Annotated in this window: 109 protein-coding genes, 2 tRNA genes and 1 pseudogene (2 of these 112 cut by a window edge); 57 read left to right on the plus strand and 55 right to left on the minus strand. The window is 69.6% G+C overall.

Annotated elements, in window-relative coordinates; genetic code table 11:
- Both ACWGI2_RS26180 and ACWGI2_RS26185 read left to right on the plus strand, forming a co-directional pair.
- Positions 1–75: pseudogene (locus tag ACWGI2_RS26180) on the plus strand (DUF7144 family membrane protein); its annotated part reaches 315 nt to the left of the window's first position; the annotation flags it as partial.
- A 196-nt stretch (positions 76–271) separates the two neighbouring features.
- Positions 272–1,585, plus strand: coding sequence for an ion channel protein (locus tag ACWGI2_RS26185; protein ID WP_453697959.1), 1,314 nt, complete (start codon positions 272–274; stop codon positions 1,583–1,585).
- Here ACWGI2_RS26185 and ACWGI2_RS26190 read toward each other — a convergent pair.
- Together ACWGI2_RS26190 and ACWGI2_RS26195 are read right to left on the minus strand one after the other, a co-directional pair.
- Positions 1,553–2,182 (minus strand): MarC family protein, encoded by a 630-nt coding sequence (locus ACWGI2_RS26190; protein ID WP_453697961.1) that lies wholly within the window; start codon positions 2,180–2,182, stop codon positions 1,553–1,555. The genes ACWGI2_RS26185 and ACWGI2_RS26190 overlap by 33 nt on opposite strands.
- 66 nt (positions 2,183–2,248) lie before the next feature.
- Positions 2,249–3,160, minus strand: coding sequence for a LysR family transcriptional regulator (locus tag ACWGI2_RS26195; RefSeq protein WP_453697962.1), 912 nt, complete (start codon positions 3,158–3,160; stop codon positions 2,249–2,251).
- A 160-nt stretch (positions 3,161–3,320) separates the two neighbouring features.
- Here ACWGI2_RS26195 and ACWGI2_RS26200 point away from each other — a divergent pair, with 160 nt between their 5' ends.
- Positions 3,321–4,595, plus strand: a complete 1,275-nt coding sequence (locus tag ACWGI2_RS26200; protein ID WP_453697963.1) for an SGNH/GDSL hydrolase family protein — start codon at positions 3,321–3,323, stop codon at positions 4,593–4,595.
- A gap of 224 nt (positions 4,596–4,819) precedes the next feature.
- On the opposite strand, the gene ACWGI2_RS26205 is transcribed toward ACWGI2_RS26200, so the two are convergent.
- From ACWGI2_RS26205 to ACWGI2_RS26225, 5 genes are all read right to left on the minus strand, one after another.
- Positions 4,820–6,787 (minus strand): FUSC family protein, encoded by a 1,968-nt coding sequence (locus ACWGI2_RS26205; RefSeq protein WP_453697965.1) that lies wholly within the window; start codon positions 6,785–6,787, stop codon positions 4,820–4,822.
- A gap of 51 nt (positions 6,788–6,838) precedes the next feature.
- Positions 6,839–7,870, minus strand: a complete 1,032-nt coding sequence (locus ACWGI2_RS26210; RefSeq protein WP_453697966.1) for an endonuclease/exonuclease/phosphatase family protein — start codon at positions 7,868–7,870, stop codon at positions 6,839–6,841.
- Positions 7,871–8,006: 136 nt separating this feature from the next.
- On the minus strand, positions 8,007–8,861 hold the full coding sequence (locus tag ACWGI2_RS26215; RefSeq protein WP_453697967.1) for a hypothetical protein: 855 nt from the start codon (positions 8,859–8,861) through the stop codon (positions 8,007–8,009).
- Positions 8,862–8,962: 101 nt separating this feature from the next.
- Positions 8,963–9,814 (minus strand): ABC transporter permease, encoded by an 852-nt coding sequence (locus ACWGI2_RS26220; protein WP_453396890.1) that lies wholly within the window; start codon positions 9,812–9,814, stop codon positions 8,963–8,965.
- Positions 9,811–10,815, minus strand: a complete 1,005-nt coding sequence (locus ACWGI2_RS26225) for an ATP-binding cassette domain-containing protein (RefSeq protein ID WP_453396889.1) — start codon at positions 10,813–10,815, stop codon at positions 9,811–9,813. Before ACWGI2_RS26225 ends, ACWGI2_RS26220 begins: the two co-directional genes overlap by 4 nt.
- Positions 10,816–10,967: 152 nt before the next feature.
- Between ACWGI2_RS26225 and ACWGI2_RS26230 the strand changes: the two genes are divergently transcribed.
- Positions 10,968–11,408, plus strand: a complete 441-nt coding sequence (locus tag ACWGI2_RS26230; protein WP_453396888.1) for an SH3 domain-containing protein — start codon at positions 10,968–10,970, stop codon at positions 11,406–11,408.
- A 98-nt stretch (positions 11,409–11,506) separates the two neighbouring features.
- On the plus strand, positions 11,507–11,899 hold the full coding sequence (locus ACWGI2_RS26235; protein ID WP_453697969.1) for a hypothetical protein: 393 nt from the start codon (positions 11,507–11,509) through the stop codon (positions 11,897–11,899).
- 92 nt (positions 11,900–11,991) lie between these two features.
- Here the strand turns inward: ACWGI2_RS26235 and snpA are convergent, their stop codons facing one another.
- Entirely contained in the window at positions 11,992–12,669 is a 678-nt protein-coding gene (snpA, locus tag ACWGI2_RS26240) for a snapalysin (protein ID WP_453697970.1), read from the minus strand.
- A 223-nt stretch (positions 12,670–12,892) separates the two neighbouring features.
- Between snpA and ACWGI2_RS26245 the strand changes: the two genes are divergently transcribed.
- Both ACWGI2_RS26245 and ACWGI2_RS26250 read left to right on the plus strand, forming a co-directional pair.
- Positions 12,893–13,831, plus strand: a complete 939-nt coding sequence (locus ACWGI2_RS26245; RefSeq protein ID WP_453697972.1) for a LysR family transcriptional regulator — start codon at positions 12,893–12,895, stop codon at positions 13,829–13,831.
- A gap of 219 nt (positions 13,832–14,050) precedes the next feature.
- On the plus strand, positions 14,051–15,178 hold the full coding sequence (locus ACWGI2_RS26250; RefSeq protein WP_453697974.1) for a hypothetical protein: 1,128 nt from the start codon (positions 14,051–14,053) through the stop codon (positions 15,176–15,178).
- Positions 15,179–15,267: 89 nt separating this feature from the next.
- On the opposite strand, the gene ACWGI2_RS26255 is transcribed toward ACWGI2_RS26250, so the two are convergent.
- A complete protein-coding gene (locus tag ACWGI2_RS26255) occupies positions 15,268–17,358 on the minus strand; it encodes a PhoX family protein (protein WP_453697976.1) in 2,091 nt (696 codons plus the stop codon).
- A gap of 268 nt (positions 17,359–17,626) precedes the next feature.
- Between ACWGI2_RS26255 and ACWGI2_RS26260 the strand changes: the two genes are divergently transcribed.
- From ACWGI2_RS26260 to ACWGI2_RS26300, 9 genes are all read left to right on the plus strand, one after another.
- Positions 17,627–19,339 (plus strand): VWA domain-containing protein, encoded by a 1,713-nt coding sequence (locus ACWGI2_RS26260; RefSeq protein WP_453697978.1) that lies wholly within the window; start codon positions 17,627–17,629, stop codon positions 19,337–19,339.
- Between the two features lie 93 nt (positions 19,340–19,432).
- A complete protein-coding gene (gene metG / locus ACWGI2_RS26265; RefSeq protein ID WP_453697980.1) occupies positions 19,433–21,067 on the plus strand; it encodes a methionine--tRNA ligase in 1,635 nt (544 codons plus the stop codon).
- A 231-nt stretch (positions 21,068–21,298) separates the two neighbouring features.
- Positions 21,299–21,721 (plus strand): WXG100 family type VII secretion target, encoded by a 423-nt coding sequence (locus ACWGI2_RS26270; protein WP_453396880.1) that lies wholly within the window; start codon positions 21,299–21,301, stop codon positions 21,719–21,721.
- A 55-nt stretch (positions 21,722–21,776) separates the two neighbouring features.
- A complete protein-coding gene (locus ACWGI2_RS26275; protein ID WP_453396879.1) occupies positions 21,777–22,091 on the plus strand; it encodes a WXG100 family type VII secretion target in 315 nt (104 codons plus the stop codon).
- Positions 22,091–23,827 carry an RNase A-like domain-containing protein gene (locus ACWGI2_RS26280; RefSeq protein ID WP_453396878.1) on the plus strand — a complete coding sequence of 579 codons (1,737 nt, stop codon included), beginning with the start codon at positions 22,091–22,093 and terminating at the stop codon, positions 23,825–23,827. Before ACWGI2_RS26275 ends, ACWGI2_RS26280 begins: the two co-directional genes overlap by 1 nt.
- Positions 23,828–23,852: 25 nt before the next feature.
- A complete protein-coding gene (locus tag ACWGI2_RS26285) occupies positions 23,853–24,419 on the plus strand; it encodes a hypothetical protein (RefSeq protein WP_453697982.1) in 567 nt (188 codons plus the stop codon).
- A 59-nt stretch (positions 24,420–24,478) separates the two neighbouring features.
- Positions 24,479–24,778, plus strand: coding sequence for an RNase A-like domain-containing protein (locus ACWGI2_RS26290; RefSeq protein WP_453697984.1), 300 nt, complete (start codon positions 24,479–24,481; stop codon positions 24,776–24,778).
- Positions 24,779–24,791: 13 nt separating this feature from the next.
- Positions 24,792–25,448, plus strand: coding sequence for a contact-dependent growth inhibition system immunity protein (locus ACWGI2_RS26295; protein WP_453697986.1), 657 nt, complete (start codon positions 24,792–24,794; stop codon positions 25,446–25,448).
- A gap of 263 nt (positions 25,449–25,711) precedes the next feature.
- The gene (locus ACWGI2_RS26300; RefSeq protein ID WP_365828776.1) at positions 25,712–25,897 is read left to right on the plus strand and encodes a hypothetical protein; all 186 of its coding nucleotides are present in this window, start codon (positions 25,712–25,714) and stop codon (positions 25,895–25,897) included.
- Positions 25,898–26,061: 164 nt separating this feature from the next.
- Here the strand turns inward: ACWGI2_RS26300 and ACWGI2_RS26305 are convergent, their stop codons facing one another.
- Positions 26,062–26,703: a TetR/AcrR family transcriptional regulator gene (locus ACWGI2_RS26305; protein WP_453697988.1), complete on the minus strand. Its 642-nt coding sequence runs from the start codon at positions 26,701–26,703 to the stop codon at positions 26,062–26,064.
- A 116-nt stretch (positions 26,704–26,819) separates the two neighbouring features.
- Here ACWGI2_RS26305 and ACWGI2_RS26310 point away from each other — a divergent pair, with 116 nt between their 5' ends.
- A complete protein-coding gene (locus ACWGI2_RS26310; RefSeq protein WP_453697990.1) occupies positions 26,820–27,704 on the plus strand; it encodes an NAD(P)-dependent oxidoreductase in 885 nt (294 codons plus the stop codon).
- Positions 27,705–27,776: 72 nt separating this feature from the next.
- Positions 27,777–28,595 carry an ArsR/SmtB family transcription factor gene (locus ACWGI2_RS26315; protein ID WP_453697991.1) on the plus strand — a complete coding sequence of 273 codons (819 nt, stop codon included), beginning with the start codon at positions 27,777–27,779 and terminating at the stop codon, positions 28,593–28,595.
- Between the two features lie 90 nt (positions 28,596–28,685).
- On the opposite strand, the gene aspS is transcribed toward ACWGI2_RS26315, so the two are convergent.
- Positions 28,686–30,470, minus strand: a complete 1,785-nt coding sequence (gene aspS / locus ACWGI2_RS26320; RefSeq protein WP_453697993.1) for an aspartate--tRNA ligase — start codon at positions 30,468–30,470, stop codon at positions 28,686–28,688.
- A 163-nt stretch (positions 30,471–30,633) separates the two neighbouring features.
- On the opposite strand from aspS, the gene ACWGI2_RS26325 reads away from it, so the two are divergent.
- Complete coding sequence (locus ACWGI2_RS26325) at positions 30,634–32,832, plus strand: SpoIIE family protein phosphatase (protein WP_453697995.1); 2,199 nt, start codon at positions 30,634–30,636, stop codon at positions 32,830–32,832.
- Here the strand turns inward: ACWGI2_RS26325 and ACWGI2_RS26330 are convergent.
- From ACWGI2_RS26330 to ACWGI2_RS26340, 3 genes are all read right to left on the minus strand, one after another.
- Positions 32,772–33,851, minus strand: coding sequence for an AI-2E family transporter (locus ACWGI2_RS26330; RefSeq protein WP_453697996.1), 1,080 nt, complete (start codon positions 33,849–33,851; stop codon positions 32,772–32,774). The two genes, ACWGI2_RS26325 and ACWGI2_RS26330, sit on opposite strands and share 61 nt — an antisense overlap.
- Positions 33,852–33,897: 46 nt before the next feature.
- A complete protein-coding gene (locus ACWGI2_RS26335; protein WP_453697997.1) occupies positions 33,898–34,854 on the minus strand; it encodes a pirin family protein in 957 nt (318 codons plus the stop codon).
- 117 nt (positions 34,855–34,971) lie between these two features.
- Positions 34,972–35,460 carry an SseB family protein gene (locus tag ACWGI2_RS26340; RefSeq protein WP_363210398.1) on the minus strand — a complete coding sequence of 163 codons (489 nt, stop codon included), beginning with the start codon at positions 35,458–35,460 and terminating at the stop codon, positions 34,972–34,974.
- A gap of 158 nt (positions 35,461–35,618) precedes the next feature.
- On the opposite strand from ACWGI2_RS26340, the gene ACWGI2_RS26345 reads away from it, so the two are divergent.
- From ACWGI2_RS26345 to ACWGI2_RS26370, 6 genes are all read left to right on the plus strand, one after another.
- Positions 35,619–37,445 carry an acyl-CoA dehydrogenase gene (locus tag ACWGI2_RS26345; RefSeq protein WP_453697999.1) on the plus strand — a complete coding sequence of 609 codons (1,827 nt, stop codon included), beginning with the start codon at positions 35,619–35,621 and terminating at the stop codon, positions 37,443–37,445.
- 199 nt (positions 37,446–37,644) lie between these two features.
- Positions 37,645–38,949 (plus strand): M18 family aminopeptidase, encoded by a 1,305-nt coding sequence (locus ACWGI2_RS26350; RefSeq protein ID WP_453698000.1) that lies wholly within the window; start codon positions 37,645–37,647, stop codon positions 38,947–38,949.
- A gap of 91 nt (positions 38,950–39,040) precedes the next feature.
- A complete protein-coding gene (locus tag ACWGI2_RS26355; protein WP_453396864.1) occupies positions 39,041–39,265 on the plus strand; it encodes a hypothetical protein in 225 nt (74 codons plus the stop codon).
- 156 nt (positions 39,266–39,421) lie between these two features.
- On the plus strand, positions 39,422–41,527 hold the full coding sequence (locus ACWGI2_RS26360; RefSeq protein ID WP_453698001.1) for a BTAD domain-containing putative transcriptional regulator: 2,106 nt from the start codon (positions 39,422–39,424) through the stop codon (positions 41,525–41,527).
- 144 nt (positions 41,528–41,671) lie between these two features.
- Positions 41,672–42,325, plus strand: coding sequence for a DUF4232 domain-containing protein (locus tag ACWGI2_RS26365; protein ID WP_453698003.1), 654 nt, complete (start codon positions 41,672–41,674; stop codon positions 42,323–42,325).
- Positions 42,326–42,465: 140 nt separating this feature from the next.
- On the plus strand, positions 42,466–42,963 hold the full coding sequence (locus ACWGI2_RS26370; protein ID WP_453396861.1) for an LURP-one-related/scramblase family protein: 498 nt from the start codon (positions 42,466–42,468) through the stop codon (positions 42,961–42,963).
- 21 nt (positions 42,964–42,984) lie between these two features.
- Here ACWGI2_RS26370 and ACWGI2_RS26375 read toward each other — a convergent pair whose 3' ends face one another.
- The gene (locus ACWGI2_RS26375) at positions 42,985–43,800 is read right to left on the minus strand and encodes a carbon-nitrogen family hydrolase (RefSeq protein WP_453698004.1); all 816 of its coding nucleotides are present in this window, start codon (positions 43,798–43,800) and stop codon (positions 42,985–42,987) included.
- Between the two features lie 136 nt (positions 43,801–43,936).
- Between ACWGI2_RS26375 and ACWGI2_RS26380 the strand changes: the two genes are divergently transcribed.
- Positions 43,937–44,761: a maleylpyruvate isomerase family mycothiol-dependent enzyme gene (locus ACWGI2_RS26380; protein WP_453396859.1), complete on the plus strand. Its 825-nt coding sequence runs from the start codon at positions 43,937–43,939 to the stop codon at positions 44,759–44,761.
- 23 nt (positions 44,762–44,784) lie between these two features.
- Here ACWGI2_RS26380 and ACWGI2_RS26385 read toward each other — a convergent pair whose 3' ends face one another.
- Both ACWGI2_RS26385 and ACWGI2_RS26390 read right to left on the minus strand, forming a co-directional pair.
- Positions 44,785–46,092, minus strand: a complete 1,308-nt coding sequence (locus tag ACWGI2_RS26385) for an MFS transporter (protein ID WP_453396858.1) — start codon at positions 46,090–46,092, stop codon at positions 44,785–44,787.
- Between the two features lie 97 nt (positions 46,093–46,189).
- Entirely contained in the window at positions 46,190–46,861 is a 672-nt protein-coding gene (locus tag ACWGI2_RS26390; protein WP_453698006.1) for a GntR family transcriptional regulator, read from the minus strand.
- Between the two features lie 157 nt (positions 46,862–47,018).
- Here ACWGI2_RS26390 and ACWGI2_RS26395 point away from each other — a divergent pair, with 157 nt between their 5' ends.
- Positions 47,019–47,909: a D-alanyl-D-alanine carboxypeptidase family protein gene (locus tag ACWGI2_RS26395; RefSeq protein ID WP_453698008.1), complete on the plus strand. Its 891-nt coding sequence runs from the start codon at positions 47,019–47,021 to the stop codon at positions 47,907–47,909.
- Positions 47,910–47,992: 83 nt separating this feature from the next.
- Here ACWGI2_RS26395 and ACWGI2_RS26400 read toward each other — a convergent pair whose 3' ends face one another.
- Genes ACWGI2_RS26400 through pdhA (ACWGI2_RS26410) form a run of 3 tightly spaced genes read right to left on the minus strand, consistent with a single transcriptional unit; the run spans position 47,993 to position 51,656 of the window.
- The gene (locus ACWGI2_RS26400; RefSeq protein ID WP_453698010.1) at positions 47,993–49,483 is read right to left on the minus strand and encodes a dihydrolipoamide acetyltransferase family protein; all 1,491 of its coding nucleotides are present in this window, start codon (positions 49,481–49,483) and stop codon (positions 47,993–47,995) included.
- 11 nt (positions 49,484–49,494) lie between these two features.
- Positions 49,495–50,475 (minus strand): alpha-ketoacid dehydrogenase subunit beta, encoded by a 981-nt coding sequence (locus ACWGI2_RS26405; RefSeq protein WP_453396854.1) that lies wholly within the window; start codon positions 50,473–50,475, stop codon positions 49,495–49,497.
- A gap of 2 nt (positions 50,476–50,477) precedes the next feature.
- Positions 50,478–51,656: a pyruvate dehydrogenase (acetyl-transferring) E1 component subunit alpha gene (gene pdhA / locus ACWGI2_RS26410; protein ID WP_453396853.1), complete on the minus strand. Its 1,179-nt coding sequence runs from the start codon at positions 51,654–51,656 to the stop codon at positions 50,478–50,480.
- 382 nt (positions 51,657–52,038) lie between these two features.
- On the opposite strand from pdhA (ACWGI2_RS26410), the gene ACWGI2_RS26415 reads away from it, so the two are divergent.
- On the plus strand, positions 52,039–52,701 hold the full coding sequence (locus ACWGI2_RS26415; RefSeq protein WP_160506163.1) for a response regulator: 663 nt from the start codon (positions 52,039–52,041) through the stop codon (positions 52,699–52,701).
- Between the two features lie 83 nt (positions 52,702–52,784).
- On the plus strand, positions 52,785–53,237 hold the full coding sequence (locus ACWGI2_RS26420) for a pyridoxamine 5'-phosphate oxidase family protein (RefSeq protein WP_453396852.1): 453 nt from the start codon (positions 52,785–52,787) through the stop codon (positions 53,235–53,237).
- A gap of 109 nt (positions 53,238–53,346) precedes the next feature.
- On the opposite strand, the gene ACWGI2_RS26425 is transcribed toward ACWGI2_RS26420, so the two are convergent.
- Complete coding sequence (locus ACWGI2_RS26425; protein ID WP_453396851.1) at positions 53,347–54,930, minus strand: protein kinase domain-containing protein; 1,584 nt, start codon at positions 54,928–54,930, stop codon at positions 53,347–53,349.
- Positions 54,931–55,225: 295 nt separating this feature from the next.
- On the opposite strand from ACWGI2_RS26425, the gene ACWGI2_RS26430 reads away from it, so the two are divergent.
- Complete coding sequence (locus tag ACWGI2_RS26430) at positions 55,226–56,869, plus strand: protein kinase domain-containing protein (protein ID WP_453698012.1); 1,644 nt, start codon at positions 55,226–55,228, stop codon at positions 56,867–56,869.
- Between the two features lie 84 nt (positions 56,870–56,953).
- On the opposite strand, the gene ACWGI2_RS26435 is transcribed toward ACWGI2_RS26430, so the two are convergent.
- From ACWGI2_RS26435 to pdhA (ACWGI2_RS26475), 9 genes are all read right to left on the minus strand, one after another.
- Positions 56,954–57,499: a bacterial proteasome activator family protein gene (locus tag ACWGI2_RS26435; protein WP_453396849.1), complete on the minus strand. Its 546-nt coding sequence runs from the start codon at positions 57,497–57,499 to the stop codon at positions 56,954–56,956.
- Positions 57,500–57,585: 86 nt separating this feature from the next.
- Positions 57,586–57,978, minus strand: a complete 393-nt coding sequence (locus tag ACWGI2_RS26440; protein WP_453698014.1) for a hypothetical protein — start codon at positions 57,976–57,978, stop codon at positions 57,586–57,588.
- Positions 57,979–58,096: 118 nt separating this feature from the next.
- Positions 58,097–59,074, minus strand: coding sequence for an NAD(P)H-quinone oxidoreductase (locus ACWGI2_RS26445; protein ID WP_453396847.1), 978 nt, complete (start codon positions 59,072–59,074; stop codon positions 58,097–58,099).
- 38 nt (positions 59,075–59,112) lie between these two features.
- The gene (locus ACWGI2_RS26450; protein WP_453396846.1) at positions 59,113–60,234 is read right to left on the minus strand and encodes a potassium channel family protein; all 1,122 of its coding nucleotides are present in this window, start codon (positions 60,232–60,234) and stop codon (positions 59,113–59,115) included.
- Positions 60,222–61,769 carry a molybdopterin-binding protein gene (locus tag ACWGI2_RS26455; RefSeq protein WP_453698015.1) on the minus strand — a complete coding sequence of 516 codons (1,548 nt, stop codon included), beginning with the start codon at positions 61,767–61,769 and terminating at the stop codon, positions 60,222–60,224. The genes ACWGI2_RS26450 and ACWGI2_RS26455 overlap by 13 nt, the downstream gene beginning before the upstream one ends.
- Positions 61,766–62,881: an NTP transferase domain-containing protein gene (locus ACWGI2_RS26460; RefSeq protein ID WP_453698017.1), complete on the minus strand. Its 1,116-nt coding sequence runs from the start codon at positions 62,879–62,881 to the stop codon at positions 61,766–61,768. The genes ACWGI2_RS26455 and ACWGI2_RS26460 overlap by 4 nt, the downstream gene beginning before the upstream one ends.
- Before the next feature lie 94 nt (positions 62,882–62,975).
- On the minus strand, positions 62,976–64,412 hold the full coding sequence (locus tag ACWGI2_RS26465) for a dihydrolipoamide acetyltransferase family protein (RefSeq protein WP_453698018.1): 1,437 nt from the start codon (positions 64,410–64,412) through the stop codon (positions 62,976–62,978).
- Complete coding sequence (locus ACWGI2_RS26470) at positions 64,412–65,440, minus strand: alpha-ketoacid dehydrogenase subunit beta (protein ID WP_453698019.1); 1,029 nt, start codon at positions 65,438–65,440, stop codon at positions 64,412–64,414. The genes ACWGI2_RS26465 and ACWGI2_RS26470 overlap by 1 nt, the downstream gene beginning before the upstream one ends.
- Positions 65,437–66,609, minus strand: a complete 1,173-nt coding sequence (gene pdhA, locus ACWGI2_RS26475) for a pyruvate dehydrogenase (acetyl-transferring) E1 component subunit alpha (RefSeq protein ID WP_453698020.1) — start codon at positions 66,607–66,609, stop codon at positions 65,437–65,439. The genes ACWGI2_RS26470 and pdhA (ACWGI2_RS26475) overlap by 4 nt, the downstream gene beginning before the upstream one ends.
- A 190-nt stretch (positions 66,610–66,799) precedes the next feature.
- On the opposite strand from pdhA (ACWGI2_RS26475), the gene ACWGI2_RS26480 reads away from it, so the two are divergent.
- Complete coding sequence (locus ACWGI2_RS26480) at positions 66,800–67,324, plus strand: Lrp/AsnC family transcriptional regulator (RefSeq protein ID WP_453396840.1); 525 nt, start codon at positions 66,800–66,802, stop codon at positions 67,322–67,324.
- A 23-nt stretch (positions 67,325–67,347) separates the two neighbouring features.
- Here ACWGI2_RS26480 and ACWGI2_RS26485 read toward each other — a convergent pair whose 3' ends face one another.
- Together ACWGI2_RS26485 and ACWGI2_RS26490 are read right to left on the minus strand one after the other, a co-directional pair.
- On the minus strand, positions 67,348–67,941 hold the full coding sequence (locus ACWGI2_RS26485) for a TetR/AcrR family transcriptional regulator (protein WP_453396839.1): 594 nt from the start codon (positions 67,939–67,941) through the stop codon (positions 67,348–67,350).
- On the minus strand, positions 67,938–69,452 hold the full coding sequence (locus ACWGI2_RS26490) for a 3-hydroxyacyl-CoA dehydrogenase (RefSeq protein ID WP_453698022.1): 1,515 nt from the start codon (positions 69,450–69,452) through the stop codon (positions 67,938–67,940). Before ACWGI2_RS26490 ends, ACWGI2_RS26485 begins: the two co-directional genes overlap by 4 nt.
- 196 nt (positions 69,453–69,648) lie before the next feature.
- On the opposite strand from ACWGI2_RS26490, the gene paaN reads away from it, so the two are divergent.
- On the plus strand, positions 69,649–71,340 hold the full coding sequence (gene paaN, locus ACWGI2_RS26495; RefSeq protein WP_453698023.1) for a phenylacetic acid degradation protein PaaN: 1,692 nt from the start codon (positions 69,649–69,651) through the stop codon (positions 71,338–71,340).
- Positions 71,341–71,355: 15 nt separating this feature from the next.
- On the opposite strand, the gene ACWGI2_RS26500 is transcribed toward paaN, so the two are convergent.
- Genes ACWGI2_RS26500 through ACWGI2_RS26510 form a run of 3 tightly spaced genes read right to left on the minus strand, consistent with a single transcriptional unit; the run spans position 71,356 to position 74,193 of the window.
- Positions 71,356–72,135, minus strand: a complete 780-nt coding sequence (locus tag ACWGI2_RS26500) for a TrmH family RNA methyltransferase (protein ID WP_453698025.1) — start codon at positions 72,133–72,135, stop codon at positions 71,356–71,358.
- A gap of 37 nt (positions 72,136–72,172) precedes the next feature.
- Entirely contained in the window at positions 72,173–73,408 is a 1,236-nt protein-coding gene (locus ACWGI2_RS26505; protein ID WP_453698027.1) for an HTTM domain-containing protein, read from the minus strand.
- Positions 73,405–74,193 (minus strand): DUF5819 family protein, encoded by a 789-nt coding sequence (locus ACWGI2_RS26510; protein WP_453698028.1) that lies wholly within the window; start codon positions 74,191–74,193, stop codon positions 73,405–73,407. Before ACWGI2_RS26510 ends, ACWGI2_RS26505 begins: the two co-directional genes overlap by 4 nt.
- Before the next feature lie 223 nt (positions 74,194–74,416).
- Here ACWGI2_RS26510 and paaA point away from each other — a divergent pair, with 223 nt between their 5' ends.
- From paaA to ACWGI2_RS26540, 6 genes are all read left to right on the plus strand, one after another.
- Positions 74,417–75,415: a 1,2-phenylacetyl-CoA epoxidase subunit PaaA gene (paaA, locus tag ACWGI2_RS26515; RefSeq protein ID WP_453698030.1), complete on the plus strand. Its 999-nt coding sequence runs from the start codon at positions 74,417–74,419 to the stop codon at positions 75,413–75,415.
- Positions 75,412–75,702 (plus strand): 1,2-phenylacetyl-CoA epoxidase subunit PaaB, encoded by a 291-nt coding sequence (paaB, locus tag ACWGI2_RS26520; protein ID WP_160506146.1) that lies wholly within the window; start codon positions 75,412–75,414, stop codon positions 75,700–75,702. The genes paaA and paaB overlap by 4 nt, the downstream gene beginning before the upstream one ends.
- Entirely contained in the window at positions 75,699–76,454 is a 756-nt protein-coding gene (paaC, locus tag ACWGI2_RS26525; protein WP_453698032.1) for a 1,2-phenylacetyl-CoA epoxidase subunit PaaC, read from the plus strand. The genes paaB and paaC overlap by 4 nt, the downstream gene beginning before the upstream one ends.
- Positions 76,448–76,939 (plus strand): 1,2-phenylacetyl-CoA epoxidase subunit PaaD, encoded by a 492-nt coding sequence (gene paaD, locus ACWGI2_RS26530; protein ID WP_160506145.1) that lies wholly within the window; start codon positions 76,448–76,450, stop codon positions 76,937–76,939. Before paaC ends, paaD begins: the two co-directional genes overlap by 7 nt.
- On the plus strand, positions 76,939–78,015 hold the full coding sequence (gene paaE, locus ACWGI2_RS26535) for a 1,2-phenylacetyl-CoA epoxidase subunit PaaE (RefSeq protein ID WP_453698034.1): 1,077 nt from the start codon (positions 76,939–76,941) through the stop codon (positions 78,013–78,015). The genes paaD and paaE overlap by 1 nt, the downstream gene beginning before the upstream one ends.
- Positions 78,016–78,144: 129 nt before the next feature.
- Positions 78,145–79,278 carry an acyl-CoA dehydrogenase family protein gene (locus ACWGI2_RS26540; RefSeq protein WP_453698035.1) on the plus strand — a complete coding sequence of 378 codons (1,134 nt, stop codon included), beginning with the start codon at positions 78,145–78,147 and terminating at the stop codon, positions 79,276–79,278.
- Positions 79,279–79,328: 50 nt separating this feature from the next.
- Here the strand turns inward: ACWGI2_RS26540 and ACWGI2_RS26545 are convergent, their stop codons facing one another.
- The 4 genes from ACWGI2_RS26545 to ACWGI2_RS26560 form a co-directional block, all read right to left on the minus strand.
- Complete coding sequence (locus tag ACWGI2_RS26545; protein WP_453396829.1) at positions 79,329–79,676, minus strand: rhodanese-like domain-containing protein; 348 nt, start codon at positions 79,674–79,676, stop codon at positions 79,329–79,331.
- A 22-nt stretch (positions 79,677–79,698) separates the two neighbouring features.
- Positions 79,699–80,577, minus strand: coding sequence for a J domain-containing protein (locus ACWGI2_RS26550; RefSeq protein ID WP_453698036.1), 879 nt, complete (start codon positions 80,575–80,577; stop codon positions 79,699–79,701).
- A gap of 148 nt (positions 80,578–80,725) precedes the next feature.
- Complete coding sequence (locus ACWGI2_RS26555) at positions 80,726–82,168, minus strand: DUF2252 domain-containing protein (protein WP_453698038.1); 1,443 nt, start codon at positions 82,166–82,168, stop codon at positions 80,726–80,728.
- Positions 82,169–82,416: 248 nt separating this feature from the next.
- A tRNA-Leu gene (locus tag ACWGI2_RS26560) sits at positions 82,417–82,503 on the minus strand.
- Between the two features lie 428 nt (positions 82,504–82,931).
- On the opposite strand from ACWGI2_RS26560, the gene ACWGI2_RS26565 reads away from it, so the two are divergent.
- The 6 genes from ACWGI2_RS26565 to pknB all read left to right on the plus strand — a co-directional run bounded on the left by ACWGI2_RS26565 (position 82,932) and on the right by pknB (position 91,132).
- On the plus strand, positions 82,932–83,825 hold the full coding sequence (locus ACWGI2_RS26565; protein ID WP_453698039.1) for an FhaA domain-containing protein: 894 nt from the start codon (positions 82,932–82,934) through the stop codon (positions 83,823–83,825).
- A gap of 10 nt (positions 83,826–83,835) precedes the next feature.
- The gene (locus ACWGI2_RS26570; protein ID WP_399395573.1) at positions 83,836–84,363 is read left to right on the plus strand and encodes an FHA domain-containing protein FhaB/FipA; all 528 of its coding nucleotides are present in this window, start codon (positions 83,836–83,838) and stop codon (positions 84,361–84,363) included.
- A 120-nt stretch (positions 84,364–84,483) separates the two neighbouring features.
- The gene (locus tag ACWGI2_RS26575) at positions 84,484–86,040 is read left to right on the plus strand and encodes a Stp1/IreP family PP2C-type Ser/Thr phosphatase (RefSeq protein ID WP_453698041.1); all 1,557 of its coding nucleotides are present in this window, start codon (positions 84,484–84,486) and stop codon (positions 86,038–86,040) included.
- 26 nt (positions 86,041–86,066) lie between these two features.
- Positions 86,067–87,494, plus strand: coding sequence for an FtsW/RodA/SpoVE family cell cycle protein (locus ACWGI2_RS26580; RefSeq protein WP_453698042.1), 1,428 nt, complete (start codon positions 86,067–86,069; stop codon positions 87,492–87,494).
- Positions 87,491–88,954, plus strand: coding sequence for a peptidoglycan D,D-transpeptidase FtsI family protein (locus ACWGI2_RS26585; RefSeq protein WP_453396825.1), 1,464 nt, complete (start codon positions 87,491–87,493; stop codon positions 88,952–88,954). Before ACWGI2_RS26580 ends, ACWGI2_RS26585 begins: the two co-directional genes overlap by 4 nt.
- 168 nt (positions 88,955–89,122) lie before the next feature.
- Complete coding sequence (pknB, locus tag ACWGI2_RS26590; protein ID WP_453698044.1) at positions 89,123–91,132, plus strand: Stk1 family PASTA domain-containing Ser/Thr kinase; 2,010 nt, start codon at positions 89,123–89,125, stop codon at positions 91,130–91,132.
- An 83-nt stretch (positions 91,133–91,215) separates the two neighbouring features.
- On the opposite strand, the gene ACWGI2_RS26595 is transcribed toward pknB, so the two are convergent.
- From ACWGI2_RS26595 to ACWGI2_RS26620, 6 genes are read right to left on the minus strand one after another with little or no spacing between them, the layout of a single operon-like run.
- Positions 91,216–91,968 (minus strand): class E sortase, encoded by a 753-nt coding sequence (locus ACWGI2_RS26595; protein ID WP_453396823.1) that lies wholly within the window; start codon positions 91,966–91,968, stop codon positions 91,216–91,218.
- A gap of 24 nt (positions 91,969–91,992) precedes the next feature.
- Positions 91,993–93,288, minus strand: coding sequence for a class E sortase (locus tag ACWGI2_RS26600; protein ID WP_453698046.1), 1,296 nt, complete (start codon positions 93,286–93,288; stop codon positions 91,993–91,995).
- Positions 93,285–93,938, minus strand: coding sequence for an aminodeoxychorismate/anthranilate synthase component II (locus ACWGI2_RS26605; protein WP_453396821.1), 654 nt, complete (start codon positions 93,936–93,938; stop codon positions 93,285–93,287). The genes ACWGI2_RS26600 and ACWGI2_RS26605 overlap by 4 nt, the downstream gene beginning before the upstream one ends.
- On the minus strand, positions 93,935–94,096 hold the full coding sequence (locus tag ACWGI2_RS26610) for a hypothetical protein (protein ID WP_190083025.1): 162 nt from the start codon (positions 94,094–94,096) through the stop codon (positions 93,935–93,937). The genes ACWGI2_RS26605 and ACWGI2_RS26610 overlap by 4 nt, the downstream gene beginning before the upstream one ends.
- Positions 94,097–94,127: 31 nt before the next feature.
- Entirely contained in the window at positions 94,128–94,820 is a 693-nt protein-coding gene (locus ACWGI2_RS26615; RefSeq protein ID WP_453396820.1) for a class E sortase, read from the minus strand.
- Between the two features lie 39 nt (positions 94,821–94,859).
- Positions 94,860–95,630 carry a DUF881 domain-containing protein gene (locus ACWGI2_RS26620; RefSeq protein WP_453396819.1) on the minus strand — a complete coding sequence of 257 codons (771 nt, stop codon included), beginning with the start codon at positions 95,628–95,630 and terminating at the stop codon, positions 94,860–94,862.
- 92 nt (positions 95,631–95,722) lie between these two features.
- Here ACWGI2_RS26620 and crgA point away from each other — a divergent pair, with 92 nt between their 5' ends.
- The gene (gene crgA / locus ACWGI2_RS26625) at positions 95,723–95,977 is read left to right on the plus strand and encodes a cell division protein CrgA (protein WP_160506128.1); all 255 of its coding nucleotides are present in this window, start codon (positions 95,723–95,725) and stop codon (positions 95,975–95,977) included.
- Positions 95,978–96,255: 278 nt separating this feature from the next.
- Here crgA and ACWGI2_RS26630 read toward each other — a convergent pair whose 3' ends face one another.
- Both ACWGI2_RS26630 and ACWGI2_RS26635 read right to left on the minus strand, forming a co-directional pair.
- Positions 96,256–97,149 carry a rhomboid family intramembrane serine protease gene (locus ACWGI2_RS26630; RefSeq protein WP_453698048.1) on the minus strand — a complete coding sequence of 298 codons (894 nt, stop codon included), beginning with the start codon at positions 97,147–97,149 and terminating at the stop codon, positions 96,256–96,258.
- Between the two features lie 117 nt (positions 97,150–97,266).
- The gene (locus tag ACWGI2_RS26635; RefSeq protein ID WP_160506126.1) at positions 97,267–97,800 is read right to left on the minus strand and encodes a peptidylprolyl isomerase; all 534 of its coding nucleotides are present in this window, start codon (positions 97,798–97,800) and stop codon (positions 97,267–97,269) included.
- 251 nt (positions 97,801–98,051) lie between these two features.
- On the opposite strand from ACWGI2_RS26635, the gene ACWGI2_RS26640 reads away from it, so the two are divergent.
- Positions 98,052–98,774, plus strand: coding sequence for a DUF5324 family protein (locus tag ACWGI2_RS26640; RefSeq protein WP_453396817.1), 723 nt, complete (start codon positions 98,052–98,054; stop codon positions 98,772–98,774).
- A gap of 89 nt (positions 98,775–98,863) precedes the next feature.
- On the opposite strand, the gene ACWGI2_RS26645 is transcribed toward ACWGI2_RS26640, so the two are convergent.
- Positions 98,864–98,936 (minus strand) — tRNA-Ala (locus ACWGI2_RS26645).
- A gap of 182 nt (positions 98,937–99,118) precedes the next feature.
- Between ACWGI2_RS26645 and ACWGI2_RS26650 the strand changes: the two genes are divergently transcribed.
- Positions 99,119–99,667: a helix-turn-helix domain-containing protein gene (locus ACWGI2_RS26650; protein ID WP_160506124.1), complete on the plus strand. Its 549-nt coding sequence runs from the start codon at positions 99,119–99,121 to the stop codon at positions 99,665–99,667.
- A 49-nt stretch (positions 99,668–99,716) separates the two neighbouring features.
- On the plus strand, positions 99,717–101,117 hold the full coding sequence (locus ACWGI2_RS26655; RefSeq protein WP_453698050.1) for a serine/threonine-protein kinase: 1,401 nt from the start codon (positions 99,717–99,719) through the stop codon (positions 101,115–101,117).
- Between the two features lie 36 nt (positions 101,118–101,153).
- Here ACWGI2_RS26655 and ACWGI2_RS26660 read toward each other — a convergent pair whose 3' ends face one another.
- On the minus strand, positions 101,154–102,506 hold the full coding sequence (locus ACWGI2_RS26660; RefSeq protein WP_453698052.1) for a hypothetical protein: 1,353 nt from the start codon (positions 102,504–102,506) through the stop codon (positions 101,154–101,156).
- A gap of 221 nt (positions 102,507–102,727) precedes the next feature.
- Positions 102,728–102,856, minus strand: coding sequence for a DLW-39 family protein (locus tag ACWGI2_RS26665; protein WP_003999697.1), 129 nt, complete (start codon positions 102,854–102,856; stop codon positions 102,728–102,730).
- 336 nt (positions 102,857–103,192) lie between these two features.
- On the opposite strand from ACWGI2_RS26665, the gene ACWGI2_RS26670 reads away from it, so the two are divergent.
- Positions 103,193–103,522, plus strand: a complete 330-nt coding sequence (locus ACWGI2_RS26670; protein WP_453698054.1) for a DUF6344 domain-containing protein — start codon at positions 103,193–103,195, stop codon at positions 103,520–103,522.
- 270 nt (positions 103,523–103,792) lie between these two features.
- On the opposite strand, the gene ACWGI2_RS26675 is transcribed toward ACWGI2_RS26670, so the two are convergent.
- Both ACWGI2_RS26675 and ACWGI2_RS26680 read right to left on the minus strand, forming a co-directional pair.
- Entirely contained in the window at positions 103,793–104,335 is a 543-nt protein-coding gene (locus tag ACWGI2_RS26675) for a hypothetical protein (protein ID WP_453698055.1), read from the minus strand.
- 84 nt (positions 104,336–104,419) lie between these two features.
- Positions 104,420–104,656 carry a GntR family transcriptional regulator gene (locus ACWGI2_RS26680; protein WP_453444625.1) on the minus strand — a complete coding sequence of 79 codons (237 nt, stop codon included), beginning with the start codon at positions 104,654–104,656 and terminating at the stop codon, positions 104,420–104,422.
- 154 nt (positions 104,657–104,810) lie between these two features.
- Here ACWGI2_RS26680 and ACWGI2_RS26685 point away from each other — a divergent pair, with 154 nt between their 5' ends.
- A complete protein-coding gene (locus ACWGI2_RS26685) occupies positions 104,811–105,029 on the plus strand; it encodes a hypothetical protein (RefSeq protein ID WP_453698057.1) in 219 nt (72 codons plus the stop codon).
- Positions 105,026–105,244: a hypothetical protein gene (locus ACWGI2_RS26690; protein ID WP_453698058.1), complete on the plus strand. Its 219-nt coding sequence runs from the start codon at positions 105,026–105,028 to the stop codon at positions 105,242–105,244. Before ACWGI2_RS26685 ends, ACWGI2_RS26690 begins: the two co-directional genes overlap by 4 nt.
- 1,183 nt (positions 105,245–106,427) lie before the next feature.
- Here ACWGI2_RS26690 and ACWGI2_RS26695 read toward each other — a convergent pair.
- The 3 genes from ACWGI2_RS26695 to ACWGI2_RS26705 are packed head-to-tail and all read right to left on the minus strand — an operon-like array spanning position 106,428 to position 108,385.
- A complete protein-coding gene (locus tag ACWGI2_RS26695) occupies positions 106,428–106,898 on the minus strand; it encodes an NUDIX hydrolase (RefSeq protein ID WP_453698060.1) in 471 nt (156 codons plus the stop codon).
- A gap of 30 nt (positions 106,899–106,928) precedes the next feature.
- The gene (locus ACWGI2_RS26700) at positions 106,929–107,594 is read right to left on the minus strand and encodes a YdcF family protein (protein WP_453698061.1); all 666 of its coding nucleotides are present in this window, start codon (positions 107,592–107,594) and stop codon (positions 106,929–106,931) included.
- Positions 107,594–108,385 (minus strand): GntR family transcriptional regulator, encoded by a 792-nt coding sequence (locus tag ACWGI2_RS26705; protein ID WP_453698062.1) that lies wholly within the window; start codon positions 108,383–108,385, stop codon positions 107,594–107,596. The genes ACWGI2_RS26700 and ACWGI2_RS26705 overlap by 1 nt, the downstream gene beginning before the upstream one ends.
- Before the next feature lie 145 nt (positions 108,386–108,530).
- On the opposite strand from ACWGI2_RS26705, the gene ACWGI2_RS26710 reads away from it, so the two are divergent.
- The 6 genes from ACWGI2_RS26710 to ACWGI2_RS26735 form a co-directional block, all read left to right on the plus strand.
- A complete protein-coding gene (locus ACWGI2_RS26710; RefSeq protein WP_453698064.1) occupies positions 108,531–108,860 on the plus strand; it encodes an SCO3933 family regulatory protein in 330 nt (109 codons plus the stop codon).
- Between the two features lie 3 nt (positions 108,861–108,863).
- Positions 108,864–110,204, plus strand: coding sequence for an FtsK/SpoIIIE domain-containing protein (locus ACWGI2_RS26715; protein WP_453698066.1), 1,341 nt, complete (start codon positions 108,864–108,866; stop codon positions 110,202–110,204).
- A 136-nt stretch (positions 110,205–110,340) separates the two neighbouring features.
- The gene (locus tag ACWGI2_RS26720) at positions 110,341–110,982 is read left to right on the plus strand and encodes a DUF2637 domain-containing protein (protein ID WP_453698067.1); all 642 of its coding nucleotides are present in this window, start codon (positions 110,341–110,343) and stop codon (positions 110,980–110,982) included.
- 19 nt (positions 110,983–111,001) lie between these two features.
- On the plus strand, positions 111,002–111,190 hold the full coding sequence (locus ACWGI2_RS26725) for a mobile element transfer protein (protein ID WP_453698068.1): 189 nt from the start codon (positions 111,002–111,004) through the stop codon (positions 111,188–111,190).
- A gap of 11 nt (positions 111,191–111,201) precedes the next feature.
- Complete coding sequence (locus ACWGI2_RS26730) at positions 111,202–111,357, plus strand: hypothetical protein (RefSeq protein WP_453698069.1); 156 nt, start codon at positions 111,202–111,204, stop codon at positions 111,355–111,357.
- Positions 111,358–111,369: 12 nt separating this feature from the next.
- Positions 111,370–111,568, plus strand: partial view of a SpdD-like protein gene (locus tag ACWGI2_RS26735; protein WP_453698070.1) — the 5' portion only. Its footprint extends 128 nt past the window's final position; 199 of the gene's 327 nt are visible here — the first part of the coding sequence; its start codon is at positions 111,370–111,372; its stop codon lies beyond the right edge, outside the window.

Consider the following 111,568-nt stretch of genomic DNA (forward strand, 5'->3'; position numbering starts at 1 on the left):
CTGCCGTACCAGCCGATCTGGGCACTGATCGCGATCGCGATCGGCATCTTCGTCATCTGGGCGCTGTGCACGGACCACCCGGACCGCGACGACGCCCGCCGTGACGCCGGGGCAGGGGGCGGCTGGGAGCCCCGCAAGACCTCCAGCGGCCCCGGCCCGTTCGCCGAGGGCTCCGCGGGTGCTGACCCCAGTCCTCCCCCCGGCGGCCCGGGCCGCACCCCGCCTCCCACTGTCTGACCGGCCGCGAGGCGGGAGCCGACCCGGAGGGCCCATGACCGACACGTCCACGTCCGGCCGCGGGCCCTCCCTCTGGACCCCGCAGGCCCGCGCCCTGCTGCCGCTGGTCCTGCCCGCCCTGCTCATCGGCGTGGGGTCGAGCCTGATCCTGCTGCTGCTCAGCTTCGTCGCGGAGCGGTTGCAGGATCTGCTGTGGGACGCGTTGCCGGACGCGGTCGGGGTGTCGGGCACGTCGGTGGGGTGGATCATCGGCGTGCTGACCGCGGCGGGGTTCGTCGTCGGGCTGATCGTGTGGAAGGTCCCCGGGCATGCCGGGCCCGACCCCGCGACGCTCGGCCTGGTCGATCCGCCGCTGCCGGTACGGGTGCTTCCCGGCGTCGCGCTCGCCGTCGTCGTGGGGCTCGCGGGCGGCGTCAGCCTCGGCCCGGAGAACCCGATCACGGCCATCAACATCGCCCTCGCCTACACGCTCGGCATGAAAGCCATGCCTCGTACCCCCGCCACGGACTGGGTGATGCTCGCCGCCGCGGGGACCATCGGCGCCCTCTTCGGTACGCCGGTCGCCGCGGCGCTCGTCCTCTCCGAGATCGTGATCGGCCCCGACCCGCGCCCCCTGTGGGACCGGCTGTTCGCGCCGCTGGTCGCGGCGGGCGCGGGGGCGCTGACCACGGTGCTCATCGCGCACCCGACGTTCCAGATCGACGTCGAGGCGTACGACGGGCCGCACTGGGGCGACATCCTCTCCGCGATGGTCGTCAGCACGGCGGCAGCCGCCATCGGGCTGTGCGCCGTGTACGCCTTCCCCTACCTGCACCGCGCCTTCCGCCAGCTCGGGCATCCCGTACTGATGCTGACGGTGGGCGGTCTCGTACTCGGTGTCCTGGGTGCGCTCGGCGGCCATCTCACCCTCTTCAAGGGCCTGGACGAGATCAAGGAGCTGACGGCGGAGGCCTCCGACCACGACGCGGGCAACCTGCTGCTGCTCGCCCTGGTCAAGCTGCTCGCGCTCTGCGTGGCCGCCACCTGCGGCTTCCGGGGCGGGCGGATCTTCCCGGCGGTCTTCGTGGGCGTGGCGCTCGGCATGCTCGCGCACGCACTCGTCGACGCGGTGCCGCCCGCCCTGGGGATCACTTGCGCCATCCTCGGCCTGCTGCTCGCCACGACGCGGCAGGGCTGGCTGAGCCTGTTCACGGCGGCGGTCGTGGTGATGGACCTCGCTCTGCTGCCGGTCCTGTGCGTCGCGGCGCTGCCCGCCTGGCTGCTGGTGACGGGGCGCCCGGAGATGCTGGTCGAGGAGAGCGCGTCGGGCGACGCGTCAGATGCGGTCCAGGCCCGGCACTCCCAGTGACGCGAGCCCGTCCAGGACCAGGTCTACGCCGACCGCCGCGAGGAGCAGGCCGAGCAGCCTGCCGAGGAGTTCGACCGTCGCGTGATGTGTGCCCCTCAGGATGCGCGCGAGCAGGACCACGCAGACCAGATCCAGGGCGATGACGGCGACGTACGCGCCGACGACCGTGGAACGCCACGACCAGGTGTCGCGGGCCGCCGCCTCGATCAGCACGGCGGTCATGGCGAGCGGACTCACGATGTACGGCATGAGCAGTTCGCGTACGCCGCTGACGAGGTCGGGCGCGTCCACATGCGCGCGGTCCGAGCCGAGGTGGACGCCGAGGACGAGGCCGACGGCGTAGATGAAGAAGATGACCCCGCCCGCGAGTTGGAGCGCGGGCGTGGAGATGTGGAAGAGCTCAAGGAGCCACGGCGCGGTGAAGCCCGCGATCAGGCCCACCACGACGGCGGCACCGGACGAGACGAGGGCGATCATCCGCAGTTCGCGGACCGGATGGTTCTGCGCGAGGCCGCCGAAGGCGAGCAGCACCTTGGGCGGCCCGACGACGGAGAAGAAGGTGATGAATGCGGCGGAATAGGTCAGGGCAGCGGTCACGCACGGCATCTTCTACCGCACCGCGCCTGGAACTGCCGCGCCGCGCTAGAGCTCATCGGCCCGCGCCTAGAACTCGGCGGGCCCGCCGTTCGCCGTGACCGTGTCGCGCGTCGCGCGGACGAAGGCCTCGATGCGGGGGGTCCCCGCGGCGGCCGTGCGCCAGATCAGCGCGACGTCGGCTGACGGGATGTCGTTCAGGGGTACGAAGGTGATGTCGGGCCGCGAGTAGTACTTCTCCACTGACGCGACGACCGGCGACACCCCCCGCCCGGTGGCCACCAGCGTCATCAGCTCCTGGAACCCGGCGACGGACTGCCCGCGGCGGATCGGGAGGCCGCTGGGGGTGCGGGGCGGGATGTGGAAGTCCCACCAGTAGGCGGGAGCGCCGTTCACGACGCCGAAGAAGGTCTCGCCCGCGAGCTCTTCGAGGGACACGCTGTCGCGCCCGGCGAAGCGGTGGCCGAGCGGCACGGCGAGCATGCGGGGTTCGTTGATGACGACGGGCCCGACTGTGAGGTCCGGCTCCTCGACGGGGAGGCAGGTGAACAGGACGTCGGCCTCGCCGCTTCGGAGCGCGCCGAGCGGGTCGCCGACCTGGGTCTCCCGCATACGGACGTCGCAGCGCGGGCAGCGCTCGCGGAACGTCTCCAGGATCGCGGAGGTCAGCGAGCCGGCCCCCGACCCGAGGAAGGCGACGGTCAACTCGCCATCGACGCCGCGCGCCACGCCCTTGGCACGGGCGACGGCGGCCTCCATCCGCAGGTGCAGGGGCGCCAGGTCGTCGTACAGCTGACGGCCGAGCGGGGACATCTCCACCCTGCGGCTGGTGCGCTCGAAGAGCGGGGCGCCGATCTTGCGCTCCAGCTTCTTCACGGTCTGGCTGACGCGGGCCTGGGAGAGGAGGAGGCGTTCGGCGGTGCGGCCGAAGTGGAGCTCTTCGGCGAGGGTCAGGAAGGTCTCAAGCTCTTGGCGTTCCATTTCGCTGCCACCCGTCCCTGACCTGCATCGATAAGCCTGAGCGCAACGATCGTTTCATGGATCGCCGTTGATCGGGGGTGGATGGGGGCGGATCTTGGAGGAGTCCCCTTCACGGGACCACCGAAGGACCATCGATCCTCTCAACTCACCGGAGATTCCCATGCTTTCGCGCACTCGCAACTCCGCTGTCGCCGCCGCTGCTGCGCTCGCCCTGACGGCCGGTCTCGCCGTCACGGGGGCTCACGCCTCGGGCTCGAAGTCGCCGTCCGGGCCCGCCTGGACCGCCGCCTGGGCCGCGTCTCCGCAGCGCGCAAGTACGGGCTTCAAGTCCAACTGGTCGGAGGACGGCTTCTCGGGGCAGACCCTGCGCCAGGTCGTGCGCGTCACCGAGGGCGGAGACAGAGCGCGCATCCGGCTCTCCAACGCGTACGGGACATCGCCGCTGCACATCGCGGGGGCGACCATCGCGCGTACGAAGAAGGGGGGCGGCGCCGCTGTCGAGGAAGGCTCGGTACGGCGCCTCACGTTCGAGGGGAGGCGGTCGGTGGAGATCCCGGCGCACGGCCAACTGTCCAGTGATAAGGCGGGGTTGGGGATCAAACCCTTCGAGTCGGTCACAGTCACCTTGCATCTGGCCCGTACGACGGGTCCCGCGACCTTCCACGCGCAGTCGTTCGCGACGAGTTACCGGGCGGACGGGGATCATGTCGCGGACGCCGGGGCGGGGGCGTTCGGCGAGTCGACGGAGTCCTGGTACTTCCTGTCGGGGGTGGACGTGACGGGTGACCGTGCTCGCCGGGGCGGCGGCATCGTGCTCTTCGGCGACTCCATCACCGACGGCTTCGCCTCCTCCACCGACCTCAACCGCCGCTGGTCCGACGCTCTTGCCGAACGCCTCGCCAAGGCGGGGACGCCTCGGCCGGTCCTCAATGCCGGTATCGGCGGCAACCTCGTCCTCAACGACTCCGCCTGGTACGGGGAGAGGGGGACCGCCCGCTTCGGGCGGGACGCGCTGGATCTGCCGGGGGTGGGGACTGTGGTGGTTTTGGAGGGCCTGAACGACATCGGGTTCAGCGAGAGCGATACGCCCACTTACAAGCCTGCTCCGAAGGTGAGCGCTGAGGAACTCATCGCGGGGCACCGAAAGTTGATCCGGGCGGCGAAGGAGAAGGGGGTGCGGGTTGTGGGGGCTACTTTGCTGCCGCTGGGGGGCTCGGATCATTACGGGGAGCGGGCTGCGAAGGTGAGTGATGCGTTTAATGCGTGGGTGCGGACTTCTGGGGAGTACGACTCGTACGTGGACTTTGACCGGGCGCTGGCGGATCCCTCCGATGGTGATCGGCTCGCTCCCCAGTACGACAGTGGAGACCACCTGCACCCGAATGACGCGGGGTATCGGGCTATGGCCCGCGCGGTGGACCTCGAAACGCTTTAGTCCCCAACCCCGCCCCTTCCCGAAAACCCGCTCTGGCGCGGGGGCCTTGGGCGCCGTTGATCACCGGCTCCGCCGAGTTCGTCCTCAAACGCCGGACAGGCTAGAGATAGCCCGGCCGGCGTTTGAGGCCATCTTTTCGGGGGTCCAGGGGGCGGAGTCCCATGGTTTCGGGAAGGGGTGGGATTGGGGAAAGCCCCGCAGGGATCGCCCGAACGTCCGCCCCCTCACCCCCGCGCCGGCGACGCAATCGCCCGCGCAGCGACCACCTCCTGCCGCAGCGGTTCCAGGACGCTGTCCTGGGGGCCCGTGAAAGACGTCGAGACCTCCTCCAGGGTCTCGGAACCCCGCAACCCCTCCGCCAACTCCCGGAGTTGGCGAGCCACCTCCCCCACCTCCGTGAGGCTCGGCTCCGCCGCCCCGTGGCGGATCCGCACCCGCGCAGCGGTAGTCGCGTCCACGATCCGCTCGACGGCGATCACCAGCGGCCACCACGCCGCGGCCCTCGCCCCCATCGGGGGCGGTTCGGTCAGGGCGCGCTGGAACTCCGTGCGGATGACGGAAAGGTCCCGGTAAAGGCCCCTCCGCATCCGCGCCCGCTCGGCCACATCCACCGCCGTGCCGAACGCGCTCTCGACGTACGACGCCGTATCGGCCACCGCGTCCGCGAGGCGGTCACCGATCCGCGTGTGCCAGCTCTCCGGCCACAGCAAGTACCCCGCGACCAGCGAGATCGCGCAGCCGATCAGGCTGTCGACCAGGCGCGGCACGACGAGCCCGAAGCCCTGGTGGTTCAGGACGTCCGACAGGAGCAGGATCACCGGGGTGATCGCGGCCGTCTGGTAGCCGTAACCCCGCGTCGTGAGCGCCGGGATCAGGGCCGCGAGGGCCAGCATCACCGGCACGTCCCACCAGCCTCGCGGCACCTCGGCAAGGACGGCTGCTGCCACCACCAAGCCTGCCGCCGTGCCGATCGCCCGCAGCACCGCCCGCGAGAAGACCGAGCCGAAGTCCGGCTTGAGGACGAACGTGACGGTGAGCGCCACCCAGTACGAGCGGGGCACCTCGATCAGGGACACCAGCGCCTGCGCGATGCCGATGCACAGTGCCAGGCGCAGGCCGTAGCGCCAGGACGCGCTCGACAGGACCACGTTGCGGGCCGCTCTGCGGGCCCTTACGCGCAGGGCCGCCGGGCGGCCGAGGCGGTCCTCGACGTTCACGGCGCCGTGCGGGTCGGAGTCGTTGAGGAGTTCGGCCACATGCCGCAGGGCGTGGTCCACCGCGTCCGCGGAGGGGTCAAGAGGGCGTGGGAGGGCCGGGTCGGGGATCGGGGTCTTCCCGGGTGCCGCCACCTCGTCCGCCAGGCGCCGCACCTCCGCGGGGAACTCCGGCGGCATCGGGACCCCGCACTGGTGCGCGGCGGGCGCGGCCTCGATGACCGGGGTGATCGCGTTCAGCTGGGCCACCAGGCGGACCAGATCCGGGTTGCGGCCGTGCGCGCGGGTGCGCCGGGCGAGGACGAGGTCGTACGACTGGTTCAGGGACGCGGTGACGGCCGTGCGCGCCTCGTCGTACCCCTCGGTGCCCGCCGCTTCGAGCAGCGCGGCCACGCTGCGGTAGGTCGCCGCGACGGCGGCCCGCTCCGGGATGCCGGATCGCAGCGGCCAGGCGAGGAGCGCGAGGGTGAGGACCAGGAGGCCGCCGCCCGTCATGAGGACCGGGGCCAGCCACCATTCCCCCGGCATCGGAAGCCCCGCCCCCACCACGGAGTTGAGCAGCAGGAGCAGGCCCGACACGGACGCCACGGCACCGATCGTGGACATCATCCCGGAGACCAGTGCCACGAGAGTGACCACGCCGACCGCGACCCAGCCGTGGCCGAAGACCAGGGAGCCGATGGTGACGCCGAGCGCGCCGAACAGCTGCGGTACGGCGATGTTGAGGATCCGCATGCGGTACGCGTCGGCGGTGTCGCCGATGACTCCGGACAAGGCGCCCATGGAGGCGAGGGCGCCGTACGCGGGCTGCCCGGCCGCGAGGCCGATGAGGAGGGGCAGCGACATGGCGACGGACGCGCGCGCCACCGCGGCCCACGGGATCGGCGCCGCCTGCGGTTTGAGTGTCCTGACCAGCCAGGGGGGTGGGGCGAGGGCGCTCAGAGGGCCCGGTGGTGCGGGTGACTCGCGGGGGCGCATGCGGCCATTATTGCCGCCCCTGTTGCCGCTCTGCCCGGCCTGACCTGCGTTTTACCGGTTCGGCCTGTGCAGCGTCAGGTCCACCACCAGAGTCCGGTGGTCCGTGTCGCCGATGTCCAGGAAGCGGGCGTCGCGGGCCGAGAAGTCCGGGGTGGCGAGGACGTGGTCGATCTGCGTGCCCAGCGGTGACATCAGGTCGGCGGGCCAGCTCGGGGTGCGGGCGGACCCCGCGAGGCGGGCGGCGTCGCGTACGCCTCCGGTGTCCAGGATGTCGCGGAAGGCCGCGTGGTCCTGGGTGGCGTTGAAGTCGCCCGCGATGATGGTGGACCGGTTCGCGCGCCTGCCGTCGGCTGCGTAGTCGCGGAGTTCTGCGAGTTCGGTGCGCCAGGTGGAGAGTTGCCTGGGCAGCGGCGGCATCGGGTGGGCGAGCTGGATGCGGACCTGGTGGCCGCTCTTCAGCTCGGCCACGGCGCCGGGCATGCCCAGCGTGCCCGCGAGGCCGCTCGCCTTCTTCAGGGGCAGCTTGCTGACGATCACCGAGCCCTCGGCGCCACCGGCCTCGCTCGCGGTGCGGTAGGGGTAGTCGGAGCGGGGCAGTTCGTCGCGCAGGGTGTCCGAGCAGCTGTAGTCGCACTCCGGGACGAACAGGAGGTCGGGCTTCTCCTTGCGGACCGCCTTGAGCAGGCCGGGGGTGCCCTGGCCGAACTCGACGTTCGACGCCATGACGCGGATCTCGGCGACGGCCGGTCCTTCCGGGTCGTCCGTCTTGCCGTACGGCTCCATGAACCAGGCGATGCCGCCGAGCGCGACGACGCCCCAGACGAGGCCCACCCGCCAGCGGGCGAGGGCCGCGAGCAGCAGGGCGGCGATCGCGGGGGCGAGGAGCCAGGGCAGGAACGCGAGGATCTGCGGTACGGGGGTGAAGCCGTCGGAGTCGGCGACGCGGAAGCCGAGGATGGTGCTGACGCCTCCCAGGAGGAGGGCCGCCAGCCAGGCGGAGGGGCGGTGCCGGGGGCGCCGCCTCGCCTGCGGCTCCGGCCGGCCCTCTCGGGGTGCCGTCCTCGCTGCCGTTGCGCTGTCCAAGGCCGGCCTCTCCGTCTGGGGTCCTGCGCGAATCTTCCCCTAGAGACGGCGGGGCGGGGGTGAGGGTTGCATTCCCCCACCCCGCCCCTTCCCGAAACCATGGGGCTCCGCCCCCTGGACCCCCGACAAGATGTCCTCAAACGCCGGACGGGCTAGACCTGCCAGCTGATCCCCGGCGCCGAAGCAGCCACGCGGCAAGCGCGACTGCAAGCCCCACCCCCAGAATCACCCACCCCGCCACACTCAGCGAGTGCGTCAACGCGTCGTAGACCGCCTCCGCCGCCGGGCGGGACACGTCCTTCGGCAGGTCGTCCAGGGTCAGCCCCCGGCCCACCATGACCGCCACGGCAAGAACCGCCCCGGCCAGCGCAGCGCCGAGCGCCGTGCGGATGACCGCTCGGCGGCGGTGCACCGCCAGGCTGATCCCGGCCACGGCGAGGAGTACCGCCGCTGCCGGGAGCCAGAGGCCCGCCAGCTGGAGCATGTGGAATCCCTTCCCGAAGGGGCCGAGGTCCGAGGACTCCATGAGCGTCACCTCGGTGTGCGTGACGGGGATGCGGTCCGCGAACGGCACGTCGTCGGCGGCCAGTTGGCGCTTGACCTGCTCGGTGATCGGCGCGAGGTCGATGGTGACCGCGCCGCCGTCGGACCGGTCGCTGAGCGCGTCCTGCACCGCGTCGTGCGCGGCACGGTTCGCCGCGTTCCAGGCCGCCTTGAACGCCTTCGTCTCGGAGAAGGACAGCACCGCGTCCCGTACGAACGACTCGACGGTGCCCTGGAGCGGGCCCACGTCGATCTCCTTCATCACCGAGTCGGTGACCGCCCCGGCCACCGCGTCCCGTACGTCGGGGTCGGAGGCGAGCGGCGCCATCGTGGCGACGTACTGATCGGCGTCCTCGATCTCGTACTTGGCCCAGGTGGAGAGCGCGCCGAGCGGCACGAGGAGGACGGCGAGGACGAGGAGGACGGCGGACAGCGGGCGTCTGAGCACGTCCCCAGGAGAAGTCGCGGGAAGTCCCGGTCACGCCTGGCGCGACCGGGACGAGTGCATACGGGGCAAGAAACTCCTACGTGTGGTTGTAGAGCCGGGCCCTACTTACGGTTGTAGAGCCGCATCGTCACCGGACCGAACACCGCCACGAGCAGCACCGCCCAGCCCAGCGCCCACACCAGCGACGAGCCCGGCGACGTACCCGCCATCAGATCGCGGACGGCGGAGGACACATGGGTGACCGGGTTGTTGTTCACGAACGCCTGGAGCCAGCCCGGCATCGTCTCGGGCCTCACGAAGATGTCGCTGAGGAACGTCAGCGGGAAGAGCACCATCATGCTGACGCCCATCACCGACTTCTCGGTGCGCAGCAGAAGCCCGAACATCGTCCACACCCACGAGAAGGCGAAGGAGAAGACGAGGAGGAGGAGCACTCCGGCAAGGACGCCGAGCACGCCGCCGTCCGGGCGGAAGCCGATGATCATGCCGACGGCCAGCATGACCATGGACGCGATCGCGTAGCGCAGGGCGTCGCCCAGGAGGTAGCCGACCATCACCGAGGGGCGCCAGATCGGCAGCGTACGGAAGCGGTCGAAGACGCCCTTCTCGATGTCGATGTTCACCGAGACGCCCGTATACATCGTGATCATGACGACGGACATCACGAGGATGCCGGGCAGCAGGTACTGGATGTACTCGCTCGGAGATCCGGCGAGCGCGCCCCCGAAGAGGTACGTGTACATCAGCACCATCATGATCGGGAACGCCGTCACATCGAAGAGCTGCTCCGGCACATGCTTGATCTTGAGCATGGCCCGCCAGCCGAACGTCAGGGACGCGGAGAGCGCGCTGGGACGCGGCGGCCGGTCACCGGCGACGAGCAGTTCGGCGAGGGACTCGGTACTGACGGGCGCCAGGTCCTGGGCCTCGGATGTGGTGGTCGCGGTGCTCATGCCGTTGCCTCTTTCTCTTTCTCCGCCATGTCCGTCGCGTGATGGGGGGTGCCGGTGAGGGCCAGGAACACCTCGTCCAGGCTCGGCTGGCCGAGGGAGAAGTTGTCCACGGTGATCCCGGCGCGGGCCAGTTCGGCCAGGGCGCGGGACGCCTTCTCGGCGGCTCCCTGCCCGTCGCGCTCGCCGTTGCCGACGCGGGCGGTGAGGGCGACCGGGTCGGGCTCGAGCTGGACCTCCGCGTCGAGCGCGATCCGCAGCGCCTTCGCGGCGTCGTCGCGCTGCTCCGCGTCCCGGAGCCTGACGTGCACCGAGCCCGCGCCGACCGACGCCTTCAGCTCGCCCTTGGTGCCCTCGGCGATGACCTTGCCGTCGTCGATGACGGCGATGCGGGACGCGAGGTGGTCAGCCTCGTCCAGATACTGCGTGGTCAGCAGGACCGTCGTGCCGTGCGCGACGACTGCCCTGACGATGTCCCAGACCTGGTTGCGGCTGCGCGGGTCGAGGCCCGTCGTCGGCTCGTCGAGGAAGAGCAGGTCGGGTGTGTTGAGGATGGATGCCGCGATGTCGATACGGCGGCGCATGCCGCCGGAGTAGTGCTTCACCTGGCGTGCGGCGGCGTCGCTCAGGCCGAAGGCCTCAAGGAGCTGTGCGGCCCTGTCGTACGCCGCCTTCTTGCCGTGTCCGGTCAGACGGGCGAGGAGCACCAGGTTCTCGGTGCCCGTCAGGTCCTCGTCGACCGACGCGTACTGCCCGGTGAGGCTGACCCTGCTGCGTACGGCGTCGGCTTCCCGCACGACGTCGTGGCCGAAGACGTGGGCGTCGCCGCCGTCAGGGCGTAGCAGGGTGGCGAGCATCTTCACGGTGGTGGTCTTGCCCGCGCCGTTCGGGCCGAGCAGGCCGTAGACCGTGCCGGCCGGAATGGTGAGGTCCACTCCGTCGACGGCGCGGTTGTCACCGAAGGTCTTCACCAGGCCCGCGGTCTCGATGGCCACGCTGTTCATGTCGTACGCCCTCTCCACGTCAGTGGTCTTTCGTTACGAGGGCAGACCGTCCCCGCGGCGCAAACTCATCGTCCGGTGGAGCCTTGGTCCGAACGGGTGTTTGCTGGAGGGGGGAGAAGAGGTTGGGGGGCGGGGGGAAGAGGAGGTCGATCATGCGGACCACTCCGGCCCTGAGGACCACTCCGGCCGCCCTGGGAACTCTCGTCACCGCGCTCCTGACCGCGGGCGCACTGTCCCTCGGAGGTGCTTCACCAGCATCCGCCACCGCGTCACCCACGCACAACCACAATGTGGTCTGGGGGACGATCATCGCGCCCGTCGACCTGAAGATCCGGGACGCGCCGTCCACCAGCGCCTCGATCGTCGCGAAGCTGCCGGCGGAGAGCCAGGACCGCGTCGAGTGCCAGACACGCGGTACGAACGTCTGGGGCAACGCGTACTGGTACTGGCTGGGCGGGGTGCAGGGCTGGGCCAGCGCCGCGTACGTCGACACCGGCGGGCAGCACGTGCCCAGCTGCGCGACCTCGGACCCGTGCAAGGAGTACAAGCCGTGCTGGGACACGTGCCAGGGCGGCTACAACCGCTACCACTGAAGCCGCCGAGTTGCCGGTCGGCGCGGGCGGGTGTGCCCTGGATGGTGGGGCGGGTGTGAACCACCGCCCCAGGGGCGACCCTGTCTGGAGGAAACGTCATGGCTCAGGTGGCACCCACTTCACCAGCACCCCGTGTGTTCCCCGGCTCCGCGACGAACAGGGCCGGAGCGGCGGCCGTCGTCCTCGGCCTCGTCTTCGGCATCCTGGTCGCCCAGCGCCACGCGGGCTCGCTCGCGGACGGCAACGCTTGGCTCGGCATCGTCTCCGGCGTCGTCTTCGCCGCGCTCTTCATGGCGGTGTTCAGGGCGGCGCCCCGGCTGCCGCGCGAGCTGCGCGCGACGGCGTGGGCGAGCTTCGCCGGGATCGCGTTCGGCTTCGTCTACAGCCAGGGCATGCCCGGCCCCAGCGTTCTGCGCTCCACCTTCATGGCGCTCGCGGTCGCGGGCGGTGTGTTCGCGGTGACGTTCTACCGCTACTACACGCGTGAGTGAGAGCGAGTGACCGGACAATGACCGAACGCCGGGCGGGCCGGAGAATCGGCCCGCCCGGCGTTCGACGAACAACAAACCGGCTCGGCGTAGCGTCAGCCGGTCTTCTCCATTCTGTCCAGCTTGTCCAGCGCCTTCGCCAGACCGTTGGCCCACAACTGGTCGACCTTGGCCCGCTCGTTCGCGTCCGGCTGCGAGTTGGTGCACGAAGTGCCCGGCCCGCCTCCGGACATCAGCTCGCTGCACGGGCCTTCGTAGTGGTCCGGAAGGCCGAGGACGTGACCCGTCTCGTGCGCGGTCACACGGGTCGAGTCGTACTGCTGGTTCTGCGCGTAGTCCAGGAAGATGTACCCCTTGCCGTGGCCGTCCGTGCTCGCGTACGAACCACGCGGGTCATTCCCCTCGCGGTACTCGAAGCTCGCACCGCCACTCCCCTCCTGGAGCTTCACATTGGACACCGCGCTGTTCCAGATGGAGGTACTGCTGGCTATCTGCTGCGCGAACTTGGGCGCACCGGAGGCGTCGTACACCACGGTGACCTGCTTCGCGCCGGGGTTGGCGGCTCGCTTCTCGGCGACCGACTTCAGGACGGCCTCGAAGAACGCCTTGTTGGCCGCGGCTTCCTCACCGGACCCGGCGTAGTTCGCGTATCCAGAGGTGACCGACTTCGGGGCAACCGGCGCGGTGGGGGTCGCGGCGGTCGCCGATGCCGTGCCGAGGCCGGCGGCCGCGAGGCCGAAGGCGGCGGCAAGGGACAGGTAACGCTTGTTCATGTGTGGGGGGCTCCCTACTCGTTCTGTGAAAGGTGAACGGTTCGGTACCGGGAGTGTCAGGGAGCCGGGTGCGTCCGGGGATGATGGCAAGTGGCGATAGCGCCGAGCTATCGCCCGCCCCTTCTGCGGTCTTCCCGCGGGCTCCGCCCGTGCCCAACTCAGGCGGTTCCCGTGGGGTTTGTGAGTCTGGTGCGGCGCCGCCCGCCGCTCTACGCTCACAGCCATGGAGCTCGAGGTGAGGCACCTCCGCGCGCTGTGCGCCATCGCCGACACCGGCAGCCTGCACAAGGCGGCGCGTCAACTCGGCATGAGCCAGCCCTCGTTGACGACACAGCTGCGCCGCATCGAGCAGGAGATCGGGGGCCAGCTCTTCGCCCGCGAACGCACCGGCTGCCGCCCTACCCCGCTCGGCCGCGTCGCCCTCAGCCGCGCCCGGCCCCTCGTCAGCGAGATGCGCGCGCTGATCAGCGAGACCAAGGCGGCCGCCGCCCGCGCCTCCGAGGGCCCGCAGCTGCGCATCGGCTCCACGGCGAGCCGTGCCATACCGGGCTGGCTGCGCAGGCTGCGGCTGCGCCTGCCCGCCACCGAGACGTCGCTCCAGATGGACGTCTCCGCGAACGCGCTGCTTCGCATGGTCGCGGGCGGGCAGCTCGACGTGGCCTTCGTGCACGAGGTGGAGGGGAGTCCGCTGCGGATGCCGGAGGGGCTGCGGCGGCGCGTCCTGGTCGAGCGCGAGCCGCAGTTCGTCTTCCTCGCGGCCGACCACCCGGCGGCGGCGAATCCCGTCGTGCGCCTCACCGACCTCGCCGCCGACCGGTGGATGGTGGACCCGACGGTGGACGGCGAGTGGGACGGACTGCTCCGGGTGCTTCGCGCGGCTGGGCTCAACCCCCGTGTCCTGCACGGCGATTACCTCACCGCGGCCTCCCTCGTCGCCACCGGCGAGGTCGTCACGGTCTGCCAGCCGACCTCGCACGCGAGACCCGACATGGCGGTCCGGCCGCTGCACGGCGACCCGCTCGGCGTGCGGCTGCTCGTGGCGGCCCGTACGGAGGGGGAGCTGGACGCGGTGTACGGGGATCTGGAGGCCTCGTACTGGGAGGCGGCGCGCCAGGCGCCCGCTTACGGGGAGTGGCTCGCGGGGCGGGCGAAGGCGGCGTGACCTTGGTCCCTGACATCTGGTGACCTTTGGCCAGGCCCGGCCTGACCTGCACTTTTGCCTGATTTACGGCACTGGATCACCGTATGCGGCTGATTGTTACGTTCTCTACGGATGACGCACACACGGCGCCCGTAGCTTCATGTCTGTCGCCGCCACAAAGAGGCACAAAGACGGACAGTTCGACCGACCAGTCACAGTCACAGCCGCAAGGGATCCGCTATGCGCGCCACCCGCCGTACCTTCCGCACCGCCGCCATCGCCACCGGCGCGATCGCCGCTCTCGCCGTCCCGACGACAGCGTCCTTCGCCGCCGACGCCCCGCCGAACCCGCAGGGGCAGGTCGCTCCGGGTGACCAGAACGACCAGGATCAGACGGATCAGGACACGTCCAAGGACCAGGACCAGAAGAAGGACGACGAGACGCCGAAGCCCGGCAGCTGGGAGTCCAAGGGCACCACCGACCTCGGCAAGGGCTGGTCCGCCAAGGTCGACGTGAACGTGTCCGCCCGCACCGCCAAGGCCGCCATCTCCCTCGACGGCGCCGCCAAGGGCTCCCTCACCGCGTACGACAAGTCCGCGAGCACCACCATCGACGGCAACACCTTCACGCTGACGCCGGACGGCACGATCACCGCCAAGCTCGTGAACAAGGACAAGGACAAGCCCGTCCCCGGCGGCTGGGTCTCCAAGGGCACCACCGACCTCGGCAAGGGCTGGTCCGCGAAGGTCGACGTGAACGCTTCCGCGCGCAGCGCCAAGGCGGCCATATCCCTCAACGGGAAGGCGAAGGGCGCCCTGGAGGCGTACATCAACCCGTCGAGCACCAAGATCGACGGCTGCACCTTCAAGCTCACCGCCGACGGCACCATCACCAGGACGGGCGGCGCCAAGCCGACCCCGCCGAAGCCCGACGGCAAGCGGGTCTACGTCCGCACCGCCAAGCTGGCCGACGGCTCCACAGCCAAGATCTACAAGCTCGGCCAGCACCACTACCAGGCCGACATCTACGCCAAGGGCGTCAAGATCGACACCCTCGACGCCAACGGAAAGTCCGCGACCGGCCAGAACAACGGCCTGTACGTGGTCCTCAACCCCGACGGCACCATCAAGTCCTGGGTGGAGGGCAAGACCAGCCCCACCGAGAAGCCGAAGCCGAAGCCCCAGCCGCAGCACAAGAGCGGCTCCGGTTCCAGCACAGTCGTCCCCAAGGGCGGCGTCAAGGCCGGTGCCGATGGCATGTCCCCGGCCGGCGAGAGCGCCCCGCTGATGGCCGCGGGCGGCGGCATGGCGGCGCTGGGCGCGGCGGGCCTCGGCTTCGCGCTGTACCGCCGCAAGCAGAACGACTGATCGCGCGGAAGCGGCGGTACGGCGAAAGGGGGCACCCCGCAGGCGGGGTGCCCCCTTCACATACGCGTACGCCCCGAGGGAGCCGCGGCTCAGACGCCGATGTCGCTGCCGTCCTTGCGCCACACGGACACGACCGAAGGACGGACGATCTTGCCGGGACCGTCGGGCCACGCGCTCGCGGGCTTCTCGACGGACGCGCCGTCGATCTCGCCCGGGTGCTGCACGGAGACGAGCACGCGGTTGTCCTGGATGATCGGGCCGCAGGTCTCCGCGCCCTTCGGCATGGTCAGGAACTGCTTGAGCTCACCGCGCCGGTCGCCCTTGGTCGCGACGCCGAACAGGCCGTCGTGCGAGCCGAGTTGGTTGCCGTCCGTCGAGATCCACAGGTTGCCGTGCGGGTCGAAGGCGACGTTGTCCGGGCAGGAGATCGGGCTGACCTTGTCCTTCGGGAAGCCCGCGAAGTACGTGGCCGGGTCGTCGGGGTCGCCCGCGACGAGGAAGAGCGACCAGGCGAAGGTGGTCGACTCCGGCCGATTGTGGCGCTCGGTCAGCTCCAGGATCTGCCCGTGCTTGTTGAGGTTGCGCGGGTTCGCCTCGTCGGCACCGGCCTTGCCCGCCTTGCCGCGGTCGGAGTTGTTCGTGAGCGCGACGTACACCTTGCCGGTGTGCGGCGACGGCTCGATGTCCTCGGGGCGGTCCATCTTCGTGGCGCCGACCTTGTCACCGGCCTGGCGCGTGAAGACGTACACCTCTTCGGCACTCATGCCGTCGACGTGCGAGACGGCGTGGCCCTTGGGGCCCGCGGTGGCGAGCGGGATCCAGACGCCGCTGCCGTCGAACTCACCGTCGGCGGGCAGCTTTCCGGTGCCGTCGATCTCGGCCGCCGGGGAGTCGCCGGTCAGCTTGGCGACGTACAGGGTGCCCTCGTCGAGGAGCGTGAGGTTGTGCTCGTGCGCGGCCCGCGACTGCCCCTTGGCGACGCGCTTGCTGCTGACGAACTTGTAGAAGTAGTCGAACTTCTCGTCGTCGCCCATGTAGACCACCGGGCGGCCGTCGCGCGTGAGGCGCGGCTGCGCGGCCTCGTGCTTGAAGCGGCCGAGCGCGGTGCGCTTGCGCGGGGTCGATTCGGGGTCGTACGGGTCGAGTTCGACGACCCAGCCGAAGCGGTTGGCCTCGTTGGGCTCCTTGACCAGGTCGAAGCGGTCGTCGAACCGCTCCCATTTCCTCTCGGACGCGGCGCCGATGACGCCGTAGCGCTTGAGGCGCGCGGCGGCGGTGGGCTCGGTGACCTTCTCCGCGTTGGCGAAGTACTGGTTGAAGTTCTCCTCGCCGTGCAGGGTCGTGCCCCACGGGGTGGTGCCGCCCGCGCAGTTGTTGAGCGTGCCGAGGACCTTGGTGCCGCGCGGGTCGGCCTTCGTACGGACGTACTCACTGCCCGCGGCGGGCCCGGTGAGCCGGAACTCGCTGGTGGCGGTGAGGCGGCGGTTGAGCTGGTGGCGGCTGACGGCGGTCAGCTTGCCGCTCTTGCGCTCCTCCTCGACGACCACGACGGAGAGGCCGTGCGCGGCCCAGGCGATCTCGACCTGCTCGCGGGTGGGGTTGGCGGCGTCGTATCCCTTGAACATCAGGATCTCGTCGGTGTACTCGTGATTGGCCACGAGGACCTGGCGCCCGCGCTCGCGGTGCAGCGGCAGGAGGCTCAGGAAGTCGTTGTTGTAGCCGAACTGGCCTGCCTGGGCCTTCGCTGTCTGCTTGTCCGCGTCGAAGGCCGGGGCACCGCGGAGGATGGGCTCGCCCCAGCGGATGACGACGTTCTGGGCGTAGCCGTCCGGGATCGTGACGGAGTCGGTGGTGTTGGGCGCGACGGGCGTGAAGCGGAGACCGCGCGCCCCCTTTTTGCTCTTGTGCGACGACGGTTTAACGGGTGCTGCCGCCGCTTCCGGGGCGGCGGGGCCCGCGACGACGGCGCCACCCGCGGCGGTCGCCACGGTCACGACCGCGGCGGCGCGCATCATGGAACGGCGGCTGAGCGCTCCGGCTATGACGTCACCGACGTACTCGTTGTCACTGGTGTTGGGCACCTCGTGGAAGCAGGCATCACCACAACGGAACCGGCAGGTCATGGCGGAACGGCCGCCGCTCCCCTGGTGCGAGGTGATGATCGGCAGCAGCTTGCGCACGGTTCCTCCGTTGTGTGGGCTGTGTCTGGACGTGGCTTGATTCCGCCGGAACGTTAGGCGCGGAGGTCGGCAGGGCGACGGCCTGAGGGTGAACGGGAGGTGAACCGGGAGCGCACATAGGGCAGTTGAGCTGCGGGGGCGCGGTGCGCGGGGGGTAAGGGTGACGCTTAAGCGACCCTCACCAAGATCGCCTGTCGCGGCGGCTAACCTTACGTGTCCGCCCTGGCCAGGGGTTATCGGGAATCAACTCACGCGAAGGGGTGCACCCATGGGCATTCTGAGTGTCCTGCGGAATGCGTTCGGACGGTCGTCACGCAAGGGGGATCAGGCTCCGGAGCCTGAGGCGGTGACCCCGGCCTCACCGGAGACCCCGAAGGCTCCGGAGGCTTCCGCCTCTGCCACGACGGTGCCGGCGCCCTCGTCCGAGCGGGTGCCTCCGGCGGCCGAGCCGAAGGCGACGGTTCCGTCGCCGTCGTCCGAGCCTTCGCCTTCGGCGGTGGACGATCTCGTCGCCGCGGCATTCGACAGGGACCGCGTGACGGTACCGTCCCCTTCCCCGGAGCCGGCCACTCCCGAGGCTGTCGCCCCGGAGGCCGTGACCCCGGAGCCGGAGGCTGTGGCCCCCGAGGCCGAGCCGGAGCCTGCCGCCCCGGAGCCCGAGGCCGTGGCCCCGGAGCCCGAGCCGGAGCCGGAGGCTGTCGCCCCGGAGGAGCCCGAGGCTGTCGCCGACGCCGCTGAACCGGAACCGTCAGTTGTGCCCACCCGTCCCGCCCAGCGGGACGAATGCCCACAACAGGAAGCCCCCACAGAGCCTGAGCCCGAGGCGGATACCACCCCCACCGAGCCGAACCCGCAGCACGAACAGGAAGCCCCCGCCGCCGAGGCCAAGCCGGTCGATGAGTCACCCGCCACCGCGGCAGCGCCCCAGGCAGAGCAGGAAGAGCCGCCCGCTGCTGTGACCGCGCCCGAGGCCGAGCCGGCTGGCGAGTCCCCCGCCGCCGTGGCTACGCCCGCCGTCGAGCCGGTCGACGAGCCCGCCGCCGCTGTGGCTGCGCCCGAAGCCGGGCCGGAGGAGACGCCCGCCGCTGTGGCCTCCCCCGAAGCCGGGCCCGAGGAGTCGCCCGCCGCTGTGGGCAATCGTCCCGCTGGGCGGGACGGGTGGGCACAGCCCTTGACGCCGGGTGCCGATGAAGCGGCGGAAGTACACGTGACCCCGGCGGAGCCCGAAGCTCCCGTGGCGGAGGAAGCCGCCCCGGCGGAGCCGGAGCCGCAGGGTTCCGAGGAAGCCGCGGAAGTACACGTGACCCCGGCGGAGCCGGAGCCGCAGGGTTCCGGGGAGACCGCGGAAGCCCTGGCGCAGCCAGCCCTCGCTGCCGCGTACAAGGCAGCCGCAGCAGCGCTGGAGAAGAGGGGCCTTACCGGAGTCCGCGGCCCCGTATACCTCGTACTGGACCGCTCCGGCTCCATGCGCCCGTACTACAAGGACGGCTCCGCCCAGAGCCTGGGCGAACAGGTCCTCGCCCTGGCGGCGCACACCGCCCCCGACGCAACCGTCCACGTCGTCTTCTTCTCCACCGACATCGACGCCACCGGCACCCTCACCCTCCCCGAGCACGAGGCCCGTATCGACGAGCTGCACGCCGCGGCGGGCCGCATGGGCCGCACCAGCTACCACCGCGCGATCGAAGAGGTCGTATCCCACTACGAGAAGTCGGAGCACAAGGGCAGCCCCGCCCTCGTCGTCTTCCAGACGGACGGCCCCCCGGACGCGAAGGGCCCCGCCAACCAGGCCCTCGCGGACGCGGCCAAGCACCCCCTCTTCTTCCAGTTCGTCGCGTTCGGCGAGCACGAGGCGAAGGGCTTCGACTACCTCCGCAAGCTGAAGGCGGAGAACGCCGCCTTCTTCCACGCGGGCCCCACCCCCCGCGAGCTCACGGACGCGGAGCTGTACGAGGGCCTGCTGGCTGCCTGGCGCCCGTAGCCCCAACCCGTAACCCCAAGGGGTGGGCCCTCCGGGGTCCACCCCCTGGAATCGAGGTGAATCGCCCGCTCCGGGGCCGTTAGGATTTCGACCATGGCGGCCACTGGATCCGAGAAGCAGGGAGCGGGCGAGAACGCGAAGGCGTTCTACGTCTCGACCCCCATCTACTACGTAAACGACGCTCCTCACCTGGGCCACGCCTACACGACCGTTGCAGGGGACGTGCTCACGCGCTGGCACCGTCAGCGCGGCGAGAAGGTGTGGTACCTCACCGGCACGGACGAGCACGGTCAGAAGATCATGCGCACTGCCGAGGCGAACGACGTCACGCCCCAGGCGTGGTGCGACAAGCTCGTGGACGAGGCCTGGCGGCCTCTCTGGGAGCACCTGAACATCGCGAACGACGACTTCATCCGCACGACGGAGAAGCGCCACACGGACCGCGTCCAGGAGTTCGTCCAGGATCTCTACGAGAAGGACGAGATCTACAAGGGCGGCTATGAGGGCCCGTACTGCGTGGGCTGCGAGGAGTACAAGCTCCCCGGCGACCTGATCGACGGCGAGGCCGGCGGCGAGTTCGAGGGGCAGAAGCTCTGCCCCATCCACAAGAAGCCGGTGGAGCTCCTCAAGGAGGAGAACTACTTCTTCAAGCTGAGCGAGTACGGCCCCAAGCTCCTCGAGCACTACGCGGCGAACCCGGACTTCATCCAGCCCGAGTCGGCGCGCAACGAGGTCGTGAACTTCGTCAAGCAGGGCCTCCAGGACCTCTCGATCTCGCGCTCGACGTTCGACTGGGGCGTCAAGGTCCCGTGGGACGACAAGCACGTCATCTACGTCTGGGTCGACGCGCTCCTCAACTACGCCACGGCCGTCGGCTACGGCGCGGACGAGGAAAAGTTCAAGTCAACCTTCCCCGCCGACGTCCACCTGGTCGGCAAGGACATCCTGCGCTTCCACGCGGTCATCTGGCCCGCGATGCTGATGGCGCAGGGTCTGCCGCTGCCGGGCCGCATCGCGGCGAACGGCTGGCTGATGGTCGGCGGCGAGAAGATGTCGAAGTCGAACCTGACGGGCATCAAGCCGCAGGACCTCACGTCCCACTTCGGTGTGGACGCGTACCGCTGGTACTTCCTGCGTGCCATCGCGTTCGGCCAGGACGGCTCGTTCTCGTGGGAGGACTTCACCGCCCGCTACACGAGCGAGCTCGCGAACGACTACGGAAACCTCGCCTCGCGTGTGGCGGCCATGGTCGGCAAGTACTTCGGCGGCGCGCTTCCCGAGGCGACGGCGGTCGGCGCGGCTGAGCAGGCGGTCCAGGAAGGCCTGGCCAAGGCGGTCGCGACGGCCGACCTGAAGATCGGCGAGGAGCTGGACTTCCAGGCCGGCATCCTGGCGGTGTTCGCCTTCGTCAAGCAGGTCAACGGCTACATCACGGAGCAGGAGCCGTGGAAGGTGGCCAAGGACGACTCCCCGGAGGGCCAGGCCCGCCTGGCGACGATCCTCTACACGGCGGCGGAATCGCTGCGCGCGGTAGCGGTCCTGCTGAACCCGATCATGCCGGAGACCTCGCAGAAGCTGTGGGACTCGCTCGGCGCCGAGGCCTCGCTGGGCGCGCTCGCCGAGCAGAAGGTCCAGGACGCGGGTACGTGGGGGCAGCTGCCGGTGGGTGCGACAGTCACGAAGGGTGCGGTGCTTTTCCCCCGCCTGGAGGACAAGTCGGACGCGTAGCAGACGCGTCGGATTGCAGAAAAGTCCCGGCAGCACACCGTGTTCTACGGCGTGCTGCCGGGACTTTCTCGCGACATGGACCGAACCCCATCGCGTACGAGGCCGCAATTCATGAGACCGCGCCACGCTCAAGGGCCCACCGCCGGGCGTCGGCTTCGGAAGAGCGCGAGATTAGGATCATCGCGAGCACACGGTTTGCCAGCCGAAGTCACGAAGGCGGAGGTGCGAAGTATGGGGGTACGTGGAGCAGGCGGGGGCCAAGAGAGCGGCGTCGATCTGAAGGTGTCGAGCAAGGACCTCACCAAACTGACCGAGGACCTCGACGTCATGCAGGACCATCTGGACAAGCAGGTCAGGCGGATGGACGCGATCGTCGACCGCATCGAAGCGGGTTGGCGAGGACCGGCGGCGACGGCATACCGCGAGTTCCACCGGGCGGCGGCCGAGGACGCCGTGCGCATCCGTGAAGTGATCCGGCATATCGAGCAGGCCGTACGCCTGAGCCGGGATGGCTTCACAGAACAGGAGCTGGACGTGATGGCCCAACTGCGGAGTATCCCGGTGGACATCGACAGCGAGGTCGACAAGCTGTCGACACCTGCCCCGGAGACGACCGGGCCCGCCCATCCGCGCAGCAGCCTCGACTCTTTCTGATGGCCTCTCCCGGGGCACCTGCCGCGACCACGACGACACCTACGAACGGGGAATCATGCCGACCGGAAGTGCGGACGACGAGCACATAACCGTCGCCTTCGCCTCCCTCCGCGACCTCGCCGGCGATCTGGAGGACATCCTCAAGAAGCTCAACGGCAGTCTGGATGACCTCCACGACCGGGTGGTGCCGGTCGTGTTGTCCTGGGAGGGGGAGACTCGCGAGGTCTTCGTTGACAAACTCGACGAGTGGGACCGCTCGGCCCAGGACCTCCAAGCCGCCCAGAAGTGGCTCCACGCGTGCGCGACCACGAGCCACATCAACTATGCGGCAGCGCACCAGGCCGTGCTGCGCGGCTGGGGGGCCGGCTGATGGGGACCCCACCGCCGGGCCAGAACGGCACCATCGACGTCAAGCCGAGCGACCTCCACCGCGTCTCCGGCGGTGTGGCGAGCCAGCAGACCGTGATGGACAAAGGTGCCAAGAGCCTGCTCGAAGACCTGCGCGAGTTCCCGGACGCCGGCGGTTACGGGACTTCGCCCCAGGCGTTCGCGACGTCGTACGTCAAGGTGGGCGACCGCTTCCTCGATGTGTGGGCCAAGAGCATCGTCAGTATCGGGGGTGCGGCAGTCGGCTTTACGTCGACGGCCAATGCTTATGCGAAGGCGGAAGCGGCCAACGACCCCAAGGGGAAGGCGAAGCCGGTTGTCCAGCCGTTACCCAAGGTCATCGAGGAGGCGCCCGCCTACGGCTCCGTGCCGAATCTCAAGTGGGGCGACGACGACGGCGGCGACGACTTCATCCGCAGACTCCTCGAGTGGGTGCCCGAACCCGTCCGGGACGTGCTGAGGCCGGTAGTGAAGCACGCCTTCCGGATGGGCAAGGTCGCCGACGTCTACCCGTATCCACAGCAGCACCACCTGAACTCACTGTCCAAGGCGTGGATGGCGACGACCGCCTCGCTCTCCATGGCGGAGAGCGGGCTGACTGGGAACGTCAGTAGCATCACTCAGCAGACCAACAGCGAGTGGCACGACGCGATGCGCCAGTTCTGCAGCTCGCTGTGGGGCACGACGGCATGGGGCAAGAGCCGTGTGAACTACGAGTGGAAGCACGACAGCTCCTCCTCGCAGACCTCCACCCACCCCGTGATGACCGTGCTGTTCGACACGGCCAAGAAGGTCAGCGATCTCCTCTACGAATTCGCCGAGGCAGCCGTCTACCTCAATCGCGAGGTGTGGGATGTCTACGTCGAGGCCGTACGCGAGGCCATCCCCAAGGTTGAGGTCAACCTCAAGGACGGCGTGGGCATGAACGACGTCACGGGGTTGGTCAAAGGGGTGGTCAAAGGTGTCGCCAAGGGCGCGGGCCAGTTGGGCCAGGGCATTGTCCTGAACCTGGACACCGGCAAGTTGAACTCGATCGTCACCACGTACAACCAACGGGTCGACGCGCTCGTTCCGCGTCTCGACGCCCTCATGGCCCCGTTGGACGAGGCCCATCTGAGCGCTCCAAAATTCAAAGCCCAGGAGGCACGTGCGCACGGCTTCGGCATGCGGGCCCTGGAGGAGTTCAAGGACTCGAAGGTCTGGCTGAAGGTCGACTCGGCCGGCAAGTACGACCTCAACCTCGCCGCCAATGAATACATGGACAACGGCCACACTCTGGACAAGCACGTCGGCAAGACGGACATGCAGCTCGCGCAGCGCCTGCGCGACCAGCAGACGAACGGGCCGACCCCGACCTGGCCACACGGCAAGCCGTACCCCGGCGCCTCCTCGTCCTTCCCGAACTACCGGCGGGCGGAGGAGCTGACCGAGTACAACCTCAACCAGAACAAGGCTGCCATCGAGGCATGGCTCAAGGGCCCACCCCCGCCGGGAGAGGGCGACGGCAGGCCGTTCCGTTCGACCGCACCGCCCGGCGAGACCAGCGGCCGCAGCGTGAGCAAACAGCCGGTGGACCTCAGCGACCCGCTGTCCGGGTACAAGGAGGGCGGGATGGACGCCAAGGCGTACGACGTGAACGGCATCGACACGCGTATCCGGTACGACAGCAGCCGCAACCCGCCGTTCACGGTGATGACGTCGATGCCCTACAAGCCCTAGACCCGCCGAGAAAGGACCGCACTACATGTCCGCCGAGCAGGCCTCCTGGGACACCGCGGTACGCCACCTGTACAGGGACGCGACCGCGTACATCGCCACCGGCGCACGCCGCCACAATGACTGGACGCTCGACGTCCTCGCGCTGATGGACCGGGCCGTCCCGGACCCCCGGGGCTGGGCCCGCATCGACGACACGGAGAAGGACCCGGAGCGCGAGACAAACCCCACGTGGCCCTTCGCCGGGCACCCCCCGGAGTACGTCGCGCCACGCCTCAAGGAGATCGACCTGGACAGCGCCGAGAATCTGCTCCTGGCCCTCACCGAGGGTGGCTGCACCCTGTCAAACCTCCAGTACTTCGACGAGTCTGCGGATGAGCTGAGGGCGATGGCGCGCACAGTCCTGGCCCGCTACGGGGACGAGGCCACCTATTGCACCAACGTGAGCAAGACCGGCAGCGCACCCGGCACACTCGACTTCACGCTGGAGGTCGGAATTGGGTACAGCCCCATGAGCGTCTTCACGGAGGATTGCGGCCTCGTCGTCGTCTCGGACACCGAGGTCGGACTTTTCTGGAACTTCAACGACCTGTGACCCGGCTGGCTGACCGTACGAGCGCAGCTCCCGACCAGGTCATTTGAGAGGATCTCCCCGTGCTCACCCGTTCCGCCTCCTACCCCGACCGGGAGACCGCTCACTGGGCCACGCAGCAGGTGGTGACCGCCAACGAGCAGGTCATCCACCGCTGGCTCGTCCAGGGCACCCGGGCCCGCCTCACCATCGAGGCCGCCTGGCCCTCCCGCGAGGAGTCCGTGGGCCGGGTCCAGTTGGAGGGCGACCTGCTGGCCGGGCGGGGGCCCGCCGATGTCCGCGCGGCGCGCGTGGTGCTGCGCCGCGAGCCGTCGAGTCCGCACGGCTTCGTCGTCCGCACGACCGTCCCGTTCTACCTGTAGGGGCCGCACCCACATGTCCATGAAGCCCCTCGAACATGACCGCCGTTACGGTGAGCTGGATCAGGTGATGCGCGCGTACCTGGGGCAGTCTGCCGACGACACCCCGGAGCGGCGCAGCCGCGCGCTGGACTCATACCTCCGTCACACCTGGCACACCCGCCCCTGGGCCGTCGCGGAGGCGGAGCGCCAGCTGCGCGAGTACAGCCGCAACCCACCGGGCCGCATCCGGCACAGGCTGGGCGAGTTCTACGCGATCCCGGACACCGGGATCGCCGAGTCGGCGATCGGCGACTGGCTGACGATGCTGGCCGACCACCTGCGGAAGAGCGTCGAGGAGGGTGACGTCCCGGAACCGTCGTTCCCGCAGACTCACTGGGAGTGGCACGCACGCTTCCCGGAAACCGCGCAACTGCTCGGCGGCTGGTTCTCGCAGGACATCGTCGACGAGTTCCCTGACCACGACGCCGCCGTCGCCGACTACGCAGCCACCACCGAGCCCCAACTGGCCGCACGCCTTGTGGGCGAGCTCCACGAGTTGCTCGCCCTCTCCCTGGACGAGGGGGACTACGCCTTGGCAGCCGCCGAACTCGGCATGGAGGTCGGCCCGCCCGAGCCGTTCTCCTACGGCGCCTGGTTCCAGTCCGTGGCGGCCAAGCTGGCCGACGGCTGATCCGGGCTTGCGGACCACCCTCCATTAGCCGTTCCGGCCTGGAGGAGCCGAAGCAGTCGTAAGTAGTCGTAAGCGGTCTCAATAGAGCGACGTGTCCGGTTATGTCCTATGGAACTGAACTGGACTGCGGGGGCTCGCGATTCACGTCGCGGGCCCCTGCTTCTTGCCCAACTTGGCTGATTCATGCGGGTCCCATAGCGATACCGATCACATTCGACCAGAACTCACGCCGTCTTCACATCTTCATACGTACGCTTCACTGTATGACCACGACTCCCGGCACCCCCGACCGGCCGCGCCCCGCGGCCGAGGTGAACGAGGAGATACGCGCGCTCTGGCTCCGGACGGGCGGATATCTCCGCCCCGAACAACACCTTGAGTACGAAAAGCTCGTGGCGGAGTGGGCCGAGGCGACAGCCGCGGCGGCCTCGCACTCACCGGCCGTGTGAGCCGGCAGCGCGTTCCGGGCATGACGCGATTCAACAACTGAGCGGGCCTTCATGAGCCACTGGCGACGCGATTCAACAACAGCGAACCAGGGGCAGGCGGGGTCCACAGGGCCTGCGGGGGCAGCGGGGCGGTCGGCGGGGGCATCTCCCGCCCGCCGCATGAACTAGCGCCTCGCCACACCCTCGCCCACGCCCACGCCCCGACCCGCGCCCTGCACCCCGTACGACCCCACGAGCCGTGCCAGTTGACGCCCTGCCGCCCGCAGCGGCTCCTCGCTGCGGTTGACCTGGGCGGTTACCTCGGCGCCCTCCAGGGCGCTGATCACAGTGGTTGCCAACTCCCGCGCGTCCCCCGCGGCGAAGCCGGAGCCGAGCAGTTTCTCCTCCACCAGCCGCTCCCAACTCGCCAGCGCGGCCGCGCACACCCGCTGGATGTCCGAGTCCGTGCCCAGCGTCTCCAGGGCCGCGGCGGTGACGGGGCAGCCGTCGATCCATCCCGACTCCCGCAGCCCCACGGCCAGTTCCGCCGCGCAGGCCTCGATCGCGGCGCCGGGGTCGTCGGCCGTGGTCAGGGCGGAGCGCAGCAGCACGGCGAACTCCTCGCCGCTGTGGGTGATCGCGGCCACCGCGACGGCCTCCTTCCCGCCGGGGAAGAAGTGGTACACGGAGCCGAGCGTGGCCTCCGCGTCCTTCGCGATCTGCTTGATGCCGGTGCCGACGTACCCCTGGCGCTGCAGCAGCCGTGCGGCGGCGATGACGATGCGGTCGCGGGTGCCGGGCGTCGCGGCTGTGCTGGTCTTGGCCATGCGGTCAGCTTACCTCGCGACTAATTAGAGCGTTCATTCCAGAGGCGTGCTACGTTTCCCCCATGCTCTAGATAGAGCGCTCGTTCTAGTCCCGCCCCCACCCCAGGAGGATCCACATGAACGCCACCCCTCTCACCCCCACCCCTCTCACCCTCATCGGCCTCGGCCCCATGGGCCACGCGATGGCCACCGCCCTGCTCGACAAGGGCCACCAGGTCACCCTCTGGAACCGCACCGCGTCCCGCGCGGACGACCTGGTGGCGCGCGGCGCGATACTCGCCGCCACCCCCGAAGAAGCCATCGCCGCCAACGAGTTGGTGATCCTGAGCCTCACGGACTACGACGCGATGTACTCCGTACTGGAACCGGCGGCAGCCGCCCTCCCCGGCCGGGTGATCGTCAACCTCAGCTCGGACACCCCGAAGAAGGCACGCGAGGCGGCGAGTTGGGTCGCCGGGCACGGCGCCGCGCACCTCACGGGCGGTGTGCTCGTCCCGCCCTCCGGCATCGGAACGCCGGAGTCCTCGACGTTCTACAGCGGCCCGCACGAGGCGTACGCGAAGCACCGCGCGACCCTTGAGGTGCTGACGGGCGAGACGGACTACCGGGGCGAGGACCCGGGCCTTGCGGCCCTGATGTACCAGCTGAACATGGTCATCTTCTGGACGAGCGTCTCCAGCTACTGGTACGCGGTCGCCCTCGCCAAGGCCAACGGCCTCTCAGCGACGGACATCCTCCCGTACGCCTCGCAGAACATGACCGGCATGCCGGAGTTCCTGTCCTTCTACGCGCCGCGCATCGACGCGGGCAACCACGAGGGCGACGTGGACCGCCTCGCCATGGGCCTGGCCAGCATGGAGCACGTGGTGGACACCCACACCGACTCGGGCGTGGACGCCGCCCTGCCGTCGGCGGTGGCCGACCTGTTCCGACGCGGAATGGAGGCGGGCCACGCGAAGGACAGCTTCTCCAGCATCGTGGAGCTGCTGGGAAGCCGCTGAGGGAGTGGGTCCGTGCGGCGGCCTAGACAGCTCAGTGTTTGACATGCAGGTAAATACCTGCATGATGGAGATGTGAGTACGAGCAAGGGTCAGGGCCCCGCACCGAGTCCGGTCGACAAGGTCTTCAAGGCCCTGGCCGACCCCACGCGGCGCTATCTCCTGGACCAACTGCACGGCCACAACGGGCAGACGCTGGGTGAGCTGGCCGAACGCGTCGCGATGACGCGCCAGTCGGCCACCCAGCACCTCGCACTCCTGGAGGACGCGAACCTGGTCAGCACGGTGCGGCGAGGGCGCGAAAAACTCCACTACCTGAATCCCGTGCCCCTGCACGAGATCCAGGAACGATGGATCGGCAAGTTCGAGCACCCACGCCTTCAAGCACTCAGCACTCTGAAACGACAGGCGGAGGCCGCCACCATGACCACCAACCCGACGAAACCGACGTACGTCTACGTCACCTACATCGAAAGCACCCCGGAGAAGGTCTGGCACGCCCTCACCGACGCGGACCTGACGGCGGCGTACTGGGGCCACTCCAACGTCTCCGACTGGAAGCAGGGCTCCCCCTGGGAGCACCGGCGCACGGACGGCTCGGGCATCGCGGACGTCGTGGGCGAGGTGGTCGAGAGCACCCCGCCCTCCCGCCTCGTCACCACGTGGGCGGAGCCCGGCGCCGACACCACCTCCGAGGCGCCCTCCCAGGTCACCTTCGACATCGAGCCGTACGGCGGGATCGTGCGCCTCACGGTGACGCACGAGAACCTGGCGAGCGAGAAGGACCGCGACGACGTGGCGTCGGGCTGGCCGGCGGTCCTGTCGAACCTCAAGTCCCTCCTGGAGACGGGCTCCCCGCTCCCGGAGGAACCGTGGCTCGTCCCGAGCGACTGACCCGTACACCCGTACACCCGTACAGGAAAGGGCCCGGAACCGAGATCGGTTCCGGGCCCTCGCCTTGGCTGTTCGCAGCGCTGCTTGTCGCTACTTGTCCGTCTCGCCCTTGCCGGAGGCGACCGGCTTGCGCAGCTGGATGTTCAGTTCGCGCAGACGCGACTCCTCCAGTTCGGAGGGGGCGCCCATCATCAGGTCCTGCGCGTTGCCGTTCAGCGGGAACGCGATCGTCTCGCGGATGTTCGGCTCGTCCGCGAGGAGCATGACGATGCGGTCGACGCCCGGCGCGATGCCGCCGTGCGGCGGTGCGCCCAGGCGGAAGGCGCGGAGCATGCCCGCGAACTCCCGCTCCACGGTCTCCGCTTCGTAGCCCGCGATCGCGAAGGCCTTGAGCATGACCTCGGGCTCGTGGTTACGGATCGCGCCGGAGGACAGCTCGATGCCGTTGCAGACGATGTCGTACTGCCAGGCGAGGATGTCGAGGGGGTCCTTCTCCTCCAGGTCCTTCATGCCGCCCTGGGGCATCGAGAAGGGGTTGTGGGAGAAGTCGATCTTTCCGGTGTCCTCGTCCTTCTCGTACATCGGGAAGTCGACGATCCAGCAGAAGCGGAAGACGCCCTCCTCGAAGTGGCCCGCGCGCTTGGCGGCCTCGACGCGGACGGCGGACATGATCTTCGAGACCTCTTCGAACTCGCCCGCTCCGAAGAAGACCGCGTGGCCCGCCTCCAGGCCGAGGCGCTTCGTCAGTTCCTCTACGTTCGCCTCCGTCAGGAACTTCGCGATCGGTCCCGTCAGCGAGCCGTCCTCGGCCACCCGCACCCAGGCCAGGCCCTTCGCGCCCTGCTCGACCGCGTAGTCACCGAGGCCGTCGAAGAACTTGCGGGACTGCGACGCCGTGTCCGGGACCGGAAGCGCGCGGACGTGCTTGCCCGCGAACGCCTTGAACTCGGAGTCGGCGAAGATGTCCGTGATGTCGTGCAGTTCGAGCTTCGCCCGCAGGTCCGGCTTGTCGTTGCCGTACTTCAGCATCGACTCGCGGAACGGGATGCGGGGGAACGGAGACGTGACCTCGCGGCCGCCCCCGTACTCCGTGAAGATCTCCGTCATGAGCTTCTCGATGGGCTGGAAGACGTCCTCCTGCTCAACGAAGGACATTTCCACGTCGAGCTGGTAGAACTCGCCCGGCGAGCGGTCCGCGCGCGCGTCCTCGTCGCGGAAGCACGGCGCGATCTGGAAGTAGCGGTCGAAGCCCGAGATCATCAGCAGCTGCTTGAACTGCTGCGGGGCCTGGGGTAGCGCGTAGAACTTGCCGGGGTTCAGGCGGGAGGGCACCACGAAGTCGCGGGCGCCCTCGGGGGACGTCGCGGCGAGGATCGGCGTCGCCATCTCGTTGAAGCCGAGGGCCACCATCTTCGAGCGGATGGAGGCGATCACGGACGAGCGCAGCATGATGTTGCGGTGCATGCGCTCGCGGCGCAGGTCCAGGAAGCGGTACTCAAGGCGACGCTCTTCGTTCACGCCGTCGTCCGCGTTGATCGTGAAGGGGATCTGCTGGGCCGCGCCGAGCACCTCGACCTCGGCAGCCTCGATCTCGACCTCACCGGTGGGCAGCTCGGGGTTCACGTTCTCCGCGCCGCGCGAGACGACCTTGCCGTCGATACGGACGACCGTCTCCTTGGAGAGCTTGTCGAGCGTCTCGGCGGCGGCCGTGCCGGGGCGGGCCACCAGCTGCGTGATGCCGTAGTGGTCGCGCAGATCGATGAAGAGGATGCCACCCAGGTCTCGGCGATTGTGCAGCCAGCCGCTCAGCCGGACGTCGGAGCCGACGTCAGAGGCGCGGAGCTCGCCGCAGGTGTGGGACCTGTACCGATGCATCTTCGTTCATCCAGTCTTCGCGAATAGGGGAGAGAGCAGACAGTCCCCAAGGCTACCGTCCGGGCGGAGATCGCTTTCCGGATTACCTCGCGGATCACTCCGGAGCGCCTCCCGTCACCCCCGGCGGTGGCGACTTGTCCATCGATCTTCCTAAAGTGGGTCAATGCGCACCGACGATCCCCTGCAGCAGGCGGGGGACGAACCCCTGCCTCCCGTACGGGACGTCCTTGCCGCCATCGCGACCGGCCTGTGGCGCTGGGACAACACGGCCGGCACCGTCACGCTCGACGCCGAGGCGGCCCGGCTCCTCGGGCTTCCCGCGCACGCCCAGACCCTCACCGAGGCGGGCGTGCGCTCCCGCTTCCACCCCGTCGACTGGAACGAGATCGACGGCATCGTCCAGCTCGCCGTCGCCGAGGGCACCCTCGCCGAGGCGAGGCTTCGGATCATGGACGAGCAGGGCCGCCGCGTGCTGCGCATCGTGCGCAGCCGCTCCAAGCCGATCGTGGACGAGGCCACGCATTCGTACGAGCTCATCGGCACCCTGCAAGAGGTCACCGAGCCCCCGCCGGGCGCCGCCGCCCGCAGCCCGGTCACCGGTGACTGGCGGCGCTCCCGCGAGGCCTTCCTGCTCGACGCCGGGCGTGCGCTCGCCGAGGCGCGGTCGACGGAGGAGGTGCTCCGGGTGGCCAGCGGGCTCTCCATGCCGGGGTTCTCGCCGGACGGGCTCGGTGTCTTCGGGGTCGAGGGCGACCGGCTCAAGGTCATCGGGCATCACGGGCACCAGCCGGGGGACGACCTGCCCTTCTCGGCGATGACCCTGGACACGGACTATCCGGCCGCCGAGGTGGTCCGCACGGGCCGCGCGGTCTATCTCTCCTCGCCCGAGGAGTACCACCGCCGCTACCCCGCGACCTGGCCGCTGGCCCAGCCCTTCGACCGGCAGTCGTGGGCGTTCCTGCCGCTGACCGTCGCGGGGCGCACGATGGGCGCTTGGCTCGCGGCCTTCGCCTACCCCGTCTCGTTCACGCCGGACGAGCGCTCCGTCCTGACGACGGTGGCCCGGATGCTGGCCCAGGCCCTGTCGCGGGCCGGGGTCGCCGAGTCGGAGCGGGAGCTGACGGAGGGTCTCCAGCGCTCGATGCTGCCGCTGCTCGGGCCGCGCATCCCGGGGATGAGCGTGGCCGCGCGGTATGTGCCGACCGGCGGCGGGCTCCAGGTGGGCGGCGACTGGTACGACATGATTCCGCTGCCCAACGGCCGCATCGCCTTCGTCATCGGGGACGTGCAAGGGCATGACGTGCGCGCGGCCGGGCTCATGGGCCAGCTGCGGATCGCCCTGCGCGCGTACGCGTCCGAGGGCCACCGCCCGGACGCCGTGCTCTCCCGGGCGACGCGCTTCCTCTCGGGGATCACGGACGGCATCGCGATCGGGTCGGACGGCGACCCCGCGGGCGACGCGGGCGACGCGCGCTTCGCGACCTGCCTCTACGTGGAGGCCGACCCGGCCACCGGCGTCCTGGAGATCGCCCGCGCGGGCCACCCGGAGCCCGCGATACGGATGAGCGACGGAACGGTCCTGCTGCGCCCCACCGCGGGCGGCCTGCCGCTCGGCATCGACCCGGACGCGGACTACCCCACGACCCGCCTGGTCCTGGAGGCCGGCGAGACGATGCTGATCTGCACCGACGGCCTCATCGAGACCGGCGGCCACGACCTGGACAGCGGCTGGAAGCGGATCCGCAAGATCCTGGAGGAGGACGGGGGTGACGGCGACGACGGGCTCGAAGAGCTCGCCGACACCCTCGTACAGGCCGTGCACGGGCCCTCGTCGCACCAGAACACGGGCCAGCTCGCGGACCGCCGCGAGGACGACATAGCGGTCCTGCTCCTTCGCAGGGCCGGGCACCTTGTCCATCGCACGCCCGCCCGCCGCACGGTCCTCACGGTCGCGCAGGCCGAGCCGGAGCGCATCGCGGGGGCGCGGCGCCATGTGCGGGAGCTGCTGCACGACTGGGCCGTCGCCGATCAGGTCGACTCGGCGGTCCTGATGGTCTCCGAGATGATCACGAACGTACTGGTGCACACGGACGGCGATGCCCTGCTGGTCGCCGAGGTCATAGGGGTTCCGGGCTCGCGCAGGCTCCGGGCCGAGGTCTCGGACGGCAGCGACGACCTTCCGCACAAGCGCCACCCCGGTGAACTGGCGTCGTCCGGGCGGGGATTGGTCCTGATGGAGCTGCTCGCCGACGAGTGGGGGGTTGACCCCAGGGGCGAGGGCAAGAGCATCTGGTTCGAACTCTACGAGGGTGCAGCCGACTCCGGTGATTCCGCACCCGATCCCGCGCCCGCGCCCGAATAGCCGCCCCGCAGCTCCGAGAACACCCCGAACGCGGCCGCCGTCACCGGCACCGCGAGCAGCATCCCGAGGATTCCGGCCACGGACGCCCCGGCGGTGATCGCCAGCATGACGACCGCCGGGTGCATCTGCACGGTCCGCGACTGGATCACCGGCTGGAGCACGTGCCCCTCAAGGACCTGCACGGCGAGTACGACACCCAGCGCCCACAGCGCGATGAACACGCCCCGGTCGGCGAGCGCGACGAGGACGGCGACGGCGCCGGAGATGAACGCGCCCAGATAGGGGATGTAGGCGCCGATGAACACGAGCGCGCCGAGCCCCCACGCCCCCGGCACCCGCAGGATCAGGAGCCCGGCGGTGATGCAGATGGCGTCGATGAGCGCGATGAACGTGGTCCCGCGCATGAACCCCTCGACGGCCTCGAAGGCGCGCCTGCCCATGGCCTCGACGGTGTCTGCGGTGCCGCGCGGGGCGAGCGAGCGCATGGAACCGAGCGCCCGGTCGGAGTCGCGCAGGAAGAAGAAGACGAGCAGCAGCGCGAGGACGGCCATGGCGATCATCTCGCCGACGACGCTGAGCCCGCTGATCACTCCGGACGCGGCGGAGCCGCCGAACTTTCCGAGCAGGTCCTTGGCGTTGGACGCCATGTCGTCCAGGGAGGTACCCGCGGCACCGAAGTGCTTGGAGAGGTCGGTGGCGGCCTGCTTCAGGGAGGCGACGATCTGGTCGCCGGTGTCGATCAGGGCCTTGGCCACGATATAGACCGCGCCGCCGACGACCGCGACGACGACCGCGCAGGTGAGCCCGGCGGCCAGCGACCGCTGCACCTTCATCCTCAGGAGCCAGCGGTAGACGGGCCCGAGGAGCGCCGTGCCGAGCAGGGCGAGCAGCACCGGCGTGACGGCCGTCTTGAAGGTGACGAAGAGCCAGATCGCCACGGCGGCCACGCCGGCGACGAGCAGGAGGACGACGCACCAGGCGGCGACGCGCCGTGCGGGCTCGGGCAGAAGGGTGCTCACCCTCCTACCCGAGCACGGGGCGCGTGGGCCCGCACCTTATGTACGGCTACATACCGTGCACGGCGGGGACCTTGCCCAGCAGGCCCTTCTGGAAGTCCTCGAACGCCTGCTGGAGCTCGGCCTGACTGTTCATCACGAACGGTCCGTAGTGCGCCATCGGCTCACGGATCGGCTGCCCGCCGAGCAGCACGACCTCCAGGTCGGGGGTGTGCCCGTCCTGCTTCTCGTCCGCGCGGACGGTCAGCGAGGAGCCCGCGCCGAAGACCGCCGTCTGGCCCATGTGCACCGGGCGGCGCTCGGCACCGGCCGTGCCGCGCCCGGCGAGGACGTACGCGAGGCCGTTGAAGTCCTCGCGCCAGGGCAGTGTGACCTCGGCGCCGGGACGCACCGTCGCGTGGATCATCGTGATCGGTGTGTGCGTGATGCCGGGGCCCTCGTGCCCGTCGAGCTCACCCGCGATGACGCGCAGGAGCGCGCCGCCGTCGGGGGACGTGAGGAGCTGCACCTGGCCGCCGCGGATGTCCTGGTAGCGGGGGTCCATCATCTTGTCCCGCGCGGGCAGGTTCACCCACAGCTGGAGGCCGTGGAAGAGGCCGCCGGACTGGACGAGGGACTCCGGGGGCGCCTCGATGTGCAGGAGGCCGCTGCCGGCGGTCATCCACTGGGTGTCGCCGTTCTGGATGGTGCCGCCGCCACCGTTCGAGTCCTGGTGCACGAAGGTCCCGTCGATCAGGTACGTGACGGTCTCGAAGCCGCGGTGCGGGTGCCAGGGCGTGCCCTTCGGCTCCCCGGCTCCGTACTCCACCTCACCCATCTGGTCCATCATGATGAACGGGTCGAGGTACTTGTAGTTGATCCCCGCGAACGCCCGGCGCACCGGGAAGCCCTCGCCCTCGTAGCCGCTCGGGGCGGTCGTCACGGCGAGCACGGGGCGGGCCACGGCATCGGCGGACGCGGCCACACGGGGCAGGGTCAGCGGGTTCTCGACGGTCACAGCGGGCATGTCGGTGCCTCCTTCTCGTACGCTCACTTTAGTTGAACGTAGAACTTCTTGCCACCGGGAACGCGAGACGCCCGGAGGGAATTCCCTCCGGGCGCCACCTGTGTCCTGTAACGGCCGCTAGCCGTACATCCTGCGCATGGCGAAGTCGACCATCTGCTCGACCGCCTTGGCGTCGAAGACCATGCGGTGCTCGCCCTCCATGTCGAGGACGAAGCCGTACCCGGTGGGGAGGAGGTCGATGACCTCCGCGCCCGTGATCACGAAGTACTTGGACTCCTTGCCCGCGTACCGGCGCAGCTCCTTGAGCGAGGTGAACATCGGGATCACCGGCTGCTGGGTGTTGTGCAGGGCGAGGAAGCCGGGGTTGTCACCGCGCGGGCAGTAGACCTTCGAGGTGGCGAAGGCCTGCTGGAAGTCCTCGGCGGACATCGAGCCCGTGGTGAAGGCGCGCACCGCGTCCGCGAGGGACGGGGGCGACGGCTCGGGGTAGAGCGGAGGCTGCTGGGCGTACCCCTGCGCGCCGCCCGGCATCTGCTGCGGCGGCGGCTGCGCCCCGGGCGGGGCGTACTGCTGCTGGGCGCCTGGGCTCTGGTCGTAGCCGTACATGCCCGCAAGAGTACTGAGCCCGCACCCCCGCCGCGCACGAGTACTGGGTCACAGATGACCCATTAGGGGTTGCTTCTTATTACTGGCGGGTAGCATCATCGTAGCTACTAGCTGGTACTGATCCCGTTGATCCCTTTTCTGCTTACGGAGCCGTCGCCATGGGGCACTACAAGTCGAATCTCCGCGACATCGAGTTCAACCTCTTCGAGGTGCTCGGCCGCGACAAGCTGTACGGCACCGGCCCGTTCGCGGAGATGGACGTCGACACCGCCAAGAGCATCCTCGAAGAGCTGCGCCGCCTCGCCGAGAACGAGCTGGCCGAGTCCTTCGAGGACGCCGACCGCAACCCGCCGGTCTTCGACCCGGCGACCAACACCGCTCCCGTACCGGCGTCCTTCAAGAAGAGCTACCAGGCCTTCATGGACTCCGAGTACTGGCGCCTGGGCCTGCCCGAGGGCATCGGCGGCACGACCGCGCCCCGCTCCCTGATCTGGGGTTACGCGGAGCTGCTGCTCGGCGCCAATCCGGCCGTGTGGATGTACTCCTCCGGTCCGGCGTTCGCGGGCATCCTGCACGACGAGGGCAACGAGGCGCAGAAGAAGATCGCCGCGATCGCCGTCGAGAAGCAGTGGGGCTCGACGATGGTCCTGACCGAGCCGGACGCCGGTTCGGACGTGGGCGCGGGTCGCACCAAGGCGATCAAGCAGGAGGACGGCTCCTGGCACATCGAGGGCGTGAAGCGCTTCATCACGTCCGGTGAGCACGACATGTCGGAGAACATCCTCCACTACGTCCTCGCCCGCCCCGAGGGCCACGGCCCCGGCACGAAGGGCCTCTCGCTCTTCCTGGTCCCGAAGTACGAGTTCGACTGGGAGACCGGCGAGCTCGGCGAGCGCAACGGCGTGTACGCCACCAACGTCGAGCACAAGATGGGCCTCAAGGCGTCCAACACGTGCGAGATGACGTTCGGCGACCAGCACCCCGCCAAGGGCTGGCTGATCGGCGACAAGCACGACGGCATCCGCCAGATGTTCATGATCATCGAGTTCGCCCGCATGATGGTCGGCACGAAGGCCATCGCGACGCTCTCGACGGGCTACCTCAACGCCCTGGAGTACGCCAAGGAGCGCGTGCAGGGTCCGGACCTGGCCCAGTTCATGGACAAGACGGCGCCCAAGGTGACGATCACCCACCACCCGGACGTGCGCCGCTCGCTGATGACGCAGAAGGCGTACGCGGAGGGCATGCGCGCCCTGGTCCTGCACACCGCGGCGGTCCAGGACGACATCCAGATCAAGGAGGCGGCGGGCGAGGACGCGTCGGCGCTGATCGCCCTGAACGACCTCCTCCTGCCGATCGTCAAGGGCTACGGCTCGGAGAAGTCGTACGAGCAGCTGGCGCAGTCGCTCCAGACGTTCGGCGGCTCGGGGTACCTCCAGGAGTACCCCATCGAGCAGTACATCCGTGACGCCAAGATCGACACCCTCTACGAGGGCACGACGGCCATCCAGGGCCAGGACTACTTCTTCCGGAAGATCGTCCGCAACCAGGGCGCCGCGCTGAACGGCCTCGCCGAGGAGATCAAGAAGTTCCTCGCGGTGGGTACGGGCGGCGAGACGCTGGCCGGGGCCCGCGAGGAGCTGGCCAAGGCCGCGGTCGATCTTGAGGCCATCGTCGGCGTCATGCTGACGGACCTCGCGGCCACGGAGTCGGACGTGAAGTCCATCTACAAGGTGGGCCTCAACACGACCCGCCTCCTGATGGTCTCGGGCGACGTCGTCGTCGGCTACCTGCTCCTGCGTGGCGCGGCGGTCGCCGCCGAGAAGCTGGAGACGGCCTCCGCGAAGGACAAGGCCTTCTACGAGGGCAAGATCGCCGCGGCCAAGTTCTTCGCGGCGAACGTCCTGCCGGGCGTCACGGCCGAGCGGAAGCTGGCCGAGGGCGTCGACCTGGACCTGATGGAGCTGGACGAGGCTGCGTTCTAGTTCTCCACGTCGCTTCGAGGGTGGCCCGCTCCCGCTTCGGGGGCGGGCCACTGTCGCATGCGGGGTGATCAGGTGGGTGGGCGGGAAAGATCCGCAGCGAAGCGGCGGTACAGGGACACCGGTCGCGGGCAGTTCCCGTACAGAACCTCCCAGAAAAGGCCCCCCTCGCTCGGAGGAACCGCTAGCTAGGCTGGAAGCCATGAGCACACCCGCCCGCTTCGACCGCGGCCACTCCGACGACCTCATGACCTTCCTGGCGGCAAGCCCCTCGCCGTACCACGCAGTGGCAAGCGCCGCGGAACGGCTGGAGAAGGCCGGTTTCCGGCAGGTCGAGGAGACCGACGCCTGGGACGGGACGGCTGGCGGGAAGTATGTGCAGCGCGGCGGCGCGATCGTCGCCTGGTACGTCCCCGAAGGCGCCTCCGCACACACCCCGTACCGCGTCGTCGGCGCCCACACCGACTCCCCGAACCTCCGCGTCAAGCCGAAGCCCGACGCGGGCGCGCACGGCTGGCGGCAGGTCGCGGTCGAGATCTACGGCGGCCCGCTGCTCAACTCCTGGCTCGACCGCGACCTCGGCCTCGCGGGCCGGCTCTCGCTGCGGGACGGCTCGACCCGGCTCGTGAACATCGACCGGGCGCTCCTTCGCGTCCCGCAGCTGGCGATCCACATGGACCGCGGAGTCGTCGCCGACGGCCTCAAGCTCGACAAGCAGAAGCACATGCAGCCCATCTGGGGCCTCGGCGACGACGTGCACGAGGGCGACCTCATCAGCTTCCTGGAGGAGGAGTCGGGGCTCGCCCCCGGCGACGTCACCGGCTGGGACCTGATGACGCACCCCATCGAGGCGCCCTCCTACCTCGGCCGCGACCGCGACCTCATCGCGGGCCCGCGGATGGACAACCTCCTCTCCGTGCACGCCTGTACGGCGGCGCTCGCCGCCGTCGCCACCGCGGACGGCGCCGGCTCTCTGCCGTACATCCCGGTGCTCGCCGCCTTCGACCACGAGGAGAACGGCTCGCAGTCCGACACGGGCGCGGACGGCCCGCTCCTCGGCTCGGTGCTCGAACGCTCCGTCTTCGCGCGCGGCGGCACGTACGAGGACAGGGCCCGCGCCTTCGCAGGCACCGTCTGCCTCTCCTCCGACACGGGCCACGCCGTGCACCCCAACTACGCGGAGCGGCACGACCCGACGCACCACCCGCGTGCCAACGGCGGCCCCATCCTCAAGGTCAACGTCAACAACCGGTATGCCACGGACGGCGCGGGACGGGCCGTGTTCGCCGCCGCGTGCGAGAAGGCCGGGGTGCCCTTCCAGAGCTTCGTGTCGAACAACGCGATGCCCTGCGGCACGACGATCGGGCCGATCACCGCGGCCCGGCACGGCATCAAGACCGTCGACATCGGCGTCGCGATCCTCTCCATGCACAGCGTGCGCGAGCTGTGCGGGGCGGACGACCCGCACCTCCTCGCCAACGCGCTGGTGGCGTTCCTGGAGGGCTGAGTCCTCTGGAAGGCTGATTTCCGCTTCCCCGTGTGGCCGTGCCGGGTCCGGGTACTCGGGTGCCCTGCCACGACTTAGGGAGGCGGTCCACATGGGCCTGGGCGGATGCATCATCCTGATCGCCGCGGGCGCCATCCTCACGTTCGCGACCGACTGGGAGATGGAAGGCATCAACCTCACAGTCACCGGTCTGATCATGATGGCCGTGGGCGTGATCGGCGTCGCCGCGTTCACCAACGCACGCCGCAAGACGGTCGTACCCCCGGGCGCGACCGTCGTCGAGACGGAAGACGACCACCACCACCATCGTTACTGACAGCCGGACCCGCTCGCGGGCGTACGGTTTCAGCCGCTTTCATCGCCGGGCCCGGCGGCCACCTCCGTGGCTGCCGGGCCCGGCGATACTCTTGAGCCTTGTTCGAAGCGTGATTCGAAGCGTGCGGCGCGGGCGCGGCAGAGGAGTTGAGGCCAGGTGGAGTTCCAGCTGCTCGGACCGGTGAGCGTCGCCGGAGGCAGCGGCTCCGTCTCCCTCGGCCCCGCCAAGCGCCGCAGTCTGCTCGCCGCGCTGCTGCTGAGGGCGGGCACACCGGTCTCGGTGGACGCCCTGACCGAGACCCTGTGGGACGGCGAACCGCCGCTGCACGCGCGCACCGTCATCCAGGGGCACATCTCCCGGCTGCGCGCTCTGCTCGTCGAGGCGGGCCTGGACGCGTACGGCGTGGAACTCGCCACGCAGGGCGGTGCGTACGCCCTCCAGTTCCCGGAGACCCTGCTCGACGTCAGCCGCTTCGAGGACCTCGTCAAACTGGCCGGGCGGCAGCGGGAGGCCTCGGACGCGGCGCTGATGCTGCGGGAGGCACTCGCGCTGTGGAACGGGCCCGCGCTGACCGGCACGGTCGCCACGGAGCCGATGCTGGCCGCCGCGCGGGGCCTGGAGGAGAGCCGCCTCGTCACCGTCGAGCAGCTCGCCGACGCGTACGGACGGCTCGGCTCGCACGGCCAGGCCGTGGGCCTGCTGAGTGCGGAGTCGGTCCAACACCCGTTGCGGGAGAGCCTGGTGGCGGCCCTGATGCGGGCGCTGCAGCGGAGCGGCCGGCAGTCCGAAGCGCTGGAGTACTACCACCGGACGCGGGAGCTGCTCGCCGAGGAGCTGGGGGTGGACCCCGGCAAGAAACTGCGCAGGGCGTACGAGGAGATCCTCGCCGGTGAGCCCGACACCGGGGCACATCCGATGCTGGGCGCCCCTGCGCCGCGCCCTCGCGGGCGGTACGACCTGGGCCTCGGCGGCGGCGCGAAGGGCGGCCCCGCCGCGCCTTCCGCACCTGCCGGGCCTGCGGCACCCGTCGCACCCGCCGCGCCCGCCGAAGGAAGCCGTCCCGTACAGCGAGTGGGGCCTGGCCCGGCCGGGCAGAGCGGCGAGTCCGGCGAAGGGGGGGTACGGCCCACGGCGCCGACGCCGACCCCGACGCCGGGCTCCGATGGCCAGGGCGCCACCCCCGCCACCGCGGCTGGTCCCGCGATCCCCCGCCTCCTGCCCAGGGCTCCCCGCGCCTTCGCCGCCCGTGAAGAGCAACTCGCCTCGCTGGGAGCCGTACTCGTCGAGGAGACAGAGGCGCCCATCGTCCTGCTCACCGGCCCCGCGGGCGTGGGAAAGACCGCCCTCGCCCTGCACTGGGCGCACCACCACGCGGCCCCCCACCCGGAGGGCCAGCTCTTCGCTGACCTCGGCGGCTTCAGCGGCGGCGACCCCGCCCATCCCGAGCGCGTCCTGCGGGAGTTCCTCCGCGCCCTGGGAGTGCAGCCGCAGGATCTGCCGGCCGGCATCGAACCGGCGGCGGCCCTGTACCGCTCGCTCCTCGCCGAGCGGCGCCTCCTCGTCGTACTCGACAACGCCCACGACTCCGCCCAGGTCCGCCCCCTGCTGCCCGGCGCACCCCACTGCACCACCCTCATCACCAGCCGCAACCGCCTCGACGGCCTCGTCGCGTCGGACTGCGCGCGCCCCGTGCAGGTCGACCCGCTCGGCGAGCGCGACGGCGCCGAGCTGTTCCTCCGCGCCCTGCGGCAGAGCGCCGAGACGGACGCCGACTCCGAGGACGTACGCCACATCGCCCGCCTCTGCGACGGCCTCCCGCTGGCCCTGCGCATCGCCGCCGCCAGGCTCATCGGGCGCCCCCAGCGGTCCGTGGCCGGGCTCGCCGCCGAACTCGCCGACGATGAGCAGCGGCTGGCCCTGCTCTCCGCCGAGGACACCGGCGTCGCGGCCACCCTTCGCACCTCGGTGGCCCAACTCCCCGGCAGCGACTCCTGGTTGCTCTCCTCGCTGAGCCGAGCCTCGACCCCGGACGTGGACGCGCACGCGGCCGCCGCCCTCGCGGGCGCGACCGTGTCCGCCGCGCGCGAGGGACTCGACCGCCTCGCCGCGGTCCATCTGATCCAGGAGGAGGGGGCCGGGCGCTACGTCCTGCCGTCTCTGGTGCGGCTCTTCGCCCGCGACCTGGACGCGCCCACGACCACGACGTTCCGCCGGCCCCGTCCCGAGGAGCTGCGGCGGGCCGTACCGGACTCCTCCAGGTGACACCGGGCCGGCGCTGAGCTCCCTCGTGAACTGCGTGAACTGCGTGAACGAACCATTAGCCAGGTGTTAGCGGAACGCCAGCGGCGGGCGGCAGGCTCAGCGGAGCAAGCACGAACGACCGCCGCTCACGGGGGAGTCACCGCCATGCGCACCACCGCTCGTACCGCCCGCGCCGCCCGTAAGAAGGCCGCGCTCGCTGTTACGGCCCTCGCGGCGCTCTCCCTCACGCTCACCGCGTGCAATGGCGACGGCGACGGCGACGGTGATGGGGACGGTGACGGTGGCAAGGCGTCCCGTGCCGAAAAGAGATCGGCCGATGCGCGTACCGGCGGCCCAGCTGCCACCACCTCCGGCGGCTCCGGCTCCGCGGCTCCGCTCTCCGGTGACGCCTGCGCGCCGACCGCCGCGAAGATCGAGCTCGAGGACACCGGCGGCACCGCACCCCTCGCCCTGATCAAGATCACCAACAACGGCGGCAAGACCTGCTCGGTCTTCGGCGCCCCTTTCGTCAGCGACCCGAAGGCGGGCAAGAACCTCCCGGTGGCCGAGAACACCCGCCCCCGGTCGGTCGTCCGCGTCGAGCCGGCGAAGTCCGCCTACGCCGCGATCGGCCTCGCGGGCATCGACGCCCAGAAGACCCACCGCGCCAAGACCCTCGGCGTCACGCTCTCCACCAAGGACGGCAAGGGCACGGACGGCCGCGTCACGGTGAACTCCCCCGGCGCCGCGGGCCTGCTGCTCAACGCGGACTCGCAGGTCACGTACTGGCAGAACACCCTTGAGGACGCCATGTCGTAAAGACGACGCGATGTCGTGGAGACGACGCGACGCGGTAACACCCCGCGGCCTCCCCTGATCCACAGCCGGTCCGTGTCCTCACTTCCCCCAAGTGGCACGGGCCGGCTGTGTCACGCGCGCCACGGGGTAGGCATCGCGCCATGAAACTTCTCGTACGCGACCGGCTTCTCGGCATCGGTGACGACTACTGGATCGAGGACGACCAGGGTCAGAAGGTCTTCCTCGTCGACGGCAAGGCGATGCGCCTGCGCGAGACCTTCGAGCTCAAGGACATGCAGGGTCGCGTCCTCATCGACATCCGCGCCAAGATGCTTGCGCTGCGCGACACGATGGTGATCGAACGGGACGGCGAGCCGCTGGCCACGGTCAAGCGCAAACGCCTCTCGCTCCTGCGCAACCACTACCGCGTGGACCTGGTCGACGGTACCGAGCTCGACGTGAGCGGCAAGATCCTGGACCGCGAGTTCGCCATCGAGTACGACGGCGAGCTGCTGGCCGACATCTCCCGCCGCTGGTTCCGCGTCCGGGACACGTACGGCCTCCAGATCGCCCGGGACGACGCCGACGCCTCGCTCCTTCTGGCCGTCGCGGTCTGCGTGATCCGCCTGGCGGAGAAGGAGAGGGGCGACGAGGACTGAGCGGCAGGGCCGGCCGCGGCCTCAGCGCCGGGGAGCGTCCATGCCGAGGAGACGGTCCTTCAGCGCGGGGAACTGCTCGCGCGTGGCCGCGACCTTCGCCGGGTCGAACTCGACGGTGAGGACCTCCTCGCCGTCCCCCGCCTCGGCGAGCACCTCGCCCCACGGGTCGACGACGATGCTGTGCCCGGCCTGGGGCACCCCGGCATGCGTACCGCCGGTGCCACAGGCAAGGACGTACACCTGGTCCTCGACAGCCCGTGCCCGGGCGAGCAGCGTCCAGTGCTCACGCCGCCGCGCGGGCCAGCCCGCGGGGACGACGAACATCTCGGCTCCCGCGTCGACGAGCCCCCGGAAGAGCTCGGGGAAGCGGAGGTCGTAACAGGTGGCGAGCCCGATCGCCGCGTCGGGCGTACGCACCGTGACCAGTTCGCTGCCCGCCCCCATCAGGACGGCCTCGCCCTTGTCGAAGCCGAACCGGTGGATCTTCCGGTACGAGGCGGCGAGCTCACCGTCGGGCGAGAAGACGAGCGAGGTGTTGTAGAGGTCCACGGAGGGGTTCCCGGCAGCGTCCCGCTCCGGGATGGACCCCGCGTGCAGCCAGACGCCCGCGTCACTCGCGGCCTTGGACATCGCCTCGCGGGTCGGTCCGTCGATGGACTCCGCCTCGCTCGCGAACGACTCGTACGCGAAAGCGCCCGTGGTCCACAGTTCGGGAAGAACGATGAGATCCGGCCGCTCACGCCCGGCTACCTCACGCACCAGTGAAGAGACCCGCGAGCGGCGGGAATTGACCGATTCGCCCTCGTCTACGGCGATCTGGATGAGGGAGGCGCGCACACTACCACCGTCCTGGCATTCGAGCCGTCAATGCAGGCCTACGATCGTCACACGAAAGCACTGCCGGGGTGCCTGCGGGCAGCGTAACTTAACGTCCCAGACACCCACCGCCCGCGTACGACCGTCGAGGGGTCCCGTGAGTCTCCATCCCAGCCTGCAAACCTACGCCGACGCCTGGACCCAATCCGTATCAGCCATATCCGAGCTGGTGTCACCGCTCGCCGAGGGAGAGTGGAACTGGGCCACGCCCTGCCCCGGCTGGTCGGTGCGGGATGTCGTCTCCCACGTCATAGGCCTGGACTGCGAGATGCTGGGCGACCCGCGCCCCATCCACACCCTGCCCCGCGACCTGTACCACGTACAGACCGAGGGCCAGCGCTACATGGAGGTGCAGGTCGACGTCCGGCGCCACCACACCGCGCCCGAGATGACGTCCGAGCTGGAGTACACGATCATCCGCCGCTCGCGGCAGCTGCGGAACGAGTCGCGCGACCCCTCCCACAAGATCCGCGGCCCGCTCGGCACCGAGCAGACCCTCGAACTGGCCACGCGAATGCGGGCGTTCGACGTCTGGGTGCATGAGCAGGATCTGCGTACGACGCTGAAGAAGCCCGGCAACCTCGACTCCCAGGGCGCGTACGTGGCGCGGGACCTCCTGCTGCACGGACTGCCCAAGGTGGTCGCCAAGAAGGCCGCGGCACCGGCGAACTCGGCGGTCGTCTTCGACGTGAGCGGCCCCGTCGAGTTCCTGCGCACGGTCCGTGTCGACGCCGATGGCCACGCGACGGTCGACAGCGCCCCCTCGCTCGGCCCGCTCGCCACGCTGAGCCTGGACTGGGAGACGTACTTCCGCCTGGCGTGCGGCCGCGTCTCGCACGCCTCGGTCGCCGACCGGATCAAGATCGAGGGCGATCACGGCCTGGCCGAGGCGATCCTGCGGGAGTTCGCGGTCACGCCGTAGCCCTGGGGACGCGCGGGCGCTCCTCAGACAGGTACGTGCACGGCCTCGACGCGGCTGGCGACAAGGCGCTCCTTCTCGCGGCGCACCGCGCGCGTCCGCAGGCGCAGGATCTGGCTGAGGCCGACCGCCTCCAGGACGAAGACGGCGGAGAAGGCGATCCGGTAGTTGTCGCCGGTCGCGTCGAGGAGCACGCCGATGGCGAGCAGCGTCGTCATGGAGGCGACGAAGCCGCCCATGTTCACGATGCCGGACGCGGTGCCCTGCCGCTCCGGCGGGTTGGCGGGCCGCGCGAAGTCGAAGCCGATCATGGACGCGGGGCCGCAGGCGCCGAGCACCGTGCACAGCGCGATGAGCAGGCCCATCGGGGCGTGGTCGCCGGGGTAGTGGATCGTGGCCGCCCACATCACGGCCGTCGTCGCGACGGTGCCGATGGCCAGCGGCGTGCGGGCCGCGTGGTGCCGGGCGACGATCTGCCCGTAGACCAGGCCCACCACCATGTTGGACAGCACGACGAGGGTGAGCAGCGCCCCGGCCGTCCCCCGCGTGAGGCCCTGCGCCTCGACGAGGAACGGCAGGCCCCACAGGAGCAGGAACACCATCGCGGGGAACTGCGTGGTGAAGTGCACCCAGAGCCCGAGCCGGGTGCCGGGCTCGCGCCAGCTCAGGGCTATCTGCTTGCGCACGAAGGCCCCACCGGTGTGCCGCGCGGGCTCCGGCTCGTGGCCCTCGGGGTGGTCCTTGAGGAACAGCGTCATCAGTACGAGGACGACGACGCCGCAGAGCGCGCTGCCGGCGAAGGCCGCGGTCCAGCCGACGGAGTGCAGGAGCCGGGCGAGGACGAGGGTGGAGACGAGGTTGCCCGCCATGCCGACCAGACCGGCGAGCTGGGCGACGAGCGGGCCGCGGCGGGCCGGGAACCAGCGGGTGCCGAGGCGCAGCACGCTGATGAAGGTCAGCGCGTCACCGCAGCCGAGAAGCGCGCGGGACGCGAGCGCCATTCCGTACGAGGGCGAGAACGCGAAGCCGAGCTGGCCGAGCGTGAACAGCACGACTCCGATGGTCAGCACGCGCTTGGTGCCGAGCCGGTCGACCATGAGGCCGACGGGTATCTGCATGCCCGCGTAGACGAGCAGTTGGAGGATCGAGAAGGTCGAGAGCGCGGACGCGTTGACGTGGAACCGGTCGGCGGCGTCGAGTCCGGCGACGCCGAGGGAGGTCCGGAAGATGACGGCGACGAAGTAGACGGCGACACCGATGCCCCACACGAGCATGGCCTTGCGACCACCGGGCGGATCACCGGGGAGGGAGACGGGGGCGGAGGCCGAGCTCATCGGGACTTCCAGTAATGGGTGGGTGGGAGGGAAACACGCCGCGAAGCGGCAAAAGGAAACCCACCACCGGCGGACGGCGACCGGTCAAAGAGAACCCTCACCGGACCTCACCCCGAGCAAGATCCCGAAACCACCCGACGTGCCGGGTAACCACACCCACCGCCCCCTCCACATCCCCCGCCCGCAAAGCCCCAAGAATCTCCTCGTGCTCAGCGAGCGTCTTGGCGATCCGGTCAGGATGCGAGTGCATCACCGCGACCCCCATCCGCAGCTGCCGATCACGGAGCTGGTCGTACAGCCGGGCAAGGATCTCGTTCCCCCCACTCCGCACGATCTCGGCATGGAAGCACCGATCGGTGACCGCCGCTTCAGCGAGAGCCCCAGCGGCGGCCTGCTCCCGCTGCTGGGCGAGGAGCTCCTCAAGCCGGGCGATCAACGCCGGCGGCGCAGGCACCGCCTTGCGCACCGAGTGCGTCTCCACCAGAAGCCGCGTCTCGACGACATCGGCGATCTCCTGCGCGGAGACGGGCAGGACGAGCGCCCCCTTCTTGGGGTAGAGCCGCAGCAGCCCTTCGACCTCCAGCTTCAGGAGGGCCTCCCGCACCGGCGTGCGGGACACGCCCACGGCCTCGGCGAGCTCACCTTCGGTGAGCAGCGTGCCGCCCTCGTACCGACGGTCGAGCACCCCCTGCTTGACGTGCGCGTACACGCGCTCGGCGGCGGGTGGCGGTTTGACGGCGGGGGCGGCGGGGGCGGAAGCGACTGGCATGCGCACAGCATAGATACAACACGTACCCATGAGGCCGTCCATTCCACGATCCGGACATCACCCTCACAGGGATGCATCCATTTGCCCCTCTCGTGTGTCTCACTATCGAGCGGCACCCTCATGTGGCCGCATTCCAGGGGCATTTGGAGCATTGAACTTGAACACCCCCATTAAGGGCATTCGCCGCGCATCGGCCGTAATCGTCACTGCGGGTGCGGTATTCGCGGGCGGAGCCCTCACGACCCCGGCCCACGCGGCCGCTCTGCCGAAGCCGTCGATCGCCGCCAAGGGCGGCTATGTGATGAACAACGGCACGGGCAAGACGCTCTTCACGAAGTCCGCGGACACCCGGCGTTCCACGGGCTCCACGACCAAGATCATGACGGCGAAGGTGGTGCTCTCACAGCCGAACCTCAACCTCAACTCCAAGGTCAAGATCGAAAAGGCCTACAGCGACTACATCGTCAGGAACACCGCCTCGTCCGCCCGGCTGATCGTCGGCGACAAGGTCACCGTCCGCCAGCTCCTGTACGGCCTCATGCTGCCGTCCGGCTGCGACGCGGCGTACGCGCTCGCGGACAAGTTCGGCAAGGGCGCCACCCGCTCCGCCCGCGTGAAGTCCTTCATCGGCAAGATGAACGCCCAGGCCAGGAGCCTCGGCCTGACGAACACGCACTTCGACTCGTTCGACGGCATCGGCGGCGCGGGCAACTACTCGACGCCCCGCGACCTGACGAAGCTCGCCAGCAGCGCGATGAAGAGCTCCACGTTCCGTACGGTCGTGAAGACGAAGTCGACGAAGCAGAAGGTCACCACGAAGAGCGGTGGCTACCGCTACATGTCGTGGTCGAACACGAACAACCTGCTCAGCAGCTACAGCGGCGCGATCGGCGTGAAGACGGGCTCAGGCCCGCAGGCCAAGTACTGCCTGGTCTTCGCCGCGACCCGCAACGGCAAGACGGTCATCGGCACGGTCCTCACCTCGACCTCGTCGACCAACCGCACGAAGGACGCGAAGAAGCTGATGGACTACGGCTTCAAGAAGTAGCCCTTCGCAGAGCGGTCGTTCGCAGTACGCCGACGGGGCCCCGCCACGGTGAGTGGCGGGGCCCCGTCGGCGTACGCGGGTCGCTACGCCCAGGTGATGAGCCGCTTGGGCTGCTCCAGGATCGCCGCCACATCGGCGAGCACCTTGGAGCCGAGCTCGCCGTCGACCAGGCGGTGGTCGAAGGAGAGCGCGAGCGTCGTCACCTGACGCGGCTTGACCTTGCCCTTGTGGACCCAGGGCTGGAGCTTGATCGCGCCGACCGCGAGGATCGCGGACTCGCCGGGGTTCAGGATCGGCGTGCCGGTGTCGACGCCGAAGACGCCGACGTTCGAGATGGTGACCGTGCCGCCCTGCATCGCGGCCGGAGTCGTCTTGCCCTCCTTGGCCGTGGACACCAACTCGCCGAGCGACTCGGCCAGTTCGGGCAGCGTCTTGGCGTGGGCGTCCTTGATGTTCGGGACGACCAGGCCGCGCGGCGTGGCGGCGGCGATGCCCAGGTTCACGTAGTGCTTCTGGACGATCTCCTGATTCGCCTCGTCCCAGGCCGCGTTGACGTCCGGGTTACGCCGGATCGCCACGAGCAGTGCCTTGGAGATGAGCAGGAGAGGGTTGACCCGCAGGCCCGCGAACGCCTTGTCCAGCTTGAGCTCATCGACCAGCTTCATCGTCCGCGTCACGTCCACCGTCACGAACTCCGTGACGTGCGGCGCCGTGAAGGCCGAGCCGACCATCGCCTGGGCGATGGCCTTGCGGACGCCCTTGACGGGGATGCGGGTCTCGCGGGCGCCGGCCGCGGTGGTGGTGCCGGGAGCGGCGGCTTCGGCTGCCGCCTGCTCCGGGGCGGCCGCTGGAGCGGACTCGACGGCCGGGGCAGCGGCCGGAGCCACCGCCGCGTGCACGTCCTCGCGCGTGATGATCCCGTCGGGCCCGGACGGGACGACGGCCGTGAGGTCGACTCCCAGGTCCTTGGCGAGCTTTCGCACCGGCGGCTTGGCCAACGGCCGCTCACCCGCAGGGGCCGCGGGCGCGGAGGCCGCGGAGGCCGCGGGCGCCGCGGAGGCGGCAGCCGTGCCGGAGCCGTTCAGCTCGGCCTGGACCGCCGCGGCGTAGTACGTCCCCGCGGCCTCGGCCTGCTCCGAAGCGGCCTTGCGCGCGCGGCGCTTCGTCGAGGACTGGGCGACCCCATAGCCCACGAGCACGGGCTGGCGCCCCTCGGGAGCGGCCTCCTCCTCGGGGGCGGCGACTTCCTCCGCGGGGGCGGCCTCAGCGGGGGCTGCGGCTGCCTCAGCGGGCGGCGCGGCAGGCGCGCCCTTGCCGGACACGTCCACCGTGATGATCACCTGGCCCACATCGACCGTGGTGCCTTCGGGGAAGCGCAGTTCCCCCACGACTCCGTTGAACGGGATGGGCAGCTCGACGGCGGCCTTGGCCGTCTCGACCTCGCACACCACCTGCCCGTCGGTGACCGTGTCACCGGGAGCCACGAACCACTTGAGGATCTCCGCCTCGGTGAGCCCCTCGCCCACGTCGGGCATCTTGAACTCGGCCAGCGCAGCGTCTGTCATCGTCGTCACGACCCTCTCCCTCAGTACGCCAGCGAGCGGTCGACAGTGTCGAGCACCCGGTCGAGGCCCGGCAGGTACTCCTCTTCCAACCGCGCCGGCGGATACGGCGCGTGGAAGCCGCCGACCCGCAGCACGGGAGCTTCGAGGTGGTAGAAGCAGCGCTCGGTGATGCGCGCCGCGATCTCCGCGCCCGTGCCCAGGAAGACCGGTGCCTCATGGACCACGACGAGCCGCCGCGTCTTCTCGACCGAGGCCTGCACCGCGTCGAAGTCCATCGGCGACATGGAGCGCAGGTCCACGACCTCAAGGGACTTGCCCTCTTCGGCGGCGGCTGCGGCTGCCTCCAGACAGACCTTCACCATGGGGCCGTACGCGGCGAGGGTGAGGTCCGTGCCCTCGCGGGCGACCCGGGCCTTGTGCAGCGGCGCCGGGATGGCGTCCGTGTCGACCTCGCCCTTGTCCCAGTAACGCCGCTTCGGCTCGAAGAAGATCACCGGGTCGTCGCTCTGGATGGCCTGCTGCATCATCCAGTAGGCGTCCGACGAGTTCGACGGCGAGACGACCTTGAGGCCCGCCACGTGCGCGAACAGCGCCTCGGGCGACTCGCTGTGGTGCTCGACGGCGCCGATGCCACCGCCGTACGGAATGCGGATGACGACCGGCATCTTGATCTTGCCGAGCGCGCGGGCGTGCATCTTCGCGAGCTGCGTGACGATCTGGTCGTACGCGGGGAAGACGAAGCCGTCGAACTGGATCTCCACCACAGGGCGGTAACCCCGAAGAGCCAGGCCGATGGCCGTGCCGACGATGCCGGACTCGGCGAGCGGGGTGTCGATGACACGGTCCTCGCCGAAGTCCTTCTGGAGGCCGTCCGTCACCCGGAAGACGCCGCCGAGCTTGCCGACGTCCTCGCCCATGATGAGGACCTTGGGGTCGGTGTCGAGCGCCTTGCGCAGCGATTCGTTGATCGCTTTGGCAAGGGGAAGTTTCTGTACGCCCATGGTCACTTACCGCCCTCTTCAGCGAAGGACGCCTGGTACGCGGCGAACTGCGCGCGCTCCTCGTCGACCAGCGCATGCCCGTCCGCATACGCGTTCTCGAAGATCGCCATCAGATCCGGATCCGGCATCGCCCGCACCACCTCTCGCACTCGCTTTCCCAACGCTTCGCTCTCCGCCTCGAGTTCCGCGAAAAATCCCTCATCCGCGTGACCTTCGGACTCGAGATAGGTCCGCAGGCGCAGGATCGGGTCCTTCGCCTCCCAGGCCTCGCGCTCGTCGTCGTTGCGGTACTTGGTCGGGTCGTCGGACGTGGTGTGCGCGCCCATGCGGTAGGTGAACGCCTCGATGAGCGCCGGGCCCTCGCCCGTACGCGCCCGCTCAAGGGCCCACTTGGTGACGGCGAGCACGGCGAGCACGTCGTTGCCGTCGACCCGCACGCCGGGGAAGCCGTATCCCTGCGCGCGCTGGTAGAGCGGCACGCGGGTCTGCCTCTCGGTGGGCTCGGAGATCGCCCACTGGTTGTTCTGGCAGAAGAACACGACGGGAGCGTTGTAGACCGCGGAGAAGGTGAAGGCCTCGGCGACGTCGCCCTGGCTGGAGGCACCGTCCCCGAAGTACGCGATCACGGCCGAGTCCGCGCCGTCCTTGGCCACGCCCATCGCGTAGCCGGTGGCGTGCAGGGTCTGCGAGCCGATGACGATCGTGTACAGGTGGAAGTTGTTGGTGTTCGGGTCCCAGCCACCGTGGTTCACGCCGCGGAACATGCCGAGCAGATTGGTCGGGTCGACCCCCCGGCACCAGGCGACGCCGTGCTCGCGGTAGGTCGGGAAGACGTAGTCGTCCTCGCGCGTGGCACGGCCCGAGCCGATCTGGGCGGCTTCCTGGCCGAGCAGCGAGGCCCACAGGCCCAGCTCGCCCTGGCGCTGCAGGGAGGTGGCCTCGGCGTCGAAGCGGCGGGTGAGGACCATGTCGCGGTACAGGGCGCGCAGGTCGTCGGCGGTGATGTCCGCGACGTACGAGTCGTACTCGGCGTTCTTGACCCGCTTGCCCTCGGGGGTCAGCAGCTGGACAAGCTGGGGTTCCGTGCTTTTCTTCGGCGCGGCCTTCTTGGCGCTTGCGCGCTTGCCGCCGCTGGTACTGCTGCGGCGCGGTGTGCGCGCGGCGGTGCTCTCCACGGTCACGTGTGCTCCTCCGTCGGTCCGGCCCCCGGGATTACCGGGTAAGCCAGTGCGGCTCGCCTGATCCGTGCCCGCGCACGGGGTGGGTGCGACTCGGCCGGGAAACAGGCGTGACAGGTGCCCCGGCGAGCGCCCTGCACAATGCACGTTACCCAGTGCTTCCCAATTCTGTGAAACCCCATCTGACCTGCGAATTTGCTTGGGTTTCCAAGTATCTGACTGCTTGGATTTCCGAGTAAATCCAGAAAGTCGGGAACAGTTCCTGGTCACAGCACTGATCACAGCCTGGCAGGGGGCCGGAACACCGGCACGTTATCCCGGCCACCCCGCGCACGGGAAGAGTTCAGCTCAGGCACTGCGAGAGATCATGTGTGAGACTGACTCCGTGCGCGAAGACGGAAAAATTACGGTATTTCTCCTCGACGACCATGAAGTGGTGCGGCGAGGAGTCCATGAGCTGCTCTCCGTGGAGTCCGACATCGAGGTCGTCGGAGAGGCCGGAACAGCGGCGGACGCCCTGGTCAGGATCCCGGCGACGCGGCCTGACGTGGCGGTTCTCGACGTGCGGCTTCCCGACGGGAGCGGCGTGGAGGTCTGCCGCGAGATCCGTTCGCAGAACGAGGACATCAAATGCCTGATGCTCACCTCGTTCGCGGACGACGAGGCGCTCTTCGACGCGATCATGGCGGGCGCTTCCGGCTATGTCCTGAAGGCCATTCGCGGCAATGAACTGCTCTCCGCCGTACGTGATGTGGCAGCCGGAAAATCCCTGCTCGACCCGGTCGCCACGGCCCGCGTCCTTGAGCGGCTGCGCGACGGGAACACCCCCAAGGGCGACGACCGTCTGTCGAACCTCACGGACCAGGAGCGGAAGATCCTCGACCTGATCGGCGAGGGCCTGACCAACCGGGTGATCGGCGAACGGCTGCACCTCGCCGAGAAGACGATCAAGAATTACGTGTCCAGCCTGCTCTCCAAGCTCGGCATGGAACGCCGCTCCCAGGCGGCCGCGTACGTGGCCCGTATGCAGGCGGAACAGCAGCACTGAACAGCGAGACGGGACTTACGTCCCCATCCCGTAGGGGCGTGATCCCCTTCCCCGGCCCCCCGCCGGTGCCAGAGGGTGGACGCATGCCCTCCGAAGATCAGCTACAGGACGATCAGCTACAGGACGAACGGCTCGCCTTCGAACTGCTCGGCCGCACCGACTACGGCCGGGTCGCGACCAGCATGCGCGCGCTGCCCTTCCTCGCCGCGGCCCGCCACGTCGTCGTGGACGGGCGGATCCTGCTGCGGATGCACAAGGGATACGGCTACCACGAGGCCTGCATCGGCAGTGTCGTCGCCTACGGGGCGGACAACCTCAGCGCCGAGACCGCGCGCACGGGTCAGTGGACCGTGCAGTTCGTCGGCCTGTGCGAGGCCATCGAGCCGACCACCGCCGAACTGGAACTCTTCGGCCCGGGCCCGCACTACGTGGACGGCGAGCTCTACGACCCGGTCTACATGCGTATCGAGCCGCAGCTGGCTACGGTGCACACCCTCTACGGCGGCCGGCAGCGACAGCTTCAGCGCACCTTCTAGAACGCGTACACCGCGATACACAACGGCACGCGCGCGTGGAGCCTTTCGGGGCTCCACGCGCGCGTGCGTTTCGTTCACGGGCCCGTACCACGGGCCTGTACGCCTCGGCTCAGCCTTCGGCGCCGGTGTTGGCCCCGCCCTCCGGGCCGCCGGTCACCGGCGACTCGTCACCACCATCGGTGGGGGTGGGGTCGTCGGTCGGCGTGGTCGGGTCGTCCGTCGGCTCGGTGGGCTCGTCCGTCGGCTCCGTCGGGTCGTCCGTCGGCTCGCTCGGGGTCGGCGTCGTGGGCGCGGTCGGGCCTGTGGTGTTGGGCTGCTCCGGCGTGTAGCTGCCCTGACCGCCGGAGCCGTCGCCGGGCGCCGTCTCGTCCTCGGAGGTGTCCTCCTCGGGACTCTTGCTCGGCTTCTTCGTCTCCGACTGCTTCGTCGGCGCCTTCGTCGGGCCTTCCTTTTCCTTCTGCTTGCCGTCGCCCGCCGTCAGCGCGTACGCGACGCCCACGGCGATCGCGATGACCGCGAGCACGGCGAAGATCCACATCTTGCCCCGGCCGCCCCGGCCGTTCCCGTCGCGGTGACCGCCCTCGAAGCCGCCGTCGTCGCCGCCCGGCGGACGCAGCATGGCGCCCGGGATCTGCGCGGTGCCGGAGTCGCCCGGGTGCTGCATCGCGGTGGTGCCCGCGACGCCCATCGCCGGGGTGCTGCCGCCCTCGTGCATGCCCGCGACATCGACGGGACCGGTGTTCCAGGTCCCGGTGTGGCTGCCCTGCTCGTGCAGCATCTGCAAGCCGTACTGGACGAGGCCGCGCATCTCCTCGGCCGTCTGGAACCGGTCGTCCGGGTCCTTGGCGAGCGAACGCATCACCAGGCCGTCCAGCTCCGGCGGCGCCGCGTCCGAGGTCTCGGACGGCGGGACCGGGATGTCCTGGACGTGCTGGTAGACGACGGAGAGCGGCGTCTCACCGGTGAACGGGGGCCGCAGGGCGAGGAGTTCGTAGAGCAGACAGCCGGTCGCGTACAGGTCGGAACGGTGGTCGACGGCCTTGCCGAGCGCCTGCTCGGGGGAGAGGTACTGGGGCGTGCCCATGACCATGCCGGTCTGGGTCATCGTCGACTGGGCGCCGTGCAGCGCACGGGCGATACCGAAGTCCATCACCTTGACCGCGCCGGTGTTGGTGATGATCACGTTCGCGGGCTTGATGTCGCGGTGCACGATGCCGTGCTGGTGCGAGTACGCGAGCGCCTCGAGCACCCCGGAGACGATGATCAGGGCCTGCTCGGGACCCGGCGCCTCCGCGTTGAGCAGCAGATCGCGGATCGTCCGGCCCTCGACGATCTCCATGACGATGTACGGGACGACGTTCGGCCCGACGACGTCCTCGCCGGAGTCGTAGACCGCCACCACCGCGTGGTGGTTGAGCCCCGCCACCGACTGGGCCTCGCGTGTGAAGCGGGCCTTGGACACCGGGTCCTCGGCGAGGTCGGAGCGGAGCAGTTTGACGGCGACCGTACGACCGAGACGTACGTCCTCGGCCGCGAACACCTCCGCCATGCCGCCCCGGCCGAGCCTGCGGGTGAGCCGATACCGGCCATCCCCTACAAGGCCGCCGTTACCCCACAACTCCGGCGCGTCTGACATACCGCCGCCACTCGCCTCGGGGTCGGACGGGCCCTGAGCGCGCTGCGTCTGTGCCATCAGTCCTCGCCGTCGTTTCTGGTCGTGGTGCTCGGTGGTACCGGGGGAACCCCGCCGGGCCACGCTACAGCCTTCGCGCGGCGCGGCGGTTCGAGGTGGACCGGACATCAAACCCGCCGGGTGCCCTCACGCGCAAACTTGTAACGCTTCCGAGACGCTTCTTGCGCGTACGGTCACGGAACGGGCATCGAGCTTGACGTGTCGGTGCCCTCGGGCAGACTTGGCCAGGAATAGCGGGAATCGATCACCGATCGCGGAGCCGTCCGGCACACCGCGCCGATGGGGGACGCACGACATGAGCAGCCAGGACGGCGCACAGGGACGGTATGCGGGGCGCTCGCTGGCCGGTGGCCGGTACCAGCTGCGCGATCTTCTCGGCGAGGGCGGCATGGCCTCCGTCCACCTGGCGTACGACTCCGTACTCGACCGTCAAGTCGCTATCAAGACGCTTCACAGCGAGCTCGGCCGCGAGCAGTCCTTCCGCGAGCGCTTCCGCCGCGAGGCCCAGTCGGTGGCCAAGCTCACGCACACGAACATCGTCTCGGTCTTCGACACGGGCGAGGACGAACTCGACGGCACGACGATGCCGTACATCGTCATGGAGTACGTGGAGGGCAAGCCGCTCGGCTCCGTGCTCGACGCGTCCGTCACCCAGTTCGGCGCGATGCCGACCGACCAGGCGCTGAAGATCACCGCCGATGTGCTCGCCGCTCTCGAGATCAGCCACGAGATGGGCCTGGTCCACCGCGACATCAAGCCCGGCAACGTGATGATGACGAAGCGCAACGTCGTCAAGGTCATGGACTTCGGCATCGCCCGCGCCATGCAGTCCGGCGTCACCTCCATGACGCAGACCGGCATGGTCGTCGGCACCCCCCAGTACCTCTCCCCGGAGCAGGCGCTCGGCCGCGGCGTGGACGCCCGGTCCGACCTCTACTCCGTCGGCATCATGCTGTTCCAGCTGACCACCGGACGGCTGCCCTTCGAGGCGGACTCGCCGCTGGCCATCGCGTACGCGCACGTCCAGGAGGAGCCGGTCGCTCCGTCCTCGATCAACCGCTCGCTGCCGCCCGCGGTCGACGCGATCGTCGCCCGCGCGCTGAAGAAGAACCCGAACGAGCGCTTCCCGACCGCCGAGGCGATGCGCGACGAGTGCCTGCGCGTCGCGCAGTCCTTCCAGGCGTCCGCGCCGAGCATCGTGCCGGGCGCCCAGACGGCGAGCGGCGCTGGTGTCGGCGCCGCTGTCTTCCCGCCGGTCGACTCCTCCATGCCGCAGAGCGGCAACGTCCAGACGCCGTACCAGCCGGGTCCTTACGGTCCGCCCACGCCGGCCCCGGGTCCCGTGACCCCGGGCTACGGCTACCCGCAGCAGAGCGGCTACCAGACCCCGGCGCCCACGAACGCGTACGCCCCCCAGGCCTCGCAGACCCCGCCGCCCTACACGCTCTCGCCGCAGCCCTCGCAGACGTCCGTGCAGAGCGGCGGCTCGGGTTCGGGCGGCGGCGGCAAGCGGAACATGCCGGTGGTCGTCGGCTCGATCGTCGTCGCGCTGCTCGCCATCGGCGGTGTGATCGCGGCTGTGTCGCTGAGCGGCGACGACGGCGGCAACGGCGGCAAGGAAGAGAAGGAGTCGAACGCGCCGGTGGCGGGGCATCGGGGTCCGGACCGCTCCAAGACGATCGAGACCGAAGAGTGCACCGAGCCCGACACGGCGTACAACGACGAGGACAAGATCAAGGTCCCTGACTTCACGTTCAGGGACTGGCGCTCCGTGCAGAAGTGCCTTCAGGCGGCGGGCTGGCAGTTCGACAAGCGCACGATCGACGAGAACACCTACGGGGAGGACACCGTCATGATGCAGTCCCCCAAGGAAGGCTCCGACGTCGACCCGGACGACGTGGACATCGAGTTCACCATCTCCACGGGCAACCCGGCCTGACCGGACGCGGTGGCGCAGTCATCACGTGAAGGGCCCGGTCACCTCGTGACCGGGCCCTTCACGTCGTCCTGACCGGCTACCGCCTTAGAGGTAAGGCCCTCCGGTCCGTCCCGCGATGCCGCCGTCCTCTTCCTCCTCGCCGCCGCCCACACCGGGCGGCAACGCGCGCCGCATCGATTCGAGCTGCGCCCGCGCCGCCATCTGCTGCGCGAAGAGGGCCGTCTGGATCCCGTGGAAGAGCCCCTCGAGCCAGCCCACCAGCTGGGCCTGCGCGATGCGCAGTTCGGCGTCGCTGGGTACTCCGTCGTCGGTGAAGGGGAGGGAGAGACGCTCCAGTTCCTCTACGAGCTCGGGGGCGAGACCGTCCTCGAGCTCCTTGACCGAACTGGCGTGGATCTCCTTGAGCCGCACCCGGCTCGCCTCGTCGAGAGGTGCCGCCCGCACCTCCTCGAGCAACTGCTTGATCATGCTGCCGATGCGCATGACCTTCGCCGGCTGTTCGACCATGTCCGTCACCGGGACCTCGCGGGATTCGTCGTCTCCGCCACCGCCGCCGAGTGCCATTCCGTCCTGGCCCACGACCAGGACCTGGGGGCTCTCGGGCGACCTTTCGTTCCTCGGCATCTCCATGCCGCCATTCTCTCGCACCCGTACATCACACATCGGTGGTGCCCCCATTTGCCACTGATCCACCGTGTACGAAGGGTCCGTCCGTGTCAGCCGCGGCGCAGCCGCACGGCGAAGAACCCGAGACCGAGGCCGATGAGGACCAGGCCGCTGCCGAGCGGCAGGACGCGAAGGCCGGGCAGGACGGGTTCGGCGGCCGTCCGCCGGGTGGTGTCGGACGCGGTGGTGGCCTGGCCGAGGGGCTTCACGGCGGGGGCCGGGGTGGAGACGGGCGGGGGGACCTGCCGCGGTGGCCTGCGGGGCGGCGTGGATGCCGCGTCCGGCGGCGCGGGTTCGTCCCGGCCGGGCCTGGCGCGGCCTTCGCCGGGGGCGCTCCCGGCGCGGGTCTCACCGGGAGAGGGGCCGGCCGCGTACGACAGAGAGACGGGGGAGACGGCGATCAGCACCGTCAGAATCAACAAGGGGCGAAGCCATGGAGTCATCGCGCCGGCTCCCTCCCGCTACCGGGTCGGAGAGATCATTGATGCCGGACAAGCGTCACATAGCGCCGTTTGTCCGGCATCTTGAGGCCCGCTTGTCCGGCATCTTCAGCCCGCGCGATCAGCGGACGAGCAGCACCTTCCCGATGTGATTGCTCTCCTCCAGTACGCGATGGGCGGCCGCCGCGTCACTCATCGGCACCGTCTGGTCGACGATCGGCCGTACGTGGCCGGTGGCGATCAGCGGCCACACGTGCTCGCGCACCGCCGCGACGATCGACGCCTTCTCCTCGGCGGGGCGGCCCCGCAGGGAGGTCGCGGTGACAGCGGCGCGCTTGCCGAGGAGCGTGGCGATGTTCAGCTCGCCCTTGACGCCGCCCTGCATACCGATGATCGCGAGACGGCCGTTGGCCGCGAGGGACTGCACGTTGCGGTCCAGGTACTTGGCGCCCATGTTGTCGAGGATGACGTCCGCGCCCGCGCCGTCCGTGGCCTTCTTGATCTCCTCGACGAAGTCCTGCTCGCGGTAGTTGATGAGGATGTCCGCGCCGAGTTCCCCGCAGAAGTCGAGCTTCTCCTTGGTGCCCGCCGTGACGGCCACCCTGGCGCCGACGGCCTTCGCCAGCTGGATCGCCATGGTCCCGATACCGCTGGAGCCGCCGTGCACGAGGAACGTCTCGCCGGGCCTGAGGTGGGCGATCATGAAGACGTTGGACCAGACCGTCGACGTCACCTCGGGCAGCGCGGCCGCCGTGACGAGGTCGACGCCGTCCGGCACGGGCAGCAACTGGCCGGCGGGGACGACGACCTGCTCGGCGTAGCCGCCGCCGGCGAGCAGCGCGCACACCTCGTCGCCGATCTTCCAGCCGGAGACGCCGGGGCCGATGTCGGTGACGCGGCCCGCGCATTCGAGCCCCGGATAGGGCGACGATCCGGGTGGCGGGTTGTAGAAGCCCTGGCGCTGGAGCAGGTCGGCGCGGTTCACGGCGCTGGCCACGACGTCGACCAGCACCTCGCCCTCGCCGGGTACGGGATCGGGGACCTCGGCCCATACGAGCGCTTCGGGTCCACCGGCTTCGGGGATCGTGATCGCATGCATGCGGGCGAGGCTACTCTCTGCCCATTCCAGTCGTCCGACTATGTGCGCAGACCTCCGCGCGGCGGATTCGACTTGGCGTCCGGCGCCATCGGTGACGTCGTCGTCGCCCGCACGATGGTGATCAGACGGTCCATCAACTGCAGCTTCCCGACGGCGGGATCGTCGTACCCGAGCACCCGATGTCCGCGTACGACACTGACGACCAGGTCGTCCGTCTCGCGGACCCCGAGACCGACCTCGGCCTTTATCACCGGCCGCTCGACGAGATCGAGCCCACTGCCCTGCTGGATCAGGTCCTCCATGACCATGCCCGCGCTGGGGCTGAGCACGGAGAGGCCGAGCAGCCGTCCCGCCGCGCTGGCGCTGGTGATCACCGCGTCGGCGCCGGACTGGCGCAGCAGCGGCGCGTTCTCCTCCTCGCGCACCGCGGCCACGATCTTCGCCCCGCGGTTCATCTGCCGGGCGGTCAGCGTGACCAGGACGGCGGTGTCGTCGCGCTGGGTCGCGATGATGATCTGCCGGGCGCGCTGCACCTCGGCACGGAGGAGCACATCGCTGCGCGTCGCGTCGCCGATGACGCCCGCGTACCCCTCCGCGGTGGCGGCGTCGACGACCTTCGCGCTCGGGTCGACCACCACGATCTGCTCGGGCTTCAGACCGGTGGCGCAGACGGTCTGGATCGCCGAGCGACCCTTGGTGCCGAAGCCGACGACGACGGTGTGTTCACGCAAGTTGGACCTCCAGCGGTTCAGACGCCATTCCTCGCGCGTACGTTCCGTGAGCACTTCGAGAGTGGTGCCGACCAGGATGATCAGGAAGAGCACGCGCAGCGGCGTGATCAGGAGAATGTTGCAGAGCCGCGCACTGTCGCTGTACGGGACGATGTCGCCGTAACCGGTGGTCGAGAGCGTGACGGTGGAGTAGTAGGCGGCGTCGAGGAAGTCGAGCGCCTCGTCCGAGTTGTCGTGATAGCCGTCGCGGTCGATCCAGACGATGAAGGTCGTCAGGGCGAGCACCGCGAGCGCCATGAGGAGTCGCTTGGCGACCTGCCGCAGGGGCCGCTCGACGATTTGGCGCGGCAGTTTGATCCGGTGGGTGACGAGGTGTTCGTCGGGGTTGCGGGCGATGGCGTCGTGGCCGGGAAGTTTCACGTGAAACACTCCCCGGCCGTGTCCGCTGCCGTGCCGGCTCCCGTGCCTGTTTCCGACAAGGCCCAGGGGAGGTCGAGGACCTCCACCTCCTGGCCCCGTCGCCCGCCGCCCGGCGGGACGACCGCGAGCCCGTCGGCCACGGCGATCCCGCGCAGCATCGCCGGACCGTTGTAGTGCAGGGGCACGGCGTGGTCGTCGCGAAGAGTCACGGGGACGAGACGGGTGTCGTGCGGGTGCCCGTGCACGTCCTCGCGCAGAACAGCGGTGTACGCCGATGGGGTGGGGCGCCTGGAGAGCGTACGCAGCAGGGGCTCGGCCAGGGTCAGCAGGCCGGAGACCGCGGCCAGCGGATTGCCGGGCAGGCCGACGAGGTGCTGGTCGGGGCGGATGCGGGCGAGCAGCATGGGGTGCCCGGGGCGCACCGCGACGCCGTCCACGAGGAGCTCGGCGCCGATGCGGCGCAGGATGGGGTGGACGTGGTCGACCGGTCCTGACGCGGTGCCGCCGGTGGTGACGATGAGGTCGGCGGCGGAGGTGGTGAGGGCCTGGTGGAGCGCCTCGGCATCGTCACCGAGCCTGCGTACGGCGATGACGTCCGCGCCGAGCGAGCGCAGCCAGGGCGGCAGCATGGGCCCGAGCGCGTCACGGATGAGGCCCTCGTGGGGGAGCCCCTCGGTCAGCAACTCATCGCCCAGGATCAGCACTTCGGCACTGGGCCGGGGGGCCACGGGCAGTTCGTCGTACCCGGCGGCTGCCGCGAGACCGAGCACCGCCGGGGTCACCAGGGAGCCGGGCGGCAGGAGTTGGTCACCTGAGCGGCACTCCTGGCCGCGCGGCCGGATGTCCTGCCCGTGGGTGACGTCTCGCCGGGGGTGCAGCCGCCCCTTGTCGTCGGTGAGGCCGTGCTCGCTGCGGATGACGGCGGTGGCCTCCTGGGGGACCCGCGCCCCGGTCGCGATGCGCACGGCTTCCCCGTCGGAGAGCGGCTCCGGCCGCCCGTGCCCGGCAAGGATCCCGTCCGCCTGAACTTCCCAGGGGCCGGGGCCTGCGACGACCCAGCCGTCCATCGCTGAGGTGTCGAAGGAGGGCAGGTCGGTGAGGGCGACGAGGGGCGCGGCGAGCACGAGACCGAGCGCTTGCCCCAGGGGGACGGCGGCGGGCACGGAGGTGGAGGGCACGGGCCGCGGGGCACTGCCGGCGGTGGTGCGGGCGGCGGGCCAGGGGGTGATGTCGCGGTGCTCGGGCCGGCTGCCGGGGGCTTGGTTCTCGGGGCCACCGGAGTCGCCGCCGTTCCGCGGCGTCGCCCCTTGTTTGCCGGGGGGCGCGGCGGATGCGGTGGGCGTGGGGACGGGCGCGCGCGAGGGCGGCCGGGGCGCGGTGCCGTGCCCGTGCCCGGCGTCGCCCGAGGCGTCCGGCGCGCTTCGGAGGTCGCCGGACGCCTCGGGCTCGGCGCCTGGGCGCCTGCCGGTCCTGCGGCCGTGGTCGTCGTTCACCAGGGCGAGAGCCTCGTCGAGCTCGGCGTCCGGCGCGGGCTGCCCACTCATCCGGCATCCGGCCGCATGTCGTCCCTGGCGTCCTGACCCGGGTCGGGGCGGGCTTGGGGTGGCGTCGCGTCGGGCGCGGCGCCGGGCTTCCCGCTGGGGGTGGCGGTCGGCTTCCCGTCAGGGGCGGCGGCTGGCTTCCCGCTGGAGGCGGCGGCCGGGGCCGCGCCCTGCCCCGCGTCGGACTGGCCCTCCTCCGCCCACCGCGTGGCCAGTGCCGCCGCCTTGCGGGCGGCGTCGGCCACCGCTTCCGGGCCACCGCCCTGCGCGGCCCGCGCCGCCGCGTACCCCACCAGGAAGGTGGTCAGCGGAGCCGCAGGCCTTGCCACGCCGTGTGCGGCGTCGCGGGCGAGGTCGAGCAGCAAGCCGGTGTCGACGTCGAGCTCGATGCCCAGTTCGTCCTTGACTGCGGAAATCCATTCATCCAACACGTGCCCATGCTCCCTGATACGCGCCCTGGCGGCCGCGATGTCGTCCCAGGTGTCGCAGTCGAAGGACGCTACGGCGTCGGTGACCCGGGTGAGTTCGAGCCGCGCCGTGAGCGATCGCAGCGGAAGCCCCGTCAGACCATCGTGCTCGGCGGCGAGCTTCGCGATCTCACGCTTCAGCGAGGCACTGCGATAGGCCGCGACCAGCGGCTGGTCCCGGCCCTCGGCATCGCGCAGCAGCGCACCGTCCACGCCGCTCTCCCGCAGCGCGGCGAGGAGGCCGCCCACGGTCCGCTCCTCCAGGAACGGCAGATCGGCGGAGAGCACCACCACCTGCTCCGCCCCGGTACGCCGCAGCCCCGCGTCGAGCGCGGCGAGCGGCCCCGCCCCCGCGGGTTCCTCGCGCGCCCACACCACGGGGCGTGCGGTCGGGCGGGGCTCGGCGACGACCACGGTCGTGCCCGCGCCGGAACACGCGCCGAGCACCCGGTCGAGCAGTGCACGGCCGCCCACCCGCAGGCCCGGCTTGTCCGCCCCGCCGAGCCGCCTGGCGCCGCCGCCCGCGAGCACTACGGCGTCGTACGGGGTGAGGTGCGGGGAGTGGCGCGGGGAAGCGTGCGGGACATCGGTCGGGGCGGCTTCCGAGGCGGCGGATTCGGCGTCGCCCGGAGCCCTCTGCGCGGTCATCCCCCGAGTATGGGCGCACGAAGGATCAATGCCACCCCTCTGTACGGGGACTCACATCACCGCATCAGGGCTCACTCCGCTGCCCCGGGCCCCCTCACACAGCCCGCAGCAGCACCGCTGGCTGCTCCACGCAGTCCGCCACGAACCGCAGGAACCCGCCCGCCGTGCCTCCGTCGCACACCCGGTGGTCGAAGGTGAGCGAGAGCTGCACGACGTGCCGCACGGCCAACTCCCCTTGGTGCACCCATGGCTTGGGCACGATCCGGCCCACGCCGAGCATGGCCGCCTCGGGGTGGTTGATGATCGGCGTGGAGCCGTCGACCCCGAACACCCCGTAGTTGTTCAACGTGAACGTGCCGCCCGTGAGTTCCCCCGGTGTCAGCTTTCCGTCCCGCGCCGACTCCGTGAGCCGGATCAGCTCGGTGCTGATCGATTCGGTGGTGCGCGTGTTCGCGTTCCGGACCACGGGGACGACCAGACCCCGGTCGGTCTGCGCGGCGAAGCCGAGGTGGACGTCGGCGAGCCGGACCACCTCGCGCGCCTCCATGTCCACCGTGGAGTTGAGCATCGGGTAGCGGGCCAGCGCGGCCACACTGATGCGGGCGAACAGCGCGAGCAGCGAGACCTTCTGCTGCCCGCCGCCCTCCTTCACGGCGGCGTTCATCGCGGCGCGCGCCGCGAGCAGTTCCGTCGCGTCGGCGTCGACCCAGCAGGTGGCTTCCGGTATCTCACGCCTGCTGCGGGACATCTTGTCCGCGACGAGGCCCCGGATGCCGGTCAGCGGGTAGCGGGTCTCTGCCCCCGCCGACGCGACGCGGGTCTCCTCGCCCGCCGCTGCCAGCGGCGTGGGCGTGCCCGGGGCCGTCTGCTGCGCGACGGTCCGTTCCGCCGCTATGGCGGACTCGACATCGGCCCGCATGATCAGCCCGTCCGGGCCCGTGCCCGTCAACTCCCGCAGCTCCACGCCGTTCTCACGGGCCAGCTTGCGTACAAGAGGTGAGATCACCGGTATGGGACCGTCGGCCACGGACGTCGCGGGAGGCTTCGGTGCGGTCGTCGTGACAGGACGCGTGGTGTCCTTCGTGACGGAGTTCGTGGTGACCCCCGATCGCACCCTTCTGCGCCGCGCGGGCGCCGCAGCCGTCCCGTACCCGACCAGGACGTTGCCGGAGGACTCCTCGGCGGCAGCCGCCTGAAGGGCTCGCTCCGCGGGCTCCTCAGGCGCCGGAGCGGGAGCAGCAGCCGGAGCCGCGCCCGCGTCCCCGGCCGGGGCGCCGACGGCCACCGTCAACAGCGGGGCGCCCACCGGCAGTTCCGCACCCTCCTCACCGAAGCGGGCCGTCACCACGCCTCCGTACGGGCAGGGCACCTCCACCATCGCCTTGGCCGTCTCCACCTCGACGACGGGCTGGTCGACGGCGACGACATCGCCGACCTGCACGAGCCAGCGGGTGATCTCCGCCTCCGTGAGCCCCTCGCCGAGATCGGGCAGCTTGAACTCAAGGCTGTTCACGTTCAGACCGGGCGCCATCAGCTGTCCGCCTCCCACTGCAACCGCGCGACCGCGTCCAGGATCCTGTCCACGCCCGGCAGATGATGCCGCTCGAGCATCGGCGGCGGATAGGGAATGTCGAATCCGGCGACGCGCAGGACCGGCGCCTCCAGGTGGTGGAAGCACCGCTCGGTGACACGAGCGGCGATCTCCCCGCCGGGTCCGCCGAACCCGCCCGACTCGTGCACGACGACCGCGCGCCCGGTCCGCCGCACCGAGGCAGCCACCGTCTCGTCGTCGAAGGGCACGAGGGAGCGCAGGTCGACCACTTCGAGGTCCCACCCCTCGGCGACCGCGGCCTCGGCCGCCTCCATGCAGACGGGCACGGACGGCCCGTACGTGAGGAGCGTGGCGCTGCGGCCGGTGCGCCGCACCACTGCTTTGCCTATGGGTTCAACGGTCTGCGGCGCTTCCGGGTTCCAGTCGGCCTTCGACCAGTAGAGGCGCTTCGGCTCCAGGAAGACGACCGGGTCGTCGGAGGCAATCGAGGCCCGCAGCAGGCCATAGGCGTCGGCGACCGTGGCGGGCGTGACGACATGAAGCCCCGGAGTCGCCATGTAGTACGCCTCGGAGGAGTCGCTGTGGTGCTCGACGCCGCCGATGCCGCCGCCGTAGGGCACGCGCACCGTGATGGGCAGCGGCATCGCGCCCCGCGTGCGGTTCCGCATCCGCGCCACGTGGGAGATGAGCTGCTCGAAGGCGGGGTAGGCGAATGCGTCGAACTGCATCTCGACGACGGGCCGAAGCCCGTACATCGCCATGCCGACGGCCGTGCCCAGGATGCCCGCCTCGGCGAGCGGTGTGTCCGTACAGCGGTCCTCGCCGAACTCCTTGGTGAGCCCGTCGGTGACGCGGAAGACCCCGCCGAGCGCTCCGACGTCCTCTCCGAGGACGTGCACGGACGGGTCCTCGGCCAGGGAGTCGCGCAGCGCGCGCCCGAGCGCCTGCGCCATGGTGGCCGGTTTGGCTGCCTTCTTGGTGGCCCGTTCGGCCGCGATCGTGCTCATCGCGCGTTCTCCTCGCCGTGCGCGCTCCCGGCGCCGTCCGCGCCGTCTTCGTCCGATGCCTCCAGCTCGGCCCGCAACTGGGCCGCCTGCTCACGCAGTTGGGTGGTCTGCTCGGCGTACACATGGCTGAAGAGGTCCATGGGGTCGAGCTCGGGGTCCTGGTTCATGCGTTCCCGCAGGTCGGCCGCCATGGCCTCGGCGTCGTCGCGGGCCGCCCGCATCCGGTCCTCGTCGAGCAGGCCGCGCTCGGTCAGCTCCCGCTCCAGGAGCAGGATCGGGTCATGCGCGCGCCAGGCCTCGACCTCGGCGTCCCCGCGGTAGCGCGTGGCGTCATCGGCGTTCGTGTGGGCGTCCATGCGGTAGGTCACCGCTTCGACGAGCGTGGGGCCGCCGCCCGATCGGGCGCGGGAGACCGCTTCGCTCAGCACCTCGTGCACCGCCGCCGCGTCGTTGCCGTCCACCAGGCGGCCCGGCATTCCGTACCCGACGGCCTTGTGGGCCAGGGAGGGGGCGGCCGTCTGCTTGTCGAGCGGCACGGAGATCGCGAAGCCGTTGTTCTGCACCAGGAAGACGACGGGCGCCTGCCAGACGGCCGCGAAGTTCAGCGCCTCGTGGAAGTCGCCCTCGCTGGTGCCGCCGTCGCCGACCATGGCGAGCGCGACCACGTCGTCGCCCTTCAGGCGTGCGGCGTGCGCGAGCCCCACGGCGTGCGGGAGCTGGGTCGCGAGAGGGGTGCACAGGGGCGCTATGCGGTGCTCGCGCGGGTCGTACCCGGTGTGCCAGTCGCCGCGCAGGAGGGTCAGCGCGTGGATGGGGTCGAGGCCGCGTGCGACCGCGGCGAGCGTGTCGCGATAGCTGGGGAAGAGCCAGTCCCGCTCCTCCAGGACGAGCGCGGCGGCCACCTCGCAGGCCTCCTGGCCTGTGCTGGAGGGGTAGACGGCGAGCCTGCCCTGCTTCGTCAGGGCCGTCGCCTGCGTGTTGTACCGCCGTCCTCGCACCAGCTGGGCGTACAGACGGCCCAGGAGCTCCTCGTCGGCCTTGCCGGCGGCCTCCGTGCCCAGGACGCGATAGGGCTCCGCGTCGGGCAGCAGCGGCGCGGGGTCGGTCCTGAGCTGCCATGCGGGTGGCGGGGTGGGCCGGTAGACGCCCCGCTGCTCCATGACCGTCATGTCGGCACCTCCATGTGGAAGCGGTCTCCTCGTGGGAGCGGCAAAGGAGGCGCGGCAATGTGAGGCGCCTCACCTACCGATTGTTCGGTCGTCGGCACATTTTGGCTACAGGCACCTCCAGGCTGTGGACAAACGGTTCTCCACAGCCTGGGATGGATGCAGTACGTCCATGGTAGGGAGGCGGGGGGACATGGCATCTGAACGAATGGCCGACGGGCGCGACGGTGATCGCCTTGAAGGCCGGTCCGGCGACCGCCAGGAGGGGCTGCCCCGTCCGCTGGACCCGATCGACCGCGACATCCTGCACATACTGCACACGGACGGTCGCGCGTCGATACGGTCCGTGGCCGAGCGCGTCCACGTGTCGCGGGCCAACGCGTACGCGCGCATCAACCGGCTCATCGACGACGGCGTGATCCGCGGATTCGGAGCCCGGATCAACCACGAGCGGGCGGGCCAGGGCGCGTCGGCGTACATCACGCTCAAGATCGTCCAGAACACCTGGCGCACCGTCCGCGAGCATCTGCGCACGCTGCCCGGCGCCTCTCACATCGCGCTGGTCAGCGGCGACTTCGACGTACTGCTCCTGGTGCACACGCCGGACAACCGCGCGCTGCGCGAGCTGGTCCTCACCCGACTGCAGTCCATCCCCGAAGTGCTCAGCACGCGTACGTTGCTGGTCTTCGAGGAGGACGACCTGGAGCCTGAGAACTGATCCGGAGCCGGAGAGCTGATCCGTCAGCCGCCGCTGCGCAGTCCCGCGAAGGCCAACTGCACAACGGCGTCGGCGACCTGCTCCCCCGATGAGGCACCTCGGGCGTCCGGGCGGTACCACTCCACGATGGAGTTGATCATCCCGAAGAGCAGACGGGTGGCGAGGCGCAGCTCGACGTCCGAGCGCAGGTCGCCGTCGGCGACGGCCTCCTTGAGCAGATCGGCGACCTGCTGGTCGAACTCCCTGCGCCGCTCCATGGCCCACCGCTCGGTGTCCGTGTTGCCGCGCACGCGCAGCAGCAGCGTCACATAGGGCAGTTCCGCGATGAGCACCTCGACGGTGCGGCGCGTGACGTGCTCCAGGCGCTGCACGGCGGTGCCCACGCGCGCGTGCTCCTCGGCAAGGATCCCGAAGAGCCCGTCGAGCGCGCGGCTCACCGCGCGGCGCAGCAACTCTTCCTTGCCGGAGACGTGGTGGTAGATCGAGGACTTGGAGATTCCGGCCGCCTTGGAGAGGTGCTCCATGGACGTGCCGTCGTAACCGCGCTCGTTGAAGATCCGGACCGCCACCGTCAGGAGGGTCTCGGGGGTGTACGTGTCGCGCCTGGTGGTGGTCATGAGCGGTCCTCTCGCGCTGCCGCGCGGCGCAGTGCCTGGGACGGCGCGTAGCGGCCTGTGGGGTACTCCAGGTGCAGGCGCTCCAGGGTTTCGAGGACCCATCCCGCGCCGATCTCCTCGCCCCACGCGAGGGGGCCGCGCGGGTAGTTGACGCCGAGGCGCATGGCCGTGTCGACGTCCTCCTTGTCGGCGACACCGCGCGCGACGGCGTCCAGCGCGAAGTCGACGAGCATAGCGACGGTACGGGCCACGATCATCCCCGGAACATCGGCGACGACGCTGACCTGCTTGCCCAGCGCCTGGAAGAGGCCCACGGCCTCGCGGATCTGGGCCTCGCCCACGGTCGCGGCGGGCGCCAGGGCGATCCTGGTCGCGGACTCGTAGTCCAGCGCGAGGTCGAAGTGGATCACCGGCGCCTCGGCGTCGTCCGCGGCGGATCCGTCGGCAAGGAAAAGCCGCACTCCGCTGGGCAGTTCGATCCAGCCGGGGAAGTCGGGGTCGAGAGGCTCCTTGTGCGCGACGTCGATCCCGGCCCCGCTGATCAGCCCGGCAAGGGCTCGCGCCTGGAACAGCTCTCCGTGCACCGCGACGGACGCCGGGGCCGGTGCGGGCCGCGCCGTGTGCGGCTCCGCGCGCGGGGTGTCGTCCCCGTACGCGTACCAGCCCTGTCCGGACTTTCGGCCGAGGCGGCGTGATTCGACGAGGCGACGCTGGGCGAGTGACGGCGTGAACTTGGGGTCCTGGAAGAACGACTCCCACACGGAGCGGGTGACGGCCTCGTTCACGTCCTGCCCGATGAGATCGGTGAGCTCGAAGGGGCCCATCCTGAAGCCGCCGGACTCGCGCAGGACGGCGTCGATGGTGGCCGGGTCGGCGGCCCGCTCCTCGTGGACGCGCAGCGCCTCGGCGTAGAAGGGGCGGGCGATCCGGTTGACGATGAAGCCGGGGGTGTCCGCGCTGCGCACGGGCGTCTTGCCCCAGGTCCGCGCCGTCTCGTACGCACGCGTGGCGGCCGTTTCGTCGGTCGCGAAGCCGCTGACGACCTCGACGAGGGGGAGGAGCGGCGCGGGGTTGAAGAAGTGCAGGCCGACGAAGCGGCCGGGCTTCTTGAGCGTGCCGGCGATGGCGGTGACGGAGAGGGACGACGTGTTCGTGGCGAGGAGACAGTCTTCGCCGACTATCTCCTCCAGCTCTTCGAAGAGACGCTGCTTCACGGAGAGTTTCTCCAGGATCGCCTCGACGACGAGTCCGCACCCGGCCAGCTCGGCGAGGCCGGCGACCGGGGTGAGCCGGTCCCCCGCGGCGGCCCGGTCGGCGGCCGCGAGCCTGCCCTTCTCGACGAGCCGGTCAAGGCGTGCGGCGATCGCGGCGGCCGCGGTCTTCGCCTGCCCCTCCACGGCGTCGTACAGCCGCACGGGGTGGCCCGCCAGCAGGGCGACCTGGGCGATGCCCTGCCCCATGGTGCCGGTGCCGACCACGGCAACGGGGCTGCTGAGCTCGAGTGCTGTCATGCTCGCGATCCTCCCGCACGAGGTGTCCGCCGGAGGGTGCGGGGGTGCCCGGCGAGAAGTTGTCCACAGGTTCGACGGACCCCCTTGTACCGACCGATCGTTCGGTTACTCTAGCTCTGTCCGTCCGTTCCTGCCCACTGCCCTGCCCAGCTCGCCGGCTCGACGACGAGCCGGCTCGACGAGGAGTTGGTCCGATATGGCCGCCGAACTCACCGCGCACCAGCTGATCGCCACGCACCGGCCCACACTCGACCAGGCGCTGGAGACGATCCGCACGCGCGCGTACTGGTCGCCGCACCCCGAGCACCCCAAGGCCTATGGAGAGAACGGCAGCCTGAGCCTGCCCGAGGGCAAAGCCGCCTTCGACGCCCTCCTGGGCAGCCGCTTCGACCTCGACCAGCCGGGCACGGACGACTGGACAGGCGCGGAAGTCTCTCCGTACGGGCCCGAGTTGGGCATCACGTACCCCCACCCGGACATCGACACGCTGCTGCCGGCGATGCGCGCCGGGATGCGCGCCTGGCGCGACGCGGGCGCGGAAGTGCGCGCGATGGTCTGTCTGGAGATCCTGTCGCGCATCAGCGCGCGCACGCACGAGATGGCGCACGCCGTCATGCACACCAGCGGCCAGGCCTTCATGATGGCCTTCCAGGCGGGCGGACCGCACGCCCAGGACCGCGGCCTCGAAGCGGTGGCGTATGCGTACGTCGAGCAGGCCCGCACCCCTGACAGCGCGGAGTGGTCCAAGCCCCAGGGCAAGCGCGACCCGATCGGCCTGAACAAGCGCTTCACGCCCGTGGCGCGCGGCATCTCGCTCCTGATCGGCTGCAACACCTTCCCGACGTGGAACGGCTACCCGGGCCTGTTCGCCTCCCTGGCCAGCGGCAACCCCGTCCTGGTCAAGCCCCACCCGCGCGCGGTGCTCCCGCTCGCGCTGACCGTGCGCATCGCGCGCGAGGCCCTCACCGACGCGGGCTTCGACCCGAACCTGGTGTGCCTGGCCGCCGAGCGACCGGACGAAGGCATCGCCAAGACCCTCGCCGTCCGCCCCGAGATCAAGATCATCGACTACACCGGATCGACCGCCTTCGGCGACTGGCTGGAGGCCAACGCCCGCCAGGCGCAGGTCTACACGGAGAAGGCCGGCGTGAACACGGTCGTCGTCGACTCGACGGACAACTACAAGGGAATGCTGGCCAACCTGGCCTTCTCCCTGTCGCTCTACAGCGGCCAGATGTGCACGACCCCGCAGAACCTCCTGATCCCCCGTGACGGCATCGCGACGGACGCCGGAGCGAAGTCGTACGACGACGTGGTGTCCGACCTCGCCGCGTCCGTGAACGGCCTGCTCGGCGACGACGCCCGCGCGAACGGCATCCTCGGCGCCCTGGTCAACCCGGGTGTGAAGGCCCGCCTGGAGGCGGCGGCCGGACTCGGCGAAGTGGCCCTCCCCTCACGGGAGATCAGCAACCCGGAGTTCCCGGACGCCGTGGTCCGCACCCCGGTCATCGTCAAGCTGGACGGCGCGAAGCCGGACGCCGAGGCGGTCTATCTGGACGAGTGCTTCGGCCCCGTCTCCTTCGCCGTCGCGGTCGACTCGGCCGCGGACGCCGTGGAGCTGCTGCGCCGCACGGTGCGCGACAAGGGCGCGATGACGGTCGGCGCGTACACGACGTCGGACGAGGTGTCCGGCGCCGTGGAGGAGACCTGCCTGGAGGAGTGCGCCCAGCTCTCCTTGAACCTCACGGGCGGCGTCTATGTGAACCAGACGGCGGCTTTCTCGGACTTCCACGGCTCGGGCGGCAACCCCGCCGCGAACGCCGCCCTGTGTGACGGCGCCTTCGTGGCCAACCGCTTCCGTGTGGTGGAGGTGCGCAGGGACGCCTGACGTCCGGCGGCGGGTTCAGGCCTCCGCGCCCGGAGGCCTGCCCGCCGACCAGTGGAAGAGCGTCATACCGACGCTGGTGGCCAGGTTGTAGCTGGATACCTGGGGCCGCATCGGCAGGGACACCAAGTGATCGGCGCGCTCCCGCAGTTGCGTGGACAGGCCACTGCGCTCGGACCCGAAGGCCAGCACGGCGTCGTCCGGCAGCTTGAGGGCCCGGATGTCCTCGCCCTCCGCATCGAGCGCGAACACCGGCCCCGGCGGCAGTTCGCGGACGTCCATCCGCTCGACGGCCGTGGCGAAGTGCAGGCCGGCGCCACCGCGTATGACCGTGGGATGCCAGGGGTCGAGCGTGCCGGTCGTGACGACTCCCGTCGCCCCGAACCCCGCGGCCAGCCGGATCACGGCCCCGGCGTTGCCCAGATTGCGGGGATCGTCGAGGACGACGACCGGCGCGGTCCTCGGCATGCGGCCCAGCGCGTCGAGGTTGGCCGCACGGGAAGGGCGTACCGCGAGAGCGGCCACCCCCGTGGGATGCAGACGCGGCACAAGGGCACGCAGGGCGCTGTCCGGGACCTGCACGACGAGCGCGTCGAGGGCGTCCTTCACGTCCGGCGCGAGCTCGTCGGCGAGGGCGAGCACAGCGGCCCTGTCGCTGGTCAGCGCCGAGGGGATCAGCGCCCCGAAGCGCAGCGCGTGCTTGATGGCGTGGAATCCGTCTAGCAGCACGGAGGTGTCGGCGACCTCTCGCCAGTCACGCACGGCACCGTCCGGATCACGCTGGTGCGTCCCGTTCATCCGGCGTACGTCCCGCTCATCCCTTGTACGTCCCCGTTCATGAAGGGAAGCCTACGCGCGCGTGCTCGGTGGAATCCGTGGCCGGTTCCTCGTCCGCCCCACGCTGTCCCGGCACCGTGCCACCGCGCGAGAAAAGCGAGAACAGCGCTCCACGCGCGCGTGCCGCCCATCCGCCGACGCGGCGCAGGAACGACGTCGGCAGGAACACCGCGTCGGCCGCGATCATCGCGAGCGAGAAGAACGGCAGTCCGAGGACGACCGCGATGACCGCGTGCTCGAAGATCATGGCGGCCAGGAGGACGTTCTTGACCCGCCTGTTGAAGAGGGTGAAGGGGAAGGCGACCTGCACGGCGACCGTCCCGTACGTCACCAGCATCACCATGAGGCCGTGCGAGGCGAGCAGGTCGGAGAGCGCGGGCCAGGGAGAGAAGTAGTCGAGACGCAGCGGGTAGTAGATGGCCGTGCCGTCCTGCCAGCGGCTGCCCTGGATCTTGTACCAACCGGCCGTCGCGTAGATCAGACACGCCTCGACCATGATCACCAGTAGTGCGGCGTTGTGCGCGACCTTGACGATGACGTCGAGCAGCTTGCGCGCCTCGCCGCCGGGCGCGCGCCGCCCGACGGCCCACCACAGGCCGTGCGCGAGCCACAGCCCCCAGAAGACCAGCAGCCAGCCCCCGCTGAGCTCCCCCATGAACGTCACCGAGGAGAGACCGAGCCCAAGGAACCACCACAGCACAGGCCCGGCCTTGTCGACGGGCTGTGCCGTCTCCGCAGGGCCGACCGGCACCGCACGCGCGCGTGCCGCTCGCCGGGCGTCGAGCGACCAGACCTGGCCGCAGCGTGTGAACACCAGGTAGGTGGCCATGAGGTGGATGACGTTGTCTCCGCCGTCGCCCATGAAGATGGAGCGGTTCTGCAGCGAGAGCACGCCGATCATGAAGAGCACGGACATCGTGCGCGTACGCCAGCCGAGCATCAGCAGGGCGCTGCTCAGGACGGCGAGCGCGTAGACGACCTCGAACCAGATGCGCCCGTCGGACCACATCAGGGCCGTGAAGGCGTCGTTCTCCGCGATGAGCTGCTGGGCCATGTCCCAGCTCCACGGGCTGTCGGGGCCGTACAGCTCAAGGCGGTGGGGGAGTTCGCGCAGCAGGAAGAGCAGCCAGGTGGCGGCGAATCCGATGCGGATCACGGCGGTCTGATAGGGGCCGAGAGCGGATGCGGTGACCCGTTCGATGCCGCGCCCGAGGAGGGAGCCGAAGCGGTTCATCGGGCGTCCCCCTCAGATCCCTGAGCCTTGTGCGAGGAATCCTGAGCCTTGTCCGAAGAACGCTGAGCCTTGCCCAGAGGCATGTCGTCGGGCTCCACGGGCCACCACGGCAGCTGGCGCAGCACCGGTTTCGCCGTGACCTTCTCATCGCTCCACTCGGGGGCCGGCACGTTCGTGGTCCTGGAGCGGACCTGGATGCGCTCGATCGTGGCGTCCTTACCGAGGGGCTCCTCGCGCTCGACGCGCATCACCACGATGCGGCGGATGTAGCGCTCCGAGAGCTCCCCGCGCAGGCCGCGGGGACGATTCTGCGCGTCATGCGCGCCGACATAGAAGTCCCAGGCCCTGCGCAGTTCGTTCTGCTGCGTGTGGCTGGGCAGGAGATTTCCGTCGATCGCGGCGCCGTCGCGGGCGGAGAGGTCGTACCAGCCGGTGGTCCGCGTCGTTCCGCTGTCCGTGCGCATCTCGGCGCGGGCCTGCACCGCGATGTTCTGCTGCATCGGGTTGGGCGCGAAGAGCTTCCAGTTCTGCTCGAACTCGGGATAGACCCAGTCGTCGACTGCCTGCCCGTGCTGCTTGGTCATGGTGTTCGCGGGGGCGACGTGGAGGAAGAGCATCCCTACGTGGACACAGGCCGTGACGGCGATGAGCGCGAGCGCGAGCGCGGCCGCCACCTGGTAGCGCGGGGAGAGGGCGGCGATACCGGTGCGGGGCGGGGGTGCGGCCGTCAGGGGTTCGGCGGATGGGGACGGCGGCTCGTTCGCGTTGTTGTCGTTCGCGTCCATTCCGCCCCGATTCCCGATCCCGCACGGTGGTGCGCCCGTCGGCCCGCCCGTCACACGGCTCTCTACCGCCCGTCGCAGCGGAACGGTACTCATGCCTGCGCGCCAGGCACAGCGTCCGTGAAGTTATCCACAGGGTTGACACCTTATGGCGCTGAGCCGCACCATTGAATTCCACGAACCGAACGATCGGTCGGTAGCTAGCTAAAGGTCGAGGGGGACCGCGATGGCAACAGCAGCCGAGCATCAGACGGCCCGGTCCGAGCCGGACCAGGCGGCGGCCGACGCCGCAAGCACGGCGGCGCACGAAGCGGCCTTCGACGCCGCCGTCGCGGCCGACGAGCGCATCGAGCCGCGGGACTGGATGCCCGACGCCTATCGCGCCTCGCTGGTCAGGCAGATCGCGCAGCACGCCCACTCCGAGATCATCGGCATGCAGCCGGAGGCCAACTGGATCACGCGCGCCCCCTCCCTTCGGCGCAAGGCGATCCTGATGGCCAAGGTGCAGGACGAGGCCGGCCACGGCCTGTATCTCTACAGCGCCGCCGAGACCCTGGGAACCAGCCGCGAGGAGCTGCTCGACAAGCTGCACTCGGGCCGCCAGAAGTACTCCTCGATCTTCAACTACCCGACGCTGACCTGGGCCGACGTCGGCGCGATCGGCTGGCTGGTGGACGGCGCCGCGATCACGAACCAGGTCCCGCTCTGCCGCTGTTCGTACGGCCCCTATGCCCGCGCGATGGTCCGCGTCTGCAAGGAGGAGTCGTTCCACCAGCGCCAGGGGTATGAATCCCTGCTCGCCCTCAGCCGGGGCACCGAGGCCCAGCACGCCATGGCGCAGGACGCCGTGGACCGCTGGTGGTGGCCATCCCTGATGATGTTCGGCCCGCCCGACGACGAGTCGTCGCACTCGGAGCAGTCGATGACCTGGAAGATCAAGCGCCACTCGAACGACGAGCTGCGCCAGCGCTTCGTGGACATCTGCGTCCCCCAGGCCGAGTCCCTCGGCCTCACGCTCCCCGACCCGGACCTCGTGTGGAACGAGCAGCGGGGGCATCACGACTTCGGCCCGATCGACTGGACGGAGTTCTGGGCGGTCCTCAAGGGCAACGGCCCCTGCAACGAACAGCGGATCACTCAGCGCAGGACCGCGCACGAAGAAGGCGCCTGGGTGCGCGAGGCAGCAGCGGCGTTCGCCGCCAAGCACGGGGAGGCGAAGGCATGAGCAGCTCGACCGACTGGCCGCTGTGGGAGGTGTTCGTGCGCTCCCGCCGCGGGCTCTCCCACACCCACGCGGGCAGCCTGCACGCGCCGGACGCGGAAATGGCCCTGCGCAACGCCCGCGATCTCTACACCCGCAGAAGCGAAGGCGTCTCGATCTGGGTCGTGCCGTCCACACAGATCACCGCCTCCTCGCCCGACGAGAAGGACTCCTTCTTCGAACCGGCGGGCGACAAGCCCTACCGCCACCCGACCTTCTACGACATCCCGGACGGGGTGAAGCACCTGTGACCGCGCCACTGGCCCCGACGGCCACCACCGCCGCCCTCGCCCTCGCCCTGGGCGATGACGCGCTGGTGCTCTCGCACCGGCTGGGGGAGTGGGCGGGCCACGCACCCGTCCTCGAGGAAGAGGTCGCCCTCGCGAACATCGCCCTCGACCTGCTCGGCCAGGCACGCGTCCTGCTCTCCTTGGCCGGGGACGAGGACGAACTGGCCTACCTGCGCGAGGAGCGCGCCTTCCGCAACCTCCAGCTGGTCGAGCAGCCGAACGGCGACTTCGCCCACACCATCGCCCGCCAGCTCTACTTCTCCACGTACCAAACGCTGTTGTACGACCGGCTGGCGAGCGGAGACAGCACGTTCGCCCCGCTCGCGGCGAAGGCGGTCAAGGAAGTCGCCTACCACCAGGACCACGCGGAGCAGTGGACGCTGCGGCTCGGCGACGGGACGGCGGAGAGCCATGAGCGGATGCAGCGCGGGCTCGACGCGCTCTGGCGATTCACCAGCGAGATGTTCCAGCCGGTGGAAGGCCTCAACGGCGCGGACAGCTCCGCAGGCGTCGACTGGCCAACGTTGCGCGCGAGTTGGACGGCCTCAGTGACCGCCGTCATCGAGAAGGCGACCCTGACCGTGCCCACCGGCCCGCAGGAAGGGGCCTGGGCAGCGGGCGCCGGCCGCCAGGGTCTGCACACCGAATCCTTCGGGCGGATGCTCGCCGAGATGCAGCACCTGCACCGCAGCCACCCGGGGGCGTCATGGTGACCACCGCCCTCGAAGAGGAGCTGCTGGCCCTCGCGGGCTCCGTGCCCGACCCGGAGCTGCCGGTCATCACGCTGGCCGAACTCGGGGTCCTGCGCGGCGTGCACGTCCGCGGCATCGGCAAGGTCGACGTCGAGCTGACCCCCACGTACACCGGCTGTCCGGCCATAGAGACCATGGTCGCCGACATCGAGCAGGTCCTGCGTGAGCGCGGCATGGCGGAGATCTCCGTGCGCACCGTGCTCTCCCCCGCCTGGTCGACCGACGACATCAGCGCCGAGGGCCGCCGCAAACTCGCGGAGTTCGGCATCGCGCCCCCGCGCCCGCACAGCACCGGCGGGCCGATACCGCTCACCCTCTCGGTCCGCTGCCCGCACTGCGGCTCGACCGACACCGAACTGCTCAGCCGTTTCTCGTCGACGGCCTGCAAGGCCCTGCGCCGGTGCGTCGCCTGCCGTGAACCGTTCGACCACTTCAAGGAGTTGTGATGGCACGCTTCCACCAGCTCCGAGTAGCGGCGGTCGAGCAGCTCACCGACGACTCCGTGACGCTGACCTTCGAAGTGCCCCCCGCCCTGCGCGAGGAGTACCGCTTCGCCCCCGGCCAGCATCTCGCCGTCCGCCGCTTCGTCGACGGCACGGAGATCCGGCGTACGTACTCGATCTGCGCACCCGCGCCCCACCCCGAAAGCCCCTCCGAGCCGCGGACCCTGCGGGTCGGGGTGCGCTTCGTCGAAGGCGGCGCCTTCTCGACGTATGCCCTGAAGGAAGTCGCCGTCGGCGATGACCTCGACGTGATGACCCCGGCCGGGCGCTTCACGCTGGAACCGGCACCCGGGCGCTATGCGGCGGTGGTCGGCGGCAGCGGGATCACACCCGTGCTCTCCATCGTCACGACGCTCCTCGATCGCGAACCGCGGGCCACGTTCTGTCTCATCCGGAGCGATCGCACCGCCGCGTCGACGATGTTCCTGGAGGAGGTCGCCGACCTCAAGGACCGCTGGCCGGACCGGTTCCAGCTGGTCACGGTGCTCTCCCGGGAGGAGCAGCAGTCGGGGCTCGACTCCGGACGGCTCGACGAGGAGCGGCTGAGCAGGCTGCTTCCGGCGCTGTTGCCCGTCGAAGAGGTCGCGGGCTGGTTCCTGTGCGGCCCGCTCGGCCTGGTGCAGGGCGCGGAGAAGACACTGCGCGGCCTGGGCGTGACGCGTCAGCGCATCCACGAGGAGATATTCCACGTGGACGACGGCCTCGCCGCCCCGGCACCCGCCGCCGCGGCGGCCGCCCCCGCGCACAGCACCGTGACGGTGACCCTCGACGGGCGCTCCGGCACGTGGCCGGTCCAGGACGGGGAATCCCTCCTCGATACGGTGCTGCGCAACCGCGCGGACGCGCCGTACGCCTGCAAGGGCGGGGTGTGCGGGACCTGCCGGGCCTTCCGGGTCTCGGGCGAGGTGCGGATGGACCGCAACTTCGCGCTGGAGCCGGAGGAGACCGAGGCGGGGTACGTCCTCGCGTGCCAGTCCCATCCGGCGACGGACACGGTGGAGTTGGACTTCGACCGCTGAGGGCTCCCAAGTGGCCGAGGGGCCGACGCTGTTCCCTTCCCGTAGAACCTGTTCTATCTTGACGACCCGTCAGAAACAGCGGGCGTAGCAGAGACAGAATCATCGGGCCGGTGCGCGGGAGGACAAGCAGTGGACTTCACCTTCACCGAGGAACAGCAGGCGGCCGTCGAGGCGGCGAAGGCGCTCTTCGCCTCCGTCGCGCCCGACGGCGTGCCGAGCCCCGCTCTCGTACCGGGCGCCGTCGCCGAGGACTTCGACCGCGCCCTGTGGGCAAAACTCGCCGGAGCCGATCTGCTGAGCCTGCTCCTCGATCCCGAGCACGGCGGCGCTGGCCTGGACACCATCGCCCTCTGCCTGGTCCTGCGCGAGTCGGCGACGAAACTCGCCCGGGTTCCGCTCCTGGAGAGCAGCGCCGCCGCGTATGCCGTACAGACCTACGGCAGCGGGGAGTTGAAGCAGCGAATCCTGCCGAGGGCCGCCCGCGGAGAACTCGTCCTGACCGTCGCAGCGAACGGCCGCAGCGGACACGACCCCGCCGAACTCGCCGTCACCGCACGGCAGGACGGCGACGACTGGCTGCTCGACGGCACACAGACAGCCGTGCCCTGGGCACAGAACGCCGACCTCATCGTGGTGCCCGCCCACACATCGGCAGGCCGGGCCGTCCTCGCCCTGATACCCCGCGCGCACGAGGGCCTCACCCTCGCCGAGCAGGTGTCCACGAGCGGCGAGCGCCTCGGCGAGCTCAGCTTGGAATCCGTACGGATCAGCGGCGCCGACGTCATCGAGGCCGACGGGGCCTGGGACTGGCTGCGCGATCTGCTCGCCACCGGAACCTGCGCCCTCGCGCTCGGCCTCGGTGAGGGCGTGCTGAGCATGACCAGCGAATACACCGGCAAGCGCGAACAGTTCGGCTTCCCCGTCGCCACCTTCCAGGCCGTGGCGGTGCAGGCGGCCGACCGTTACATCGACCTGCGCGCGATGGAGGTCACCCTCTGGCAGGCCGCCTGGCGCATCAGCACCGGCGCGAGCGGCGCCCTGCCCGCCACCGGAGACGTGGCCGTCGCCAAGATCTGGGCGTCGGACGGCGTACGCAGGGTGGTGCAGACGGCACAGCATCTGCACGGCGGCTTCGGATCCGACACCGACTACCCCCTGCACCGCTACCACGCGTGGGCCAAGCAGCTGGAGCTGTCCCTCGGCCCCGCGGCAGCGCACGAGGAGGCACTGGGCGACCTGCTGGCCGCGCATCCACTCGGCTGAAGACGAAGACTTCAGCCCCAGCCCGAGCAGTCACAGCCGCAGCCGACGACTTAGATCACGACGCCCGGCTGGCCCTTGGCGTCGACGACGGGCCGGCCAGCGGCCTCCCAGCTCTGCATGCCTCCGTCGACGTTCACCGCGTCGACACCCTGCTGGACGAGGTACATGGCGACCTGCGCCGAGCGCCCGCCGACCCGGCAGATGACATTGACCTTGCCGTCCTGCGGCGCGGCCTCGGTCAACTCGCCGTAGCGGGCGACGAACTCGCTCATCGGGATGTGCAGCGCACCCGCGGCGTGGCCCGCCTGCCATTCCTCGTCCTCACGGACATCAAGGAGAAAGTCGCCGCTTGCGAGGTCGTCGACACCGACCGTGGGCACGTGAGATCCGAAAGCCATGCCTCCGACGCTACCCGACGGGCTAGGCGGTCAGCCGCGCAAGCTCCGCCTCGCGCTCGGTGACCTGCGAGAGCAACTGCTCGGCGATCTCGTCGAGGAGCTGGTCCGGATCGTCCGGCGCCATCCGCAGCATCGCGCCGATCGCACCCTCCTCCAGCTCCCGGGCGACCACGGCGAGCAGCTCCTTGCGCTGGGAGAGCCACTGGAGGCGGGCGTACAGCTCTTCGCTCTTGCTCGGCCACCGCTGCTCGGCCACAGGACCGGCCGCCCACTCCTCGGACAGCTCCCGCAGCAGGGGCTCGTCGCCACGCGCGTACGCGGCGTTCACCCGCGTGATGAACTCCTCGCGACGGCCACGCTCCTGGTCGTCCTGGGCCAGGTCGGGGTGGGACTTGCGGACGAGCTCGCGGTAGAGCTTGCGGGCCTCGTCGCTCGGCCGCACCCGCTGCGGCGGCCGCACCGACTGATCGGTCAGCATCGCGGCGGCCTCCGGATAGAGGCCGTCGCCGTCCATCCAGCCGTGGAACAGTTCCTCGACGCCGGGCATCGGCATGACCCGCGCCCGCGCCTCGTCCGCCTTGCGCCGGTCCTCGGGGTCACCACTGCGGGCGGCCCGGGCCTCGGCGATCTCGGCGTCCAGCTCGTCCAGGCGCGCATACATCGGGCCGAGCTTCTGGTGGTGGAGCCGGGAGAAGTTCTCCACCTCGACCCGGAAGGTCTCGACGGCGATCTCGTACTCGATCAGCGCCTGCTCCGCCGCCCGGACCGCCTTCTCAAGCCGGTCCTCCGGACGCGCGGCGCCGCCCTGCCCCGCCGCCCCGTCAGGAGCCTCGCGGCCCGCGGTCGCGGGCCCAGGGTCGGGCGTCTGGGGCTGCGTGGGCTCGGCTTCCGGGGTCGTCACCCGTCCAGCCTAGGCCACCGCGCCACCGCCCCGCCCGAGCGGCAATCCCGGCCCGCCCGAGCCCCGGCGGCCCCTCGCCCACACACCCGGGGGTGGGGCTGGGGTGGGGGCCCCTCCCCCCTCCCTCCCCCTCCCTCCCCTCTCCCCCTCACACCCCCGCCTCCGCCGCCACCCGTCCCTCCTTGACCGCGCGCACCAGTTCCGCGTGGTCCGCCTCCGTCCGATTCGCGTACGCCACCGCGAACGCCGCCACGGCCGTGTCCAGCTCGTCGTTCTTGCCGACGTAGCCCGCGATGAGCCGCGGGTCGGCGCTGTGCGCGTGGGCGCGGGCCAGCAGGGCTCCGGTCATCCGCCCGTAGTCGTCGATCTGGTCGGCGGCCAGCGCCGCCGGGTCCACGCTGCCCTTGCGGTTCCTGAACTGCCGTACCTGGAAGGCCCGCCCCGCCACCGTCGTCCACCCCAGCAGGAAGTCGCTGACCACCTGCATCCGCTTCTGCCCGAGCACCACCCTGTGTCCCTCGTGCGTGACCTCCGGCACCGCGAAACCCGCCGTGGGCAGATGCGGAAGCAGCGCGGAGGGCCGTGCCTCCTTGACCTGGAGCACCAGCGGCTCGCCCCGGTGGTCGAGCAGCAGCACCACGTACGACCGCAGGCCGACGCTGCCCGTGCCCACGATGCGGAAGGCCACGTCCTGGACCGCGTACCGAGCGAGGAGCGGCAGGCGGTCCTCGGACAGCGTGCCCACGTACTCCGCGAGGGCGGATGCGACCTCGGCCGCCTCCGCGTCCCGTATTCGCCGAAGGACCGGTGGGGCGTCGACGAAGCGGCGCCCCACGAGCCCGCCCTCGCCCTCGACGCGCTCGGTCGACTTGGCGGCGAACCGGGCGCTCGTGTTCTGCCGTGCCTTCTCGGAGACGCTCTCCAGGGTGCCGAGCAGATCCCGCGCGTCCGTGTGGGAGACCAACTCCTCGTCCGCGATGGCGTTCCACGCGTCGAGCGCGGGGAGCTTCGCGAGCAGCCGCATCGTGCGCCGATAGGCTCCCACCGCGTCGAACGCCGCTTCCCTGCAGACGTCCTCGCCCGCCCCGGCCTCGCGCCCCGCGAGCACGAGGGAGGCCGCGAGCCGCTTCACGTCCCATTCCCAGGGCCCGTGCACCGTCTCGTCGAAGTCGTTCAGGTCCATGACCAGGCCGCCCCGCGCGTCCGCGTACAGACCGAAGTTCGCGGCGTGGGCGTCACCGCATATCTGGGCGCCGATCCCCGTCACAGGGGTCCGCGCGAGGTCGTACGCCATCAGACCGGCGGCCCCGCGCAGGAAGGCGAAGGGCGACGCGGCCATCCTGCCCATCCGGATCGGCGTGAGCTCGGGGAGCCTGCTGCGGTTGGACTCCTCCACGGCATCGACCGGATCGGGGCGGCCGTCATCCTCGACGAACCACTCATGCGAGGCACGGCTGACACGGTCACGAAGCGCCTTGCCCTCCCGCTTCGGCGAAACCACCGAAGCGGCAGCCGAGCCCGCCCCGCCCCGCGACGGCCACTGCGCGAACCCCTTCACGTACGGCAGTCGCGCACCGTTGAACTCCGCCATGACAACCCCCCACCATCCAGCGGCCCCCGTGGACCTGACCTGGCATTGAAGGTAGCGCCGGGCGCCGAGCAGCGTCAGAGCCTGTGGACAACCCGCGCCCTGTGGACAACTCGGCGCACCGACCGCTTGCCGGTGACATACATCACCGTGCGGCCGCAGGGAGCCCGCAGCGCAGCGAGAAGACAACGGGGGACAACGAAAAGCAGGCCCCCACCAGGACTTTCATCCTGATGGAGACCCGCTCCACATGGTGCGCGAGGGGGGAGTTGAACCCCCACGCCCTTTCGGGCACTGGAACCTGAATCCAGCGCGTCTGCCTATTCCGCCACCCGCGCATGGGTGTTGTCTTGGGTCTCTCACCGCTTGGTGCGAACACTGTGTGTCCGGACACTGTGTGGTGCGAGCGCCTGCCGACATCCAGAAGATTAGCACGCTGCCGAGGGTGGATTCACATCCGTATTCGGGGGCACCTGCCCGAGTGATGCGTGGAGATCCGGAGAGATCCGGGGCCCGGGCGACCGACTTGCGCCGTACCCGGCGATGGTCCGCAGTCGGGTGCGCGACACTGGTTTGAGGCCCCCTCTACGATCCCTGGTAGAGGAGCCTGAGAGGAGCCCGGAAGGATCCCGGAACCCTGGTGCGGGCATGCCTTGTGAGAGGCGACACTCATCGACTGGGCGGACAGGGGGAACCAGCCGATTTCCCGGCGCGTGGATACGATCAGTAAGCAGTACCAGGATGACTACGACGGAGGAGGTGCCCCATGGGAGTCATGAAGAAGTTCGAGCAGCGACTCGAAGGTCTCGTCAACGGCACCTTCGCCAAGGTGTTCAAGTCCGAGGTCCAGCCCGTCGAGATCGCCGGCGCCCTCCAGCGCGAGTGCGACAACAACGCGACGATCTGGAACCGCGAGCGGACCGTCGTCCCCAATGACTTCATCGTGGAGCTGAGCGCGCCCGACTTCGAGCGCCTGAGCCCCTACTCGGGACAGCTCGGCGACGAGCTGTCCGGGATGGTGCGCGAGTACGCCAAGCAGCAGCGGTACAGCTTCATGGGCCCCATCAAGGTCCATCTGGAGAAGGCCGAGGATCTCGACACGGGTCTGTACCGGGTGCGCAGCCGCACGCTCGCGTCCAGCACCTCGCAGAGTCCCGAGCGCGCCCCGGCAGGCCCTTCGGGCCCCGCGGGCGCCGGCCACAGCCCCGCCAGACCCCCCGCGGGCGGCGCCGGCGGTGGCTACGGCTATCCACAGCCCGCTCAGCCCGCCGGCGCTCCCCCCATGCCCGCCGCGCCGCCTCCGGGTGGCCGTGCGGGCGGGCCCGCACCGGCACCGAACCGCCCTCAGGGGCCCGGCGCCGGACCTCTTCCGGGTGCGCAGGTGCGGCGCTGGATCGAGATCAACGGCAATCGCCATCAGATCTCCCGCCCGACGCTGGTGCTGGGTCGCAGCACCGACGCCGATGTGCGGATCGACGACCCCGGCGTATCGCGCCGGCACTGTGAGATCCGGACCGGAACGCCCTCGACGATCCAGGATCTCGGGTCTACCAACGGCATCGTGGTAGACGGGCAGCACACCACCCGCGCTACGCTCCGCGACGGCTCGCGGATCGTCGTGGGCCAAACCACCATCGTTTACCGGCAAGCCGAAGGGTGAAGCGGGGGCAATGTCAGAGCTGACCCTGACGGTCATGCGGCTGGGTTTCCTAGCCGTTCTGTGGCTGTTCGTGATCGTGGCCGTCCAGGTCATCCGCAGCGACCTGTTCGGTACGCGCGTCACACAGCGCGGTTCGCGCCGTGAGAACGCGCGACCGCAGCAGGCCGCACGCCAGCAACAGCAGGCGGCCACAACACCACCTCCCCAGCGCCAGCAGCAGGGGGGCGGGCGGCAGCGCCGCGGCGCCCCCAGCAAGCTGGTCGTGTCCGAAGGGATCCTCGCGGGCACGACGGTCGCCCTGCAGGGCCAGACGATCACGCTGGGCCGGGCGCACGATTCGACGATCGTGCTGGACGACGACTACGCGTCCAGCAGGCATGCCAGGATCTACCCGGACCGTGACGGCCAGTGGATCGTCGAGGATCTCGGGTCCACCAACGGCACGTATCTCGACCGGACCCGACTCACCACCCCGACGCCCGTTCCGCTGGGCGCGCCGATCCGCATCGGCAAGACCGTCATCGAGCTGCGGAAGTAGTACGACAATGAGCGAGCGGAGCGAGCGAGCCGACGCGGTCCACACACTGGACGCCAGCGCGCTCCCGACCGGAGGGTGGGCACCGTGCGGATGTACCCGGAGCCGACGGGCGAGGTGCGCATGAGTCTGTCTTTGCGCTTCGCCGCCGGATCGCACAAAGGCATGATCCGGGAGGGGAACGAGGACTCGGGTTACGCCGGTCCGCGTCTCCTCGCGATCGCCGACGGCATGGGGGGCCAGGCCGCGGGTGAGGTGGCGAGCTCCGAGGTGATCTCGACGCTCGTCACTCTCGACGACGACGTGCCGGGATCGGACATCCTCACGTCGCTCGGCACCGCCGTGCAGCGCGCCAACGACCAGCTGCGCCTGATGGTCGAGGAGGACCCCCAGCTCGAGGGCATGGGGACGACCCTGACCGCGTTGCTGTGGACGGGGCAGCGCCTCGGTCTCGTACACGTCGGCGACTCGCGTGCGTATCTCCTCCGGGACGGCGTTCTCACGCAGATCACCCAGGACCACACCTGGGTGCAGCGTCTGGTGGACGAGGGCCGGATCACCGAGGAGGAGGCCACCACCCACCCGCAGCGCTCCTTGCTGATGCGCGCGCTCGGCAGTGGTGAGCATGTCGAGCCGGACCTCTCCATCCGTGAAGTCCGCGCCGGCGACCGCTATTTGATCTGCTCGGACGGTCTCTCCGGCGTCGTCTCGCACCAGACGATGGAAGACACCCTCGCGAGCTACCAGGGCCCCCAGGAGACGGTGCAGGAGCTCATCCAGCTCGCGCTGCGCGGCGGCGGCCCCGACAACATCACGGTGATCGTCGCCGACGTCCTGGACATCGACAGCGGCGACACCCTCGCGGGACAGCTCTCCGACACCCCCGTGGTCGTCGGCGCGGTCGCCGAGAACCAGCTCCAGGCGCAGGACGACGGCGCCATGCAGACGCCTGCCGGCCGCGCGTCCGGCCTCGGCCGCCCCGTGCCGCCGCAGCCCTCCGGAGGCGGCTTCGGGCCGCCCGGAAGCGGCGACACGGCGAACTACGCTCCCGAGGGCAGCTTCGGCGCGTACAGCGACGAGGACTTCGTGAAGCCCGGCGGCGGCCGTAAGTGGCTCAAGAGATCGCTCTACACCGTGCTCGCCCTGGCGGTCATCGGCGGCGGCCTGTACGGCGGCTACCGCTGGACCCAGACCCAGTACTACGTCGGCACGAACGACGAGAACGTCGCCCTGTACCGCGGCATCGACCAGGATCTGGCGTGGGTCAGCCTGTCGAAGGTCGAGGAGAACTACCCCAAGATCGAACTCAAGTACCTGCCGCCGTACCAGCGCAAGCAGGTCGAGGGGACCATCCCCGAGGGCAATCTCGACGACGCCAAGAGCAAGATCGAGGAGCTCGGCCTACAGGCATCGGCCTGTGAGAAGGACGCCAAGCGCCGCGAGGCCGAGCGCGAGAACGCCAAGCCCGGTGAGGGCGAGGCGGGCGGCACGACCGGCCTGTCGGCCAAGGCGCCCACCGACGACCCGACCGATCCGACCGATCCGGCGGACAAGAACGGCACGAACGACAAGAACAGCTCGACCGACAAGAACAAGTCCAAGACCGCACCGACTCCCACACCCGGCCCCAGCCTCTCCGAGGACGAGGAGAAGCTGGTCCCACTGTGCGGTAAGCAGTAAGCAGCCGTTGGGGGCCTTTGCACGCCATGAGCAGTAGCACTACACACACGTCGACCATCGGCGCGATCGGGGCGCCGAGCAGGCGCAACACCGAGCTCGCGCTCCTCGCGTTCGCCGTCGTCATCCCGCTGTTCGCCTACATCAACGTAGGCCTCGCGATCGACGGCGAGCTGCCGTCCGGCATGCTCGGCTACGGCTGCGGGCTCGGACTGCTCGCTGCCGTCGGCCACATCGTGGTGCGCAGGTTCGCGCCCTACGCGGACCCGCTGCTGCTGCCGATCGCCACGCTGCTCAACGGCCTCGGTCTGGTGGTCATCTGGCGCCTTGACCAGTCGGAGAAGCTGCAGCAGATCGCCAAGGCGGCGACCGGCCAGTTCAGCCCCTCCGCGCCCAAGCAGCTGATGTACTCCGCCATCGGCATCGCGCTCCTGGTGGCCGTGCTGCTCGTGCTCAAGGACCACCGCGTCCTGCAGCGCTACACGTACATCTCCATGGTCGCGTCCCTGGTCCTGCTGCTCCTGCCGCTCGTGCCGGGTCTCGGCATGGATGTCTTCGGCGCCAAGATCTGGATCAGCGTCGGCGGATTCTCCATCCAGCCCGGTGAGTTCGCGAAGATCGTCATCGCGATCTTCTTCGCGGGCTATCTGATGGTGAAGCGCGACGCGCTCGCCCTGGCGAGCCGCCGCTTCATGGGGCTCTACCTGCCGCGTGGCCGTGACCTGGGCCCGATCATCGTGGTCTGGGCGATGTCCATCCTCATCCTGGTCTTCGAGACCGACCTCGGTACGTCGCTGCTGTTCTTCGGCATGTTCGTCGTGATGCTGTACGTCGCCACGGAGCGCACCAGCTGGATCGTGTTCGGTCTGGTGATGTCCTCGGTCGGCGCCGTGGGTGTGGCCACGTTCGAGCCGCATGTGCAGGAGCGTGTCGACGCCTGGCTGAACCCGTTCTCCGACGCCGTCATCGCGTCCACGGGCAGTGACCAGATCGCGCAGTCCCTGATGGCGTTCGGCTCGGGCGGCGTGCTCGGCACCGGGCTCGGCCAGGGCCACTCGGACCTGATCGGCTTCGCCGCCAACTCCGACTTCATCCTCGCCACCTTCGGCGAGGAGCTGGGTCTTGCCGGGATCATGGCGATCCTGCTCATGTACGCACTGATCGTGGAACGCGGCGTACGCACCGCCCTGGCGGCCCGGGACCCGTTCGGCAAGCTCCTGGCAATCGGTCTGTCCGGCGCCTTCGGCATCCAGGTGTTCGTGGTCGCGGGCGGCGTCATGGGCCTGATCCCGCTGACCGGTATGACCATGCCGTTCATCGCGAACGGCGGTTCCTCGGTGATCGCCAACTGGGCGCTGATCGGAATCCTCATCCGTATCAGTGACACCGCGCGCCGACCCGCGCCGGCCCCCGCTCCGAACCCCGACGCCGAGATGACCCAGGTGGTCCGACCGTGAACAAGCCCCTGCGCCGGATCGCGATCTTCTGCGGGCTCCTCATCCTCGCCCTGCTCGCCCGGGACAACTGGCTCCAGTACGTGGAGGCCGACACCCTCGCCGAGCATGACAAGAACCGCCGTGTCTCCATCGAGCGGTACGCCCAGCCGCGCGGCGACATCATCGTCGACGGCAAGGCGATCACTGGCTCCAAGGAGTCCGACGGCGGCGACTACAAGTACCAGAGGACGTACAAGAACGGGCCCATGTGGTCCCCCGTCACCGGCTTCGCCTCGCAGCGCATCGGCGCCACGCAGATCGAGTCCATCGAGGACGGCATCCTCACCGGCAACGACGACCGCCTCTTCTTCACCCGCAGCCTGGACATGATCACGGGCAAGAAGAAGGAGGGCGGCAACGCCGTCACGACCCTGAACGCCGCCGCGCAGAAGGCCGCGTACGACGGTCTCAAGGGCCGCGGCAAGGGCGCTGTCGCCGCGATCGACCCCTCCACGGGCGCGATCCTGGCGCTGGCCTCGGCTCCTTCGTACGACCCCTCGACGTTCGCGGGCAACACGGACAAGGAAGCCGAGCAGTTCGGGAAGCTGGACAAGGACAAAGACCAGCCGATGCTCAACCGCGCGCTGCGCGAGACGTATCCGCCGGGCTCCACCTTCAAGGCGGTGACCGCGGCGGCGGCCCTGGAGCACGACCTCTACAACGACATCGACGCGCCGACCAAGTCCCCGCTGCCCTGGACGATGCCCGACACCCAGACGCCGCTGCCGAACGAGGGCAACATCCCCTGCAAGAACGCCTCGCTGCGTGAGGCGCTGCGGGTGTCCTGCAACACCGTCTTCGGCAAGATCGGCTCGGACCTCGGCAAGGACAAGATGCTCGAGACGGCCGAGAAGTTCGGCTTCAACGAAGAGCAGTTCGTGCCGGTCCGTTCGAACGCCTCCGTCTTCCCCAAGAAGATGGACAGGCCGCAGACCGCGCTCTCCTCCATCGGCCAGTTCGAGACGGCCGCGACGCCGCTGCAGATGGCCATGGTCGCCTCGGCCATCGCCAACGACGGCAAGCTGATGGAGCCGTACATGGTCAGCGAGCTGCAGGCGCCGAACCTGGACGTGATCGAGAAGCACGCGCCCAAGGAGATGAGCCGTCCGCTCTCCGAGGAGAACGCCCAGAAGCTCCAGGACATGATGCAGACGGTGATCAACGACGGCACCGGCACGAACGCCAAGATCCCCGGCGTCACGGTCGGCGGCAAGACCGGTACGGCCCAGCACGGCGTCGACAACAGCGAAAACCCGTACGCCTGGTTCATCAGCTACGCCAAGACCGACTCCGGTTCGCCGGTGGCCGTCGCCGTGGTCGTCGAGGACAGCAAGGCCAGCCGCGACGACATCTCCGGTGGCGGTCTGGCCGCCCCGATCGCCAGGGACGTGATGAAGGCGGTTCTCGACAGCAAGAAGTGACCCCCGTCACGGCCTCTTCACATCAGTGCACGTTGCGGTACCGGTCCTGTATCGGGTGACGGTCGTGGCCGGGTCACGTAAGGCGAGCCGGGTACGGTATGCCCGGACAGCACACCGCCGGACCACACAAGGGTGCGGTCGGGACTGACGGAGAGGGCTGGATTAGCTATGGAAGAGCCGCGTCGCCTCGGCGGGCGGTACGAGCTGGGCCAAGTGCTCGGCCGAGGCGGGATGGCGGAGGTATACCTCGCGCACGACACCCGCCTCGGACGCACCGTGGCGGTGAAGACGCTGCGCGTTGACCTCGCGCGCGACCCGTCATTCCAGGCCCGGTTCCGCCGCGAGGCCCAGTCGGCCGCCTCGCTCAACCATCCTGCGATCGTCGCGGTCTACGACACCGGCGAGGACTACGTGGACGGGGTCTCGATCCCGTACATCGTGATGGAGTACGTCGACGGCTCCACCCTGCGTGAGCTGCTGCACTCCGGGCGCAAGCTGCTGCCCGAGCGCGCCATGGAGATGACCATCGGCATCCTCCAGGCCCTGGAGTACTCCCACCGCAACGGCATCGTCCACCGCGACATCAAGCCCGCGAACGTCATGCTGACGCGCAACGGCCAGGTCAAGGTCATGGACTTCGGCATCGCCCGCGCCATGGGCGACTCCGGGATGACGATGACGCAGACGGCGGCGGTCATCGGCACGGCGCAGTACCTCTCGCCGGAGCAGGCCAAGGGCGAGCAGGTGGACGCGCGAAGCGACCTCTACTCGACCGGCTGCCTGCTCTACGAGCTCCTGACGGTGCGCCCGCCCTTCGTCGGGGACTCCCCGGTGGCGGTCGCCTACCAGCACGTACGGGAAGAGCCGCAGGCTCCGAGCGTCTTCGACGGCGAGATCACGCCGGAGATGGACGCCATCGTCCTGAAGGCCCTCACCAAGGACCCGGACTACCGCTACCAGTCGGCCGACGAGATGCGCGCCGACATCGAGGCCTGCCTCGACGGCCAGCCCGTCCAGGCCACCGCGGCCATGGGCGCGGTCGGATACGGCGGCCACCCGGACGACCAGCAGACGGCGATGCTGCGCCCGCAGAACGGCGGGGGCGGCCAGACGTCGATGATGCCGCCGGTCGGCGGCCCGGACGACGGGTACGACGACCACTCGCGCCGCCGCCAGAAGAAGAGCAACACTTCTACGATCCTGCTGGTCCTGGCGGGCTTGCTGGTCCTGGTGGGCGCGATCCTGATCGGGAAGTGGGCGTTCACCGGGGGCGGTGGCGGCGACGACACGATCAAGGCTCCGAACTTCGTCGGTGAGACGCTTAAGGACGCCAGGAAGTCGGCTTCGAACGTCGATCTGAAGATCTCGGTCTCAGAGCGCAAGGAGTGCGCGGCGCAGGACAAGGGCAATATCTGCAGCCAGGACCCCAAGGCCAACACCGACGTCGAGAAGAACTCGACCGTCAACGTCGTCGTGTCCACCGGCGCCCCGAAGATCCTCGTCCCGGACGTGCAGGGCCTGACTTACGCGAAGGCCGAGAAGCAGCTCACCGATAAGGGCTTCACCGACGTCCAGAAGGAATCGAAGGAGTCCGACCAGACGCCTGGCATCGTCATCGGTCAGGATCCCGAGGGCGACACGGAGGCAGCGAAGGGCGAGACCATCACGCTCACCGTCGCTGAGGAGAAGGCGACGACCACCGTGCCGGACGTCACCGGCAAGACCTGCGAAGAGGCCAAGGCTCAGCTGAAGACCAACGACCTCGTCGGCACGTGTGAGGAAGAAGAGAGCGCCGACGCCGAAGCCGGCAAGGTCTTCTCGCAGAGCCTCACCCCGCAGAGCCAGGCCGACCCGGGTTCGACGGTGACGCTGAAGGTCGCCAAGGCTCCCGAGCAGGCCACCGTTCCGGCCCTCACCGGTCAGAAGCTCAAGGACGCCCGCAAGGCGGTCGAGGACGCCGGTCTGACGGTCGGCACCATCACCGGGCCGCAGGAAGACGACGCCCTCGTCGTCCTCTCGGACCCGCCCGCCGGCCAGCAGGTCGAGCCCGACACCGCGATCAACCTGACCACGGCAGGCGGCAACCAGGGCGACAACGGCGGAGGCAACGGCGGGGAAGACGGCGGAGGCTTCATCGGAGGCAACGCGGGCTTCTCCTCCCGCAACGACGAGGACTAGCCCTCCGCCTCAGTACACGGAAGGAGCCCCGGACACTGCCTAGCAGGCGGTGTCCGGGGCTCCTTCCGTGCGCGGTGCCGGAGTCAGTTCAGCTCCGCCGGCGGCGTCCGCTTGTTGTCGACCTTTTCGATGCGCTCCAGCTCGCCCCACACCACGTAGCGGTAGTTGGACGTGTAGACCGGCGTGCACGTCGTCAAGGTGATGTAGCGGCCCGGCTTCTTCGCGCCTGATTCCTTCGGGACCGGGTTCAGGACCTTCACGTTGTACTTCGAGGTCTCGGGCAGCGTCGAGTACACCTTGTACACGTACCACTTGTCCCGGGACTCGAAGACGATCGCGTCGCCCTTCTTGATCTTGTCGATCTTGTGGAACTTCGCGCCGTGGCCGTCGCGGTGCGCGGCCAGCGTGAAGTTGCCTTCCTTGTCCTGGGGAAGGGCCGACTTGATCGGGTCCTCGTAGTAGCCCGCGACGCCGTTGTTGAGCTCCTTGCTGCCCGTGCCCTTCTTGACCAGGATGTCGCCGTTGCCCATCGCGGGCACGTGCAGGAAGCCGATGCCGTCCTTGGTGTTCAGGTTCCCCGGGCCGCCCGCCCAGCGGTCGCGCACCCTGTCGCCCTGCTTGTGCGCCTCTCGGTCCGCGACGACGTTGGTCCACCAGAGCGAATAGACGACGAAGAGGCCGAGTACCAGGCCCGCGGTGATGAGGAGTTCACCGAAGACGCTGACCGCCGTGGCGACGGGGCCCCGCCCCCGTGGCCGTCGCGTGCGGGCGGGCGCGGGCGCCTCGGCCTGCTCCTCCTCAGCCCGCTCCTCTTCGTGGTCGGTCGTGGCTGCCACTGGATCTGCCCCGTTCTCACCGTTCTAGTTGACGAGCGCGCTCGGTTTGCCCTTGCTGCGCGGTCGTTCCTCGACCATCTTGCCCCAGACGATCATTCGATACTTACTCGTGAATTCCGGGGTGCAGGTGGTCAGTGTGATGTACCGGCCCGGTTTGGTGAAGCCCGACCCCGGCGGGACGGGCCCGATCACCGAGATGTTGTTGGGCTGGGTCTGCGGCAGGATGCTCGCCATCTTGTAGACGAAGTACTTGTCCTGCGTCTCGACGATGATGGGGTCGCCCGGTTCGAGCTGATTGATGTAACGGAACGGCTCACCATGGGTGTTGCGATGCCCGGCGACCGCGAAGTTGCCCTTCTTGGCATCCGGCATGGGCGTCTTGGTGCGGCCCTCGTTGTAGTGCCCGACCATGCCGCGGTCCAGGACCCCCGACTTGTCGATCCCCTCGGCGATCGGTACGACCACGTCGAGGCGGGGGATGTGCAGGAGCGCGAAGCCCTGTCCTGGCTCGAAGGCGCCCGGCTTGCCCTTGCCGTTCGCCCACTTCTCCTGGAGGTCGCTGGCCGCTCCGTTGGCCTGCTGGTGGGCGCGGATGTTCGTCCACCACAGCTGGTACGTGACGAAGAGCAGCATCAGGACGCCGACCGTGATGAACAGTTCACCGATCCCCCGGCTCGCCACGGCGCCCGCGGAGGGCTTACGGGCGCGCTCGGCGCGACGGGCCTCCACGCGGGAGAGGGGGGCGGCGGACGCTGCCGTGGAGGGCCGCTGAGGGGCGCCCTTCTTGGCGGCCTTGCGGCGGGCGGCTCGGCCTCCCGTGGGGCGTTCCGGCTCCGGCTCGGGATCGAGATCGGTCTCGGGCTCGGCTATTCGGCGGGTGTCCGCGGTCCGCAGGCCCACGGTCTCGTCGTCGACCGGGGGCGGCGGCGGTGGTGACGGCGGTTGTGCTTGCGGTTGTGGCTGCCGCTGAGGGGCGTACGCGCCGTACAGCTGCTCGTACGTCGGTTCCTGCGGCTGCTGCTCCCCGTACCAGTCGCGGGCGTACCCCTGGGGGTCGTACCACTCCTGGGGCTGAGGCTGCTCAGGCTCCGGCTGCGGAAGAGGCTCCGGCTCCGGCTCAGCAGGCCCGCTGCGGAACCACGGCGAAGGATGCTGGCCCCGCTGACCCGGCAGCGGATCGGTCAGCGGATCGGCAAGGTGATCGACAGCCGCCTCGAACGCCCCGGGCTGTTCGAATGCCCCCGGATCCCCGTACGACGCGTACTGATCGTCGTCGTACGGAACTCCGGAGGAATCGCGCTCGGGGCGCAACGCGGTCACGCCGTGGCCCTGCCCACCACCGGGGCAAGACCACTCGATCGACCAATGGCTCCCGTGTCCCCGCACTCCACCAGCCAGTTGGCGAGCATGCGGTGGCCGTGCTCGGTGAGCACGGACTCGGGGTGGAACTGCACGCCCTCGACCGGCAGTTCACGGTGGCGCAGGCCCATGATGATGCCGTCCTCCGTGCGCGCGGTCACCTCGAGCTCGGCCGGAACCGTGGCCGGCTCGGCGGCGAGCGAGTGATAGCGCGTCGCGATGAACGGCGACGGCAGCCCGGCGAAGACGCCCTTGCCGTCGTGGACCACCGGGGACGTCTTGCCGTGCAGCAACTCCGGCGCACGGTCCACCACTCCGCCGTACGCCACCGCCATCGACTGCATGCCGAGGCAGACGCCGAACACGGGCACACCGGTCCCTGCGCAGTGCCGCACCATGTCGACGCAGACACCCGCCTGCTCAGGCGTGCCGGGGCCCGGCGAGAGCAGGACACCGTCGAAGCCGTCCTGCGCGTGGCGCAGCTCGACCTCGTCGTTGCGCAGGACCTCGCACTCGGCACCGAGCTGGTAGAGGTACTGGACGAGGTTGAAGACGAAGCTGTCGTAGTTGTCGACGACGAGGATGCGGGTCGGGCGTCCGTCGGTGCTCACTGGCCGTCCACCGTCACATCGTTGAAGGGAAGCAGCGGCTCGGCCCAGGGGAAGACGTACTGGAAGAGCACGTAGACCACAGCGAAGACGAGCACCAGCGAAAGCAGCGCCCTTACCCATGCGTTTCCCGGCAGATGCCGCCAGATCCAGCCGTACATGCCGTCCCTTCCGTAGCCGTACGGCACCAGACTAACGGCGCAGTGCGTCCGGTTTCCCGGCCTCGACGGGCTGGGTGGCATCGAGGTGCGCCCAGACGATCAACCGGTGGCTGTGTCCCCACTCTGGCTCACAGGTCGTAAGCGTGAGGTAACGGCCCGGCCCCTCGTATCCGGACTTGCGCGGAACCGGATCGATGACCCCTATGTCGCCGGGCAGCGTCTTGTAGGGCTTGTTGTCGATGCGGTACGTGAACCACGTGGTGCCGTCGGTCAGGACCACGGCGTCGTCCGGCCGCAGCTTCGGGAAGTCCTTGAACGGGTCCCCGTAGGTGCGGCGGTGGCCCGCCACGGAGAAGTTGCCCTTCTGGCCGAGCTGCGCGGTGTCCCCGTAGTGGCCGAGGCCCTTCTTGAGTACGTCGGTCCCGGTGCCCTGGAGCACCGGCTTGTTCCACGTGAAACCAAGCCGCGGGATGTACATGACGGCGAAGGGCTTGCCGTCCTCGTAGGGAGCGGGCTTCTTCGGGGACGAGGCCTTCGAAGGCGCGTCGTCCGTGTTCGCGGGCACCGACCCCTGCGCCCACCGGTCCTGCAGCGTGTCGATCTGACTGTCCATGGCGTTGTCGGCCTTCACGCCGGTCCAGAACAGGACGTACACCACGAAGAGCACGATCAACGTGCCGACGGTGATGCACAGTTCGCTGAACGTCCTGACGAGCACTCGCACCGACACAGGCTTCCCCCAGCGGCTTGCTCCACGGGCGGCTTACTCCACGGGCTTCGCGTAGTGGAGATCCACTGTGCCCGAGTAGCCGGGAAGAGTCACCGCCCCGTCGTCGTCGACTTTCCAGCCGAGGCCGTAAGCGTTGACGTACAGCATGTAGTTCTGGATCTCAGGGGACGCGGCGAGCGCCGTCTTGAGCTTCTCCGGGTCACCGACCGCGGTCACCTTGTACGGAGGCGAGTAGACGCGGCCCTGGAGGATCAGGGTGTTTCCCACGCAGCGGACGGCGCTGGTGGAGATGAGCCGCTGGTCCATGACCTTGATGCCCTCGGCGCCGCCCTGCCAGAGCGCGTTGACCACGGCCTGGAGGTCCTGCTGGTGGATGACCAGGTCGTTGGGCTGGGGCTCGGGGTAGCCGGGAAGCTTGGCGGTGGCGTTCGGCGGGGCGTCGGCGAGGGTGACGGAGATCGCCTCGCCGCTGAGTTTCTTGGTGCCCGCGTTCTTCTCCAGGGCCTTGAGCCGGGCGTCGTCGGCCTTCGTACCGCCGTTGTCGCGCTCGGCCAGGGACTCGACGTCGTCACGCAGTGAGCCGTTGGACTCGTCCAGCTTGCCGTTCTTGTGGCTGCGCTCCTCGATCAGGTCGGAGAGCTTCAGGAGGGAGGCGTCGGTGCGGATGTTCGTGCCCTTGGCCGTGTTGAAGCTGGTGAAGAAGATGAGGCCCGCGAGCGCGAAAACGGCGGCCGTCAGCAGCCGGACCGGGCGCCAACGAGGACGACGGCCCGGACCTGTGGGGGAGTCGGCAGAATTGCTCAACGTACCCTTATCTCCTTCAGCGCCGCGGAAGCACTACGCTAACGGACGCCCGGGGGAGGGCTCAGCTCCCCGTATCGACAGGAGAGACCCTCGTGCCGAAGTCACGGATCCGCAAGAAGGCCGACGATTACACGCCGCCCGCGAAGAAGGCGACGAACATCAAGCTGACCAGCCGCAGCTGGGTGGCTCCGGTGATGCTCGCGATGTTCCTCATCGGGCTCGCCTGGATCGTCGTCTTCTACGTCACCGACGGCAAGCTGCCGATCGACCCGCTGGGCAACTGGAACATCGTGGTCGGCTTCGGCTTCATCGCCGCGGGGTTCGGCGTCTCCACACAGTGGAAGTAGCGCGACTCCCGCAGGGCTGTGCGCAAGCCTTGCCCTGAGTTATCCACAGCGCTATCCACATCCCGGCCTCGACTGGGGAAAAGAAAGACGATCTGTGGATAACCCACTGGGCGTTGACGCCGGTATGACTGGCTGATCGCCATGCAAGCCCTCACAGGCCCCTTGTCCTTCCTGGGGAAACCCAGGTCAGCGACAAGGGGCACTGTTGTTCCCCACAGAATGCACAAGCGTGGCCACACGCTGTGGACAACCTGGCCATCGGACGACGCCGGCGAGCCTCAAACGAGCTGCGCGGTCCTGATGACCACAGCCGCCAGGACCACGATCAGCACCACGGCACAGGTCCCCCACTGCACGAGCGCCCGCCGCTCACGGGGCGCGTGCACCATCCCGTACGCGATGGCGACACCGGCGACCAGACCGCCGACGTGTGCCTGCCAGGCGATGCCCGTCCAGGTGAACGTGAAGAGCAGGTTCAGCGCGAGCAGCGCGATGACGGGGCGCATGTCGTAGTTCAGGCGCCGCATCAGGACCGCGGTCGCGCCGAGCAGGCCGAAGATCGCTCCGGATGCCCCGAGCGAGGCGTCGCTCGCGTCGACGAGGACATAGGTGAGCGCGCTGCCGGCCAGGCCGGAGAGCAGGTAGAGCGCGAGGTAGCGGGCGCGGCCGAGCGCGGCTTCCAGGGGGCCGCCGAGCCACCACAGGCCCAGCATGTTGAACGCGATGTGCCAGATCTCCTGGTGCGCGAACATGGCCGTGACCAGGCGGTACCACTGGCCCTCAGCGACGCCTTCGGTCGGCATGTACGGGTAGGGCGGCCATTCGCCGATCAGGAAGAGCTCGCCGACGAGCTCCTTGTTCACGCTGATCGCGATGAACACGAGAACGTTGATCGCGAGCAGGATCTTGGTGATCAGACGCGGGTCGGCGGCGATCGAGCCGCCCGCGAGGGTGCGCGGCTGGTTCGCCGCGGGTGCGTGCCCGGTGCCCGAGCCCTCGCGCACGCATTCGGGGCACTGGAAGCCGACCGAGGCGCTGATCATGCACTCCGGGCAGATCGGACGCTCGCAGCGGGTGCAGCTGATGCCGGTCTCGCGGTCCGGATGCCGATAGCAGCCGGGCAGGTTCGATGCGTCCTGTGGCCCCTGCGGGCTGCCTGGTGCCTGGTCCATGGGGTCCCCTCAATGTCCGTACGAAGGCACAGCTACGCCCACGCGCGCGAACGCACCGCCCCGCCCTTCCTTACGGATGGGCGGGGCGGTTTGGTTCCCTCGCGGGGTGCGCCGGTGTCAGGCGGTGCGGGTCTCGATGACGACGGACTCGATGACCACGTCGTTCACCGGGCGGTCGGTGCGCGGGTTGGTCTGCGTGGCCGCGATCTCGTCGACGACCTTCTGGCTCGCCGGGTCCGTGACCTCGCCGAAGATGGTGTGCTTGCGGGTGAGCCAGGCAGTCGGGGAGACCGTCACGAAGAACTGGGAGCCGTTGGTGCCCGGCCCGGCGTTGGCCATGGCGAGCAGGTAGGGCTTGTCGAAGGCGAGGTCGGGGTGGAACTCGTCCTCGAACTCGTAGCCGGGGCCGCCCGTGCCGTTGCCCAGCGGGTCGCCGCCCTGGATCATGAAGCCGCTGATGACGCGGTGGAAGACCGTGCCGTCGTAGAGCCGGTCCGTGGTCTTCTTGCCGGTCTCCGGGTGGACCCACTCGCGCTCGCCCTGGGCGAGCTCGACAAAGTTCTTGACCGTCTTCGGCGTGTGGTTGGGGTGCAGCAGCACCTCGATGTCGCCTCGGTTGGTCTTCAGGGTGGCGTAAAGCTGCTCGGCCACGGTCTGCCTTCCGTTGTCTTCTGTGACGTCCCGATCCTCCCACGGACCGGATTGCGACGAGTAGTCACGGAGTGGGCGCGCGCCACGAGGATCCGTGGCATTGTCAGCAAAGCACTCTCCTTGTACCGATTTGATCAGAATGATCGCACCCGGATGCCCGGCTGCGTCATGCCTCGGAGCCATCCGGAAGGCATGATCCTTGAAAGGGTGGAAAGGTGACATACCTATAAGCCACCGAGGAGGAGGATCCCGTGACCCGCATCGACAGCGTGCGCGCCGCGACCGGTTCGGCGAGGGACAGCGTGCGGCATGCCGCGGAGGCGGTGGCCCCCTACGCCGGAACGGCCAAGGAGCAGGCCGTCCACTACGCGCACGAAAGCCGCGCCCGCCTCGCACCCAAGGTGTCGCAGGCCGCCGAGCAAGCCCGTGTCCAGTACGGCGCTCACGTCGGCCCACGCATCGAGCAGGCCCGTGCGCATGTGCCGCCGAAGGTCGACCACGCCGCGCACGAAGCCGCTGTCCGCACCCGCAAGGCCGCCAAGCAGACCCGCAAGGCAGCCCGGCAGGCCGCCGACTACTCGAAGCCGCGGATCGAGCACGCCGTGGCCGTGGCCCAGCCCGTGCGTGACGAGGCGGCGTCCCGCGGGGCCGCCGCGCTCGCCGCGCTGCGCGGTGAGGTCTCTCCCAAGGAGATCCAGCGGCTGGCCCGCAAGCACAACCGCCGGGCCCGCGCCGGGCGCCTCGCCAAGGGCCTCGTCGTCCTGGGCGTCCTGGCGGGTGGTGCGGTCGCCGCCTGGAAGTGGTGGGACAAGCAGGCCAACCCGGACTGGCTCGTCGAGCCGCCGGCCGCCACGGAGGTCCCCGACAGCACGCCGCTGACCTCGGTCGACGGCAGCGGTCAGGCCTCCCTCGACCCCGAGGTCCAGGCCAAGCAGGCCGAGTCCGAGGCCGCGGACCGCGACGACCTGCGCTGATCTGCCACTGATCTGCCGCTGGCCCACTGATGAACGCCGTAGGGCGGGATCCCCTCAGCTGAGGGGATCCCGCCCTACGGCGTTCTGTGTGGAGCCTAGGAGATTCGAACTCCTGACATCTGCCTTGCAAAGGCAGCGCTCTACCAACTGAGCTAAGGCCCCGAAAACGGTGCACCCAGCCGGAAGAATCCCGCTCCGGTGGGCAACGCAGACCAGAGTACCGGGTCTCCCCCCGGATCTCGCAAAAGGATTGGGGGTCCCGGTGAACGACCACGCTCCGTAAGATGCTCGGCGTGGTTCGCGGCAGCGAACCGCGGTTTTTGGGGAAGCGATGGGGAGACGCAATGGACGCCGCACAACAAGAGACGACCGCGAGAGCACGAGAGCTCCAGCGGAACTGGTACGGGGAGCCGCTGGGGGCGCTCTTCCGTCGTCTCATCGATGATCTGGGCCTCAACCAGGCACGCCTCGCCGGCGTCCTCGGTCTGTCCGCGCCCATGCTGTCCCAGCTGATGAGCGGACAGCGCGCCAAGATCGGCAACCCCGCGGTCGTCCAGCGCGTCCAGCTCCTCCAGGAGCTGGCGGGCCAGGTCGCCGACGGCAGTGTGAGCGCCGCCGAGGCCACCGACCGCATGGACGAGATCAAGAAGTCCCAGGGCGGCTCCGTCCTCACCAACACCTCGCAGTCGACGACGAGTTCGGGTGCGCCCACGGTGAAGCGTGTGGTGCGCGAGATCCAGTCGCTGTTGCGCTCCGTCGCGGCGGCCGGCGACATCATCGATGCCGCTGACTCCCTCGCACCGACCCACCCGGAACTGGCAGAGTTCCTCCGGGTATACGGCGCCGGACGCACCGCGGACGCGGTCGCCCACTACGAGGCGCACCAGAACTGAGCCGTCGGCCGGGCCACCGGGCGGCCCGGAGGGGGAGCAATGCGCGACCATGGGTGAGGTCTTCGCCGGCCGCTACGAACTGGTCGACCCGGTCGGCCGCGGGGGAGTCGGAGCGGTCTGGCGCGCCTGGGACCACCGGCGGCGCCGGTATGTGGCGGCCAAGGTCCTGCAACAGAGCGACGCGCACGCGCTGCTGCGCTTCGTGCGGGAGCAGGCGCTGCGGATCGACCACCCCCATGTGCTCGCGCCCGCCAGCTGGGCCGCCGACGACGACAAGGTCCTGTTCACCATGGCCTTGGTCGCCGGCGGCTCGCTGGCCCATGTGATCGGGGACTACGGCCCGCTGCCGCCCCGACTGGTCTGCACGCTCCTGGACCAGCTGCTCTCCGGGCTCGCGGCGGTGCACGCCGAGGGGGTCGTGCACCGTGATATCAAGCCCGCCAACATCCTGCTCGAGGCCACCGGCATCGCGCGTCCGCATCTGCGGCTCTCCGACTTCGGCATCTCGATGCGGATGGGCGAGCCGCGCCTGACCGAGACCAACTACGTCGTGGGAACGCCCGGTTACTTCGCGCCCGAGCAAATGATGGGCGCGGAGCCGGACTTCACCGCCGATCTGTTCGCCGTCGGCCTGGTGGCCCTGTATCTGCTGCAGGGCGCCAAGCCGGACGCCAAGGCCTTGATCGAGCACTTCGCCGCGCACGGCACACCTGGGGCGCCGCAGGGCGTCCCGGAACCGCTGTGGCAGGTCATCGCCACGCTTCTCCAGCCGGATCCGCAAGCGCGGTTCCGCACCGCCACGGGCGCGCGCAAGGCGTTGAACTCGGCCGCCGAGCTGCTGCCCGAGCCGGGGCCCGACGACGAGATCGTCGAGATCTTCGACCAACTGGGCCCGCTTCCCCAGGGGTTCGGCCCCGACGGCCCTCTCACGACCCCGCCTCCGCCGGGCTTCGCTCCTCCCTCCGTACCGCCCCCGCCCCTCTCCGCGCCCCAGACCGGCAGCTTCCCGCTGGCTCCTCCGCCACCGCAGGGCACACCACCGTCGGGGCAGGCCACGCCGCCGTCGGGACAGCAGGTTCAGCCCGTACAACAGGTTCAGCCCGTACAGCAGGCGCAACAGGCACAGCAGATGCAACAGCCGCAGGCCCAGCCAAGGCAGCAACCGGCCACACCCCCGCCTCCCCCATCTCCGCCTGCTCAGGCCCCGCACGTCCATGTCCCCTCCCCTCACCCGGCTTACGAGTCGTCACACTCTGTGATGGCGTCAGCGCATCGCGTATCCGCCCCTACTTATCCATACACCGCTCACGCCCCACAGGTTCCGCTCCAGCACCGACCAGTTCCGCACCGGCAGAAACGACCGGGACCGCCCCCGAAGGTGGCGATCCCGATGCTGCTTGCCGCTCTGGCGTGCTTCGCGGTGGGCGTCTGGGCCCTGACCCAGATCTGATCGAATCGAATCGAATCGGATCGGATCGGATCGGATTCAGCTACGCCCCTGACCCAGCCCTGAATCAGCCGGTCCAGTCCGACCCGGCCCGCCGCCTGCCGCCGCCCTCCTCCGTCCGATCAGCGTCCACACCCCAAGGACCGTCAGCAGCACGGCCCCAGCGCCGAATCCACCGGCGGCAACCACCTTCATGCCGGCTCCGCCGCCGTTCCCACCCCCGCTCCCATCCCCGCTCCCGGCGGCGGCATCCGTATCCCCCCGCACCGCCGCGTCCTCGTCCTCACCCGTGACGCTGAACTCATCAGCGGGCCGTGCCGTCCCCACGTACGCGGGCCCTTCCTTCGCCGCCCCGTCGACGTTCACCCGCAGCAGCAGATCCAGCGGAGCCTTGCCGAACTGCCGGGCGACCTGCGGATTGAGATGGACCGAGAGGTAGTACCACCCGGCGAACCGCGTTCCGGCCACGCCGTCGACCGGGGAGTAGCGGTTCTCGTACGCGACGGGGGCCAGTGGCCGCAGCGAGGCCGTCTTCTGCTGGCCGTCGTACGCCGTGTCGGCGTCGTCGATGCGTGCGCGTACCGGATTGGCCAGTGACATCACGAGCGCCGACGTGACGTACTCGCCCCTGCCCCCGCTCGCACTGCCCAGCTCGGCACTGGCGGAGATCTGCTGCCCCCAGTCGACCGGCACGCGGTAGAAGAGGGTCTGGCCGGGCTTGATCCGGTCGCCCCAGACGCCTGCCCCCACCGCACGGGCGTCGTTGAAGCCCGTGCCGCCCCTGCGTTCCTCGCGCGCACCGGCGGGAGGCGTGGGCGAGGCGGAGTTCCACGTCTCGGGCGGCGTCGTGGAGGCGCTCTTGGCCACTCCAGGCTCCGACACGACGCGAAGTTCGGTGTCCCACGTCTCCGTACTGGAGCCGGGATCGCTGTTCCGCTCGACCACTACGTAGTACGTGCCGGCCACTTTGCACCGGTTCTCGGCGGGGCCGACCGCACGTGCCGCCCAGGCGGAGATGGGCCGCGGGCTCTGCGACGTACCGAATCGCGCGTTTCCGGAGTTGCAGTTGTTGCCGTTCGTGTCCTGTAAGGACACCTCTACGCCGTCCCCATAGGCGACCTTGGCGTCAAGCCCGGGAACGGCGGTGGCGGAGACGTACACAGTCTCTCTGGCGTCGAGTTGCAGCTGGTAGTAGAGCTTGCCCCCGCGCGCGAGGGAACTCTTGTACGTCGACCCGGGCGTGAGCCTCACGCTGTCCATGCTGTTCTGCGCGCCGTCCACCGACACGGCCCGCTCAGCGAAGACGTACGGGTTCGGCCCTGATGTGCCCTCTGCCGCGGCCTGCCCCGACAGCGCCATGACCCCGCACAGCGCCGCTCCCAAAGCAGACATCGCCCGGCCTCTGCGCAGCCGCCCCATCACGTGCCACCCCTCCCCTGAGCCCCAGTCGTCCCGCCCACTATGCCCGCGCGGAGGCGCGACAATCTTTGCTCACGCAAGGCGAGGGCTTGCGTGAGCAAACCCGAGGGGCAGGGGGAACGAAGAGATCCGGACAGCACAGGGCCCCGGCCGCAGAAGCGACCGGGGCCCTGTGAAGAGACTGTTGTCAGTACTCACGAACCCGTGGGCACGGAGTCAGTCGCCTCCGTCCACAGATCCTGCTCGGCGCGATCCGCCTGGATCTGGCGGTACACGAGGAGCCCGCCGATGGCGGCCAGTGCGACCAGGAGAAGCTTCTTCACCGCGCGACCTCGTCTTTCTTGACGTAAGGGACCTCTGGCGCCCGACTATACACACCGACCGATACCAATCGGTGACCTGGATCCACCCCAACTCCCGCCCTGAACACAGCAGTCGAATCGGCCGTCGCCGCTCTCCGGCGCCTCACGGCCCGCCGCGACGTCCACCGTTCTTGACCTCACCCGGCCCTCTCCCAGGGCCCCCAGGGCCCGTTTACGGCCATTCGGGTGGTGTTCATCTGAACATCGACGCGCCACGAGCGTCGGTCCCCCACTCTCGGCCCCACATACACATCATGAGGAAAGTACGCAAATCGCCCAACCCGAAAGTGAGAAGCCATGACCGGCACCAAGGCCATGAAGCTGTGGACCACGCTCATCACCGCCTTCCTCGCACTCTTCGCCACGCTGGGATTCACCACGACGGCAACGGCGGCCACGCCGGTACAGCAGGCCACGGAAACGTGCAAGAGCACGCCGACCATGACGGCCCCACTCGCGGCCTACTGGGTAGCAGCGTACGAACGGTCCTTGCCGCCCACGATGAAGCAACGCATCCGCGCCGAGGCCCACGGATCGTCCCCCAGCTGCCGCCACCTCCCCACGGACGACACGGAGACGGCCATTGAGGCCGAGGCCCATCCAGGCAGGCTCGCCGCGGAACCGTAGTCACACCCCGGCCGCCTCGGCCACCGCCCCCCAGGGGCCCACAGACAGCACAGCAAAAAGCACAGACACGAAGAAGACCCCCAGCCGACGGGCTGGGGGTCTTCTTCGTGTCTGTGGGGCTAACAGGATTTGAACCTGTGGCCTCATCCTTATCAGGTCGATCACGGCCATCTTCAACCACGCCAAACCCTGAGGTGCCCAGGGGCGGCCTTCCGCTGAGGTACGGCCTTGATCGGCAGTGTTCGCGCTTGTTGGTGTCATCCGCTGATGTCAGAAAGGCGGGTGCTCTTGACGACTCAGCCAAACGTCATCCGGCGGTTCGAAGGCTTCGAGCCTCTCCGCCTCTTCGCGGCAACGCTTCACAGCAGTCGGTTCCTCCGGGAGCTTTTCCCCTCGAAGATGTGCGCCTATGCACTCACCGGCATCGTCCACCGCGTGCCAAACGGGGTGTCCGGGGCCTTCGTTGAGATGTTCCCAGTACCACATGATCTGCGTCGCACCCCTTAGTCGGGCACGCAGCTCTGCCGAGGCAAGCACGAAGGCATAGGTGTCGATCGTGTGGATGTGGCGGCGAAGCTCTGCAACAGACTCCGGGGTCTCGTAGTAGGGGCCGGGATCGGTCGTCAGGTCGGCCTTCATGTGGTGAATGGAGATCAAGGCTTGCCGAATCTCTCGGGTCGCCTCTTCCTGCCGAGCCTGAAGCCGCTCCGCTTCAAGGCCTTGGCGGTTCTGCCGGTTCGTCCACAACGTGGTCCAAGTGCTTCCGCCTAGGCCCAAGACGACACCGAAGAGCCCGATCAACGCCTCTTGCACAGCTCCCCCTGTACTGAACGATCGTCACCGCTCATGCTGCCAGATGCCGCACGTGGTCGACGGAGCATCTTCGGGCGGTGACAGCTACGGCTTGGGCAGCTCGGTGACGAAGGTCCCGATGCCCGGTTGCATCTGTGCGAGTCCAGCATCCCGTAGCTCGGTGAGCACGCGCCGGGCCGTCATCTGCGCGATACCGAACTCATCCTGAATCGCGAGTACGCCCGGCAGCTGGCTCCCGGGCGGGTACTCACCGTCGGCAATCCGCTGCTCAAAGAGCGCGTACACCTGCTTCCACCGCGGGATATCCGGCTTCCAATCCATGATCCGAAGCTAGGCAGTGCAAGCCTGCTCGGCGAGACGAGATTGCCTGACTTGCCTAGCTACCCTAGCTAGCTAGTACTACGCTGCGTGAACGCACAGCACCCCTGCGGTCGCGCGAACGACCCAGGGGCGTGGACGACTGGATGGAGTCGACGTGAACGAGGGTACGCAGGATCAGAACGCCCCGGACAGCCCGAACACGGCCACGATGGCGCCGGTCAGCTACAGCTACTGCTCTTGGCACCTCGGCTACAGCGCCGATACCCGCGTCATCAACGTGCAGGAACAGGGCTCCGGACCCGGCGGTGTGCAGTTCGCCTGCCTCCCCTGCCGCGAGAAGCACAACCTGGTCCCCTTCGCTGACCGGCCATGACCGAGACCTGGCGGCCGAAACCGCCGCCCGCCAAGAAGCTCAACGCCTGGCAGTACCTCGGCTGGCAGTGCTGCTGGTGCGCCGAGACACTTGGGAAGGGAGCCAGGTCAGCAGGTCGCGCCGAAGGTCACGCCGGTGCACACGACCTGTCCATCGAGGTGTACGAGTGCGGCTCGGACTGCCAGAAGCGCCCAACGCGGGGCGCACGCGAGTAGCCAATGCGTAAACCGTCGTGGCGCGAGTCATTGTGGGGTCAGACCACTCACAGCGCAGCTTGAAGGCCCCTGACCGGGCAAACCAGTCAGGGGCCTTAGCCGTAGGGCTACAGATCGGGCCCGCTTGGGCATGGACGCCTTTGCGCTAGACGCTCAAGCGCAGGGGCCAACGCACGCACGATGATCAGTACGCAGACAACCACGGCGAGCCGGGTGGTCTGTTCCAGGATGCTAGAGACCGTGTCGCCGTTGATCACGCAGGCGAGCACAACCCCCAGGATGATCAAGGAATCGTTGCGACTGTCAGTGGAGCGTGCGAAGGTACCAAGCGGGTGGTTGCCCGGCAGCGGGAAGCCACCAAGAGCCGGGAAGGGCATGAGTCCTCCAGGGTCGAAGTTGGGGCGCGCCTGGATTCCTTCGCCAAGGGGTGGGCGCGCCCTTCCTGTTGCTTCGCCACGTTAGGGCACTGCACTGACAGATACGCGCCCCAAGTGTGTAGCCAACTTGACCTGGGCTTCTGTGAGTTGACCTCACGCTGTGGGCGCCGATGTGGACAAGGTCGACGATTCTGTGGGCAAGTCGGCGTTTACGCTGCGTGAGGGCTCGCGGTTCGTACACATGCCTGTGGGCGACCTGTGGCACAAGCTGTGGATAACTCTCTGTAGTGACGTGCGCCACATCTGGGTTACCCGGCGGTTCGGTTGCGGCCCAACATCAACTCACCACCTACCCCAGCTCCCATCCCGTCTGCCGTCGACCCACACACCGTGGAGCGGGCGTGGTTCAGGGCGTCAAGGTGGAGCGCGCCACTGTACGAACGACCTTGACGCCCTGGGCCGCGTCCGCTCGGCTCTGCCTGGGTCGATGGCAGACGGGATGGGAGCTTCCTACGCCCGCCCCATTCGGCCGGCACTCGCAAGCGGCGCCCCCGCCATCCCAGAGTCAGAGCGCCCCCGCCGGAGGCATGTCCTTGTCCAGGGCCGCCGTGGTTGTGGTGCTCGCCTTATGGCCCCGGGCCCTATCCACGTATGGGCGGGCGTCGGCGCAGCGGGGCGGAGCGGGCCGAAGGCAGGAGCGGCAGCCCCGGCGGAGCCGGGAAGCCCGCCCGGCGGAGCGGAGCGCAGCCGGGTGCTTGATGAGGTAGAGAAACTTGTAACAGCTCCCAGGCCCAAGGGGGGTTGGCCTACTTGCCGTTCGGCTCGGTGAGCTTGTATCCGTCATGGGTTCGGATGCGGGGCACCAGCTCGTCGGTCAGGGCATCTGCGATGCGGACGTCGTAGACCTCACTCATCGCGGCCATGGCTTCGTCCGGGGACAGCCAGGTAACCGCGGTCGACTCGTCGGACAGTTGCTCGTGACCGCCCTCTGGCCGGCATCGGAACACCATGGCGACGACCCCGGCCGTCATGTTCTTGTAGACCCCGGTGAGCCGTTCGACGCGCACCTTGATCCCGGTCTCTTCATAGACCTCGCGGCACACCCCATCCTCGATGGCCTCGTCCCGCTCCAGCACCCCGCCCGGTGGCTCCCACTGACCATTGTCGGCACGACGGATCACCAGGACGCGCCCGTCCTCACGCACGACAACCCCTGCCACCGATACCGAGTGGAGGGGTGGTGAAGTCTGCTGCGAGTGCTCGCCGTTCGTGAACACGTATATCGCTCGTGGCGCTGGTGGCTGGCCTCAGGCTGAGGGGCGGTCAGTGGTGAGGAGTCGGCTTGTGAAGCCTTCGGCGCATAGCCGCTCGTAAGCCTCAAGCACGTCATCCGGAACGGGCTGACTGATCATGAACCCCTGGTCCGGGTAGATCAGCAACCGCTGAAGCGCACCCACGAGCATGTCGATCACCAGGCGGGCATCTTGGAGGGAATCGACGTACTCAGCGAGCGTCATCGGGGTGGACGCGCTGATGATCTCGACCTCGGGCCACAGCTTGCGTGCGGTGGCGTATGCGCGCCTCTCTTCGTACGGCTTGCTGATCAGAAGCACGGAGGCCACGTCCACTCCAGCTTCGTCGAGCACGGCCTTTGAGAAGCGGATGTTCTCGCCGGTGTTGCGGGCGCGAGGCTCTACGAGCACGGCTGAGCCCGGAACGCCGAGTTCAAGAGCGCGTTCGCGGTAGTGGACGGCTTCACCTCGCGGCATGCGTTCCTGGGTCGTGGGGCTTGTGGCACCGGTGAACACAAGCAGTGGAGCCAACTCGCGCTGGTACAGATCTACCGCCGTATCGGCCACACCCAAGTCGTGGCTGCCCAAGCCGATCGCAACTGAGCAGGGCCGAGGGGTGTGGCCCATCTGGTGGTAGTCCCACAGGCGTCGTGCGTCAGCCCATGCCTGCGTCGAGATCATTACTGCTCCTTCTCGCCCTTCGCCGAGTCCGGAACCTTGAAGTCGTACTCCCAGGCGAAGCGCGAAGCCGCGTGTACCCCAATGGCGAATTCGACCACTGTGCCAGAGGCCGTGTAGGTCGTTCGATGCAGCTCGACGACGGGTTCCCCCGCCGGGAGCTGCAACAGCTTCGCTTCGTCCGGCGTCGCAGCCCGAGCGAAGATCGCTTCCTTCATGTGGTCGATCTCGTACCCCGCGTCGTACAGGACCCGGAATCCGCCGCCACGGCCCGCCGGTCCTGGAGTCGGGTCGACGATCCACGTGCCCTCAACGTGCTCTGGCCGGTAGTAGCTGGTCAAGGTGTGGGTCGGCTGGTCGCCTTCCTTCACGAGACGCGCTCGGGCGTAGACCTCCGCCCCTTCGGCCAGACCATGGGCGGCTGCAACTGCTGGTGGAGCCTCGACGAGGCTGACGGTCTGGGTCTGCTCATTCCGACGGTAGGTGCGCCCGGAAGCTACGCGGTCTGCGATGAAGGCAACCTCGTCGCCATCTCGCCACTTGGCCTTGTCGTACCGGGCAATACCGAGTCGCTTGAGTGGAACCTGTTGCCGCACAACCGTGCCGTGACCTCGGGAAGAGGTGACGAGCCCCTCGGCCTCAAGGGCTTTGTAAGCCGCGTGGACGGTGGACTTAGAGCCTTCACCTGCCGCTACTAGTTCCCTGATCTGCGGGAGCTGCTGCCCCGGTGCGTAATCACCTCTCTTGATCTGTTCAGTCAGCTTGTCCGCTAGCTCTCGCCACTTCGGCGCCATCTGACAACTCCTCTCGACTAGGTCAGTCAAACACAGTCCCAGGACTGCATGTCAGAGTCGACCTCGATCACCCGCAGTCCTAGGACAGCGGGTGAATGGGTGGCCTTCTTCGGGCTGCTCTCAACGCCGACTCATGGAGCCTTTGATGCCGTCCTTCAAGATCGACCTTCAGACCGCCGTCGTCTTCGTGGCGACCGCACCGGAACCGAAGATGGCCAACAAGAAGACCGGTGAGCGAGCCGTCGACCGGGAGACGAACGCGCCGCTGGCCACGGTGGGCCTGCTGGTCTCGGATGAGGGGGAGGGGAACCTCTACCAAGTGACCGTCCTGGAGACGGGCCTCCCCGAGAAGGGCCTGACGCCGGGCATGCCGGTGAAAGTGGTCGGGCTCAAGGCGCGTGACTGGGAGAACGAGTTCAACGGGCAGAAGCGCCACGGGATCTCGTTCCGCGCGACTGCGGTCATGGCGGTCTGAGTCATGACTGACCTGGCTATGTGGTTCGAGGCATCGGGCGTCTTAGCCGGTGCCAGTGGCGTCACCTACGCCAAGTACAAGGCTCCTCGGCTGTACTGGGCGACGGTTGGCCTGCCGGTGACCTGGGGTCGGTTCGCCCTCTCGTACCGGAACACGATGGACGTGTGCGGGCTGACGGTGCAGCCATCCGGCTTCCGGGCATTCATGTCGCGCCGGATCGCTCGCAGTGAAGTGCGGCCGGTCCCTCCCAAGATCCGCCGGGTGTGGGGCACATCGACCGGTCTTCGGGTGACGCTGCGGCTGCCCGCCGGTCTGGAGCCCGCCGACCTGGCCGCAGCCTCCGAGCGGCTCCGGCATGCCTGGGGCGTCCACGCAGTCCATGTGATCCCGAAGAAGCCCGGCTATGTCGAGCTGCGTATGACGGGCTACAACGTGCTGCGGCGGGTGCAGATGCCCAAAAGGGCTGCACCTCACGACCTGGTGGTGCCGGTCGCACTGCGCGATGACGGCACAGCGTACGAGCGGAACTACCGCGAGATCCCGCACGCGCTCACCCTCGGCGCGAACCAGTCGGGCAAGTCCATGTACCAGCGGAACCTGGTCAAGGGCCTGGCTCAACTGCCCGTCGCCTTGGTCGGCATCGACTGCAAGCGCGGTGTCGAACAGTCCCGCTACGCCCCGCGGCTCTCGGCGCTCGCGACGAATCCCGACGATGCCGCCTCGCTCATCGACGTGTTGGTGGCGGAGATGGAAGACCGTTTCGATCTGCTAGCCAAACACGCGGTCTCCGACCTGTGGGAGCTCCCCGAGCACCTGCGCCCGGCGCCCGTGGTGGTCCTGGTCGACGAGATCGCGGAACTGTTCCTGATCTCCTCGAAGAAGGATGAGGAACGTCGCGAGCGGATCGTCACCGGACTGATCCGGCTGGCCCAGCTCTCCCGCGCGGTCGGCATCTACCTGGAGATCTGCGGACAGCGGTTCGGCTCCGAGCTGGGCAAGGGCGCCACCATGCTTCGCGCCCAGCTCACCGGACGCGTGGTCCACCGGGTCAACGACAAACAGACCGCAGAAATGGGCCTGAACGACGTGGCCCCCGAGTCCGTCCCGGCCGCGTGCACCATCCCCGCCGACCGGCCCGGCCAAGCCGTCGCCGCCGACGCTTCCGGCGGCTGGGGCCGCATCCGCACCCCGCTCACCTCGGTCAACGACACCGTGGCGGTCTGCCGCAAGACCGTGCACCTGATCCCGGTCCTTCCGGCCCTGGAGCCTTTCCGCCCGGCCGTCGCTACCGTCCCGGCCCCGGTGACTCCGCCCATGCCGACAGAGGCCCCGGCCATTCCCTGACACACCCTGACCACCGGTTCGGCGTGACCGTCTCGCGCCGGGTCCCTACCTCCCTCATGCCGAAATCCGCCGGAGCCGGGCGGCCGGAGACGTTCCCCGCCCCGCTCGGGCCCAACACCGCTAGGAGGTGATGACGGTGAACCGCTCGATCCGCCTGGACGCGGTGCTCGTGCAAGCCGTGATCGCCGGAGCCCTGTCCTTCTCCCACCTGCACGACCTTGCCGAAGCCGCCGGACAAACCGGCTGGCAGGCCTGGGCCTACCCGATCAGCGTCGACCTGCTCCTGGTCGCGGCATGGCGTCGCCTGCGTGCCGCCCGTGCGGCCTGGACATGGTTCGTGATCGCTCTGTTCGCCTCGCTTGGCGCCAACATCGCTACTGCCGGTCTCCTTGACCTCGACAACATTCCGGCCTGGTTGCGCATCACGGTCGCTGGCTGGCCCGCGCTCGCCTTCCTGGGCGGCACGCTCCTGGTCCACACCCCCGCCGACACTGCGGCTCCGGCGCCGCAATCGCCCGAGGAACCGCCAGCGGTCGACCTGCACCGCCCCCATCTCACGCCGGAATCCGACGAGAACCCCGAGCTCCCGGCTCCTGAACCGGCGCCGAATCCGGACCCGGTGGCAGTTCCGCCGGCACTGCTCGACCACGCCCGAAAGCTCGCCGACAACCACCGCGCGACCACCGGGACACCGCTCTCGGTCGCCAACCTCCGCGCCCAACTCGGTCTTCCCGCACCCGTCGTCGACGAGATCGCCACGCACCTTCAACTCGCCTGAGCAGAAAGGAAGACCCGTCATGACCGCCTACCGACGCTTCCGCGACGTCCGCCAGTTCGGCCCGGTCAAGGTCGCCAGCTTCTTCGACGGACGCGGCAGGGACCGCCACACCGCCGCCTGTACCGCGCCCCGCTGCGACTTCTCCACCGAGTACGACAACCGCTCGGCCGCCGAACTCGCCGCCCGCACCCACCGCTGCACTGCCTAGGAGAACACGTCATGGACGTCCCGCTCTGGCTCGCCCTGCTCATCGTCGGAGTCCTCGGCATCAAGCTCGCCCGCCCGCCGTGGTGGCTCGTGACCCTGCTCCTGCTTGGCGGCTACCTCATCGCCGACAGCTTTCTCAGCCCCGCCGTCGACTCCCTCATCAACTAAGGAGATAGCACCGTGTTCACCCACAAGATCCCGGTCAACGAGCAGCCGACCGGCCAGATCATCCCGCTGCCCAGCGCGGTCATGCTCAATCACCAGCACGCCCCGGCCGTCTGCTCCTGCCAGCACCAGGCACCCGTACCGGCCGCGTCCGCCCGGCCCAGTGCGCAGCTCACCCCCGGCTCGCTGCTCCTCCTCGTCGGCGGCGGCACCG

The organism is Streptomyces sp. NPDC054866, assembly GCF_053610745.1.

Coding starts and splice junctions, on each gene's coding strand:
- ACWGI2_RS26185 (WP_453697959.1), top strand. CDS start 272: ATGACCGACACGTCCACGTCCGGCCGCGGGCCCTCCCTCTGGACCCCG.
- ACWGI2_RS26195 (WP_453697962.1), bottom strand. CDS start 3,160: ATGGAACGCCAAGAGCTTGAGACCTTCCTGACCCTCGCCGAAGAGCTC.
- ACWGI2_RS26200 (WP_453697963.1), top strand. CDS start 3,321: ATGCTTTCGCGCACTCGCAACTCCGCTGTCGCCGCCGCTGCTGCGCTC.
- ACWGI2_RS26205 (WP_453697965.1), bottom strand. CDS start 6,787: ATGCGCCCCCGCGAGTCACCCGCACCACCGGGCCCTCTGAGCGCCCTC.
- ACWGI2_RS26220 (WP_453396890.1), bottom strand. CDS start 9,814: ATGAGCACCGCGACCACCACATCCGAGGCCCAGGACCTGGCGCCCGTC.
- ACWGI2_RS26225 (WP_453396889.1), bottom strand. CDS start 10,815: ATGAACAGCGTGGCCATCGAGACCGCGGGCCTGGTGAAGACCTTCGGT.
- ACWGI2_RS26230 (WP_453396888.1), top strand. CDS start 10,968: ATGCGGACCACTCCGGCCCTGAGGACCACTCCGGCCGCCCTGGGAACT.
- ACWGI2_RS26235 (WP_453697969.1), top strand. CDS start 11,507: ATGGCTCAGGTGGCACCCACTTCACCAGCACCCCGTGTGTTCCCCGGC.
- snpA (WP_453697970.1), bottom strand. CDS start 12,669: ATGAACAAGCGTTACCTGTCCCTTGCCGCCGCCTTCGGCCTCGCGGCC.
- ACWGI2_RS26245 (WP_453697972.1), top strand. CDS start 12,893: ATGGAGCTCGAGGTGAGGCACCTCCGCGCGCTGTGCGCCATCGCCGAC.
- ACWGI2_RS26250 (WP_453697974.1), top strand. CDS start 14,051: ATGCGCGCCACCCGCCGTACCTTCCGCACCGCCGCCATCGCCACCGGC.
- ACWGI2_RS26260 (WP_453697978.1), top strand. CDS start 17,627: ATGGGCATTCTGAGTGTCCTGCGGAATGCGTTCGGACGGTCGTCACGC.
- metG (WP_453697980.1), top strand. CDS start 19,433: ATGGCGGCCACTGGATCCGAGAAGCAGGGAGCGGGCGAGAACGCGAAG.
- ACWGI2_RS26270 (WP_453396880.1), top strand. CDS start 21,299: ATGGGGGTACGTGGAGCAGGCGGGGGCCAAGAGAGCGGCGTCGATCTG.
- ACWGI2_RS26275 (WP_453396879.1), top strand. CDS start 21,777: ATGCCGACCGGAAGTGCGGACGACGAGCACATAACCGTCGCCTTCGCC.
- ACWGI2_RS26280 (WP_453396878.1), top strand. CDS start 22,091: ATGGGGACCCCACCGCCGGGCCAGAACGGCACCATCGACGTCAAGCCG.
- ACWGI2_RS26285 (WP_453697982.1), top strand. CDS start 23,853: ATGTCCGCCGAGCAGGCCTCCTGGGACACCGCGGTACGCCACCTGTAC.
- ACWGI2_RS26295 (WP_453697986.1), top strand. CDS start 24,792: ATGTCCATGAAGCCCCTCGAACATGACCGCCGTTACGGTGAGCTGGAT.
- ACWGI2_RS26300 (WP_365828776.1), top strand. CDS start 25,712: ATGACCACGACTCCCGGCACCCCCGACCGGCCGCGCCCCGCGGCCGAG.
- ACWGI2_RS26305 (WP_453697988.1), bottom strand. CDS start 26,703: ATGGCCAAGACCAGCACAGCCGCGACGCCCGGCACCCGCGACCGCATC.
- ACWGI2_RS26310 (WP_453697990.1), top strand. CDS start 26,820: ATGAACGCCACCCCTCTCACCCCCACCCCTCTCACCCTCATCGGCCTC.
- aspS (WP_453697993.1), bottom strand. CDS start 30,470: ATGCATCGGTACAGGTCCCACACCTGCGGCGAGCTCCGCGCCTCTGAC.
- ACWGI2_RS26325 (WP_453697995.1), top strand. CDS start 30,634: ATGCGCACCGACGATCCCCTGCAGCAGGCGGGGGACGAACCCCTGCCT.
- ACWGI2_RS26335 (WP_453697997.1), bottom strand. CDS start 34,854: ATGCCCGCTGTGACCGTCGAGAACCCGCTGACCCTGCCCCGTGTGGCC.
- ACWGI2_RS26340 (WP_363210398.1), bottom strand. CDS start 35,460: ATGTACGGCTACGACCAGAGCCCAGGCGCCCAGCAGCAGTACGCCCCG.
- ACWGI2_RS26345 (WP_453697999.1), top strand. CDS start 35,619: ATGGGGCACTACAAGTCGAATCTCCGCGACATCGAGTTCAACCTCTTC.
- ACWGI2_RS26350 (WP_453698000.1), top strand. CDS start 37,645: ATGAGCACACCCGCCCGCTTCGACCGCGGCCACTCCGACGACCTCATG.
- ACWGI2_RS26355 (WP_453396864.1), top strand. CDS start 39,041: ATGGGCCTGGGCGGATGCATCATCCTGATCGCCGCGGGCGCCATCCTC.
- ACWGI2_RS26365 (WP_453698003.1), top strand. CDS start 41,672: ATGCGCACCACCGCTCGTACCGCCCGCGCCGCCCGTAAGAAGGCCGCG.
- ACWGI2_RS26370 (WP_453396861.1), top strand. CDS start 42,466: ATGAAACTTCTCGTACGCGACCGGCTTCTCGGCATCGGTGACGACTAC.
- ACWGI2_RS26385 (WP_453396858.1), bottom strand. CDS start 46,092: ATGAGCTCGGCCTCCGCCCCCGTCTCCCTCCCCGGTGATCCGCCCGGT.
- ACWGI2_RS26390 (WP_453698006.1), bottom strand. CDS start 46,861: ATGCCAGTCGCTTCCGCCCCCGCCGCCCCCGCCGTCAAACCGCCACCC.
- ACWGI2_RS26405 (WP_453396854.1), bottom strand. CDS start 50,475: ATGGGCGTACAGAAACTTCCCCTTGCCAAAGCGATCAACGAATCGCTG.
- ACWGI2_RS26420 (WP_453396852.1), top strand. CDS start 52,785: ATGCCCTCCGAAGATCAGCTACAGGACGATCAGCTACAGGACGAACGG.
- ACWGI2_RS26425 (WP_453396851.1), bottom strand. CDS start 54,930: ATGGCACAGACGCAGCGCGCTCAGGGCCCGTCCGACCCCGAGGCGAGT.
- ACWGI2_RS26430 (WP_453698012.1), top strand. CDS start 55,226: ATGAGCAGCCAGGACGGCGCACAGGGACGGTATGCGGGGCGCTCGCTG.
- ACWGI2_RS26435 (WP_453396849.1), bottom strand. CDS start 57,499: ATGGAGATGCCGAGGAACGAAAGGTCGCCCGAGAGCCCCCAGGTCCTG.
- ACWGI2_RS26440 (WP_453698014.1), bottom strand. CDS start 57,978: ATGACTCCATGGCTTCGCCCCTTGTTGATTCTGACGGTGCTGATCGCC.
- ACWGI2_RS26445 (WP_453396847.1), bottom strand. CDS start 59,074: ATGCATGCGATCACGATCCCCGAAGCCGGTGGACCCGAAGCGCTCGTA.
- ACWGI2_RS26455 (WP_453698015.1), bottom strand. CDS start 61,769: ATGAGTGGGCAGCCCGCGCCGGACGCCGAGCTCGACGAGGCTCTCGCC.
- ACWGI2_RS26460 (WP_453698017.1), bottom strand. CDS start 62,881: ATGACCGCGCAGAGGGCTCCGGGCGACGCCGAATCCGCCGCCTCGGAA.
- ACWGI2_RS26465 (WP_453698018.1), bottom strand. CDS start 64,412: ATGGCGCCCGGTCTGAACGTGAACAGCCTTGAGTTCAAGCTGCCCGAT.
- ACWGI2_RS26470 (WP_453698019.1), bottom strand. CDS start 65,440: ATGAGCACGATCGCGGCCGAACGGGCCACCAAGAAGGCAGCCAAACCG.
- pdhA (WP_453698020.1), bottom strand. CDS start 66,609: ATGACGGTCATGGAGCAGCGGGGCGTCTACCGGCCCACCCCGCCACCC.
- ACWGI2_RS26480 (WP_453396840.1), top strand. CDS start 66,800: ATGGCATCTGAACGAATGGCCGACGGGCGCGACGGTGATCGCCTTGAA.
- ACWGI2_RS26485 (WP_453396839.1), bottom strand. CDS start 67,941: ATGACCACCACCAGGCGCGACACGTACACCCCCGAGACCCTCCTGACG.
- ACWGI2_RS26490 (WP_453698022.1), bottom strand. CDS start 69,452: ATGACAGCACTCGAGCTCAGCAGCCCCGTTGCCGTGGTCGGCACCGGC.
- paaN (WP_453698023.1), top strand. CDS start 69,649: ATGGCCGCCGAACTCACCGCGCACCAGCTGATCGCCACGCACCGGCCC.
- ACWGI2_RS26500 (WP_453698025.1), bottom strand. CDS start 72,135: ATGAACGGGACGCACCAGCGTGATCCGGACGGTGCCGTGCGTGACTGG.
- ACWGI2_RS26505 (WP_453698027.1), bottom strand. CDS start 73,408: ATGAACCGCTTCGGCTCCCTCCTCGGGCGCGGCATCGAACGGGTCACC.
- ACWGI2_RS26510 (WP_453698028.1), bottom strand. CDS start 74,193: ATGGACGCGAACGACAACAACGCGAACGAGCCGCCGTCCCCATCCGCC.
- paaA (WP_453698030.1), top strand. CDS start 74,417: ATGGCAACAGCAGCCGAGCATCAGACGGCCCGGTCCGAGCCGGACCAG.
- paaB (WP_160506146.1), top strand. CDS start 75,412: ATGAGCAGCTCGACCGACTGGCCGCTGTGGGAGGTGTTCGTGCGCTCC.
- paaD (WP_160506145.1), top strand. CDS start 76,448: ATGGTGACCACCGCCCTCGAAGAGGAGCTGCTGGCCCTCGCGGGCTCC.
- paaE (WP_453698034.1), top strand. CDS start 76,939: ATGGCACGCTTCCACCAGCTCCGAGTAGCGGCGGTCGAGCAGCTCACC.
- ACWGI2_RS26545 (WP_453396829.1), bottom strand. CDS start 79,676: ATGGCTTTCGGATCTCACGTGCCCACGGTCGGTGTCGACGACCTCGCA.
- ACWGI2_RS26555 (WP_453698038.1), bottom strand. CDS start 82,168: ATGGCGGAGTTCAACGGTGCGCGACTGCCGTACGTGAAGGGGTTCGCG.
- ACWGI2_RS26565 (WP_453698039.1), top strand. CDS start 82,932: ATGGGAGTCATGAAGAAGTTCGAGCAGCGACTCGAAGGTCTCGTCAAC.
- ACWGI2_RS26570 (WP_399395573.1), top strand. CDS start 83,836: ATGTCAGAGCTGACCCTGACGGTCATGCGGCTGGGTTTCCTAGCCGTT.
- ACWGI2_RS26575 (WP_453698041.1), top strand. CDS start 84,484: ATGAGTCTGTCTTTGCGCTTCGCCGCCGGATCGCACAAAGGCATGATC.
- ACWGI2_RS26580 (WP_453698042.1), top strand. CDS start 86,067: ATGAGCAGTAGCACTACACACACGTCGACCATCGGCGCGATCGGGGCG.
- pknB (WP_453698044.1), top strand. CDS start 89,123: ATGGAAGAGCCGCGTCGCCTCGGCGGGCGGTACGAGCTGGGCCAAGTG.
- ACWGI2_RS26610 (WP_190083025.1), bottom strand. CDS start 94,096: ATGTACGGCTGGATCTGGCGGCATCTGCCGGGAAACGCATGGGTAAGG.
- ACWGI2_RS26630 (WP_453698048.1), bottom strand. CDS start 97,149: ATGGACCAGGCACCAGGCAGCCCGCAGGGGCCACAGGACGCATCGAAC.
- ACWGI2_RS26650 (WP_160506124.1), top strand. CDS start 99,119: ATGGACGCCGCACAACAAGAGACGACCGCGAGAGCACGAGAGCTCCAG.
- ACWGI2_RS26655 (WP_453698050.1), top strand. CDS start 99,717: ATGGGTGAGGTCTTCGCCGGCCGCTACGAACTGGTCGACCCGGTCGGC.
- ACWGI2_RS26660 (WP_453698052.1), bottom strand. CDS start 102,506: ATGTCTGCTTTGGGAGCGGCGCTGTGCGGGGTCATGGCGCTGTCGGGG.
- ACWGI2_RS26670 (WP_453698054.1), top strand. CDS start 103,193: ATGACCGGCACCAAGGCCATGAAGCTGTGGACCACGCTCATCACCGCC.
- ACWGI2_RS26680 (WP_453444625.1), bottom strand. CDS start 104,656: ATGGATTGGAAGCCGGATATCCCGCGGTGGAAGCAGGTGTACGCGCTC.
- ACWGI2_RS26690 (WP_453698058.1), top strand. CDS start 105,026: ATGACCGAGACCTGGCGGCCGAAACCGCCGCCCGCCAAGAAGCTCAAC.
- ACWGI2_RS26700 (WP_453698061.1), bottom strand. CDS start 107,594: ATGATCTCGACGCAGGCATGGGCTGACGCACGACGCCTGTGGGACTAC.
- ACWGI2_RS26705 (WP_453698062.1), bottom strand. CDS start 108,385: ATGGCGCCGAAGTGGCGAGAGCTAGCGGACAAGCTGACTGAACAGATC.
- ACWGI2_RS26710 (WP_453698064.1), top strand. CDS start 108,531: ATGCCGTCCTTCAAGATCGACCTTCAGACCGCCGTCGTCTTCGTGGCG.
- ACWGI2_RS26715 (WP_453698066.1), top strand. CDS start 108,864: ATGACTGACCTGGCTATGTGGTTCGAGGCATCGGGCGTCTTAGCCGGT.
- ACWGI2_RS26725 (WP_453698068.1), top strand. CDS start 111,002: ATGACCGCCTACCGACGCTTCCGCGACGTCCGCCAGTTCGGCCCGGTC.
- ACWGI2_RS26730 (WP_453698069.1), top strand. CDS start 111,202: ATGGACGTCCCGCTCTGGCTCGCCCTGCTCATCGTCGGAGTCCTCGGC.